113 protein-coding genes and 4 pseudogenes (1 of these 117 only partly in view) are annotated in these 114,483 nt (G+C 46.1%); 42 read left to right on the forward strand and 75 right to left on the reverse strand.

What is annotated here, in order from left to right; all coding sequences use genetic code 11:
* Positions 1-186: 186 nt before the first annotated feature.
* Together nrdR and glyA are read right to left on the reverse strand one after the other, a co-directional pair.
* Positions 187-633 carry a transcriptional regulator NrdR gene (gene nrdR, locus ICN30_RS04385; protein ID WP_216273499.1) on the reverse strand — a complete coding sequence of 149 codons (447 nt, stop codon included), beginning with the start codon at positions 631-633 and terminating at the stop codon, positions 187-189.
* An 11-nt stretch (positions 634-644) separates the two neighbouring features.
* Positions 645-1,889: a serine hydroxymethyltransferase gene (glyA, locus tag ICN30_RS04390; protein ID WP_216273500.1), complete on the reverse strand. Its 1,245-nt coding sequence runs from the start codon at positions 1,887-1,889 to the stop codon at positions 645-647.
* A 76-nt stretch (positions 1,890-1,965) separates the two neighbouring features.
* Here glyA and tolQ point away from each other — a divergent pair, with 76 nt between their 5' ends.
* The 7 genes from tolQ to queC all read left to right on the forward strand — a co-directional run bounded on the left by tolQ (position 1,966) and on the right by queC (position 7,338).
* Positions 1,966-2,622, forward strand: a complete 657-nt coding sequence (gene tolQ, locus ICN30_RS04395; RefSeq protein ID WP_216273501.1) for a protein TolQ — start codon at positions 1,966-1,968, stop codon at positions 2,620-2,622.
* A gap of 2 nt (positions 2,623-2,624) precedes the next feature.
* Positions 2,625-3,044, forward strand: coding sequence for an ExbD/TolR family protein (locus ICN30_RS04400; protein WP_015420456.1), 420 nt, complete (start codon positions 2,625-2,627; stop codon positions 3,042-3,044).
* Positions 3,045-3,063: 19 nt separating this feature from the next.
* Complete coding sequence (gene tolA / locus ICN30_RS04405; protein ID WP_216273502.1) at positions 3,064-3,882, forward strand: cell envelope integrity protein TolA; 819 nt, start codon at positions 3,064-3,066, stop codon at positions 3,880-3,882.
* 3 nt (positions 3,883-3,885) lie between these two features.
* Positions 3,886-5,208 carry a Tol-Pal system beta propeller repeat protein TolB gene (gene tolB / locus ICN30_RS04410; protein ID WP_370626594.1) on the forward strand — a complete coding sequence of 441 codons (1,323 nt, stop codon included), beginning with the start codon at positions 3,886-3,888 and terminating at the stop codon, positions 5,206-5,208.
* A gap of 126 nt (positions 5,209-5,334) precedes the next feature.
* Positions 5,335-5,835, forward strand: a complete 501-nt coding sequence (gene pal, locus ICN30_RS04415; protein ID WP_216273503.1) for a peptidoglycan-associated lipoprotein Pal — start codon at positions 5,335-5,337, stop codon at positions 5,833-5,835.
* The gene (ybgF, locus tag ICN30_RS04420; protein ID WP_216273504.1) at positions 5,835-6,566 is read left to right on the forward strand and encodes a tol-pal system protein YbgF; all 732 of its coding nucleotides are present in this window, start codon (positions 5,835-5,837) and stop codon (positions 6,564-6,566) included. Before pal ends, ybgF begins: the two co-directional genes overlap by 1 nt.
* Positions 6,567-6,597: 31 nt before the next feature.
* On the forward strand, positions 6,598-7,338 hold the full coding sequence (gene queC / locus ICN30_RS04425; protein WP_216273505.1) for a 7-cyano-7-deazaguanine synthase QueC: 741 nt from the start codon (positions 6,598-6,600) through the stop codon (positions 7,336-7,338).
* Between the two features lie 14 nt (positions 7,339-7,352).
* On the opposite strand, the gene ICN30_RS04430 is transcribed toward queC, so the two are convergent.
* The 5 genes from ICN30_RS04430 to ICN30_RS04450 all read right to left on the reverse strand — a co-directional run bounded on the left by ICN30_RS04430 (position 7,353) and on the right by ICN30_RS04450 (position 10,715).
* Positions 7,353-7,973: a riboflavin synthase gene (locus tag ICN30_RS04430; protein ID WP_216273507.1), complete on the reverse strand. Its 621-nt coding sequence runs from the start codon at positions 7,971-7,973 to the stop codon at positions 7,353-7,355.
* Between the two features lie 74 nt (positions 7,974-8,047).
* Positions 8,048-9,163 carry a bifunctional diaminohydroxyphosphoribosylaminopyrimidine deaminase/5-amino-6-(5-phosphoribosylamino)uracil reductase RibD gene (gene ribD / locus ICN30_RS04435; protein WP_216273509.1) on the reverse strand — a complete coding sequence of 372 codons (1,116 nt, stop codon included), beginning with the start codon at positions 9,161-9,163 and terminating at the stop codon, positions 8,048-8,050.
* A 47-nt stretch (positions 9,164-9,210) separates the two neighbouring features.
* Positions 9,211-9,759: a GspH/FimT family pseudopilin gene (locus tag ICN30_RS04440; protein ID WP_255533100.1), complete on the reverse strand. Its 549-nt coding sequence runs from the start codon at positions 9,757-9,759 to the stop codon at positions 9,211-9,213.
* Positions 9,752-10,081 carry a hypothetical protein gene (locus ICN30_RS04445; RefSeq protein WP_216273511.1) on the reverse strand — a complete coding sequence of 110 codons (330 nt, stop codon included), beginning with the start codon at positions 10,079-10,081 and terminating at the stop codon, positions 9,752-9,754. The genes ICN30_RS04440 and ICN30_RS04445 overlap by 8 nt, the downstream gene beginning before the upstream one ends.
* A gap of 7 nt (positions 10,082-10,088) precedes the next feature.
* Positions 10,089-10,715 (reverse strand): hypothetical protein, encoded by a 627-nt coding sequence (locus ICN30_RS04450; RefSeq protein WP_216273514.1) that lies wholly within the window; start codon positions 10,713-10,715, stop codon positions 10,089-10,091.
* Between the two features lie 411 nt (positions 10,716-11,126).
* On the opposite strand from ICN30_RS04450, the gene ribBA reads away from it, so the two are divergent.
* From ribBA to ICN30_RS04470, 4 genes are all read left to right on the forward strand, one after another.
* Positions 11,127-12,266, forward strand: coding sequence for a bifunctional 3,4-dihydroxy-2-butanone-4-phosphate synthase/GTP cyclohydrolase II (gene ribBA, locus ICN30_RS04455; protein ID WP_216273516.1), 1,140 nt, complete (start codon positions 11,127-11,129; stop codon positions 12,264-12,266).
* Positions 12,267-12,284: 18 nt separating this feature from the next.
* On the forward strand, positions 12,285-12,800 hold the full coding sequence (gene ribH, locus ICN30_RS04460; protein WP_216273518.1) for a 6,7-dimethyl-8-ribityllumazine synthase: 516 nt from the start codon (positions 12,285-12,287) through the stop codon (positions 12,798-12,800).
* An 8-nt stretch (positions 12,801-12,808) separates the two neighbouring features.
* Positions 12,809-13,309: a transcription antitermination factor NusB gene (gene nusB / locus ICN30_RS04465; RefSeq protein WP_216273520.1), complete on the forward strand. Its 501-nt coding sequence runs from the start codon at positions 12,809-12,811 to the stop codon at positions 13,307-13,309.
* Positions 13,310-13,448: 139 nt separating this feature from the next.
* Positions 13,449-14,927, forward strand: coding sequence for an NAD-dependent succinate-semialdehyde dehydrogenase (locus ICN30_RS04470; protein WP_216273522.1), 1,479 nt, complete (start codon positions 13,449-13,451; stop codon positions 14,925-14,927).
* 70 nt (positions 14,928-14,997) lie between these two features.
* On the opposite strand, the gene trmB is transcribed toward ICN30_RS04470, so the two are convergent.
* Genes trmB through ICN30_RS04485 form a run of 3 tightly spaced genes read right to left on the reverse strand, consistent with a single transcriptional unit; the run spans position 14,998 to position 17,177 of the window.
* Entirely contained in the window at positions 14,998-15,795 is a 798-nt protein-coding gene (trmB, locus tag ICN30_RS04475) for a tRNA (guanosine(46)-N7)-methyltransferase TrmB (protein ID WP_370626595.1), read from the reverse strand.
* 38 nt (positions 15,796-15,833) lie between these two features.
* Entirely contained in the window at positions 15,834-16,292 is a 459-nt protein-coding gene (locus tag ICN30_RS04480; RefSeq protein WP_216273526.1) for a DUF2721 domain-containing protein, read from the reverse strand.
* Positions 16,293-16,328: 36 nt separating this feature from the next.
* Positions 16,329-17,177 (reverse strand): undecaprenyl-diphosphate phosphatase, encoded by an 849-nt coding sequence (locus ICN30_RS04485; RefSeq protein WP_216273528.1) that lies wholly within the window; start codon positions 17,175-17,177, stop codon positions 16,329-16,331.
* Positions 17,178-17,297: 120 nt separating this feature from the next.
* Between ICN30_RS04485 and ICN30_RS04490 the strand changes: the two genes are divergently transcribed.
* Positions 17,298-18,911 (forward strand): TolC family protein, encoded by a 1,614-nt coding sequence (locus ICN30_RS04490; protein ID WP_216273531.1) that lies wholly within the window; start codon positions 17,298-17,300, stop codon positions 18,909-18,911.
* On the opposite strand, the gene waaC is transcribed toward ICN30_RS04490, so the two are convergent.
* Genes waaC through ICN30_RS04520 form a run of 6 tightly spaced genes read right to left on the reverse strand, consistent with a single transcriptional unit; the run spans position 18,908 to position 24,902 of the window.
* Entirely contained in the window at positions 18,908-19,936 is a 1,029-nt protein-coding gene (gene waaC, locus ICN30_RS04495; RefSeq protein ID WP_216273533.1) for a lipopolysaccharide heptosyltransferase I, read from the reverse strand. The genes ICN30_RS04490 and waaC overlap by 4 nt on opposite strands.
* A 41-nt stretch (positions 19,937-19,977) precedes the next feature.
* Entirely contained in the window at positions 19,978-20,544 is a 567-nt protein-coding gene (gene rfbC, locus ICN30_RS04500; protein WP_216273535.1) for a dTDP-4-dehydrorhamnose 3,5-epimerase, read from the reverse strand.
* Positions 20,541-21,470: a glucose-1-phosphate thymidylyltransferase RfbA gene (gene rfbA / locus ICN30_RS04505; protein WP_216273537.1), complete on the reverse strand. Its 930-nt coding sequence runs from the start codon at positions 21,468-21,470 to the stop codon at positions 20,541-20,543. The genes rfbC and rfbA overlap by 4 nt, the downstream gene beginning before the upstream one ends.
* Positions 21,471-21,487: 17 nt before the next feature.
* Positions 21,488-22,501 carry a dTDP-4-dehydrorhamnose reductase gene (gene rfbD / locus ICN30_RS04510; RefSeq protein ID WP_255533101.1) on the reverse strand — a complete coding sequence of 338 codons (1,014 nt, stop codon included), beginning with the start codon at positions 22,499-22,501 and terminating at the stop codon, positions 21,488-21,490.
* Complete coding sequence (gene rfbB, locus ICN30_RS04515; RefSeq protein ID WP_216273539.1) at positions 22,449-23,507, reverse strand: dTDP-glucose 4,6-dehydratase; 1,059 nt, start codon at positions 23,505-23,507, stop codon at positions 22,449-22,451. The genes rfbD and rfbB overlap by 53 nt, the downstream gene beginning before the upstream one ends.
* 18 nt (positions 23,508-23,525) lie before the next feature.
* Entirely contained in the window at positions 23,526-24,902 is a 1,377-nt protein-coding gene (locus tag ICN30_RS04520) for an O-antigen ligase family protein (RefSeq protein WP_216273540.1), read from the reverse strand.
* A gap of 835 nt (positions 24,903-25,737) precedes the next feature.
* On the opposite strand from ICN30_RS04520, the gene ICN30_RS11565 reads away from it, so the two are divergent.
* Positions 25,738-26,262 carry a glycosyltransferase family 10 domain-containing protein gene (locus tag ICN30_RS11565; RefSeq protein WP_223146607.1) on the forward strand — a complete coding sequence of 175 codons (525 nt, stop codon included), beginning with the start codon at positions 25,738-25,740 and terminating at the stop codon, positions 26,260-26,262.
* Positions 26,263-26,274: 12 nt separating this feature from the next.
* Positions 26,275-27,333 carry a hypothetical protein gene (locus ICN30_RS04530; RefSeq protein ID WP_216273544.1) on the forward strand — a complete coding sequence of 353 codons (1,059 nt, stop codon included), beginning with the start codon at positions 26,275-26,277 and terminating at the stop codon, positions 27,331-27,333.
* Between the two features lie 13 nt (positions 27,334-27,346).
* Here ICN30_RS04530 and ICN30_RS04535 read toward each other — a convergent pair whose 3' ends face one another.
* The 7 genes from ICN30_RS04535 to ICN30_RS04565 are packed head-to-tail and all read right to left on the reverse strand — an operon-like array spanning position 27,347 to position 32,761.
* Positions 27,347-28,066: a glycosyltransferase family 25 protein gene (locus tag ICN30_RS04535; RefSeq protein WP_216273546.1), complete on the reverse strand. Its 720-nt coding sequence runs from the start codon at positions 28,064-28,066 to the stop codon at positions 27,347-27,349.
* Positions 28,066-28,968: a DUF6492 family protein gene (locus ICN30_RS04540; RefSeq protein ID WP_216273549.1), complete on the reverse strand. Its 903-nt coding sequence runs from the start codon at positions 28,966-28,968 to the stop codon at positions 28,066-28,068. Before ICN30_RS04540 ends, ICN30_RS04535 begins: the two co-directional genes overlap by 1 nt.
* Entirely contained in the window at positions 28,965-30,305 is a 1,341-nt protein-coding gene (locus ICN30_RS04545; protein ID WP_216273551.1) for a hypothetical protein, read from the reverse strand. The genes ICN30_RS04540 and ICN30_RS04545 overlap by 4 nt, the downstream gene beginning before the upstream one ends.
* A 13-nt stretch (positions 30,306-30,318) precedes the next feature.
* On the reverse strand, positions 30,319-31,299 hold the full coding sequence (locus tag ICN30_RS04550) for an aspartate carbamoyltransferase catalytic subunit (protein WP_216273554.1): 981 nt from the start codon (positions 31,297-31,299) through the stop codon (positions 30,319-30,321).
* Positions 31,296-31,802: a bifunctional pyr operon transcriptional regulator/uracil phosphoribosyltransferase PyrR gene (gene pyrR / locus ICN30_RS04555; protein ID WP_216273712.1), complete on the reverse strand. Its 507-nt coding sequence runs from the start codon at positions 31,800-31,802 to the stop codon at positions 31,296-31,298. Before pyrR ends, ICN30_RS04550 begins: the two co-directional genes overlap by 4 nt.
* Position 31,803: 1 nt before the next feature.
* Positions 31,804-32,229, reverse strand: coding sequence for a Holliday junction resolvase RuvX (gene ruvX / locus ICN30_RS04560; protein WP_255533102.1), 426 nt, complete (start codon positions 32,227-32,229; stop codon positions 31,804-31,806).
* Positions 32,222-32,761, reverse strand: a complete 540-nt coding sequence (locus ICN30_RS04565) for a YqgE/AlgH family protein (protein ID WP_255533112.1) — start codon at positions 32,759-32,761, stop codon at positions 32,222-32,224. Before ICN30_RS04565 ends, ruvX begins: the two co-directional genes overlap by 8 nt.
* 197 nt (positions 32,762-32,958) lie before the next feature.
* On the opposite strand from ICN30_RS04565, the gene ICN30_RS04570 reads away from it, so the two are divergent.
* Positions 32,959-34,449, forward strand: a complete 1,491-nt coding sequence (locus ICN30_RS04570) for a deoxyribodipyrimidine photo-lyase (RefSeq protein ID WP_216273555.1) — start codon at positions 32,959-32,961, stop codon at positions 34,447-34,449.
* Positions 34,450-34,489: 40 nt separating this feature from the next.
* Positions 34,490-35,329 (forward strand): symmetrical bis(5'-nucleosyl)-tetraphosphatase, encoded by an 840-nt coding sequence (locus ICN30_RS04575; protein ID WP_216273557.1) that lies wholly within the window; start codon positions 34,490-34,492, stop codon positions 35,327-35,329.
* A 16-nt stretch (positions 35,330-35,345) separates the two neighbouring features.
* On the opposite strand, the gene hemL is transcribed toward ICN30_RS04575, so the two are convergent.
* The 10 genes from hemL to ICN30_RS04625 form a co-directional block, all read right to left on the reverse strand.
* Positions 35,346-36,638, reverse strand: a complete 1,293-nt coding sequence (gene hemL / locus ICN30_RS04580) for a glutamate-1-semialdehyde 2,1-aminomutase (protein ID WP_216273558.1) — start codon at positions 36,636-36,638, stop codon at positions 35,346-35,348.
* A 54-nt stretch (positions 36,639-36,692) separates the two neighbouring features.
* Complete coding sequence (locus tag ICN30_RS04585) at positions 36,693-36,863, reverse strand: rubredoxin (RefSeq protein ID WP_011902084.1); 171 nt, start codon at positions 36,861-36,863, stop codon at positions 36,693-36,695.
* Between the two features lie 24 nt (positions 36,864-36,887).
* Positions 36,888-38,354: a class I SAM-dependent RNA methyltransferase gene (locus ICN30_RS04590; protein WP_216273560.1), complete on the reverse strand. Its 1,467-nt coding sequence runs from the start codon at positions 38,352-38,354 to the stop codon at positions 36,888-36,890.
* A gap of 68 nt (positions 38,355-38,422) precedes the next feature.
* Positions 38,423-38,848, reverse strand: coding sequence for a CopD family protein (locus ICN30_RS04595; RefSeq protein WP_216273562.1), 426 nt, complete (start codon positions 38,846-38,848; stop codon positions 38,423-38,425).
* Positions 38,849-38,910: 62 nt separating this feature from the next.
* Positions 38,911-40,197 (reverse strand): glutamate-5-semialdehyde dehydrogenase, encoded by a 1,287-nt coding sequence (locus ICN30_RS04600; protein WP_216273564.1) that lies wholly within the window; start codon positions 40,195-40,197, stop codon positions 38,911-38,913.
* A gap of 62 nt (positions 40,198-40,259) precedes the next feature.
* Positions 40,260-41,321 carry a DNA polymerase III subunit delta gene (gene holA, locus ICN30_RS04605; protein WP_216273566.1) on the reverse strand — a complete coding sequence of 354 codons (1,062 nt, stop codon included), beginning with the start codon at positions 41,319-41,321 and terminating at the stop codon, positions 40,260-40,262.
* A gap of 19 nt (positions 41,322-41,340) precedes the next feature.
* Positions 41,341-41,868: an LPS assembly lipoprotein LptE gene (lptE, locus tag ICN30_RS04610; RefSeq protein WP_216273568.1), complete on the reverse strand. Its 528-nt coding sequence runs from the start codon at positions 41,866-41,868 to the stop codon at positions 41,341-41,343.
* Positions 41,869-41,903: 35 nt separating this feature from the next.
* A complete protein-coding gene (leuS, locus tag ICN30_RS04615) occupies positions 41,904-44,576 on the reverse strand; it encodes a leucine--tRNA ligase (RefSeq protein ID WP_216273570.1) in 2,673 nt (890 codons plus the stop codon).
* 32 nt (positions 44,577-44,608) lie between these two features.
* Positions 44,609-45,415 (reverse strand): 4-hydroxy-tetrahydrodipicolinate reductase, encoded by an 807-nt coding sequence (dapB, locus tag ICN30_RS04620; RefSeq protein WP_216273714.1) that lies wholly within the window; start codon positions 45,413-45,415, stop codon positions 44,609-44,611.
* A 67-nt stretch (positions 45,416-45,482) separates the two neighbouring features.
* A complete protein-coding gene (locus ICN30_RS04625) occupies positions 45,483-46,202 on the reverse strand; it encodes an outer membrane protein assembly factor BamE (RefSeq protein ID WP_216273572.1) in 720 nt (239 codons plus the stop codon).
* A 43-nt stretch (positions 46,203-46,245) separates the two neighbouring features.
* On the opposite strand from ICN30_RS04625, the gene fur reads away from it, so the two are divergent.
* Positions 46,246-46,704 carry a ferric iron uptake transcriptional regulator gene (fur, locus tag ICN30_RS04630; protein WP_216273716.1) on the forward strand — a complete coding sequence of 153 codons (459 nt, stop codon included), beginning with the start codon at positions 46,246-46,248 and terminating at the stop codon, positions 46,702-46,704.
* Between the two features lie 105 nt (positions 46,705-46,809).
* Here fur and gap read toward each other — a convergent pair whose 3' ends face one another.
* Together gap and tkt are read right to left on the reverse strand one after the other, a co-directional pair.
* Positions 46,810-47,838 carry a type I glyceraldehyde-3-phosphate dehydrogenase gene (gap, locus tag ICN30_RS04635; RefSeq protein ID WP_216273574.1) on the reverse strand — a complete coding sequence of 343 codons (1,029 nt, stop codon included), beginning with the start codon at positions 47,836-47,838 and terminating at the stop codon, positions 46,810-46,812.
* Positions 47,839-47,894: 56 nt separating this feature from the next.
* Positions 47,895-49,889 (reverse strand): transketolase, encoded by a 1,995-nt coding sequence (gene tkt / locus ICN30_RS04640; RefSeq protein ID WP_223146608.1) that lies wholly within the window; start codon positions 49,887-49,889, stop codon positions 47,895-47,897.
* Positions 49,890-49,932: 43 nt separating this feature from the next.
* Here tkt and ICN30_RS04645 point away from each other — a divergent pair, with 43 nt between their 5' ends.
* On the forward strand, positions 49,933-50,694 hold the full coding sequence (locus tag ICN30_RS04645) for a 16S rRNA (uracil(1498)-N(3))-methyltransferase (protein WP_216273576.1): 762 nt from the start codon (positions 49,933-49,935) through the stop codon (positions 50,692-50,694).
* A gap of 32 nt (positions 50,695-50,726) precedes the next feature.
* Here the strand turns inward: ICN30_RS04645 and ICN30_RS04650 are convergent, their stop codons facing one another.
* Together ICN30_RS04650 and ICN30_RS04655 are read right to left on the reverse strand one after the other, a co-directional pair.
* Positions 50,727-51,347: a barstar family protein gene (locus ICN30_RS04650; RefSeq protein WP_216273578.1), complete on the reverse strand. Its 621-nt coding sequence runs from the start codon at positions 51,345-51,347 to the stop codon at positions 50,727-50,729.
* A 138-nt stretch (positions 51,348-51,485) separates the two neighbouring features.
* Positions 51,486-53,825 (reverse strand): NADP-dependent malic enzyme, encoded by a 2,340-nt coding sequence (locus ICN30_RS04655; RefSeq protein ID WP_255533104.1) that lies wholly within the window; start codon positions 53,823-53,825, stop codon positions 51,486-51,488.
* Positions 53,826-53,897: 72 nt separating this feature from the next.
* Here ICN30_RS04655 and thiL point away from each other — a divergent pair, with 72 nt between their 5' ends.
* Genes thiL through ICN30_RS04670 form a run of 3 tightly spaced genes read left to right on the forward strand, consistent with a single transcriptional unit; the run spans position 53,898 to position 56,019 of the window.
* Complete coding sequence (gene thiL / locus ICN30_RS04660; RefSeq protein ID WP_216273580.1) at positions 53,898-54,920, forward strand: thiamine-phosphate kinase; 1,023 nt, start codon at positions 53,898-53,900, stop codon at positions 54,918-54,920.
* Positions 54,917-55,498, forward strand: a complete 582-nt coding sequence (locus ICN30_RS04665; protein ID WP_216273582.1) for a phosphatidylglycerophosphatase A — start codon at positions 54,917-54,919, stop codon at positions 55,496-55,498. Before thiL ends, ICN30_RS04665 begins: the two co-directional genes overlap by 4 nt.
* Positions 55,495-56,019 carry a CinA family protein gene (locus ICN30_RS04670; protein WP_216273584.1) on the forward strand — a complete coding sequence of 175 codons (525 nt, stop codon included), beginning with the start codon at positions 55,495-55,497 and terminating at the stop codon, positions 56,017-56,019. Before ICN30_RS04665 ends, ICN30_RS04670 begins: the two co-directional genes overlap by 4 nt.
* A gap of 18 nt (positions 56,020-56,037) precedes the next feature.
* Here the strand turns inward: ICN30_RS04670 and corA are convergent, their stop codons facing one another.
* Entirely contained in the window at positions 56,038-57,009 is a 972-nt protein-coding gene (corA, locus tag ICN30_RS04675) for a magnesium/cobalt transporter CorA (protein ID WP_215376764.1), read from the reverse strand.
* A 74-nt stretch (positions 57,010-57,083) separates the two neighbouring features.
* Between corA and pyrF the strand changes: the two genes are divergently transcribed.
* Entirely contained in the window at positions 57,084-57,929 is an 846-nt protein-coding gene (gene pyrF / locus ICN30_RS04680; protein WP_216273586.1) for an orotidine-5'-phosphate decarboxylase, read from the forward strand.
* A gap of 28 nt (positions 57,930-57,957) precedes the next feature.
* Here pyrF and mtgA read toward each other — a convergent pair whose 3' ends face one another.
* Genes mtgA through mpl form a run of 6 tightly spaced genes read right to left on the reverse strand, consistent with a single transcriptional unit; the run spans position 57,958 to position 64,641 of the window.
* Positions 57,958-58,698 (reverse strand): monofunctional biosynthetic peptidoglycan transglycosylase, encoded by a 741-nt coding sequence (gene mtgA, locus ICN30_RS04685; protein ID WP_216273588.1) that lies wholly within the window; start codon positions 58,696-58,698, stop codon positions 57,958-57,960.
* Between the two features lie 17 nt (positions 58,699-58,715).
* Positions 58,716-59,624, reverse strand: coding sequence for a shikimate dehydrogenase (gene aroE / locus ICN30_RS04690; RefSeq protein WP_216273589.1), 909 nt, complete (start codon positions 59,622-59,624; stop codon positions 58,716-58,718).
* A 41-nt stretch (positions 59,625-59,665) separates the two neighbouring features.
* On the reverse strand, positions 59,666-60,526 hold the full coding sequence (locus tag ICN30_RS04695) for an energy transducer TonB (RefSeq protein ID WP_216273722.1): 861 nt from the start codon (positions 60,524-60,526) through the stop codon (positions 59,666-59,668).
* On the reverse strand, positions 60,510-62,498 hold the full coding sequence (locus ICN30_RS04700) for a ribonuclease catalytic domain-containing protein (protein WP_216273592.1): 1,989 nt from the start codon (positions 62,496-62,498) through the stop codon (positions 60,510-60,512). Before ICN30_RS04700 ends, ICN30_RS04695 begins: the two co-directional genes overlap by 17 nt.
* 2 nt (positions 62,499-62,500) lie before the next feature.
* Positions 62,501-63,229, reverse strand: coding sequence for a 3-oxoacyl-ACP reductase FabG (gene fabG / locus ICN30_RS04705; protein WP_216273726.1), 729 nt, complete (start codon positions 63,227-63,229; stop codon positions 62,501-62,503).
* A gap of 5 nt (positions 63,230-63,234) precedes the next feature.
* Positions 63,235-64,641, reverse strand: a complete 1,407-nt coding sequence (gene mpl, locus ICN30_RS04710) for a UDP-N-acetylmuramate:L-alanyl-gamma-D-glutamyl-meso-diaminopimelate ligase (protein WP_216273593.1) — start codon at positions 64,639-64,641, stop codon at positions 63,235-63,237.
* Between the two features lie 26 nt (positions 64,642-64,667).
* Between mpl and ICN30_RS04715 the strand changes: the two genes are divergently transcribed.
* The 7 genes and pseudogenes from ICN30_RS04715 to ICN30_RS04740 all read left to right on the forward strand — a co-directional run bounded on the left by ICN30_RS04715 (position 64,668) and on the right by ICN30_RS04740 (position 70,411).
* Positions 64,668-65,195 carry a TlpA disulfide reductase family protein gene (locus ICN30_RS04715; protein WP_216273595.1) on the forward strand — a complete coding sequence of 176 codons (528 nt, stop codon included), beginning with the start codon at positions 64,668-64,670 and terminating at the stop codon, positions 65,193-65,195.
* A gap of 250 nt (positions 65,196-65,445) precedes the next feature.
* A complete protein-coding gene (gene aroQ, locus ICN30_RS04720; RefSeq protein ID WP_216273598.1) occupies positions 65,446-65,895 on the forward strand; it encodes a type II 3-dehydroquinate dehydratase in 450 nt (149 codons plus the stop codon).
* A 36-nt stretch (positions 65,896-65,931) separates the two neighbouring features.
* Positions 65,932-66,396: an acetyl-CoA carboxylase biotin carboxyl carrier protein gene (accB, locus tag ICN30_RS04725; RefSeq protein WP_216273599.1), complete on the forward strand. Its 465-nt coding sequence runs from the start codon at positions 65,932-65,934 to the stop codon at positions 66,394-66,396.
* 52 nt (positions 66,397-66,448) lie between these two features.
* Positions 66,449-67,819, forward strand: a complete 1,371-nt coding sequence (gene accC, locus ICN30_RS04730; RefSeq protein WP_215334274.1) for an acetyl-CoA carboxylase biotin carboxylase subunit — start codon at positions 66,449-66,451, stop codon at positions 67,817-67,819.
* Between the two features lie 27 nt (positions 67,820-67,846).
* Positions 67,847-68,767 (forward strand): annotated as a pseudogene (prmA, locus tag ICN30_RS11640) (50S ribosomal protein L11 methyltransferase); the annotation flags it as partial.
* A gap of 171 nt (positions 68,768-68,938) precedes the next feature.
* Positions 68,939-69,394, forward strand: a complete 456-nt coding sequence (locus ICN30_RS11645; RefSeq protein WP_370626597.1) for a DUF3426 domain-containing protein — start codon at positions 68,939-68,941, stop codon at positions 69,392-69,394.
* A 57-nt stretch (positions 69,395-69,451) separates the two neighbouring features.
* On the forward strand, positions 69,452-70,411 hold the full coding sequence (locus tag ICN30_RS04740) for a carbohydrate kinase family protein (protein ID WP_216273603.1): 960 nt from the start codon (positions 69,452-69,454) through the stop codon (positions 70,409-70,411).
* Between the two features lie 81 nt (positions 70,412-70,492).
* Here the strand turns inward: ICN30_RS04740 and ICN30_RS04745 are convergent.
* The 6 genes and pseudogenes from ICN30_RS04745 to ICN30_RS04770 form a co-directional block, all read right to left on the reverse strand.
* Positions 70,493-70,914, reverse strand: a pseudogene (locus ICN30_RS04745) (histone).
* A gap of 23 nt (positions 70,915-70,937) precedes the next feature.
* Complete coding sequence (locus tag ICN30_RS04750; protein WP_216273605.1) at positions 70,938-71,201, reverse strand: hypothetical protein; 264 nt, start codon at positions 71,199-71,201, stop codon at positions 70,938-70,940.
* Between the two features lie 47 nt (positions 71,202-71,248).
* Positions 71,249-72,436 carry a ribonucleotide-diphosphate reductase subunit beta gene (locus ICN30_RS04755; RefSeq protein ID WP_216273607.1) on the reverse strand — a complete coding sequence of 396 codons (1,188 nt, stop codon included), beginning with the start codon at positions 72,434-72,436 and terminating at the stop codon, positions 71,249-71,251.
* A 45-nt stretch (positions 72,437-72,481) separates the two neighbouring features.
* Complete coding sequence (locus tag ICN30_RS04760) at positions 72,482-75,448, reverse strand: ribonucleoside-diphosphate reductase subunit alpha (RefSeq protein WP_216273609.1); 2,967 nt, start codon at positions 75,446-75,448, stop codon at positions 72,482-72,484.
* A 274-nt stretch (positions 75,449-75,722) separates the two neighbouring features.
* Positions 75,723-76,589 (reverse strand): 1,6-anhydro-N-acetylmuramyl-L-alanine amidase AmpD, encoded by an 867-nt coding sequence (ampD, locus tag ICN30_RS04765; RefSeq protein WP_216273611.1) that lies wholly within the window; start codon positions 76,587-76,589, stop codon positions 75,723-75,725.
* Positions 76,543-77,391 carry an inner membrane protein YpjD gene (locus ICN30_RS04770; protein WP_216273613.1) on the reverse strand — a complete coding sequence of 283 codons (849 nt, stop codon included), beginning with the start codon at positions 77,389-77,391 and terminating at the stop codon, positions 76,543-76,545. Before ICN30_RS04770 ends, ampD begins: the two co-directional genes overlap by 47 nt.
* Before the next feature lie 20 nt (positions 77,392-77,411).
* Between ICN30_RS04770 and ffh the strand changes: the two genes are divergently transcribed.
* Positions 77,412-78,794 carry a signal recognition particle protein gene (ffh, locus tag ICN30_RS04775; protein ID WP_216273614.1) on the forward strand — a complete coding sequence of 461 codons (1,383 nt, stop codon included), beginning with the start codon at positions 77,412-77,414 and terminating at the stop codon, positions 78,792-78,794.
* A 19-nt stretch (positions 78,795-78,813) separates the two neighbouring features.
* Here ffh and ICN30_RS04780 read toward each other — a convergent pair whose 3' ends face one another.
* A complete protein-coding gene (locus tag ICN30_RS04780; RefSeq protein ID WP_216273616.1) occupies positions 78,814-80,556 on the reverse strand; it encodes a proline--tRNA ligase in 1,743 nt (580 codons plus the stop codon).
* Positions 80,557-80,606: 50 nt separating this feature from the next.
* Here ICN30_RS04780 and ICN30_RS04785 point away from each other — a divergent pair, with 50 nt between their 5' ends.
* A complete protein-coding gene (locus ICN30_RS04785; protein WP_216273618.1) occupies positions 80,607-81,206 on the forward strand; it encodes an RNA pyrophosphohydrolase in 600 nt (199 codons plus the stop codon).
* On the forward strand, positions 81,203-81,772 hold the full coding sequence (locus ICN30_RS04790; protein ID WP_255533105.1) for a CNP1-like family protein: 570 nt from the start codon (positions 81,203-81,205) through the stop codon (positions 81,770-81,772). Before ICN30_RS04785 ends, ICN30_RS04790 begins: the two co-directional genes overlap by 4 nt.
* An 11-nt stretch (positions 81,773-81,783) precedes the next feature.
* Here the strand turns inward: ICN30_RS04790 and proB are convergent.
* The 4 genes and pseudogenes from proB to rplU all read right to left on the reverse strand — a co-directional run.
* A pseudogene (proB, locus tag ICN30_RS04795) lies at positions 81,784-82,566 on the reverse strand (glutamate 5-kinase); the annotation flags it as partial.
* Between the two features lie 29 nt (positions 82,567-82,595).
* The gene (gene obgE, locus ICN30_RS04800) at positions 82,596-83,690 is read right to left on the reverse strand and encodes a GTPase ObgE (protein ID WP_216178850.1); all 1,095 of its coding nucleotides are present in this window, start codon (positions 83,688-83,690) and stop codon (positions 82,596-82,598) included.
* A gap of 87 nt (positions 83,691-83,777) precedes the next feature.
* Positions 83,778-84,038, reverse strand: coding sequence for a 50S ribosomal protein L27 (gene rpmA / locus ICN30_RS04805; RefSeq protein ID WP_015420374.1), 261 nt, complete (start codon positions 84,036-84,038; stop codon positions 83,778-83,780).
* Positions 84,039-84,071: 33 nt separating this feature from the next.
* Positions 84,072-84,383, reverse strand: coding sequence for a 50S ribosomal protein L21 (gene rplU / locus ICN30_RS04810; protein WP_041484800.1), 312 nt, complete (start codon positions 84,381-84,383; stop codon positions 84,072-84,074).
* Between the two features lie 75 nt (positions 84,384-84,458).
* Here rplU and ICN30_RS04815 point away from each other — a divergent pair, with 75 nt between their 5' ends.
* Positions 84,459-85,463: a polyprenyl synthetase family protein gene (locus tag ICN30_RS04815; protein WP_216273623.1), complete on the forward strand. Its 1,005-nt coding sequence runs from the start codon at positions 84,459-84,461 to the stop codon at positions 85,461-85,463.
* On the opposite strand, the gene ICN30_RS04820 is transcribed toward ICN30_RS04815, so the two are convergent.
* Positions 85,460-86,395, reverse strand: a complete 936-nt coding sequence (locus tag ICN30_RS04820) for a reductase (RefSeq protein WP_216273625.1) — start codon at positions 86,393-86,395, stop codon at positions 85,460-85,462. The genes ICN30_RS04815 and ICN30_RS04820 overlap by 4 nt on opposite strands.
* A 56-nt stretch (positions 86,396-86,451) precedes the next feature.
* Between ICN30_RS04820 and ICN30_RS04825 the strand changes: the two genes are divergently transcribed.
* Positions 86,452-87,219, forward strand: coding sequence for a fumarylacetoacetate hydrolase family protein (locus ICN30_RS04825; RefSeq protein WP_216273627.1), 768 nt, complete (start codon positions 86,452-86,454; stop codon positions 87,217-87,219).
* A gap of 96 nt (positions 87,220-87,315) precedes the next feature.
* Here ICN30_RS04825 and ICN30_RS04830 read toward each other — a convergent pair whose 3' ends face one another.
* The gene (locus ICN30_RS04830; RefSeq protein WP_215387118.1) at positions 87,316-88,335 is read right to left on the reverse strand and encodes a 2-dehydropantoate 2-reductase; all 1,020 of its coding nucleotides are present in this window, start codon (positions 88,333-88,335) and stop codon (positions 87,316-87,318) included.
* Between the two features lie 101 nt (positions 88,336-88,436).
* Positions 88,437-89,853: pseudogene (locus ICN30_RS04835) on the reverse strand (sodium:solute symporter family protein).
* A 108-nt stretch (positions 89,854-89,961) separates the two neighbouring features.
* On the opposite strand from ICN30_RS04835, the gene ICN30_RS04840 reads away from it, so the two are divergent.
* Positions 89,962-90,939, forward strand: a complete 978-nt coding sequence (locus ICN30_RS04840) for a squalene/phytoene synthase family protein (protein ID WP_216273628.1) — start codon at positions 89,962-89,964, stop codon at positions 90,937-90,939.
* A gap of 7 nt (positions 90,940-90,946) precedes the next feature.
* Here ICN30_RS04840 and ICN30_RS04845 read toward each other — a convergent pair whose 3' ends face one another.
* Positions 90,947-91,441, reverse strand: a complete 495-nt coding sequence (locus ICN30_RS04845; RefSeq protein WP_216273631.1) for a methylated-DNA--[protein]-cysteine S-methyltransferase — start codon at positions 91,439-91,441, stop codon at positions 90,947-90,949.
* 117 nt (positions 91,442-91,558) lie between these two features.
* Here ICN30_RS04845 and ICN30_RS04850 point away from each other — a divergent pair, with 117 nt between their 5' ends.
* Genes ICN30_RS04850 through zapD form a run of 6 tightly spaced genes read left to right on the forward strand, consistent with a single transcriptional unit; the run spans position 91,559 to position 96,884 of the window.
* Entirely contained in the window at positions 91,559-92,848 is a 1,290-nt protein-coding gene (locus ICN30_RS04850) for an HlyC/CorC family transporter (RefSeq protein ID WP_216273633.1), read from the forward strand.
* Entirely contained in the window at positions 92,845-93,915 is a 1,071-nt protein-coding gene (locus tag ICN30_RS04855; RefSeq protein ID WP_216273635.1) for a GspE/PulE family protein, read from the forward strand. The genes ICN30_RS04850 and ICN30_RS04855 overlap by 4 nt, the downstream gene beginning before the upstream one ends.
* Before the next feature lie 5 nt (positions 93,916-93,920).
* Entirely contained in the window at positions 93,921-94,979 is a 1,059-nt protein-coding gene (locus tag ICN30_RS04860; RefSeq protein ID WP_216273638.1) for a type II secretion system F family protein, read from the forward strand.
* The gene (locus ICN30_RS04865) at positions 94,979-95,479 is read left to right on the forward strand and encodes a prepilin peptidase (RefSeq protein ID WP_216273639.1); all 501 of its coding nucleotides are present in this window, start codon (positions 94,979-94,981) and stop codon (positions 95,477-95,479) included. The genes ICN30_RS04860 and ICN30_RS04865 overlap by 1 nt, the downstream gene beginning before the upstream one ends.
* A complete protein-coding gene (gene coaE, locus ICN30_RS04870; protein WP_216863393.1) occupies positions 95,434-96,096 on the forward strand; it encodes a dephospho-CoA kinase in 663 nt (220 codons plus the stop codon). The genes ICN30_RS04865 and coaE overlap by 46 nt, the downstream gene beginning before the upstream one ends.
* A 35-nt stretch (positions 96,097-96,131) precedes the next feature.
* Positions 96,132-96,884, forward strand: coding sequence for a cell division protein ZapD (zapD, locus tag ICN30_RS04875; RefSeq protein WP_216273642.1), 753 nt, complete (start codon positions 96,132-96,134; stop codon positions 96,882-96,884).
* Here the strand turns inward: zapD and ICN30_RS04880 are convergent.
* The 9 genes from ICN30_RS04880 to secA form a co-directional block, all read right to left on the reverse strand.
* A complete protein-coding gene (locus tag ICN30_RS04880) occupies positions 96,881-97,297 on the reverse strand; it encodes an NUDIX domain-containing protein (protein ID WP_216273644.1) in 417 nt (138 codons plus the stop codon). The two genes, zapD and ICN30_RS04880, sit on opposite strands and share 4 nt — an antisense overlap.
* Positions 97,298-97,310: 13 nt before the next feature.
* Positions 97,311-98,171: an ATP-binding protein gene (locus ICN30_RS04885; RefSeq protein ID WP_216273645.1), complete on the reverse strand. Its 861-nt coding sequence runs from the start codon at positions 98,169-98,171 to the stop codon at positions 97,311-97,313.
* An 11-nt stretch (positions 98,172-98,182) separates the two neighbouring features.
* Positions 98,183-99,418: a bifunctional glutamate N-acetyltransferase/amino-acid acetyltransferase ArgJ gene (gene argJ / locus ICN30_RS04890; RefSeq protein ID WP_216273649.1), complete on the reverse strand. Its 1,236-nt coding sequence runs from the start codon at positions 99,416-99,418 to the stop codon at positions 98,183-98,185.
* Positions 99,419-99,456: 38 nt separating this feature from the next.
* Positions 99,457-99,768, reverse strand: a complete 312-nt coding sequence (locus tag ICN30_RS04895) for a hypothetical protein (protein WP_216273650.1) — start codon at positions 99,766-99,768, stop codon at positions 99,457-99,459.
* Positions 99,769-99,772: 4 nt separating this feature from the next.
* Complete coding sequence (locus ICN30_RS04900; RefSeq protein ID WP_216273652.1) at positions 99,773-100,027, reverse strand: MoaD/ThiS family protein; 255 nt, start codon at positions 100,025-100,027, stop codon at positions 99,773-99,775.
* Positions 100,028-100,036: 9 nt separating this feature from the next.
* The gene (locus tag ICN30_RS04905; RefSeq protein WP_216273654.1) at positions 100,037-101,293 is read right to left on the reverse strand and encodes an NAD(P)/FAD-dependent oxidoreductase; all 1,257 of its coding nucleotides are present in this window, start codon (positions 101,291-101,293) and stop codon (positions 100,037-100,039) included.
* A 10-nt stretch (positions 101,294-101,303) separates the two neighbouring features.
* Positions 101,304-103,151, reverse strand: coding sequence for an aldehyde ferredoxin oxidoreductase family protein (locus ICN30_RS04910; RefSeq protein WP_216273656.1), 1,848 nt, complete (start codon positions 103,149-103,151; stop codon positions 101,304-101,306).
* Positions 103,152-103,169: 18 nt separating this feature from the next.
* Entirely contained in the window at positions 103,170-103,646 is a 477-nt protein-coding gene (locus ICN30_RS04915; RefSeq protein WP_216229465.1) for a 4Fe-4S dicluster domain-containing protein, read from the reverse strand.
* Positions 103,647-103,808: 162 nt separating this feature from the next.
* Positions 103,809-106,574, reverse strand: a complete 2,766-nt coding sequence (gene secA, locus ICN30_RS04920; RefSeq protein ID WP_216273659.1) for a preprotein translocase subunit SecA — start codon at positions 106,572-106,574, stop codon at positions 103,809-103,811.
* Positions 106,575-106,628: 54 nt separating this feature from the next.
* On the opposite strand from secA, the gene ICN30_RS04925 reads away from it, so the two are divergent.
* On the forward strand, positions 106,629-107,132 hold the full coding sequence (locus ICN30_RS04925; protein ID WP_216273661.1) for a hypothetical protein: 504 nt from the start codon (positions 106,629-106,631) through the stop codon (positions 107,130-107,132).
* 2 nt (positions 107,133-107,134) lie between these two features.
* Here ICN30_RS04925 and lpxC read toward each other — a convergent pair whose 3' ends face one another.
* The 7 genes from lpxC to murC all read right to left on the reverse strand — a co-directional run.
* A complete protein-coding gene (gene lpxC, locus ICN30_RS04930) occupies positions 107,135-108,049 on the reverse strand; it encodes a UDP-3-O-acyl-N-acetylglucosamine deacetylase (RefSeq protein WP_216273663.1) in 915 nt (304 codons plus the stop codon).
* Positions 108,050-108,077: 28 nt separating this feature from the next.
* On the reverse strand, positions 108,078-108,578 hold the full coding sequence (locus ICN30_RS04935) for a peroxiredoxin (RefSeq protein WP_216273666.1): 501 nt from the start codon (positions 108,576-108,578) through the stop codon (positions 108,078-108,080).
* Between the two features lie 112 nt (positions 108,579-108,690).
* Entirely contained in the window at positions 108,691-110,031 is a 1,341-nt protein-coding gene (gene ftsZ / locus ICN30_RS04940; RefSeq protein ID WP_215376654.1) for a cell division protein FtsZ, read from the reverse strand.
* 45 nt (positions 110,032-110,076) lie between these two features.
* Positions 110,077-111,306 (reverse strand): cell division protein FtsA, encoded by a 1,230-nt coding sequence (ftsA, locus tag ICN30_RS04945; RefSeq protein WP_173959480.1) that lies wholly within the window; start codon positions 111,304-111,306, stop codon positions 110,077-110,079.
* A gap of 9 nt (positions 111,307-111,315) precedes the next feature.
* Positions 111,316-112,182 carry a cell division protein FtsQ/DivIB gene (locus tag ICN30_RS04950; protein ID WP_255533106.1) on the reverse strand — a complete coding sequence of 289 codons (867 nt, stop codon included), beginning with the start codon at positions 112,180-112,182 and terminating at the stop codon, positions 111,316-111,318.
* The gene (locus tag ICN30_RS04955) at positions 112,179-113,192 is read right to left on the reverse strand and encodes a D-alanine--D-alanine ligase (protein ID WP_216229469.1); all 1,014 of its coding nucleotides are present in this window, start codon (positions 113,190-113,192) and stop codon (positions 112,179-112,181) included. The genes ICN30_RS04950 and ICN30_RS04955 overlap by 4 nt, the downstream gene beginning before the upstream one ends.
* A protein-coding gene (gene murC, locus ICN30_RS04960; protein ID WP_216273668.1) for a UDP-N-acetylmuramate--L-alanine ligase crosses the window boundary here: on the reverse strand, positions 113,185-114,483 show its 3' portion. The gene runs 138 nt beyond the window's last position; 1,299 of the gene's 1,437 nt are visible here — the last part of the coding sequence; the start codon falls outside the window, past its right edge; it ends in the stop codon at positions 113,185-113,187. The genes ICN30_RS04955 and murC overlap by 8 nt, the downstream gene beginning before the upstream one ends.

Genomic DNA, 114,483 nt, shown 5'->3' on the forward strand with positions numbered 1-114,483 from the left:
GCTTTAAAACCACCCTTACCGGAGAGGTAATGCTGAATAACTTCTAGTTTGAACTCTTTGCTGTATTTGGACATGAGACTGACCCTTTTGAGTTGGATTTGGTGTCCAACTTTTGTGGGTCAGTTCACATTGCAGTCCTTTTTTATTTCTTTGATGTATTTAATTAACTGAGTATTGAAGTTTTTCTTATTTCAATTCTTTCAGCGCACTCTCAAACGATTCAATATCCGCAAAGCTTCTGTAGACAGAGGCGAAGCGAATATAAGCAACTTTATCTAGGCGCTTGAGTTCACGCATCACCAGCTCGCCTACACGTTCGCTTGGGATTTCCTTTTCACCTAGGCTGAGTAATTTCTCTTCAATCCGAGCAATAGATTCATCAACAGAGTCAGAAGAGACTGGACGCTTACGCAATGCAAGCTTAATTGAACTAGCCAGCTTGTCATGACTGTAATCAACGCGGCTACCGTTCTTTTTGACAATGGCCGGAAGAACTAGCTCAACACGCTCATAAGTTGTGAATCGTTTATCGCATTTCGCACAACGGCGACGACGGCGAATGGTATCGCCCTCGTCCGATACCCGGGTATCCAGAACCTGGGTATCGTCGTTATGACAAAAGGGGCAGCGCAATGAGGACTTTCTTAACCGTAGACTGGGAAACGCTTCGTGAGCTCAGCAACCTGCGCACGAACCTTAGCAATATTGTCAGCATCATTTGGATTGTCTAAAACATCCGCAATGAAATTACCAACTTGACGCGCTTCCACTTCCTTAAAGCCACGAGTAGTCATCGCTGGTGAACCCAAACGAATACCACTAGTCACCATTGGTTTCTCTGGATCATTTGGAATACCGTTCTTATTGCAAGTGATGTGTGCTTCACCCAATACACGCTCAGCTTCTTTACCAGTCATTTTCTTGGCGCGTAAGTCCACCAACATCACGTGTGAATCTGTACCGCCAGATACGATACGCAGACCGCGCTCTATCAATGTTTCAGCTAAGGCTTTTGCGTTAGCAACTACCTGTTTTTGGTAATCAATAAATCCAGGCTCTTGCGCCTCTTTAAACGCTGCAGCCTTACCAGCGATCACGTGCATCAAAGGACCGCCCTGTAGGCCAGGGAATACCGCGGAGTTAATTGCTTTCTCGTGCTCTGCTTTCATCAAGATGATGCCGCCACGTGGGCCGCGCAAACTCTTGTGAGTAGTAGAAGTAACAATGTCAGCATGTGGCACTGGATTTGGATAAACACCAGCAGCTACCAAGCCTGCATAGTGAGCCATATCCACCATGAAAATCGCGCCCACTTCTTTAGCCAATTTACCGATGCGCTCAAAATCAATTTTTTTGGAATACGCAGAAGCGCCAGCAATGATCAACTTTGGTTTGTGCTCACGCGCCAAACGCTCCATTTGGTCGTAATCAATTTCTTCATTTTTATCTAAGCCATAAGCGATTGGGTTAAACCACTTGCCGCTCATGTTCAATGCCATACCGTGGGTTAAGTGACCGCCTTCAGCCAAACTCATACCCATGAATGTGTCGCCCGGCTTCAAGAAAGCCAAGAACACTGCCTGGTTAGCAGACGCTCCACAATGCGGCTGAACGTTCGCTGCTTCAGCACCAAACAAAGCCTTCACACGATCAATCGCCAATTGCTCAGCGACGTCGACGAACTCACAACCACCGTAATAACGCTTACCTGGATAGCCTTCAGCATACTTATTGGTCAACTGAGAGCCCTGTGCCTGCATCACTGCTGGTGAGGTGTAGTTCTCAGAAGCGATCAGCTCGATATGGTCTTCTTGACGCTTATTCTCATTCTGAATCGCTGCCCATAATTCTGGGTCAGTTTTGGCTAAGGTGTTTTGGCGGTCAAACATGGTCATAATCCTGATGAAGTTGTATTGCTGAGTGAATTAACTTAGTAAAATCAACCTACATCATACAAAATCCACCATGACCACCACACAAGACCTCTCATTCCTCTCCCTAGTCCTTAATGCCAGCCTATTAGTCCAGTTAGTAATGTTGTTATTACTAAGCATGTCTGTAGCCTCTTGGACCATCATTTTTAAGAAAACCGCCATTCTGCGGGGCGTAAGACAAGATACTGAGCGTTTTGAGCGGGATTTTTGGTCTGGCGGCGACCTAAACACCCTTTTAGAGGCAGCGCAGCGCAATACCCGTAGTGATGCCGTTTTAGAGCACATCTTCGAAGCTGGCATGCAGGAGTTCATGAAAGTCCGTGAAATCGACGCTGCCCGCCGAGCCATGAAAGCCACCTACCAGCGCGAAATGGACATGCTGGAAGCCAACCTACCCTTCTTGGCCTCCGTGGGCTCAGTCTCCCCTTATATCGGCCTCTTTGGCACCGTTTGGGGGATCATGCACTCCTTCCGTGGCTTAGCTAACGTCCAGAATGCGACATTGTCTGCCGTAGCCCCTGGTATTGCAGAAGCACTGATCGCAACCGCTATCGGTCTGTTTGCCGCTATCCCCGCTGTTGTTGCCTATAACCGTGCCGCTACTGATGTAGATCGCTTGGCAATTCGTTTTGAAACCTTCATTGAAGAGTTCACCAACATCTTGCAACGTCAAGCTTCAGGCAAATAAGCATGGCCGGCTCACTTAGAAAATCTTCAAAGCGTCGGGCAATGGCCGACATCAATGTAGTTCCCTACATTGATGTGATGTTGGTATTGCTTGTCATCTTCATGGTGACTGCACCGATGGTCAATCCTGGTGTTGTGAATCTGCCCACTGTCGGTGGCGCAAAAGTGCAATCTTTGCCGCCCGTCTTTTTAACGATTGATGCCAATGAAAATGTCATCGTTCGTAAAGATGGTGATCCTGTTCAAACATTAAATAAATTTGAACTCGGTGCATTTGCAAGATCACAAGCAGAAAAGTCTGCTGAGCAACCCGTAGTTCTTGCTGCCGACAAATCCATTAAATATGAAGTTGTAATGGAAGTGATGTCCAAGCTCAAAGAGAATGGCGTGAAACGTGTCGGCCTTGCCGTGAAGAGCCAATAAGCCTCTTTGTATTGCATACATGAATAGCGCGCAAACTTTTCACTCGACCTTTACTCGAGGACGCCCAACTAAAAACGAAAGCACTAAACGTGCTTTTAGTTTTTCACTGGCTGCGCACTTAGGTTTACTTGCATTCTTAGTCATCGGCATTAGCTGGAATAACTCCACGCCCTCTGGTGTTGAGGTTGAGCTCTGGGATGCTAATCAACAAGTTGAAGCGCCTGTTGAGCCTGAAGTAAAAACTGAGATGAAGGAAGAAGCGGCTGACATCGCGATCAAGAAAAAGAAGGTGGAAAAAGAGCCTCCTAAAAAAGAGGTTGTGAAAGAAACTCCAAAACCAGTGAAACCGACTCCGCCTAAGGAGAAGGAAAAAGAGAAGCCCAAAAAGACGGAGCCAGCTAAAAAAGTTGAGGCTCCTAAAGCGGCGACTCCTGCAGACACCAAAGCAAATGCTGCCGCTGAAAAAGTGCGTGCAGATCAGTTGGCGCGCTTACGTGCAGCAGCTGGCGCCGAAGGTGGTAGCGGTGGCACGAGTGGTAGCGGCGTTGGCGGTGGCGGCAATGCGCCTCCTGGCTGGACAGATAAAGTGGTGAAGAAAGTAAAACCGCTCATCGTGTTTAACCCAGAATCCATCAGCGGCAATCCAGCGGCAGTTGTTAAAGTCAATCTAGCGCCGGATGGTGCAATCTTAAGTACAGAGCTTGTCACCTCTAGTGGCAATGCCGGTTGGGATCGCGCAGTCCTACTCGCACTCACTCGCGCAGAAAGTCTGCCGAAAGACGACAATGGCAAAATTCCTCAAAGAGAAGTTAAGCTGACCTTTAAACCCAAGGACTAAAGCATGTTGCAAGTAGCTAAACGTATTGCCTATAAACAAGGTTCTTCATTGTTGGCATCAATATTCGTAGTGATGCTGTCCATGACTGGCCTGAGTTCTTCTGCGCTAGCGCAAATGAATATTCAAATCACTGGCGTAGGTCAGTCTCTCTATCCTATCGCCGTAATGCGCTTTAAGGATGAGAATAAGTTGCCGACTAGCGTGACCGACATCATTCGCCAAGACTTAGCGCGCAGCGGGTATTTTAAAAATACTGAGAACGGCAATGCTAGCGAGAGTGACGAGGGCACACCAAATTACAAATCTTGGGCAGCTCGCGGTGCAGATGCTTTAGCCGTAGGCTCTGTAGTGCAGACCGGCGCAGGCCAGTTTGAGATTCGTTACAAGCTTTTTGATATTCGCAAATCTGAAAGTCTTGGCGGCTTGAATATTAATTCCAGCGCAGACAATTTACGCGCAGCAGCCCACAAAATTGCTGATGACATCATCTTCAAACTATTAGGCGAGCGCGGCATCTTCTCAACCCGCCTCTCCTACGTTATCAAAGAAGGTAAACGTTATCGTCTCGTGATCTCTGACGCGGACGGTCAAAATATTCGCAATGCCATGAATAGCGGCGAGCCAATCATCTCTCCATCATGGTCACCTGATGGCAAGAAAGTGGCTTATGTTTCTTTCGAAGATCGCAAACCCGTCATTTACGTTCACGAACTAGCAACTGGCCGCCGCATCTCTCTGTCAAACCAGAAGGGAAACAATAGTGCGCCAGCCTGGTCACCTGATGGCAAGAAATTGGCAATCTCTCTTTCTAAGGATGGCAATACCCAGATCTATAGCATCAATGCTGATGGCACAGGTTTGCAGCGCATTACCCGCGGCTACACCATTGACACTGAGCCCCAATATTCAGCAGATGGTCGTTATATCTATTTCACGAGTGATCGCGGTGGCAATCCCCAGATTTACCGGATGAGCGCTGAAGGCGAGCAAGTCGAAGGTGCAAAGCGCATTACTTATAAGCAAGGTTTTGTGACCTCACCACGTATTTCACCGGATGGTAAGTATTTGGCCTATATCGCTAATATTGGTGGCGCATTCCGCCTCTATATCCTCAACTTGGCTACTGGCGATTCCCAAGCGCTCACCGATGGCACTACCGATGAGTCCCCGTCGTTTGCAGCAAATGGTCGTTATGTCCTATATTCCACCAAAGTGGGCGGCAAACGGGTTTTGGCTGCGGTGTCGGTAGATGGAAACTCAAAACAGGTATTGAGCATTCCGGGGTCTGATGTTCGTCAGCCGTCATGGGGTCCATTTATGGACTAAATCCCAGCTAAGTCATAGCTAGACAGCCAGACCTTTCTGGCGAAATAGCCAATATTGGGCTCTTGGGGGCATAATATTGGCTATTAGCTTATTTGGTTACTCAGTTTGTAGGAAAAAGGACAGATCATGAAGATTTCTATCGCACGCCGCACCGCAACCCTCACCCTCGTTGGTGTAACAGCCTTATTTTTAGCGGCTTGCTCCAGCGTCAAATTAGATGATGTTGACGGCGCAAATGGTGGTGGTAGTGGTAACTATGGCTCACAACCTTGGAATGATCCAAGTAGCCCACTTTTCCAACGCAGCGTGTACTTTGATTTGAATGAATACACCGTTCAAACTAAATACCAAAAACAATTGTCTGCTCATGCAAGCTTCTTAAAAGCCAATCCTCAGCAAAAGGTCATCATTCAAGGCAATACCGATGAGCGCGGTACCGCAGAGTACAACTTGGCTTTGGGTCAACGTCGTTCAGACGCAGTACGTAAGTCACTTAACTTGATGGGTGTTTCTGAAAACCAAATGGAAGCAGTGAGCTTTGGTAAAGAAAAGCCAAAAGCTGAAGGCGACAACGAAGCAGCTTGGGCAGAAAATCGCCGTTCTGACATTGTTTACATTACTAACTAATGCGCACCCTTACACATTCTTTTAAACAAACGCTCTCACGAGCGTTTTGTTTAAGTGCCGCCGCTCTTTGCTTAAGCACCTCCAGCAATGCATGGGCTCTCTTTGCTGATGATGATGCTCGCAAAGCCATCTTAGATTTACGTAAATCATTTGCGACTGCGCAAATGGATTTACAAAATCAGATTGAAAAACTCAAAGCCGATAATGCAGAGCTTCGTGGCAAGATTGAAAATCTTGAAAAGCAAGGTGACGATATCAGCACAAGTCAGAAAACCTACTACCAAGATCTGGATAACCGCTTAGGTAATTTTGAGCCCCGTACAGCTACGATTGAGGGCGTAAGCGGCACAGTCCAACCTGGCGAGAAAAAAGCTTATGACGATGCCTTAAAAGCCTTCCAAGCCGGCAATCTCAAGAAGGCAGATGAAGGCTTCTCTGCTTTTGTAAATCGCTACCCTAAGAGCCCTTACGTACCGCTAGCACTCTTTTGGAGCGGTAATAGCAAATACGCCAATAAGGATTACACGGGTGCAATTACCCAGTTACAAAGCCTGATTAAGCGCTACCCAACGCACCCACGTATTCCGTCAGCGATGCTGACACTTGGAAATGCGCAATTGGAAAGCGGCAATAAAGCGGCTGCCAAGAAAACCTTTGGCGAGATCATCAGCAAGTTCCCAGACACTGAAGCAGCAAAAGATGCGCAGCAACTCATCGCTGCAACGAAGTAATTCAATAAGCTAAGTAAAGAAACGTTTCGCCATGTCATCGCTGTCTGCTGCCTTTCAGAACATCGCTCCGCGCAAACCGAATGCGCCTGCCGTCATTTTGTTTTCAGGCGGATTAGATTCGAGCACGATTCTAGCTTTGGCAAAAGATCTTGGTTACGCACCTTATGTCTTATCAGTAGGCTATGGTCAACGTCATTCCTCTGAATTAGCGGCAGCAAAACATATTGCGAAGAAGACGGGTGTTGTGCGTCACGAGGTCGTGAATTTAGATCTCACTCGTTTCGGCGGCTCTGCTCTGACTGACTCATCCATCGACATTCCGATTACCCCGGGTAAAGATTTAGAAATCCCCGTTACTTATGTTCCTGCCCGCAATACGATTTTGTTATCTCTTGCTTTAGGGTGGGCTGAGTCATTGGGTGGATTAGATATTTTTTATGGCGCTAATGCCGTTGACTACTCAGGCTATCCTGACTGCCGCCCAGAATATGTCGCCTCATTTGAGACGATGGCGAACCTAGCCACTAAGGCTGGTGTAGAGGCACTCAATAATGAGAATCGCTTCCGGGTGCATGCACCCATCATCAGCATGAGCAAAGCAGAAATCATTCAACTGGGCACCACTTTAGGTGTCGACTACTCTCAAACCGTTTCTTGCTATCAGGCGAATGATTTAGGTGAAGCTTGTGGTGAGTGTGAATCTTGCCGTTTGAGACAGGCAGGCTTCAAGCAAGCCAACTTAGGCGATCCAACCCGCTACCAGAAGAAGTAATTCAGGTCTTTTACTTAAGTATCACTCTGGGTTTCTAGCATCCGCGCAACATAACGCGCGATTAAATCTATCTCTAGATTCACCGCATCATCCTGCTTTAGCTTGCCTAGTGTCGTGTTCTCAAGAGTATGGGGAATGATGTTGATATCTACCAAGCAAGCATCTTTACTGTCTTGCGTTTTGTTTACAGTTAATGAAACGCCATTCACCACAATTGATCCCTTGTAGGCCAAGAATGGCGCCAATGCCTTGGGGGCTTCAATTTGCAGAAGCCAAGAACCATAAGCATCGTCAGCAACAGTTGCAAAGTGCGCCACCTTGCCAACACCATCAACATGCCCACTCACCAGATGACCGCCTAAGCGATCATTTAATCGCAAGGCCTTCTCCAAGTTCACTGGACCCACTTTATCCAGGCCAACCGTCTTGTTTAAAGACTCGCGTGAGATATCCAGAGCAAAAGTGCTGCCTGTAAATTCAGTAGCCGTCATGCATGCACCCTGAATAGCAATACTGTCACCCAATGCAACATCATCGAGATATCCAGAAGGCACTTCAACTACTAAGTGCAGGCCATCACCTTTAGCTTGAGCGCTTTTAATTTGGCCAACGGCAGTAATAATTCCAGTAAACATAATGAGATCTTAAATAGGTTTTTGTAATTTTTTTGAATGGTTGTTTCTTGTTGTCTCTTATTGTTTCTTATTTGCTATTTCTTGCTCAGGCGCAAACGAAGATCTGGGCCAAATAGACTTTGATCAATGATTTGCCAATCTTGACGTTGATCCAAAACCATCAATGGGGAGATGTTAGCCATCCCGATACCGTCACCCATAAAGAAGGGTGCGTAATAGAGCAAAAGCTCATCAACACAATCCTCTCTCAGTAAAGATCCATTGAGCTTAAATCCAGCCTCGACATGGATTTCATTCATATGGCGCTCTTTTGCTAAATACGCAAAGAGTTTTGGCAAATCCACCTTACCGTTGGCGTTGGAGATCGCGATAACTTCAACACCAAGAACTTCAAATGCTTTTGCCTTAGCTCGACTCTCCTGAGAATCCAATGAAGCGCAAACCAAGATGACGCCTGATGCTTGAGGCTTACTCAACACCTTTGCGTTCAGAGGCGTCTCGAGCTTGGAGTCCACAATAATTCTCCAGGGCTGGCGCTCAGTTTTGACATCACGAACATTGAGGCTTGGGTCATCTTCTTTAACGGTGCCTACACCAGTCAATATGGCACAAGCTTGTGCACGCCAATGATGGCCATCTGCCCTGGCCAAAGGACCGGTAATCCATTGGCTTTGGCCATTAGATAAGGCCGTCTTACCGTCTAAGCTGGCAGCGATCTTCATACGAACCCAAGGCAAGCCTCGAGTCATCCTGGAAATAAATCCTCGGTTTAATGCTTGAGCTTCAGATTCCAATAACCCACACCGCACATCAATACCCGCGGCCTTTAATCGCTCAAGACCTTTGCCGCCAACTAAAGGATTGGGATCTAACATTGCCACAATCACCATGGCTGGCTTGGCTGCAATCAAGGCGTCGACACAAGGCGGCGTTCTACCGGTGTGATTACATGGTTCTAAGGTGACATAGATCGTAGATCCAGCAGGATTCAGCCCTTTTGATTTCACATCAGCTAAGGCCTGAACTTCCGCATGGGGTCCGCCTACTCTTTGGGTATGCCCGCGCCCAATCACCTCTCCATCTTTCACAATGATGCATCCCACCCGTGGGTTGGGGTTCGATAGGTAAAGAGCATGCTGAGCCTCGGCTAAGGCCTGGCTCATAAATTGATGGTCGACTGCGGTGTACATGGGTCTATTAAAACCGATTGTGGGCATAAGCAGCAAATTTACCCTCCTTACTTACAGGCTTTGGAGTCCTTGCTTGGATCGCAAATTCTCCAGCGACCCCCACTGCCTAAGATGAGATGACGCTCAAGCCCAGAATCTCGGTCGTGACCCAATATCAGGCGATTAGCTACAAACCCACCATGCGCTGTTTTTGCAGCACCAGCAGCATTAAACAAAATACCCCTCTTGGAGGTATGAGGATCAATAAACTGCTTACCTCCGCCCTTGAAATACACCTGCGCAAGATCCCCTTGGGAAATCCACTGCCGTTCTATGCACATTGATTTTGGCTGATGTTCATCACAAACATTTTTAACCGCCCAACCCTCCTCCCACAGGCCACCATTCAATGGAGTAATGCGTACAGGCGCACCCAATACAAATGCTTGAGCTCTTGCAAATTGAGCGTGCGCAATAAAACGCCTAGCAATGATGTCAATTTCTCGTGCAGCCATTTGCTCATGCAATAAAGGTAATGTCGATATTGCAATGATGGCAATAATCAACACAACAGCCATCAACTCCAGCAAGCTATATCCTTGATCTTGCTTATTCAAATTTCTGACGCCAATTTAGTCGTGTAGCGATATGGGTTTTTGCATCCAAAAATACGAGGATCTCCAAGCTCGGTTTTGATTTGCTGGATATCAACCAAAGATTTTTTCCAGCAGACTGTATATGGCAATTGGAATTTTCTAAGGTCCTGATGTTAGAAAGATGCTGTTCACACTCAAGCAAAGATTTTTCAGCGGCAATAAATTCTTTTTGGGATTGCATGTATGTATTGATGCTCATGACTTCAAGTGCAGCTAAGCGCTCCAACTGAATGACCAGCATTGAGAGTAGTGTCAGTAGCGATAGGGCCCAAGCAATAATCACAATACACTCACAACAGATTACGGGCGGTGAATGTTCGCTCAAACTTCTGGTGAATAGATGCGCCATCCGTCATCTCCAGAATTACCCTAAAAGCCTTGCCAGCACTGGTTGGAAGTACCTCAAAGGAAAGATAGTGAATACCATTCATTAAGGTCGTGTTTTGGAGTCGCCCGTGGCGATCCAGAGATCGGCAGACTAAGGAGCCTCCATTCACCCTTGCCCCTTTGGGTGCAGATGCTTGCCGGTCCACTAAAAATCCTTGCTGCGCTAAATTATTTTTAGTACGCTCTTTTGACAAAGTATTGCCAATGCAATCAAAGTCCAACCCTGAAGATATTCCATGTTTCACCATCAGCGAATCTGATCCTCGGTATCCACTATTTTTCTGAATCTGAATGTAGTTATTCGAGGAAGAATTTTTTCTTACAGATGCAATCGCTGAATTAGCATTTTGATAACCAGCCATCCGAATAGCACGCCCGATTAATTCCAGCGCACGATCTGCTTCTGCAGTCAGAGACTGTGATTTTTCATGCTGGATTTGCTTAGCGATGAACTCGCCGCTATTTTTGATGAGAGGTGCGATCAAGACTAGGGATAGGGCGAGACCGACGAGACACTCCAATAGATTCATCCGCTAACTTTCGTGAAATTTGGTTTGAGTTATTTAGTTGAGTAGCGGTCAATATCGCGAGCTCATGCCGATCCATCTCTTTTCTGAGTTCTACCCTTTTCTCCTGGAGTTGACCTAATCGCAAAATCATCCCCTGGTAGGTATTGCTCAAGCTCATCCAACTACTTGCAACTAGGCTCATTGCTAGCAAAACCTCCAATAAGATGAATCCGTTGGCTGCTGGATTTAAAACATGAGGGCTTGGGGATTTTTGAATTTGAGAGCGCACAGGGCATTTTCTCGAGACTAGAGGTCCAAAAATAGGCCTTTCATGGGTGCTCACTGTCAGAAAAACTGGATATTGCTCCAATATTGACCGCGGTATGCCAGGCTAAAGCCCGAAACCCCCTCCTCAGCTTAAAATAGAGGGCTATGCAAAATAACCTCGCCTCCACAGAAGAAATCGTTGCTGAGCTCAAAGCTGGCAAGATGGTCATTCTGGTCGATGAAGAAGATCGCGAGAATGAAGGTGATTTAGTGCTAGCTGCCGATCATGTCACTCCAGCGGCTGTGAATTTCATGGCTAAGCATGGTCGCGGCTTAATTTGCCTTACTTTGACACGTGAACGCTGCCAACAAATTAACCTACCTTTAATGGTGAGGGATAACGGCACCTCCATGGGTACCAATTTCACCGTTTCGATTGAGGCAGCCAGCGGCGTAACTACTGGTATCTCAGCAGCAGATCGTGCCCACACCATCAAGACGGCGGTTGCCGCAAATGCAAAGCCGAATGATCTAGTTCAGCCAGGCCACATCTTTCCTTTGATGGCACAACCTGGTGGTGTATTGATCCGCTCTGGTCACACTGAGGCTGGATGCGATTTGGCTGCGATGGCTGGTTGTTCACCCACTGCCGTCATTTGCGAGATCATGAAAGATGATGGCAGCATGGCGCGCTTGCCAGACTTGCTCGAGTTTGCCAAAGAACATCAATTAAAGATTGGCAGTATTGCTGATCTCATTAAATACCGTAGCCAACATGAAAGTATTGTGGTGCGTGAGGGTGAGCGTGAGTTCGATACCCCCTGGGGCAAATTTCAGGGAATCATCTACCGCGATACGCCAAGCTCATGCATGCATCTGGCATTAGTGAATGGCAAGCCATCTGAAACTGAAGAAACTCTAGTGCGTGTTCATGAGCCCGTGACAGTTTTAGATTTCTTGGACTCGAATGTCAGTACGCACTCTTGGCCTCTGGCTCAAGCTTTGCAGAAGTTGGCGACTGCACCTTCTGGCGTGGCAGTCCTATTAAATGCATCCGGGATTGCAGCTCCTAACGATGTAGATTGGTTAGCTCAATTTCATAAATTGAATGGCACTCATACTGAAGCAATTGAAAAGCCATTGGCTCGTAAAACTGATTTCCGTAGCTATGGTATCGGCGCGCAAATCCTCAAAGATATCGGCGTTGGAAAAATGCGCTTACTAGCCAACCCCAGTCCAGTGCCCAGCCTTTCCGGATATAAGCTTGAAGTAACCGGCTACACCCCATTCAAATCTAATCAGTAAGTAATCTTAGAAAATAATATGAACACAAGCAATGACGAATCTGCAGTAGGCGTTCTCGCTACCGACCTCAATGGGCAAGATCTGCGCGTGGGCATTGTGCAAGCACGCTTTAATGAAGAGCATTGTGTTGCGCTGACTACCGCTTGCATTGAAGAGCTAATCAAGCTGGGTGTCTCCCAAAGTGATATCAAACTAGTAACCGTACCAGGCGCACTTGAAATTCCCTTTGCACTTCAAAAGTTAGCTGAAACAGGTGAGTTCGATGGCTTAGTTGCACTAGGTGCAATCATCCGTGGTGAGACTTATCACTTTGAACTCGTATCGAATGAATCTGGTGCTGGCATTACCCGCGTTTGCCTTGAGTCTGGATTACCGATTGCCAACGGTGTTCTCACCTGCGAAACGGATGAACAAGCTCAGGTACGCGTTCAGATAAAAGGTGCTGATTGCGCAAGAGCAGTTGTTGAAATGGCCAATCTTGCCCTAGCACTTACTCCCGACATTGATTTTGAAATCAGCCCTTCAGAAGAGTAATTTCCAAAATGAATAAAAACGTTCCTAGCCCACAGGCAGCACCTGCTACACCAAGTGCGCCGAAGCGCTCACTCACGCCACGTCGTCGTGCCCGTGAGTATGCTTTACAAGGCGTTTATCAAAGCCTAGTCATGCGCCGCGCTGGCAGCCTTCCGAATGCTGCGGCCATTGCCAAGCAGTTAGCTGAAGATCCTGGCTTTCGCCGTTGCCAGCATGATTTGTTTCAGGGTATTTTTGCTGGCGTTCTGGAGCGTACTGACGAGTTAGAAGGTCTCATTACCCCAGCACTCGATCGCCCTATCAATGAACTATCTCCTGTAGAGCATGCTGCGCTCCTGATTGGCACATACGAACTAGCTATTGATTTAGCCGTTCCCTACAAAGTAGCTATTAATGAAGCTGTGGAATTAGCGAAAACATTTGGTGGTACGGATGGTCATAAATACGTCAATGGCGTATTGGATCTTTTAGCCCAACAACTCAGGAGCACTGAGGTGCAATCCAGCTAAGCCGAGATACGCATAAGACTCTACCCCCTGCGCTTCCTAGAGGTCCAGGGGGTTTATTTTTGTCCATAGCCTTGGCAGACAATCCAAACTACACTGAGAGATAAAATCAAAATAACTTTTTTACCAAAGAGACATCATCATGCAGAAAACGGATATTCGTAAGTTACTCAAAGATCCAAGCCTATTCAAGGAAGAGGCTTTTATTAATGGTGCATGGTTCAAAAAAAATTCAGGAAAAACGTTTGCAGTTCACAATCCTGCTACTGGTGAGCTCATTGCAGATGTCAGCAATCTTGAACCAATAGATGCTGAGCGAGCAATTGAAGCTGCAGAACAGGCCTTCTCAAGCTGGAAGAGCAAAACCGGAAAAGAGCGCGCTAATGTAATGCGCAAATGGTTTGATCTGATTATTCAGAATACCCAAGACCTAGCCACCCTCATGACTCTTGAGCAAGGCAAGCCGTTAACTGAAGCAGCTGGCGAAGTAGCCTATGGCGCCTCTTTTGTAGAGTGGTTTGCTGAAGAAGCAAAACGAGTTGCTGGCTCCATTCCAAGTACAACTTGGAGCGATAAGCGCATGATCGTTATGAAGCAGCCAATTGGGGTGTGCGTTGCCATTACGCCTTGGAATTTCCCCATTGCTATGATTACACGCAAGATTGCACCCGCAATGGCAGCAGGTTGTACTATCGTGATCAAGCCAGCTGAACTCACGCCACTCAGTGCATTAGCGCTGGCAGAGCTCGCTCAGCGCGCTGGTGTGCCAGCTGGTGTTATCAATATTCTTACTGCGGATGCCGATGAATCTATTGCGATTGGAAAAACACTCTGCGCATCGCCCACCGTCCGCCACTTGTCATTCACTGGCTCAACCGAAGTTGGAAGAATCTTAATGGCGCAATGCGCTCCTACGGTTAAGAAATTGGGTCTAGAGCTCGGTGGTCATGCTCCCTTTATTGTTTTTGAAGATGCCGACATTGATGCAGCTGTTTCAGGTGCGATGGCCTCCAAATATCGCAACTCCGGTCAAACCTGCGTTTGTGCGAACCGCTTCTACGTACATAAAAAAGTACAGGATGAGTTTGTCGAAAAGTTTGCGAAAGCCATTGAAATCATCAAAGTGGGCAACGGCATGGAACCTGGTAATACCCAAGGACCGCTGATTGAACAGGCCGCCCTAGAGAAGGTAGAGAGACATGTAGCTGATGCCATTAGCAAGGGTGCAAAGCTCGTTGCTGGTGGCAAGCCCTCTCCTTTAGGCGGCACTTTTTATGAACCCACCATTTTGTCCAATGTCACCAATGACATGCTCATCACCTATGAAGAGACATTTGGACCAGTCGCACCAATCATTCCATTTGAGAGCGATGAGGAAGCAATCAGACTGGCTAACAATAGCCAATTTGGCTTAGCGTCCTATTTTTACAGTCGCGATATTGGCCGCATCTGGAAAGCCGCTGAAGCGCTTGAGTACGGCATCGTTGGTGTCAACTCTGGAATCATCTCAAATGAGGTTGGTCCATTTGGCGGAATTAAACAGTCCGGCCTGGGCCGTGAAGGTAGCGTCTACGGCATGGATGAATACCTAGAACTCAAATATGTTTGTCTTGGTCTATAAGCTAAGATCAGCAAACCATAAAGCCGCTCATTTAACCTAAAAGAGTGGCTTTATTTTTGTCATCCCTACTTTATTTTTTCTTGTAGACCAAGTCCCAAACACCATGTCCCAACTTAATGCCGCGAGTTTCAAACTTGGTGGTTGGTCTGTAGGCAGGTCTCTCGACATATCCAAGATGCTTAGCGTTGAGTTGCTCAAGAGTCGGTTTAAATTCTTTAAAGGACTCTTTAGCAAGTTCAGTCTCACTGGCAATATCAGCAGCCGAAAAAGTTTCAATGCTCATTTGCTCAGTAGAGGTATTTATCAAATCTGATTCAGCATTTAATACTAAAAGCATTTGCTCAGCATAGTTATGCCAATCAGTAGCGAGATGTAAATAAGCTCCGAGCTTTAAGCGAGAAATCAACAGCCTTACGAACTCCACTTGAATCAAGCGACGTTTGTGGTGACGCTTCTTGTGCCATGGGTCTGCAAAGTAGATGTGAATACCATCCAAGGAATTTGGCGAAATCATTTTGTCCAGAACCTCAACAGCGTCATGGCGAATCAATCGCAAATTAGTGAGGCTATTCTCGCCAATCAGTTTCAGTAAGGCACCTACTCCCGGGGGATGCACCTCAATTGCCAAGAAATCGTCTCCAGTACGCAAGGCAGCAATTTTGGCGGTAGTCTCTCCCATACCAAAACCAATTTCTAATATCTTGGGGCTTGATGAACCATTAAATGCTTTTGGTAGATCCAAAATAGTTTCTTGAAATGGCAACAAAAATTGCGGTCCCAATTCCTCAATGGCACGCTGTTGGCCAGCAGTCGTTCTGCCCGCCCTTAAAACAAAAGAGCGGATGCGCTCAGTTCTTGAAAAATTCACGAGAGAAATACTTTCATGCTTGATAGCGTCTTTAATTTCTATTTTGGAAAAGGTGTGTTCCAACCAGCCGAGCGATAGGCATAAACCACTTCACCCAGCACGATAGAAAGTGAAGTCATAAAGGATATCAATCCCAATACAAATGTCCAGATGACATAAGTTGCCTGCAAAGAACGCACGGCTCCAGCTTGGAAGAAAAATAACTCAAGGACAGTTAAAGAGATAAAGACGCCGCTTAATACATCAAAGAAAATAGCAGCCGTACAAAGACGACCCCGGACTTTTGCCTCATTCGCCTCTTTCATCATGTGAGCGAGCATCTCTGCATCCTGAATGCCACCCTCCTGAATGCGATGCTGAATAGCACGCATACGATCCACTGAACGCGCCAAGCGAGCAGAGATGGCATTAATTAAGGTAGCTACTGCCGTCAATAAAAACACTGGAGCTAAGGCCAGTTGAATGTTATTCGTGATTGCGTCTATTGAGACATCCATGAAAATTCCAATCGATCTTTTTTTGTAAGGCTTATCTCAATGAGACCAAGCAACTAAACCACTATATGCACTTAATAGCACCAGTACACCAAAGACGATGCGATACCAGGCAAATGGGATGAAGTTATGTCCAGCAACATAATGAATTAACCAGCGCACGCAGATAAAAGCAGAAATAAAAGCGGCAATAAAGCCAATCACAATCGCCCAAACAAAATCACCCGAGAGGGAGACTGGATTCTTCCAAAGCTTAAGTAATTCATATGCGGTTGCCCCGCCGATTACCGGAATGGCTAAAAAGAAGGAGAACTCAGTAGCTACTGCTCGCGGTAAGCCAAACAACATACCTCCAATAATGGTCGCGCCTGAGCGAGAAGTTCCAGGGATTAAAGCGGCACACTGAGCCAAACCTACCTTTAAAGCATCGAAAGGGGTTAGGTCATCTACGGACTGAATATAGGATTTGCCCGAGTAAATTAATTTAGCTTGGCGACGTTCAGCCCAAAAAATAATCAAGGCGCCAACGATAAAAGCGCTAGCCACCGGAATGGGAGCAAATAACACCGCTTTAATATGCTTGCCAAAGATGAAGGCCAAGCCCATTGCCGGAATCGAGGCTATCAATAAATTGAGGATAAAGCGTCGAGAGATCGAGCTTGTCCGGGCGGTAGAAGCCACCTTCCAAAGCTTTGCTCGGAACTCCCAGCAGACAGCCAAGATTGCGCCAAACTGAATAATGACCTCGAAGGCCTTCCCGCGCTCATCATTGAAGTTAAGTAAGTCGCCAACCAAAATCAGGTGGCCGGTACTAGAGATTGGCAAAAACTCCGTTAAGCCCTCAACTACTCCCAGTAATACCGCTTTTGCTAGCAAAATTAGATCCATGGCCCTAATTTTATAGATAGATGAAGATGTACTGAAGATTTGGCAAAATAAGGCTCAAACAAGCCAATTTATGCAAATAAGCCTTAAACTGCATGGCACATTGAAAAGTATCCGAATTAGATGACCCTGACACGCTTTCACCTCTCCAAGCTCGCTACTTTTGGTCTTATCCTGAGTCAGGTGCTTGAACTCAGCGTGATGTCATCCGACAGTTTTGCACAAAGTGCCAATGGTGCCAAACCCTCGTTGCCTACAACTATTAGCGCCCAGTCGCTGGTTGGTCTGGATATGCCCCCACAAATGGTGACACCTTCGAAGCAAGCCATTTCTATAGATGGTGCCCCCTCGAATGTTGGTGGGACTGGCGTAGTCAATACTGGGCAAACTACAGATCTGATTCGCCTATATCAAGAGGCAGCCTTTAGTGACCCAGTACTAAATGCTGCCCGCTTTAACTATCAGGCAAGCAAAGAGCTATATTGGCAAGGTTTATCTTTCTTACTTCCACAAGCCACGGCTGTGCCTGGTGGAACTCGTTATTACCAACATACCGCCGGCAACCAACCAGCCAATTCCTATACAGGTTCACGGGTATACGACCAAAAAAACTATACCGTTACTCTGACCCAACCTGTTTTTAATATGGCTGCATTTGAGGCATTCAAACAGGGTGATTTAAATACCAAGATTGCAGATATGCGCTTTTACTTGGCGCAACAAGATCTCATCATTCGCGTTTCACAAGCGTACTTCGATACACTCACAAGCCAAGATAATGTTGAACTTTATCGCAATAAAAAAGGGTTGATCAAACAACAACTAGAAATTGCTCAAGCCAAGTTTGATGCTGGCCTTGCAACGATTGTGGATGTGAATACAGCACAAGCGGGTTTTGATTTAGCCAACTCCCAAGAGATTGCTGCCCAAGCAGATCTCATTGTTAAACGTGGCGTGTTGGAGCAATTGGTTGGTCGCCCTGTTGGCGCCTTAAAGCCACTCACTAAAGAAGCGAAGATTGATGGGGTTCTCAAGGACCCTCGCTCCAAATCAAAAGATGGCAATGGCATTCCGATTGCGGATAGCGTCAACCCCCAATTGCCGAAAGGTCAAACTCTAGAAGATTGGATCAATCAAGCAGAGACTGCAAACTTCAACGTGCTTGCTGGCCAGCTATCCGTCTCTCTAGCCGAGAGTACTTATAAAGCCTCTCAAGCACTGAATTACCCTTCCCTCAATTTTGTAGGTACAGCAGGCTACAACACCTCAAATGGAACGGCAAATAGCTTAACGCCCTCACAAACAAATATTTACAACAACACCATCGCCCTGCAAATGACCATTCCTTTGGTCTCTGGTGGATACAACAGCTCTTTGATTCGTCAGAATGCAGCCCTACTAGATGCGGCTAAGGCGAATTACGATAATGCAAGACGTACTGCCGCGCAAAGCACTCGCGCAGCATTTACTGGCTTCTATGGTGGACTGGCAAGCGTTAAAGCGTATGAGGCTGCAGAGCGTTCTTCCACTTCAGCGCTTGAATCTAGCAAGCTCGGATTTCAGGTGGGTACTTTAATTAATATTGATGTGCTGATAGCTCTCGATACAGTGATTACAACGCGTTCACAATTACAGCAGGCACGCTACAACACGATTCTGAATGCCATTAAATTAAAGGCTCATGTAGCATCACTAACAGATGAAGATCTGATCTCCATTAATACCCTGCTGCGCTAAGGCCGAAGCAGCCCAAGAGAAGCTTCAAGAACCTCTTGAACGCTTGGTGGATTTTGAATATCGCCCACATTGGCAATTTTCTCAGACCAGTAACCCTCAGTTTTCCAGCGAGGTGAGTCGCAATAGATTTCGACAGTAGGCCTATCGAGAACTGCCGCCAAATGCGTCAGACCTGTATCCACCCCTACCGTTAAAGCTGCCCCAGCAATTACCGAAAACGCATCCTCAATCGAAAAGGCTGGGGGTACCAGTGCATTTGGAATCTGCGCAGCGAGTAATTCGCTAAGTGCTTTTTCAGAGAGACTGCCCCAAGGGAAAACTACTTGATATCCATGAGTAGATAACTCTTTGCCTAGCGCAATCCATTTGTCATTAGACCAACGTTTAGCTTCTCGAGCCGTGGAATGAAAGCACAAGACATAAGGTGCATGAAGGCCATCAACGGAACTCTTTGAAATAGTGGAAACCCATTCTGCTGGATAAAACTGCGGCGAATTACTGCGCTCTATTAAAGGCCACTCCAATGCTGAGCACATCACCCAACGCGAACGATCGACAGCATGGCACTGCCTAGGAACTTGCACTGACTGGTTGTAAAAAGATCTAGCTAAAGGCTCATATCCAGAAAACTCTGTTGCATTGGCAAGGCCTGCAACTATGGCACTAGGACTTTTCTTGGCCAGGGAGCATACGATGGCAGATTTCAGTAGACCCTGCGTTTCGATCAATACGTCGTAAGTGCTAGCTTGAAGGGTTTTTCTAAACTCAAAAAACTCTTTCCATGTCGTCAGATTAAAAAGATTTTTCTTCCAGCGGCGTAGCCCAAAAGGAATGATGCGATCGATACCCCTAAAACCGTTTCTTGATAATAGAGGCTCCAAGAGGTGTACATACCCCTCTTCCACCACCCAATCGATTTGAGCTTCTGGTAAGCGTGCACGCAAATCCCACAAAATCGGCAAGTTATGCAACACATCCCCAAGAGAGGATAGTTTCACTAATAGGATTTTGGGGGAATTGCTCATGCGAGCATTATCTTATCTTTTGAAAATACGCCTAAATTTGATTAAAACTTAGGGGCAGCATCCCACGATAAACCAGCAGAATCTTTGGCATTCATATTGGGCATGATGCCTTTTGGCAAGGGCCATACGATACCCACGGCTGGATCATTCCAAGCCAAACAAGCTTCACTTTGCGGATGATAGTAGTCCGTTGTTTTATATAAAAACTCTGCAGTCTCGGATAGCACAAGAAAGCCATGGGCCAAACCTGCAGGTATCCAGAGTTGCTTATGATTTTGAGCGCTTAATTCGAGTCCGACCCACTTGCCATAAGTTGGCGAATCTTTTCGAATATCCACAGCAACATCAAAAACGCTGCCAGCTACAACGCGAACCAACTTACCCTGAGTTTGCTCCAATTGATAATGTAGTCCACGCAATGTCCATTGCCGAGAAAAGGAATGGTTGTCCTGAACGAACTCCACATTCAAATCCGTAGCTATACAAAAATCTTGGGCATTGAAGGATTCTGTAAACCAGCCGCGCTCATCACCAAATACTTTCGGCTCGATTACCAATACATCATGAATAGCCGTAGGCCTGACTTGCAACTTCACGGTGGTACTCATCCAATCATCTTCTTATGCGACAGGGAAACAGGCTGGGCAGAACTATTGAGCTCATTCAAAATCTTACTTAAATACTGACCGTAACTATTCTTACTTAATTGAGTAGCCACCTTTTGTACCGTCTCAGCACTAATCCATCCCTGACGATAAGCGATCTCCTCAGGGCAAGCCACCATTAGCCCTTGGCGCTTTTGTAGCGTCGCAATAAAGCCAGCAGCGTCCAATAAAGAATCATGTGTTCCGGTATCCAGCCAAGCAAAACCACGGCCCATGATTTCTACGCTAAGCTCATTTTTTTCGAGATAAACACGATTGACATCGGTAATCTCCAGTTCGCCACGTGCACTAGGTTTAATCGAGGAGGCGATATCGCAAACCTGATTGTCATAGAAATAGAGTCCTGTTACTGCATAACTACTTCGCGGCTTAAGAGGCTTCTCTTCAATAGATAATGCTTTGTAATCTTTATCAAACTCCACTACGCCATAACGCTCAGGATCCGTGACATGATAAGCAAAGACCGTCGCACCATCATTACGAGCATGAGCGCTATAGAGCTGATCGACTAATTCATGGCCATAAAAAATATTGTCGCCCAGTACTAAAGCACTTGGATTATTGCCAATAAAGTTTTTTCCCAAAGTAAATGCCTGTGCTAAACCATCGGGGGATGGCTGTACGCAATACTCAATATTTAAACCCCATTGCGAACCATCACCCAACAACTCTGCAAAGCGTGGCGTGTCATGCGGTGTAGAGATCAACAAAATATCGCGGATGCCCGCAAGCATCAGCGTAGTCAAAGGGTAATACACCATGGGCTTGTCATAGACGGGCATTAGTTGCTTAGAAACAGCCTGAGTCACTGGGTACAAACGAGTGCCAGAGCCCCCAGCCAAAATAATACCTTTGCGATTCGTTTCCATTGCGATCCTAACTTTATTTAAATCAATTTATCAGCAGCGAGCTTGGATACGTATTTGCGCACCATACTCTCCCACTCAGGAAATTGCACCATATTTGAAGCCCCATTGCTTAAGGCTATGCGAAGTTTATCAGCCGACATCCTTGAGTTCATTGGCCTTGGGGCTGGTAACGGATACTCCACAGCAAGAATAGGCTGAATTGCCATAGGACCAGCCTTGAGATTGACTCCTGCATCTAATGCAGCTTGAGCCGCCAAAGAGGCTAAGCCATGCCAGGTAGTCTCTCCAGCGGGTACAGCATGGTAGATGCCGGAGTTGAATTTTCTAATCTTTATATTTTTATCTACCGCCAAATCCAAACTTACTTTAGCCAACCACTCAGCGCTAGTTGGCACACCATACTGGTCATGAATAATCTTCAACCCTTCACGCTCTTTGGCTAAGCGCAAAATCGTGCGAATGAAATTACCCCCATCACCGTAGACCCAACTTGTTCTAAAGATCGCAAATTGTCCATTACCACCGCTAGTAGCAAATGCTTTGGCTATAGCCTCTTCACCAGCAGCCTTACTCTTGCCATAGATACCCAGAGGATTGCGCACATCCCCCTCTAAATAAAAACCATACTTTTCTCCATCAAAAACATAGTCGGTGGAGTAATGCAAAAAAGTAGCGCCACGGTCTGCAGCATAAAAAGCCATGATCTCGGGTGTCCTAGCATTAATTGCAAATGCTAACTCAGGCTCAGATTCTGCTTTATCAACAGCCGTATATGCTGAAGCATTGATAATCAAATTTGCCTTGGACTGATTGAGCACTGCAAGCAAAGCATCTGCATCAGATAAGTCGCATTCCGTACGACCGATATATTGAATATTTGGCTTATCAGCCAAATGAGGCAATTGAGAATTTAGCAAAGCCTGAAAAGCTCTACCCAATTGACCATCTTTACCAAATACAAGGATATTCATAAAGCCTTTATTTGTACTGCTTGGAAAGCCAATCGCGATATGCGCCACTGACCACTCCATCAATCCAATTTGGATTATCCAAATACCACTGAACCGTCTTCCGAATTCCAGTATCAAATGTCTCTGCAGGACGCCAGCCCAACTTTTTCTCAACCTTGCTGGCATCAATAGCGTAGCGGCGGTCATGGCCCGGGCGATCCTTAACAAAAGTAATTTGTTCTGAATAAGACTTTCCATCAGAACGCGGCTTGAGCTCATCCAAAATGCTGCAAATAGTTTTGACTACATCCATATTCGTTTTTTCATTCCACCCGCCAATATTGTAGGTCTCGCCTAGTGCCCCCTTGGCCAGTACCTCGCGAATTGCAGAGCAGTGATCACCCACGTAGAGCCAATCACGAATTTGTTGCCCGTCGCCATAGATTGGCAAAGGTTTGCGATTAATTGCATTGAGAATTACCAAAGGAATCAACTTCTCTGGGAAGTGATAAGGGCCATAATTATTGGAACAATTGGTAGTAACAACAGGGAATCCATAGGTGTGGAACCATGCACGCACTAAATGATCGGAGGCTGCTTTGGATGCCGAGTATGGGCTATTAGGTTCAAATGTACTGGTTTCGGTAAATGCAGGGTCGCCAGCAGAGAGAGATCCATAGACTTCATCAGTAGAAACATGATGAAAGCGAAATGCCCTCCTGGCAGAATCATCGAGACCACTCCAATACTCGCGTGCGGACTCCAATAAATTAAAGGTACCAACAATATTGGTAGCTATAAACTCCGCCGGCCCATGAATCGAGCGATCCACATGACTCTCGGCAGCAAAATTCACAATCGCACGCGGCTGATACTCTTTTAATAATTTAGAAACCAATTCTTTATCGCCAATATCGCCATGAACAAAGATATGACGAGGATCCCCTCTGAGAGATTCAAGTGTCTCTAAATTTCCGGCATAGGTTAATTTATCTAAATTAATAATGCCCTCATTATCTAGATCAGCAAGCCAATCCAAAACAAAATTGCCCCCAATAAAACCTGCACCACCAGTAACTAGAATCATTTATAGGCCTGATATGAGTTAGCTAAATTGCTTTTGAGGGTCCTTAAAGCGGATTGATGAAGCAGCCGCAAAAGCAATAAAGAAAAGAAGAATTTCAAAATTATGTTTGTAGTTAATTTCTGCAATAATGCCAAAAGGAATAAATCCAATAATAAGCCAAGTCCCCATCAATCCAAATTGATCGTTATTGCGCAAACCTAAATAAACTATGCAAGAAAATAAGATGAGGAAAATGCAAATTCCAGGAATCCCGAAAGCCAAACCAAAGTCAATCCAGCCGCTATGCGTTTGATTTTCTAGCTCCTGTCGAATACCAGCATGATTCAACATACCCGCAAAAGAGCGATTTATGGAACCATAACCCATTGGATATTGGCGGATTAAAATCATCCCCTGAGTAGCCCATGCAACTCGCTCATAAGTATTTCCGGCTACTGGCAGTCCACGACTGTTAGTCGGAAAACTTTCTCCATGCACCTTATTCCAGTTTGGACTATTAAATCTCCAGAAATTATGTTGATCGAGTTGAGAGGAGATTTGAATGTCCTCAATTAATGTGCCCCAACCTTGGGTGGCAAACTGGACATGCACCTTCCAACTAGCCAGCAACATTAGACAAACAATTGCTACCGGTATAAATATCCTCATTCTTGAGGCTGCCGCTTTGAAGCACGCCATATATATCAAAGTCAACCCTAATAGAACACATAAACCCAAAGCTACCGCAACTCCATTTTTGGTATTTGCAACTAGCGATGAAATAATTGCAGTTGTGATTGCCAAGAACCAAAGTGCCATATAAATAATAGATTTCTTATCTAACTTTTGGGACATAATATTCACCAAATTTGCGCAAGCAATAGAAATGGCAATAACACCAAAGAATGCTGCTTCAATTTTTTTAAAGACAAATTTCCAAACAAATTCAGAGGGTAAAATAAAGCGTCCTTCTTCATAGCTCAGATAAAAATAAGCTGCCAAGTTAATCCAAGAAACAAGAAAGAGGGAGATAAAAAACCAAGGCCTAAGGTCTTTTTGGATCCTTAAAGCAATGCTAAGCCCAATTGCAATAACCGCTCCAGCCAAAGATCTAGCCCAAATACTTTTTAATTCCTGCAACTCAAGATTGGGATTTAAGGAAAAAAATAAATAATGGACAAGGGCCCAAATAAAAACAAGAGATAGCAAAAATAGTGGCAGAATATCGCCAAAATTTCTTCTTGCAAAAAAATTGCTTTTATAAATTACGGCTAAAGAACTTATAAAGCCGATCCCCAAAAAGACATGCCTAAGGGCAATCGTGTTTGGAAGCACCCAAATGCCTAACAACCCAATAACTGAAATAAGGCATATAACTGAAAAATATTGGGTATTTTTGTATGGACTTACATTCATCACGCTATAGATTCTTTATTTTGTCCGAATGAAACTGTTCATATAAGATATTAAATATTCTTCTCAAGAACAGGTTTTACTGTTATATCAAGCGCCTCGAATAACTGCCAAGCGAGGTATTTCTACATAACTCTGAAATAAATCACGATCAAACTGTGAGGCACTAGGATTTCACATTCTTACCAGCGGTTCGAAAGTCGAAAGGATGGCTGGACATCAAAAGTGTGCCTTACACAAAGCACTTTTGTACCAGGGCTAATTGCAGTCACGATGCTCTCCAAATTTAGTTTCACCTTAACTACAGATATGAAGGGGGCTAAAAAGCCTCAAAGCGCTTATCCAAGATGATGAAGACAGCTGAATAGGGGGTCCAATCCTGAGGCATAAAATAAATTAGTATTAAGGTATGAGAAGTGTACGAATTGCCACCATTGGCAGCCCTAGCGACTACCGCCAAAGCCTGTTCCCAATTATCGCCCAAAGCTTAGGCTTCAAAATCAATTGGGTTCGCCCTCAAGATAGCAATCTAGTGATATTTGGGCCATTTGCCAACCCAGAGCCAAAACCCCTCAGATGGTGCCCCAAACCCCTGCGCCCCACTATCCAACCCCTTAAAGAGCTCCTGATTGAGGCAATAGGACCTAGAGCAACCCCTTTAACCCTCTTTCAGAGCGCTGAAAACATACGGCATGATGTCTATAAGGCCGATTATTCAATCTCCTTTGATTTGAACATCCAATCTAGCACCCACTTTAGACTGCCCTATTGGATGGAAATGATCGATTGGTCCCATGAGGGCGTTATTGGCAATCAAAACCCCCGCTATGGCCAGCTCTTGAAAATTGAGAGAATGATGCAGCCCCTTGGCAACCAGTTCCTCAAAAGAAACTGGGGAGCCGCATTTTTGAGCTCCCATATCAGGGAACCCAGAAAAACCCTTTTCGAGGCAGTTCAAAAAGTAATCCCGGTAACGGGTTTTGGGGCCCACTTCAATAAAAAAATAGAGGACCATCATCGCAGCGGGTTGTTAAAACACACATTGCTTCAGGATTTTGCATTCAACCTTTGTCCTGAGAACGGCATGTACCCAGGCTATTACACGGAAAAGATTCCCGAAGCCTTTTACGCAGAATGCCTTCCAATTACATGGACGGATGAAAATGTAAAAAACGATTTCAATCCAAATGCATTTATTAACTTGGCGCCCATGACTTGGTGTAATTTTTCTCCACTCCAAGAAATTATTGAATCCCGCGCATTACTTGAGAAATATAGCTCACAAGCATTGATATTAAATGCGCCCAGCATTCTCCCATTTAGAGATTTTGTAAAACGCATTCTTGAAGATGCGAGCTCATAAAAAGATCTGCAGATGAAAATTGGATTTCACACAAATGGCCTATCACTTAGAGGGACTGAAATTGCTCTATATGACTATGCATTTCACAATCAAGAGCTTCTCAGCAACGAATCAGTCATTTTTTATCGAAAGAGTAGTCCCATTAATGGATCTGTTTTTAATAAGTTTTCAAAACACTTTAAGCTTTTGCCATACGAAGGGCAAAGACAGCTGAATCAGCTCATCGAAAAAGAGCAAATTGATCTCACTTACTTTATTAAATCTGGTGAACGCGATGATGCAATCTGCGAAAGTTCACCCGCACTCATTCATGCCGTATTTCCGACTAAACCACAAGAGTTTCATGGAGATAAGTATGCATTTGTCTCTGAATGGCTTTCTAAAGATTGCTCTAATCGAAAAATTCCATTTGTGCCGCACATGATCACTCTTCCAGATCATGATGGCAACTTGCGCAGCGAATTCAATATTCCCAATGCCGCAACAGTATTAGCTTGCTATGGGGGGTCGGATAGCTTCAATCTGGAGTTTGCCAAAAAAGAGGTGATTTTGGCGCTAGAGAAACGCTCAGATCTTTACTTTCTTTTTATGAATATTGAGCCATTCGCAAAACATGAGCGACTGATATTCCTCCCCGGAAACTCAGACCTCATCTACAAGTCAAAATTTATCAATACCAGTGATGGCATGATTCATGCAAGAGGTATAGGGGAGAGTTTTGGCCTCGCTTGTGGGGAGTTTTCCATTAAAGGCAAGCCAGTGATTACTTACTCCATGTCACCCCAACGAAGTCATATTGAGATTCTTGGCGATAAAGCCCTGCTATATAAAGGGAAAAAAGAGTTAAGCGATATTTTTATGAATTTTGATCGGCAGATTCAAAATCGGAAGGACTGGGACGCATACTCGGAAAAATTTTCTCCAAAAAATATCATGCATCAATTTAATGATGTTTTCATTCGAGGTAAGAACCTTTCAGAAATATCAATTTCCAATTTAGATAAGGCGGTGATACAGGCGCATCGCTTTGAGCGAAAGCTGCGCAATCTAGAAAAAAAGCTTTACCTCTAATTCTGTTCTTTGGCTATTTAGGAAACCAGGGGTTTTTTGAAAACCAACGGTCAAGCGCACGCAAAATAGATCTCCGATTCTTGGCAAAGCCTTTGATTGGCCGCCTGCCAGGGCGATCAGCAATAGTAGTTTCCACTCCAGTAATATCGACTGGATAGGGGTTAATCGCCAAGAACGTCAATTGATGCTTTTGATAATGCTCTAGAAAATGATCTAACGGCTCGTAGATATCGCCTGAGGATTCAATCAATTGTCTCGCAACATGAGGCTTAATAATGTAAGCAGTGGCGCCTACCGCATCCCCTAGATTTCTGACGAGACTAAATTCTCCAGCATCTCGAATTAATTCTTGCGGAACATTGCTCAGACCCTGCAACCTCACAGCATCCCAAATTTTTAAATTACTGGATAAAAAGTGCACTACTTTTTCAAAGTGCGGTAGTAGATAGAAATCATCCTCAAAGATGATGGTAATCACATTCTTATCAACGCATGCTTGCCATGCTTTTTTATGCGATAAGAAACAACCCAATTCGTTTGGGGTTAACTCAAACCCCAGTAAGCTCTTTACTTTGTCTGCCTTGTACTCGACAGGAGGTCTTTCTAATGCAGACCCTCTAACAGCATCCAAAAAATGCCAAGTGAATTTAGTTTTATCAAGCTCAGATCTAACCTTTTTTTGGCGCTGATCTGAGCCTGCCAATGAAATAACCAATAGCTGAATATCTGACATTAGATATAACTCTGCAAATAACGGAAGAAACGCTTCAAGGCCTTGAGAGTCCTAGATGCCCAAGACTTAGTCCCCTCCCCAAAATGAAGATGAGGCTCCCAATTAGATTGATAGAGGACGCCCAGGTAATTGTTGGCAAGCTTTTCCTCTGTCTCTCCAAGACGCTTCATTAAGAAGTACTGCCAATCATAGTGATACACCCTAAACAAGGGTTCAATTGCAATTATCGGAATAGCTCGGTACTTTAAGAGAGCCTCTCCATAAATCAAAGTTTCAGGATATTCGGGACTAACCAAATCCCAAAGCGTCATGCCGCGAGGCTGAAGATACTCTTTATCAAGCGACTCCCAGACTTTTGCCGACCAAATAAATGGGGCTGGGGCACAATAAAATTCAGGTCCATCGCGCCTAAATAAGGTCTGCACCCTATGCGCTTCTGCACGTAAATTTTGAGCAACCTTCGCTTCACCGCGATTCATGGCCAATTGAAAGTATTCCTTGTTCTGATGAAGAACCGTATAAGGAATCGACTCAGAAGATAAGAAATCTGTTTTACTAAAAGGGCGAATAAATACGCAATCGGAGTCCAAGCATAAGTAACTCTCGGAGATTCCAAGTCGCCAAAATTCAGATTTCACAATCGCCTGAGAAAGGCCGCCAGGCGTAGATTGATACTTCTCGGCACTGGCACGAGGATTTGCTGCAACAATATCCTCATCCGCAACCCATATATATCCAACTTCCCCACCTAAAGTGCTGACAAGACTTGCTCGATCGGCCACAGGAGTGGAAATATAAAAAGGGATGTGCTCTAAGTTATATTGATTAACTGAAGAGAGCAGTCTCTTAAGCCTCAGAAAGTCATTACGATAAGACTTGCAATAAAGAACAAAGTCTTTCAATGGACCCCCTCAAACTTGCTAGTAATGACTGCCAAAATCTGATGAACAGCTTGATCTACTCCAATAGGATCACCCCTAGGCTCAGTAAGTTTTTTGCCTTGCCAATCCAGCCAAATTCGCTCGAGCGCCATAGAAATTCCTTCCTCATCCCCTTCATTACTAAGGTAAGCTCCACGCTCAAGTAGCATTGCATCCAACTGAGGGTTGCGATGAGTAATACCCCAAATTGGACGACCGGTCCAAAGATATTCATAGAACTTGGAGGGGATATATTCAGCGCACCACTCATCATTGCCATGCAAGAGAATCAGAACATCTGCTGATTGCATCTTTTCTACAACCCGCTCCCTTCCGGATTTTCCAGTTTGAGGGTCTTTCTCTAGGCGCCCATGCGCCAATAAAATATCTTCAAAACCCCACTTTTGAATCGCTGCAACACTCAAAGAATCGAGGGGCGCACCGTAGGCATGAACCCGTATGCAATCTCTAGCTTCGGGATATTTACTCAATAAAGGCAATAAAGCCTTTAAAATGATTGATAGAGAGCGATCGCTTGCCAAAGAACCAAAATGGCAAAAATTTAACTTATCCTTATATTGATGAGACTGGGTTGTAGTTAAACCTCCAGGCGGCTCTGCACCTGGAAGGACTACAAAACCCTGGGCATTCCCACTGGTATTGAGATTGGGGTTGCGCACCTTGGCAAAATGCAAAGCCCCATCCGTAAACCACCAAACTAAATCAGCATATTTACAGATTTTCTTTTCAAGATAGTGACGGAATTGAGCATCGCGGTTTTTGGGCTTATCAAATCCCGGATCATTTGGATTTCTTCGAATCACCAAAGGATCATGAATCTCCGCAATCCAAGGCAAGCCTGTTTTTTTCTTTAACCATAAACCAGCTAAATGAGCAGACCAAGCGCCACCAGTGGAATAAATAAAATTAATTTTTCCACTCTCAATTAACTTTAATCCGTGAACATATGCCGGCATCGCCCAAGACCATTGACTTGAATAACCCAGAAAAAATTTCTCTAATGCAATAAAGGGGGCTAGCAGCAAAGAAACTAAACCCGTGGAAATCTTATAAAAGATTCCTCGGCCATACTGATTAGCGACCCAGTGTCGAAAATCAAATCGGAAAGCGGCTGGACCCCAAGCCAAAAATTGCTGATGAGAAAATCGAGCATCCTTGATTCCAGTGATGGCACTAAATACGTGAGGCTCAATACCAGCGTCTAGCAAGTAGGGAATCTTATCGGTAATGGTTTGGCTGGCAGCACGGCCATCCATATTGAAACCATGCGACAGAATTAACCAGTTCTTTTTTTGCATTAGGAAATAACGACTAATTACCAGCAACTATTGACATCACAGCCATGCGAACGGCGATTCCAAATGTGACCTGGTTGAGAATGACAGATTGGGGGCCATCCGCAACTATAGAATCGATTTCTACACCACGGTTCATGGGGCCTGGATGCATCACGATGGCATCGTTCTTAGCCAAGGCCAAGCGAGCGGGCGTTAAGCCATACTGCTTGAAGAAAGCATCACCCTCAGGTACCTGACCAGCCTCCATGCGCTCTTTCTGAATTCGCAAGGTCATCACAACATCAACCCCTTTAAGCCCCTCCCCCATGCTGTGGAATACCTTCACACCCAGCATATCTAAATCTCCAGGCAAGAGACTCTCAGGGCCAATCGCACGAATATCCGTACAGCCCAAAGTTCTCAAGGCGCAAATATTCGATTTAGCAACTCGACTATGCACAATGTCACCTACAATTGCCACCTTCAGACCACTGAAATCTTTCTTAAAGTGGCGCATCGTATACATATCCAGCAAGCCTTGAGTCGGATGCTGGTGACTACCATCACCAGCATTCACTACGTGGACGTGTGCAGGAATATGTTGAGCGATCTCAATGGGTGCTCTAGAAACGCTATGACGCACTACAAAAATATCTGCCTGCATCGCCACTAAGTTATCAATGGTATCCAAAAGACTTTCGCCTTTTGCAGTTGAAGATGTAGAGATGTCTAAATTAATCACATCAGCCGATAAACGCTTAGCAGCAATCTCGAAAGTAGTGCGAGTGCGCGTAGAGTTTTCGAAGAACAGATTGAATACACTCTTGCCGCGCAATAGAGGTACTTTTTTCACTTCTCGAGCAGGATCCGTCACACTGACAAATTGTTGCGCAGTATCCAAAATATGCAAAATCTGTTCTTTTGGCAAACCTTCCAAAGTCAACAGATGGGTTAACTCACCAGCGGCATTAAATTGATTGACTGGAGCAATGATTGAATTATGAGTGCCGCTCATTCTGCACGCCCCTCTAATTGAAAGCTGAACTTGCCAGCGCCATCCTTTTCTAAAACTAAAATTTGATTCTCTGGAACACTCACTTGCGCTCCCACAAAATCTGCTGAGATCGGCAACTCACGATTCTCACGATCCGCTAAAACCATCAGCTCTACCTGAGCAGGCCTACCAAAATCAAATAACTCATTTAGTGCTGCACGAACCGTGCGGCCAGTCAGCAAAACATCATCAATCAAAATCACATTAGCGCCATTGACCTCAAAAGGAAGATGGGTTGACATCGTGCTGGCAGTACGAAGTGCTGTCATACCTTTCTCCGCATAGTCATCTCGATGAAATGCCACATTAATTACGCCAAAGTGGGAAAAATTTAAATCTGCAGCTAAACGCTCTGCAATCCAAGCCCCGCCCATTGCAAGACCGGCCAACTCAAATGAATCGCCCGCCTTTTTACGCTGACTCAAAGTCTCTAGTAATTTCAAATAGGACTGCTCTGCATTCATCTCAACTAATCCAATTCTTCTCAAGAAAATACTGCTCCAAAATCAAGACCGCAGACTCGGCATCCAAATTGTCTCGCATATCTGGATCACCCTCTAAAACAGCCGAGGTATAGCGCTCATCCACCCACTCTACGGGTAAATGAAAGCGCCCGTGCAACTGATTACCAAAGCGACGAGCCTTTGCACTCATCTCATGCTCAGTACCATCAGGATGACACGGCAGCCCCACCACTAACTGATTTGGTTGCCACTCTTTGATGAGGGTTTGAATAACCTTAAATCGCACATCCTCAGATGGCTCCTCAATAATCCTCAAAGGCTGACCAGCTTTGGTCAGAGTATTGCCAACAGCGACTCCAATACGCCGCGTTCCGAAGTCAAAAGCCATGACCGTCAACTCCGCACTCATCCCGATGCCGTCAGGCATGCCCCGCCTCGCCAAAAAGATGGGATGGATCAAAACCTAAAAGACTCATGGTCCTCTCATAGCGCTGGCTAGAGGGGGTATCAAAAATAATCTCAATCATTTGCTGCTGGGATAGGGGGACATTGATCCAGTCATTGAGGGTAATCTCCTCTTCAAGCTGGCCGGCACTCCAACCCGCATAACCCAAGGTCATTAAGAATTTACTAGGTCCAGCACCTGTCGCCACAGCCTCAAGCACATCCTTAGATGTTGTCATGGTCAACCCTCCTGGAATGGCCAAGGAAGAGCTGTAAGTCACCCCAGTTGTGGGCTCGTGCAAGACAAAACCACGCTCAATTTGCACTGGGCCACCAAAATAGACCAGTTGCTCAGATACTGGCTCAGCCTCCAGCTTGACCTCAATTTTTTCAAATAAGGCACCCATATCAAGCTCGGTCGGCCGATTAATCACCAAGCCCATTGCACCACGCTCGGTATGCTCAAAAAGGTAGATAACTGAACCTGCAAAGTTGGGATCAACCATCCCGGGCATGGCAATGAGGAATTGATTTGCTAAATGATCAGCAAAATAAGCAATTGATGGCCCAGTAGCAGAAGCTTGGGAAGTTTGGGTAGATGCTGCAGCTTGACCCGTAGGGGCTTTTTTAGCCATGTTCATATAAGGTTTTATTTTACAGAAATTCCTACATATTCAAGCACTTTTAGACAATAAGCCATAAGATGTTGCCTATGCAAAAAGCTCTCGTTTGGCTCCGTCGCGACCTGCGTCTCTATGACAACGTCGCCCTTCATTACGCCTTGAAAAATAATAGCCAAGTTTGGCTAGTATTTATCTTCGATACCGACATCCTGGATCCACTGAAGTCTGAAGATCTAGATGCAAGCGGTCTGAAGCATGATCGGCGCGTAGACTTTATTTGGCAAGGTCTTGAGCAGATCGACGAGCAATTACGCAAACAAGGTGGCGGACTGGTTATTCAGTACGGCAAGCCCACCACGTGTATTCCGAAGATAGCCGAGACTTTGGGTGTTAATACCGTTTATACCAATCATGACTATGAGCCCTCGGCCATAACCCGCGATGCGTCAGTGGCAAGCTCACTAGAGAAACTTGGTATTAGTTTTGAGACTTTTAAAGATCAAGTGATTTTTGAGAAAAAAGAAATTCTCACTAACTCCAATACCGTATTCTCCATCTTTACGCCTTATAAAAATAATTGGCTCAAGACGCTACAAGAAAAAGATATTACAGCCTATGACTGCGATCCTAAAAAGGGTCAGTTAGGTACCATCCCCAAATCACTGCTGACACCCTTCCCCTCTCTAGAATCCATGGGCTTTCGCCCAACCGGGATTGAAGCCTACCTTCCACCAGGATCAGAGGGTGGCCAAAGTTTCTTAGAAGACTTCCTACACCGCATCGATCAATACCAAATCGGTCGAGACTTCCCTGCCATCAAAGGTGTGAGCTATTTGTCCACACACTTGCGCTTTGGCATGCTATCGATACGAGGTTTGGTACGCGAAGCACATCGCCGTATGCTTGCTGGCAGTATGGGTGCAACAATCTGGTTAAGTGAGCTGATCTGGCGTGATTTTTATTTCATGATTCTTGCTAATCATCCACGCCTCGCTGAGGGCGCAGCCTTCAAACCAGACTACGACAATATCGAGTGGGAAACCGGCGCCGCGGCTAAGAAATTATTTAAAGCTTGGTGTGATGGCAAAACGGGTTACCCATTAGTAGATGCTGCCATGTGCCAACTCAACCAAAGTGGTTATATGCATAACCGCTTACGCATGGTGGTTGCCAGCTTTCTTACTAAAGACTTAGGAATTGATTGGCGCTGGGGTGAAATGTATTTCGCAAAACACCTCAATGACTTTGAGCTATCTTCCAACAATGGTGGATGGCAATGGGCCTCCTCTTCAGGATGCGATGCGCAACCCTACTTCCGCATCTTCAACCCAATCACCCAATCCCAAAAGTTTGATCCCGAAGGAAAATTTATCCGTCGCTACTTACCCCAACTAGATAAGCTTTCCAAGAAATCCATTCATGCACCCTGGGAAGCCGGTCACATTGAACTAGAGGCTGCCGGTATTCTTTTAGGACGCGACTATCCCCTGCCAGTTGTTAATCATGATGAGGCACGCAAAAAGACCTTAGTGCGATATAGCGTAGTTAAAAAAGTCAGTCCAGAATCTGCATCCGAATAACTTATTGAAGACTCTGGCACTTTCCGATTTAAGATAGGGCATGAGCAAGATCTACGCCGTCGGTGATATTCAAGGGTGCGCACCATCCTTAAAGGCGCTCGTCAAAAAACTCCCAACTCAATCTAAGATGATTTTTTTGGGTGATCTTGTGAATCGAGGTCCTGATTCATTAGGCACCCTACGCTATTTAAAGCAATTGCAAGAAGAAAAGCGTATTGAATGCATTCTCGGAAATCATGACCTACATTTGCTCGCAGTAGATGCGGGCATTCGTAAAACCAAGGGGCTTGATACTGCTCAACCCATCCTAGATGCACCTGATAGGGCTGAATTAATCCATTGGTTACGCCATCGACCGATGGCATTAAGTAATGGCAAGGTATTGACTGTCCATGCAGGCGTCGTACCTCAATGGGATTTGCAACAAACGATTGAGTGCGCACAAGAAGTAGAGAAAGTACTTCGCAAAAAATCCTATAAAGATTTTTTAGCGAATATGTATGGCAACACTCCAAATAAGTGGAGTAATTCCCTAAAAGGGTATGCGCGTTTACGCGTCATTACCAATGCACTAACCCGTATTCGTTTTTGTACTCCCACCGGCATCATGGAGTTTGAGAGCAAGGAAGGTTTTGAGGATGGGCCCAAGGGCTACATCCCCTGGTTCAAAACTCCCAAGAGAAAAACAAAAGACTCTCTGATTTACTTTGGGCATTGGTCAACCTTGGGACTCCTCCAGCAAGGAAATGTCATTGGGCTTGATACAGGCTGCGTCTGGGGCGGCAAACTCACCGCTATGGAAATTCCCGAATCCGGCAAACCCAGTAAGGGCCTGGAAATCATTCAAGTGGACGGTTATGACCACCCACTCAGAATGTAATTCGGACTATCGCCTTTTATAACTTTTTAAATGCAGTTTTTGCTGCGGCGATGATTTCATCAAGCACGGAATTATCATGAGCAATAGAGGTAAATCCAGCCTCATATGCTGATGGTGCTAAGTACACTCCTTGATCGAGCATCAAATGGAAGAATTTCTTGAACGCTTCGATATCGGTTTTAGTCACCGCTTCAAAAGAAGTTGGGACTTCATTCGCAAAATAGAAGCCGAACATACCGCCAACGCTATCCACAGCGAACGGCACACCCGCTTCATCGGCAGCGAGCTTTAAACCTGCCATCAGTTTTTCAGTTTGGCCAGTCAGACACTCATAGAAACCTTCTCTAGAAATAATCTCTAATGTCTTTAAGCCTGCAGCTACAGCCACTGGGTTACCAGACAAAGTGCCAGCTTGATAAACATTGCCCAGGGGTGCAAGCTTGGACATAATTTCTTTTTTACCGCCAAAGGCAGCCATCGGCATGCCGCCGCCCATGACCTTGCCAAGACAGGTAAGGTCAGGAGTAATACCTTGTAGAGATTGAGCTCCACCTAAAGCAACCCTAAAGCCAGTCATCACTTCGTCGTAAATTAATACGCTGCCATGCTGGCTAGTCAATTGACGTAGTGTTGTTAAAAATTCTTTTGAGGGTTTAATCAGATTCATATTGCCGGCAATCGGCTCAATAATGAGTGCCGCAACCTGATCTCCCTGCTTAGCAAATACTTCCTTCAGTGCTGCCACATCGTTGTATGGCAATACCAAAGTATGTTTCACGAGATCGTGTGGCACACCACCAGAAGATGGTGCATTTTGAGTAGAGTCCGCAAAGGTCAGGAGGCCAGAGCCTGCTTTCACCAACAAACTATCTGCATGCCCGTGATAACAGCCTTCGAACTTGATGATGAGGTCACGGCCAGTATAGCCACGTGCAAGACGCAGAGCGCTCATAGTGGCTTCGGTTCCACTCGATACCATACGCACTTGCTCAATACTAGGAACAAGCTGGCAAATACGTTCTGCTAACTCAATTTCACCCTCGGTAGGGGCGCCGTAGCTAAAGCTAGTTTCTGCGGCATGCTTTACTGCCTCAACTACTTCTGGATTCGCATGGCCCGCAATCATGGGGCCCCAAGACATAATCAAATCAATATAACGGGTGCCTTCAGCATCCCAGAAATAAGGGCCTTTAGCCTTGGCAACAAAGCGTGGTGTACCACCCACTTGACGAAAAGCGCGCACTGGAGAGTTAACTCCACCAGGAATCGTTTGTTGCGCACGTTCAAATAAGATGTCGTTCTGTCCCAAGATGCTGCCCTGCTTTCGCTAAAGTATTTTTAGTAATTAATTGATTTAGAACGATTAGATCGCCATCATTTCAAAGTCTTCTTTGCGTGCACCGCACTCAGGACAAGTCCAGTTCATAGGCACATCTTTCCAAAGCGTGCCCGGCGCAATACCTTCCTCTGGTAGACCAGCAGCTTCGTCATAAACCCAGCCGCAAATTAAACACATGTATGTTTTGAATTCCATAGCCGTCTTCCTTGTCAATATTTTTTATTTTAAATCTGCTGCTGCATCGCGCTTTTGATGCATCTCAAACTTAAATAATCTACATTCCAGCGGACCATTAAATAAAGGGGTGCGCTTGGACTCCTTAATGCGCAATTGACCTGGCAATGCCATGTCTGCCGTGAGTACAAAGACATTCCAACCACCAAAAGCATCCTTGAGGTGCTGACCAAATTGCCTTAAGAACTCGACAAATTTTGGATCTTGCTCTTCTTGAGCTTGTAACTTTTTAAGAGACTCGCGGCTAGAGCGTTTGGCACTCTGACGGCCAGTTTCTAAATTAAATGCATAGCGGTCTTCTGGCTCTTCGGCTTGCTCATAGGAGTCGCGCTCCATATCACCGCCCGTAGTGCGATCCTGACCTCTTCCACCCTTGATTACTAAGCGCTCACCATATGGAGGATTCAAGAGCATGACACCTTCATTAGCATTTGCTGGTGGCTTACTGGCCAAAGCGTCAATCTGACGAGTTACTGGCAAGCCAGGCAATTGAGCACGCTGCCAATTACCTTTAAACATCGCCACTAGGCGCTCATTAATATCGCCACCGCTAATGCCTAAAGATTCTGAATCTGGGAACTGTTTGCGCTTTTCCATCATTTCGGCGTGTGCAGCATCCTTCAGGGAGCCCCAGCGCTTTTGTTCCGCAGCTTCGTTAAAGGGTTTCAGTCTTTGAAACCCAAAGCCATGAGCAGAGGTTACCAATGGACGATAAGCCAAGCGGCTTGGCTTAGCATCATCGCCATACATCCCAGCTCGAATCGCTCCTGGAGGAATAGCCAAAGCCATCTGCGCAGCTTCAATTAAAAAGGTTCCACTACCGCACATCGGATCAAATAGAGTTTGAGCTGGTTTCCAGCCGGTAATCGACAAAATTCCAGCTGCGAGATTTTCTTTTAAAGGTGCATCACCTTTTTCATCGCGCCAACCACGTTTAAATAAAGCTTCGCCAGAAGTATCCAAATAGATAGTGGCATGCGTTGCAGTTAGATGGGCTTGCACTCGCACATCCGGGAACGCAGTGTCAATACTTGGGCGATCGCCAGTCACATCGCGCAGACGATCCACAATCGCATCCTTGATCTTCAGAGTTGCGAAATTCAAACTCTTAAGCGGGGAGCGATGCGCTGTGACATCAACGCGCAGAGTTTGTTTAGAAGAAAACCACTCCTCCCAAGCCAAGCCGCTAGCAAGCTTATATAAGTCCTCTTCCTGGCGATATGGCGATTCCGCCATTTGCAATAAGACTCGGCTTGCAATACGTGAATGCAGGTTCAAGGCCATTGCAGCGGAAATAGGTGCTGCTAAGCCAACCCCACCAGTTGGACTGGTAGGCGTAGGATCAATCACCCAAGCGCCCAAAGCCTTACAGTCAGGGCGTTGTGCAATGCTTGCTAGCTCTTGTGCAAGAGGCACTTCCAGTCCACCAGGACAAACAACAAAAAATCTCATGAGGCTAGCAATCTAAAAAGGGTGAAGTAAAAAATAAGAATAAACAAATAGTTGGTTGGGGGTCAGCGTTACGGCTTAATCACTACCAAGGCCGTCACTACTAACAGGAGAATGACAGGCACTTCGTTAAACCAACGGAACCAAACTCCCGAACGGGTATTAACACCATTACGAAACTTCTTCAGCAAACTCCAGCATGCATGGTGATAACCAATGACTAGGATGACAAAGAACATCTTGGCATGCATCCAAACCTCACCGGCGCCAATCTTGAAATGCAACCAAAGGGTTAAACCCAATAAGACGGCCGGTACTGCCAAAATTGTCATGAAACGAAAGAGGCGATCAGCCATCCCAAGAAGACGTGCATACACTTCAGGATTTTTTTCATCGGCTAGATTTACAAAGATGCGTGGGAGGTAAAACAAGCCTGCGAACCAAGAGGCAATCAAGACAATGTGAAAAGTCTTAGTCCATAAATATGCGTTGCCCATAATGAATAGTTTCCGTTCTGTATTTTTTATCGTTCTTTAATCAGGATTGATTAAGTACGCATTTAAATGCGAATTTCGCCATGACCCATGACGATGTATTTGAGAGAAGTAAGGCCATCTAAGCCCACAGGGCCACGGGCATGTAATTTGTCATTGGAAATGCCAATCTCAGCACCAAGTCCATATTCAAAGCCATCTGCAAAACGGGTGCTGGCATTGACCATCACGCTAGCACTATCGACTTCTCGTAAAAAGCGATTTGCTTGTGCTTGATTATTCGTAATGATGGCATCGGTATGTTTGCTGCCGTATTGCTCGATATGGCCCATTGCCTCATCCATATCGGCAACAGTCTTAATCGACAAAATTGGTGCCAAATATTCTGTTTGCCAATCTTCTTCAACTGCATTAACTAGATTTTTGAATCCCACAGCCTCAAGCGTGTTTCGGGTTTCCTCATCAACGCGCAACTCAACACCCTTATCTTGGTAAATCTTACAAAGAGCTGGCAACACTTGCGGCGCAATAGTTTTGTTGACCAGGAGCGTTTCCATCGCATTGCAAGGTGCATAACGTTGGGTCTTGGCGTTATCGCAAACCTTAATCGCCATCGCGATATCTGCATCAGCATCAATATAGGTATGGCAGATGCCATCCAAATGCTTAATCATCGGTACGCGTGCCTCCGCCATCAAGCGGGCAATTAAACTCTTGCCACCGCGTGGCACGATCACATCAATATATTCAGTCATGGTGATCATTTCACCAACAGCAGCGCGATCTGTAGTTGTCACAACCTGCACTGCATCCATCGGTAAATTAGCAGCATCCAAACCTTCTTGAATCAATTGCGCCAATAAAGCATTTGAGTCAATCGCTTCTGAGCCACCGCGCAAAATGACGGCATTACCAGATTTAAGACATAGCGCTGCCGCATCAATCGTGACGTTAGGGCGTGACTCATAAATAATGCCAATCACACCTAATGGCACTCGCATTTGACCAAGCTCGATACCGGAAGCCTGTTTTTGCAATGGCGTTATTTTGCCAATCGGATCTTCGAGAGAAACAATTTGTTCCAAACCCAAGGCCATGGACTCAATTGTTTTCGGAGTCATAGTGAGTCGGTCAATAAATGCAGCATCTTGGCCATTGGTTTTTGCTCGAGCAACATCGAGCGCATTCACTCGAAAAATTTCTTCAGAACGTTCACGAACCAACTTTGCAATATGCAATAAGGCCTTATTTTTCTGTTCGCTAGATGCCCGCGCCATTGCGCGTGAGGCCTGACGAGCACGTCGGCCAATATCTTGCATCATTTGCCCAATAGTATTTTTTGAATTGCTCATATCTTTGCTATGTCTAAATTAATATTGTTTTATCTCAACTTCAATCTTCGCCCTAGATCTATCTAGCGCAATAAGTTACCCACCAAACGCAAGCCATCCCAAGGATCTGCTGGCAATTCCGCCGCATGCAATCCTTTGGCCTGACGATCTAAGTCTGCAGCCACCTGCATCGCTCTGCGCAATTTCAAAGGCTGCACCCGTTTTAGAGCCATAGGATATAAACGCTCTTTATTGCCCCAGATGCGATTGGCACGCATTAAATTCTGAACCGACTCTCCTGCATCACTCGCCGCCTTCAGTTTCGATAGTATCCGAAGCTCTTCGGTTACGCTCCACAGAATCAAGACCAACGGCTCACCCTCACCTTTGAGGCCATCTAACATGCGATTAAGACGTGGCAGATCGCCAGCCAACATCGCTTCAGTTAATTCAAAGACGTTATAGCGAGCCACCTTCAAAATGGCTGACCGAATTTGCTCTTCCGTCAGTACGCCAGTAGGATGCAACAAACCTAACTTCTGAATCTCTTGATGAGCAGCAATAAGGTTGCCCTCTACCTGCTCAGCAATGAAAGCTAAGGCGCGCTGCCCATCTGGACCTGACTGCACTTCTTGCCCTTGCTTCTTGAGTCGTCCTGCAATCCATTGTGGCAATTGGCTTCTGTCGAGGGAATCCAATTGAATAGCCATGCCCACTTCATCTAAAGCGCTAAACCAGGCAGAGGTCTTGGTCTTGCCATCTAATTTGGGCAAGATGATGCAAAAAATAGTGTCTGGTCCTTCGGGTCCTAGTGGCTGAGACTCGATTTGAGCGGAGAACTGCTTGAGTGCGTCCGCACCATCACGGCCAGGCTTACCTGTTGGTATACGTAACTCTACCCAGCGCTTGTCTCCAAACAAAGACATGGTTTGGCCGGCACTTAGTAAAGCGCTCCAATCAAACCCACGCTCTTGCAATAAGACTTCACGATCGGTGTAACCCATTTTTTTCGCAGTAGCGCGCAGCTGATCCATCGCCTCCATCATGAGGAGGGGCTCATCACCACTAAATATGTAGAGCGGCTTTAAAGAAGCCGCTGAATTAAGTGACTTCAAATGAACCTGCAAGGCATCGCTCTTAACCATGCGATTTGCTCGTCATTCTTTAAAAGCTTTTAGCCTGTGGCGCTCTACCAGATGCAGAAACACGACGCAGAATCTGTATCGCAAGATCTTTACGCATCTGAGTCAAAAACTGCTGCATTTGGACATCAGTCGCCAAAACAGTGGATACCGAGAAGTCCATATCTCGAGTCATGTAGATTTCAGCTTCAGGCACGACATCAGCCCCAGCATTGTCATAAGCTCTAAATCCAACGCGAATGTTTAAGCGATAGGCAGAAACTTGGCCATTTGAGTTATAGGCCAAGATCTCACGACCATTCACATCGTTAGTGATTTCCAAGATGAGATCTGCATCTTTAGGATTAATTGCGACCTTTGCATCGGTGCCGGTCAAGATAGCTGTTTGCAAATCAGCTCGTAATGGTGGCGATGGGTTGCCGGTAATTGCGATAACCTTAAATGGCAAATCAACCATGCCACGCACGCGATAGCCGCAGGCGATCAAACCACTGACAGGAGCCAAGGCCAGAAACCCAAGCATGGTACGTCGAAGGTGATTTACGCGCATGTGTTTAGTTTCTATTCAAAGTAATTTGCAACGATCTAAGCAACAATATTAATTAAGCGACCCGGCACCACAATCACCTTTTTAGGGGCTCCGCCATTTAATGCTTTCACGGCAGGCTCGCTTTGTAATGCCAAAGCCTCAATTTGCTCTTTGGTGGCATCCGCAGGCACACGGATATCACCACGCAACTTGCCATTGATTTGCAACATGATGGTCAATTCAGTTTGAATCAGCGCAGCTTCATCTACTACAGGCCATGGCGCATCCAATAGAGTGCCAAAAGATTGATCGCAACCAATCTCATTCCAGAGGGCATGCGTCAAGTGAGGCACAACTGGGTAAAGCACCCGAATCAAAATACTTAAACACTCACGCAATACTGCAGGTCGTACTGCAGTCTTATCACCTAATTTCACGGGTTCTAAGACGTTCAACATCTTCATTGCCGCAGAAACTACGGTGTTGTACTGGCGACGCTGATAATCAAAATTCGCCTGCTTCAGAATAGTATGTACTTCACGACGCAATTCTTTTTCTGCATCATTCAAATCGCTTGGCAACGCTTCACTGGCAACACGGATTGCATCAGCCTGACTGCTGGAATACATCCATACGCGGCGCAAGAAACGTGAGGCACCTTCTACGCCGGCACTAGACCACTCGAGCTGCTGCTCAGGAGGAGCAGCAAACATCACAAATAAACGCGCAGTATCCGCACCATATTGATCAATCAATGCCTGGGGATCAACGCCATTGTTTTTACTCTTAGACATCTTCTCAACGCCACCAATAATGACTGGTGTGCCAGAAGTATCGCCTTTTAGCTTGGCGCTTTGAGGACGGCCCTTTTCATCTAGCTCGAGCTCTACATCTAAAGGATTTAACCAAGTCTTTTTGCCTGATGCTTCTTCAGAGTAATAAGTCTCATTGAGCACCATGCCTTGCGTCAGCAAGTTTTGGAATGGCTCATCAAAAGTAATAAGGTTCAGATCGCGCATGACCTTAGTCCAGAAGCGCGCATAGAGCAGATGCAAAATCGCATGCTCAATACCGCCAATGTACTGATCCATTGGCATCCAGTATTCGTTACGCGCATCGACCATGGTCTTCGCATCTGAACCGGTATAACGCATGAAGTACCAAGAAGAATCCACGAAGGTATCCATGGTGTCAGTCTCGCGACGAGCGGCCTTGCCACATTTTGGACACTTCACATTCAGGAAGTCTGCACGCTTATTGAGCGGATTGCCGCTGCCATCTGGAACGCAATCTTCAGGTAACACTACTGGTAAATCTGCTTCAGGAACTGGCACAGCGCCACAACCTGGGTTCTGCTCATCGCCACAGTGAATAATCGGAATTGGTGTTCCCCAATAACGCTGACGAGAGATACCCCAATCGCGCAAACGGTAAGTGGTTTTGATTTCACCAATACCCATCTTTGCCAAATCTTGAGCTACCGCATCAACCGCCTCTTCATGCGATAAGCCATCGTATTTGCCGCTGTTTAAGCAAACAACATCATCTTTTTGAGCATACCAATCTTGCCAATGGCTAGTGTTGAACATGTCTGATGGAGTGCGCAAAGCAATCACCTGCTTAATCGGCAAGTCATATTTAAGTGCAAACGCAAAGTCACGCTCATCATGCGCAGGTACACCCATGACAGCGCCATCACCATACGACATCAGTACATAGTTACCAACCCAAACTGGCACAGGTTCATTAGTCAGCGGATGTGTCACATACAAACCAGTGAACATACCCTCTTTTTCTTGGGTAGCTAGGTCAGCTTCAATCACGCTACCCGTTTTGCATTTCTCAATAAATACAGATAGCTCAGGATTATTGGTGGCCGCCAATATTGCTAATGGATGCTCTGCAGCGACTGCACAGAAAGTAACTCCCATGATGGTGTCGGCACGCGTTGTAAATACATACAACTGACCATCTTGAACAAAATTGCCATGTGCGTCTTGGATCTCATGCTTGAACGCAAAACGTACACCACGACTTTTACCAATCCAGTTTTGCTGCATAGTCTTCACACGCTCAGGCCAACCTAAACCATCTAAACCTGAAAGCAATTGCTCAGCATAGGCAGTGATATTGAAGTAATAACCTGGAATCTCACGTTTTTCTACCAAAGCGCCGGAGCGCCATCCGCGCCCATCAATCACCTGCTCATTTGCCAATACGGTTTGATCGATTGGATCCCAATTCACGACTTGAGTCTTGCGATAAGCAATACCCTTTTCAAGCATCTTCAAAAAGAGCCATTGGTTCCAGCGATAGTAATCAGGGCTACAAGTAGCAACTTCGCGCGACCAATCAATTGCGAGACCCATCGCTGCCATTTGCTTTTTCATATAAGCAATGTTGTCGTAGGTCCATTTAGCCGGTGGCACTTTATTCTGAATCGCTGCATTTTCAGCAGGCATACCAAAAGCGTCCCAACCCATTGGCATCAAGACGTTATAGCCCTGCATGCGCAGCTGTCGTGCCATCACATCATTGATGGTGTAGTTACGGACATGGCCCATATGCAACTTACCTGATGGGTAAGGCAACATGGAGCAAGCATAGTATTTTGGTCTTGGCTTACCGGAAGCATCAACCGCGTTCTCGGCTACCTTGTAAGCTTGCGCACTTTCCCAATCAGCACGTGCTGCAGCTTCAATACTGCGGTGATCGTAATCCTTGCTCATTCAATACAACTCTTTTCTTCTACTCTGTTTTACTAAACTGATTTACGCAGGCCAAGAACATCTTGCATGTCATACAAGCCGGAATTCTGAGTCTGCAAGAAACGTGCAGCGCGCAATGAACCTTGCGCATAAGACTGGCGGCTCGAAGACTTGTGGCTAATCTCAATGCGCTCACCCTCACCTGCAAATAAGACGGTGTGATCGCCCACAATATCTCCACCACGAATAGTGGCAAAACCTATCGAACCGGCTTTACGCTCGCCGGTATGACCTTCGCGGGCATACACAGCAACATCGTCTAATTTTTCACCAAGCGCATCCGCAATCACTTCACCCATTCGCAGTGCGGTGCCTGATGGAGCATCGACCTTATGGCGATGGTGGGCTTCAATGATTTCAATGTCGTAACCTTCGTTCAACATCTTGGCAGCAATTTCTAATAATTTGAATGTGGCATTCACGCCCACACTCATGTTTGGAGCAAACACGATGGCTAAATTTGCGGATGCTTTCTTCAGGCTATCGATTTGTTCTGGACTCAGACCAGTGGTTCCGATAATCATTTTGCTGCCGGTCTTTTGCGCTACAGCTAAATGGGCCATCGTGCCTTCTGGTCGAGTGAAGTCAATTAAGAATTCAGCGCCACTCAAGGCCTTAGCAATATCCGATGTAATGGATACGCCAGTTTTTTTACCCAAGAACGCACCAGCATCTTCACCTAATAGCGGGCAAGACTCATGCTCTAAGGCACCAACCAACTCAGCATCCGAGAAATTGAGTACGGCCTCGATCAACATTTTTCCCATGCGGCCGGTTGCACCAGCAATTGCGATTTTCATCATTTGTATCTTCGTTTCTTATTCAAGGTTGTCGAAAAAGCCGCTCGACATCAACACAACTTTATCTTTACTTTGCTTCACTAGCCTGCGGAACATTGAGAGCGCCAGGACCCAAGGGTTGAGGATCAGGCTGGGCATCTGGTGATTCTTTTGAAAAACTAAAAAAGTCCCAAAAGGAACTACTAGCGGGAGCCGCAGGCACAGGCGCCCCAGCGGGCAAATTATTGGTTGGGCTAGGCACCAGCAACTCTGGCTGCTGCAAAGGCGCAGTTACTGGAGGCTTGTTCGAGCCCGTCATGACATCCCAGAATGAACGCTTAGTTTTTGCATAGCCATCAATCTCGGCAACCAACTCCACTTCAGTTGGCAAGGCATCGCCTTGGAACTTAACTAATTTATCGCCTTCAAAAAACACGGTGACGCGACGCTCTTTACCCATCACCTGACCAGAACGCTTGAATTCAAAAACATAGTCCCAACGATTGGCGTGGAAATAACTAGCCAGTAAAGGTGTTCCCAAAATTTGACGAACTTGTTCGCGACTCTGACCTACTTGCAGCTTGGCGTATTGCTCACTAGAAATAAAGTTTCCCTGCACCACATCAGGGACGTAAGGTCTAAAGACTTTATTCATCCAGGCGCGCTGGGTTTCATCTACGGCGCTAGTACAGCCGGTAACGATCATCACCGAACTAACAGCGGCAATAACTAACCCAGACCGAGCGAGGCCAAAAACCCCAAAAATGGAGTTCAATAGACGAGTAAAAAGTTGAGGGCAATTTTGCATGGCAGGCCGTATCATTAAGACATTGATTTTAGCTCCCAAACCCATGAATATGAACCAAAACCCGACTCCAGCAGATTTACGCGACATTGGCCTCAAGGCGACCGGTCCACGCATGAAAATCCTGGACTTTTTTCATCAAAATGGTGGCACGCACTTTAGCGCCGAAGACGTCTTTATGGCCTTGGCCAAGGATGACAAAGAAATTGGCTTGGCCACGGTATACCGGGTACTCACCCAGTTTGAACAAGCAGGGCTCTTGCTCCGCAGTCATTTTGAGTCTAGTAAAGGCGACAGCAGGGCTATTTATGAGCTCAATGAAGGACAGCACCACGACCACTTGGTTTGCCTGGATTGCGGCCACGTGGAGGAGTTTGTCGATGAGGCAATTGAGAAAAGGCAACGCGATATTGCCAAAAACCTCGGTTTTAAGCTCCAAGAGCACTCTTTAGCGATGTATGGCCACTGTCAAAAGAAGAATTGTCTGAATAAGCCAAAGTCCTAATCTAGGAAGATAAGCACAAATAATGACAAAAGACCTCAATTGAGGTCTTTTTTACATATAAAACAAGATGTTAAGCGCTTTTAACCTTAAAACCTCATCAATTTCTTACTTTACAGCCATCAATGCTTCAGCAGCATTGAGCATTTGGACTGAATAGCCCCACTCGTTGTCGTACCAAGCCAAGACTTTGACCAACTTGCCATCTGCTGATACGCGAGTCTGGGAAGCATCGTAAATACTTGGGCGTGGATCGTGATTGAAGTCGATGGAAACCAAAGGCAAGGTATTGAAACCCAAAATACCCTTCAATTCACCTTCACTCGCTGTTTTGAGGATAGAGTTCACTTCGTCCACGCTGGTAGCGCGGCTGGCAGCAAAGGTTAAGTCCACAACAGAAACGTTAATGACAGGCACGCGCATTGCAAAACCGTCAAAGCGTCCTGCTAAAGCTGGCAATACTAAGCCAACCGCTTTTGCAGCGCCAGTCTTGGTTGGGATCATGCTGGTCACAGCAGAACGCGCACGGCGCATATCCTTGTGATACACGTCAGTCAGAACCTGATCATTTGTAAACGCATGAATCGTGGTCATCAAACCAGACTCGATACCAATCTTTTCTAGTAATGGCTTAACCAAAGGTGCTAGACAGTTAGTTGTACAACTTGCGTTAGAAACCACGACATCGCTTGGTTTGAGAACTTGCTGATTCACACCGTAAACGATTGTGGCATCCACATCCTTTTCACCCGGAGCGGAAATCAGCACTTTCTTCGCGCCCTGAGCAATATGCACCATGGCTTTTTCTTTTGAAGTGAATTTGCCTGAGCACTCGAGCACCAAGTCCACACCCAATTCACCCCAAGGGGTTTCTAAAGGATTGCGGGTAGAGAACATCTTGATGCGATCGCCGTTCACCACCATGCAATCGCCATCCACTTTTACTTCAGCAGGAAAACGGCCGTGCGCAGAATCATATTGCGTCAGATGTGCATTGATATCGATATCACCCATCGCGTTAATTGCGACGATTTTGATATCACGTCTTGGCTTGCCATTGACTTGATCTTCATACAAAGCACGTAAGACCATGCGACCAATACGACCATAACCGTTAATTGCGACACGAATTGTCATTCCATTCCCCTTACTAATTTTGAATTCCTAAATAAATACCTTGCTTCTTGTCTGTTCTATTTCTTTGCGATGCATTGCTTCACAGTTTTAGCAATCTGATCGACTGTTAAACCAAAATATTCATAGAGCACAGGTGCTGGAGCTGATTCACCAAAAGTATCAACACCGTGTACTGCTGCACAACCATACTTCCACCAGAAATCAGTCACACCTGCTTCAACAGCAATGCGCGGAATGTCGGCCGGCAAGACTTTTGCTTTGTAAGTAGCATCTTGTTGATCGAACACGGTAGTTGATGGAATTGACACCACACGAATTCCAAAACCTTCACCTTCTAAACGCTCTGCAGTTTGTAAGGCCAAAGCAATCTCAGATCCTGTAGCAATAATCACTGCATCGATTTTGGATTTCTTAGGGTCACGCAAAATATATCCACCGCGTGCAATATCTTTTACTTGCTGGCTATTGCGCGACACAAATGGGCAGTTTTGACGACTGAAGATCAAGGCGCTTGGGCCATGCTTACGTTCAATCGCAGCGCCCCATGCAACCGCACTCTCAGTGGTGTCACATGGACGCCAAACCATCAAATTCGGAATGAGGCGCAAGCTTGCTACGTGCTCAACAGATTGGTGAGTTGGGCCATCTTCACCCAAGCCAATAGAGTCATGCGTAAAGACAAAGATGCTGCGCAACTTCATTAATGCAGCCATGCGCAATGCGTTGCGGCTGTAATCAGAGAAAGTTAGGAATGTTCCACCAAATGGAATATAGCCGCCATGCAAAGCGATGCCATTCATGATGGCGCTCATACCAAATTCGCGCACACCGTAATTAATGTGGTTACCCCATTGGTCACCACGTACAGCTTTACATGAAGACCAGTTGGTTAAATTAGAGCCCGTTAAGTCGGCAGAGCCGCCCATGAATTCTGGTAATGCAGGAGCTAATGCCTCGATGGCATTTTGACTTGCCTTGCGAGTAGCAATGGTTTCCGCTTTGGTTTCGCAAGTTTTTAAATAAGCATCTAAAGTTTTAGAGAAATCTTTAGATAAGTCGCCCTGCATACGGCGCTGTAATTCAGAGGCCAACTCTGGATATTTATTTTTGTAGGCCTGGAATTCTTTATTCCACTCATGCTCAGCAGCTTGACCACGTTTCTTGAAATCCCAAGCATCGTAAATATCTTTCGGAATTTCAAACGGGGCATACGGCCAGTTCAAGGCAACACGAGTTGCTGCAATTTCTGCTGCGCCCAATGGGGAACCATGCACCTTATCGCTGCCAGCCATATTCGGCGAACCTTGACCAATCGCTGTCTTGCAACAGATCAAGGTAGGCTTGTCGCTCTTTTTGGCTTTAGCAATTGCACTAGATATAGCCTCTGCATCATGACCATCCACATCGCGCAGAACATTCCAGCCATAAGCCTCAAAACGCTTAGGCGTATCTTCGTTAAACCAAGACACCACTTTGCCATCAATGGAGATACCGTTGTCATCCCATAGTGCAATCAATTTATTGAGTTTGAGTGTGCCAGCCAATGAACACACTTCATGACTAATACCCTCCATCAAACAACCATCACCCAAAAATACATAGGTGTAGTGATCAACAATATCGTGACCTGGGCGATTAAATTCTTGCGCTAATAATTTTTCAGCAAGCGCCATACCCACTGCGTTTGAAATCCCCTGGCCCAAAGGACCAGTAGTTGTTTCTACTCCAGGAGTAATTCCATATTCAGGATGCCCAGGAGTTTTGCTATGCAACTGACGGAAATTTTTCAGCTCGCCAATTGGTAAGTCGTAACCCGTGAGATGCAGTAAGGAATACAACAACATCGAGCCGTGACCGTTTGATAAAACAAAGCGATCGCGATTCATCCAATGCGGATCAGTTGGGTTATGTTGCAAATGCTCGTTCCAAAGACCAACTGCAATATCGGCCATACCCATTGGCATTCCAGGGTGACCAGAATTGGCTTGTTGAACTGCATCCATGGATAAAGCACGAATGGCGTTTGCCATACGAATTTGAAGGTTTGACATCGTAAATTGGGTCTCTAGGAAATTAATTAGCTATATTTCAGTAATGCCTCAATTTTATCTTCCCGGCCCATGGGAAATCCAAAAGCCAAATACCCTCACCCCTGAGCTCGCACATCACTTGCGCGTCCGCCGTATCCAGGTTGGTGAATTCTTCCCCATCTTTGATGGAAAAGGCCAGGTTGCCAAGGCTAAGCTTCTTTCCATTAGCAATAAATCCGGCGAGGCTGAGCTGAGCGACATTCACCTAGACACCCATCGTGAGAGCCCATATGCGATCACCTTGGCACAAGGCCTGGCTGGTGGCGACAAGATGGATTGGGTCGTCGAGAAGGCCATAGAGACCGGCGCTCAAGTCATTGCGCCACTGCAGTGTGAGCGCTCAGTCATTAAATTAACTCGCTCTAGTGATGCGGAGAGGGCGCAAAAGCGCCTCCTCCACTGGGAGGGCATTGTTCAGGCGGCCTGTGAGCAATGTGATCGCACAGTTTTAGCTTCTGTAGAACCCGTTCAAAGTTTTGAAAGTTATCTACAAAAGCCACAAAAAGCCACACTTAAGCTACTTTTAAGCCCAGATACTGACAAAAGCCTGTATTCAGTATTAATTGAAAGTCCACCGCAGGATGTTATTTTGATGATTGGGCCCGAAGGTGGTCATTCTCCAGAAGAAGAGGCTCAAGCTCAGGCTGCTGGATATCAGATTGTTTCTTTAGGTGATCGAGTATTGCGAACTGAGACCGCTGGAATTGTGGCGATCACTGCCGTTCACAGTATTTGGGACCCAGAAATGCAAAATCGCCTCAAATAGAGGCGATTTATGCTGATTTACTGCTGAGTCAATTAGGCGAATGAATAGAACACACGATAAGGTGTGCGACGCTCTGACCAGAAATCAACCGCATCACGGAACACATCCAATAATGTTTCGCGAGCTTCTTTGTCAAACTTCTGTGTACAAGGCAGACCTTCAAGCACCACTACGAAACCAGGCTGTGGACCAGACTTATCAACAGTAGTCGTCAAAGCATCTAGCAAAGGATCGAAATTCTTCGCTTGTTGCTTGGTAAATGTGTAGGCAATCGCAATCGCCTCCAACACTTCACCTTTAGTCATCGCATTTGCACAATTAGCATAAATGAAATGTTGGCCAAGCTCAGTAGCAGCCTCCTGAAGGTCAGGAGTGCGGAAAGCACGAATAGATTGCACGATATTAGGGCGCACACTGCGCAACATTGCCGGCGGTCCGGCATCGCGAACGGCCAAAGCGGCACGCCAAGAAGCTGTCACTTTTTTCCCCGAAACTTGATTTGCTGCATAGGTTTGTAAACGAGATAAACCGCCCTCAGCATAGATGTTGGCAGCGGATGACTCTACTTCAAGTCGATCGTTGCTATCCCAGCTTTCAGCTCGACTGTGTTCGTCGAAGCCTACTGTAGTGCCGTTTTCAGAGCGATTATTCATGATGGGTGCTAGGTTACCCTTAACACGCCATCAAATCAAGCCCAATTACAGTGCATTTTATATAAACTGTTGATTTATATAATAATTATTTATGTTAGTTATTGCTAACTAACATAAATAAAAGCTTACATTTACAGCTTAAGCTACGCCTCTAGCATTACTTGCTGCCTCAACTACCGCCAAAGTGGTGACATTGACGATACGACGCACAGTGGCTGATGGCGTCAGAATATGAATCGGCTTAGCAGCACCTAAGAGCAATGGGCCGATTGCAATACCGTTACCAGCAGCAGTCTTTAGCAAGTTGTAGGAAATGTTGGCAGCATCAATATTTGGCAACACTAACAAGTTGGCATCGCCTTTTAAAGTAGATGAAGTCACCGCGCTGGCACGAATGGTTTCGTCCAAAGCGCTATCGCCATGCATTTCACCATCCACCTCGAGAGTTGGGTCTGCTTTTTGAATCAAAGCCAACACTTCACGCATTTTGACTGCGGAAGGAGCGCTGCTTGAACCAAAGTTGGAATGGGACAAGAGTGCAACCTTCGGTGCTAAACCTAATTTACGCATTTCACTTGCAGCCATCAAAGTCAATTCAGCCAATTGCTCGGCAGTCGGATCAATATTGACATGGGTGTCTAGCAAAAACACTTGGCGTCCCGGCAAAATCAATCCAGACATTGCGCCATAAACATTGGCACCAGGCTCGCGACCCACTACTTCGTCGACATACTTTAAATGCGTAGCTGAATTACCAACCGTTCCGCAAATCATGCCGTCAGCCATGCCTTTACTAATCATGATTGAGCCAATCAAGCTATTGCGACGACGCATCTCTAACTTGGCAAAAGATTCGGTAACACCCTTACGTTCAGTCAAGGCTAAATAGGTTTGCCAGAAATCACGATAGCGCGGATCATTCTCGGGATTCACAACCTCAAAGTCTTCACCTGATTTAATACGTAAACCAAACTTCTCAATGCGATGCTCGATCACTGCTGGACGACCAATCAAAATCGGGGTAGCTAAATGCTCATCAATAATGATTTGTACTGCACGCAATACGCGCTCATCTTCACCTTCGGCAAACACGATGCGTTTTTGTGCAGCAGGCACACGTTTAGCAATGCTAAATAGTGGCTTCATCAAAGTACCTGAGTGGTACACAAATTGTTGCAACTGATTACGGTAAGCATCAAAGTCTTTAATCGGACGTTGAGCAACACCATCATCCATCGCCGCCTTAGCAACTGCAGGTGCGATGACAGTAATAAGGCGCGGGTCAAATGGTTTCGGAATTAAATATTCTGGGCCAAAAGATAAGTTCTCAATACCGTACACAGAGGTCACCACTTCGCTCTGTTCAGCTTGCGCCAACTCCGCCACAGCCTTGACTGCAGCGACTTCCATGCCACGCGTAATGGTGGTTGCACCAACGTCTAATGCACCACGGAAGATGAATGGAAAGCACAACACGTTATTCACTTGATTTGGATAATCAGTACGGCCAGTTGCCATCACGGCATCAGGGCGAACTTCTTTTACCTCTTCAGGAAGAATCTCTGGGGTTGGATTTGCCAAGGCGTAGACCAATGGCTTAGGCGCCATCTTTTTAACCATATCTTGTTTCAGTACGCCACCAGCAGAAAGACCTAAGAAAATATCTGCGCCTTCAATTGCTTGATCTAGAGTACGTAGTTCTGTCTCTTGGCAGAACGGCTCCTTCTCAGGATCCATCAACTCTTTACGGCCCTTGTACGCAACCCCAGCTAAGTCAGTAACCCAAATATTTTTACGTGGAATACCAAGATCAACTAATAAATCCAAACAAGCTAATGCGGCAGCACCAGCACCCGAAGTAACTAACTTCACATTACCGACATCTTTACCAACAACTTTCAAGCCATTCAGAATTGCGGCAGCAACCACGATCGCAGTTCCATGTTGATCATCATGGAAGACTGGGATCTTCATGCGAGCCTGTAACTTGCGCTCGACCACAAAACAATCTGGTGCCTTGATATCTTCTAAATTGATACCGCCAAAAGTCGGCTCAAGCGCAGCAATAATTTCAACTAATTTATCTGGATCGTTTTCATTCACTTCGATATCGAAAACATCAATGCCAGCAAATTTCTTAAAGAGAACTGCTTTACCTTCCATTACCGGCTTACTTGCCAATGGTCCAATATTCCCTAAACCCAAGACCGCAGTTCCGTTAGTAATCACGCCAACTAAATTGCCACGCGCTGTATAACGGAATGCATTGGCAGGATCTTTAGCAATCTCTTCGCAAGCTGCAGCAACACCAGGCGTGTAAGCCAATGCGAGGTCTCGCTGATTGGTTAACTGCTTTGTTGGGGCAATTTCAATTTTTCCTGGAACAGGAAACTCGTGATAGTGGAGAGCGGCGGCTCTTAAATCCGCTATTTGTTGTTCTTTACTGCTATTGCTTGGTTTACTCATCAGTTCACTCATCAATCAGACGTATTCAAGCTTCTAATTCTATTCCTCTCAGATGAAAGAGTCCCAAGAGCCATAAAATGGGGCATGCAATCTCAAACATCCCCACTCGGCGAATTTGACCTGATTCAGCGTTTCTTCAAAACGCAGTCGGAACTCATGCTCACCAAGAATCCCGGTTCAGTAAAGCTGGGGATTGGTGATGACTGCGCTTTACTTAAAATCGACCCCACTGAAGAAATTGCGATCACCAGCGACATGCTGATCTCTGGACGACACTTTTTTGCAGATGCCAACCCAGAGTGGCTAGGCTGGAAAGCCCTAGCAGTCAACCTCTCAGACCTAGCAGCCATGGGCGCTAAGCCTTTGGGCTTTACCTTGGCACTGGCATTGCCAGACCCCAATCCAAGCTGGCTGGAGGCTTTTAGTAGAGGTTTATTTGCCATTGCAAATGAATATGACTGCCCACTGATTGGTGGCGACACCACTGCTGGCCCACTGAATATTTGCATCACGGCCTTTGGCGGCACTCCGAAAGACAAGGCCATTCGAAGATCGGGGGCCTTGGAAGGTGATGATATTTGGGTTTCGGGAACCGTTGGCGACGCCAGAATTGCGCTTGCTGCACTGCGTCATGAAATTGAATTATCAAAAGATGATTTAGCACTTGTTGAGGTACGCATGCATCAACCAACCCCAAGAGTGAATTTGGGTCTTGCCTTGAGAGGTCTTGCTAATTCCGCTTTAGATATTTCCGATGGCCTCTTGGGTGATTTGAAACACATCCTCAAACAGTCAAGCAAAGATGCAGAAATATTTTTAGACAAGATTCCAAAATCTAGCACGCTACTCAAGCAATCACAAATCATCCATCATCAATACGCTGCGAGCGGTGGGGATGATTACGAGCTGTGTTTTACCGCTCCAAAATGCAAACGGGATGTCATCGCCAAAATCAGTGCAGATCTAAATCTTCCGCTGACTCAAATTGGTAGCATCAAATCCATGCAACACTCAGCACCTGAGATACACATCATCGATAACAATGGGAAAGAATTAAATTCTCAGCAAGCAACCTTCCTGCTGAAATCTTTTGATCACTTCGCATGAACACCCAAACTAATACGCCAAGCTCCTCCACCCTCACTCCCAGCTTCAAGTGGGTGTTTAGCAAACCTAGTCGCGCCCTTGCATTCGGCATGGGCAGTGGTTTGGCGCCATTCGCCCCTGGCACCGCGGGAACCCTGTGGGCTTGGGCTGCATTCTTAGTAGGCGAGTATTTTCTATCTACCGAAGCATGGTTGTGGATCATCGGAATGGGAATACTGCTGGGTTGCTGGATCTGCGGACAAGTCAGCGAAGAGTTGGGTAAAAAAGATTTTGGCGGAATTGTGTGGGATGAAGTTGTCGCCTTCTGGCTTGTGTTGATCTTCATCATGCCAGCAAGCCTATGGGTACAAATTTTGGCTTTTGCACTCTTCCGATTTTTTGATGCCGTGAAGCCAGGTCCGATTGGAATGATTGATCGACACTTTAAACATTTAGAAGGTGGCGATAATTCCACTCCATCCAATTTTGGTTTAATACTTTGGCGCGGTTTCGGAATCATTGCCGATGATTTGGCTGCAGCATTTTTCACTCTACTCACCATTACGCTTTTACACATTGGATTGAGCTATATCTCATGAAAAATAATAACGACCCCCAACATGAACTAGCGAGAGCAGTTGCGCTAACTTTAATCAGCCGAGATTGGAAAATTGCCCTAGCTGAATCCTGTACCGGCGGCCTTGTCTGCGCAACCCTGACGGATTTAGCGGGCTCAAGCGATTGGCTTGAGCGAGGCTACATCACCTATAGCAATGCCGCAAAATCTGAATGCTTAAATGTGCCAGTGGAAACGATTGAATCTTTTGGCGCAGTCAGCGAGCAAGTAGCTAAAGCGATGGCTGAAGGGGCACTTCGCAATGCGAATGTCAACGCCGCCATCTCTATTACTGGCATCGCTGGCCCAACAGGAGGTTCACCTGAAAAACCAGTTGGCACTGTTTGCTTTGGCTGGGCGATCAAAGAGAGTGTTGGAAATGATGTGATCAATACCGTCACACTGACCAAGCATTTCAACGGTGATCGTCAAATCGTACGAGAGCAAGCGCGCGATTTTGCGCTCTCTCAATTTCTGGAAATGCTTAAACCTAAAAACGCCTAATAAGGCAGCAATACAGAATTAGCGTGAGCTTAGCCAGCCCTTGTGGCGGAAGTAGCCTAATGGAATCATCGCTGAAATCACCATAGAGATAATGGCGACTGGATAACCCCAAGTCTCTTCTAACTCAGGCATGTAGCGGAAATTCATACCCCACACACTAGCCAATAAAGTAGGCGGCATTAAGGCAACCGATACCACCGAGAAGATCTTGATGATCTTACTTTGGTTCAAATTAATAAAACCGACTGTCGCATCCATCAAGAAGTTGATCTTATCGAACAAGAACGCGGTATGGTTTTCTAGCGAATCAATATCTCGCAAAATCTGACGCGCTTCTTCTTGCTGCTCATCAGACAATAATTTGCTGCGCATTAAGAAAGACAATGCACGGCGGGTATCCATCACATTGCGACGGATACGTCCGTTGGTATCCTCTTCCTTGGCAATTGTTTCAAGCACCTCTTCTGCATCGTTATCAGTAATGTCATCTTGCAGAACGCGCTTACCTGCTTGCTCGAGGTTTTCATAAACCTCTTCCAAAGCATCAGCGGAATACTCCGCATCAGTGGAATACAGGTCGAGTAAAACGTCTTTTGCATTACTTACTGACCCTGGGCGCAAACGGGCACGCAAGCGAACCAAACGGAACACCGGTAAATCTTCATCATGAATAGAGAACAAAACTTGCTTGGTCATTACGAAAGCGACTCGCACGTTACGAGAAGTTTCTTCTTCATCCAATAGGAAATCAGTACGAATATGGAGGTGGCCGTCATCTGCCTCGAAATAACGCGCAGACGCTTCTAAGTCACCCAAATCATCTAATTCAGGCAAAAGAACGCCAAAAGCCTCTTTAATCCATAGGAGCTCTTCCTCTTCAGGGTCTACAACGTCGATCCAGATAGGGTTGGAGTATTGCAACAATTCATTGCGATCTTCCACTTGCTCTTGAGAGAGGCGGCCATTTTGCAGGACGAACAAGTTGATCATGGTGAACTCCTAAGGAATGGTCGCTAGTTTATCCTATAGCTCATGACAGTTTCACTAAAATAAGCTTATTCCCAATGAACTCCAGCCCAAACACCTTTACCCAACAACTCCAGTCCGCATGGGCTTCCCAAGGCAGTATGTTGTGTGTGGGCTTTGATCCAGATCCTCAGCGCTTGCCCGCCGTATTCCAGAGTAAGCCTGAGGGGATTTTTGAGTTCTGCCGCGAGATCGCTGATGCCACTGTGGATACCGCCTGTTCCTTTAAACCCCAGTTCGCCTACTTCGCCTCCCAAAGAGCTGAAGCCCAACTAGAAAAACTGACTAGATACCTTAAAGATAAATACCCCCATATCCCAGTCATCTTGGACTCTAAACGCGGCGATATCGGCAGCACTGCTGACCACTATGCCTTAGAGGCTTTTGAACGCTATGGTGCGGATGCGGTGACCGTGAATCCTTACATGGGCTTTGACACGATCGAGCCTTATCTAAAGCACGCTGGTAAGGGTGTGATTGTTTTATGCCGCACCTCAAATCCAGGAGGCTCTGACCTTCAGTTCTTGAATGTGGCCCCCAATGGCGAACCGCTTTACCTGCATGTTGCCAAGCTGGCTGCGCAGAAATGGAATACCTCTGGTCAAATCAGCCTCGTTGTTGGCGCAACCTTCCCCGAAGAAATTGCTAAGGTAAGAGCGATTGTGGGCGAGATGCCTTTGCTCATCCCAGGTATTGGCGCTCAAGGCGGCGATATCGATGCCACTGTGAAGGCTGGCGGCATCCCGAATAAACCAGGCACTGGCATGATGATTAACTCTTCTAGAGCAATCTTGTACGCGAGCTCAGGAAATGATTTTGCTGAGGCAGCCAGAAAAGTAGCTATCACTACGAGAGATGCATTAAGGGCTGTAGCTGGAAAATAAAAAGGAGTTGGGTCTAGTTTCAGTAAACCTATCGCGCCTTTGGTTTTGGAGTGGGCGTTAGAGCCACTCTATCCATGTTTTCTAAAATAAAGTCTTGTCTTGTAGGGAAATGAATATTGGCTTTGCGGCAGTACTGCGCTTTGTCGAAACACTTTGGAGCTGGCAATGCTGAGGCTAAAGCTGCCGCCTGTTCGCGATCAAGTGATGCCGGCTTTACTCCATAGTAATGTTGAGAAGCGGCACCAATTCCAAAAATACCTTCGCCCCACTCTACTGAATTCAGATAAATCTCGAACAGCCTCTGCTTAGATAGCATGACCTCAAGTAGGCCCGTAATAATCAGCTCCTGCGCTTTGCGAAAATAATTCTGCTCAGAAGAGAGAAAAAGATTCTTTGCTAGTTGCTGCGTAATTGTGGAGCCACCACGTAAAGCAGTTTTAGCTTTACCGCCCTGTTGATTGAGCTGTGAATTTTTAGCCCATGCCTTTTGCATATCCTCCACTCGTACACCCATATGCTGAAAGAAGATGTCATCTTCGCTCACCAAGACCGCACGCTTGAGATTGGCAGAGATTTTTTCGTAGGGAACCCAAGATGACTGCACCGGGCAAGACCAAGACAGACCACAAAGCCGCCAGCGTTCCGCCCTCTGAAATGCAGTGCTACTTGGATCCAGCGCCGCCCATAAGCCAATCTGCATTACAAAGTACATTTGCATGGCAACAAAACCACAAAGTAAACATTTCAGAAGGTGAGAAAGCCAGCGCATCGAAGCTCAGCTAGAAACTAGTAAGTGCGAAGTTCTGCCAATACGGCGCGAGAATCAATCGCATCAGCAAGCGAAGCGCCACGCCAAATTAAGAAGGCGTCTGCAGCCTGCTCTACTAGCATGCCCAAGCCATCACTTACCCGTGCGCCGCGATGTAATGCTTGCTGCATAAAGGCGGTGACTTTGCCGTAAACCATGTCGTAGGCGAAAGATTTTGGAATAAAAATATTACTTGCTGCTGCATCACTAATCGGCGATGTATCGGATAGTCCGGCAGCAGTGGCATTAATAATGAGATCAAAAGGAGACGTAGTCTTACTAGCATCTTCAAGATCGCTTAAAGAAACTGCCTGGAATACAACATCCAGTGAGCCAGCCAAATCACCAAACAAGCGAACCAATTCTTCAGCCTTGGCATTAGATCGATTGGCAATCATTAATTCTTTTGGCGACTGCTCTAGCAATGGGCCCAGCACTCCGCGCGATGCACCGCCCGCTCCCAATAATAGAATTCGGGAGCCTTGAATCTGGATACCCTGCGCTAATAGGTCTCTAACTAAACCAGCGCCATCGGTGTTATCGCCAAAGATTTTTCCATCCTTAATACGCAAAGTATTTACAGCGCCAGCGAGCTGCGCACGCGGTGTTAATACATCTGCAAGTGCCTGAGCATCCAACTTAAATGGAACAGTGACATTCATGCCTTTGCCGCCAGCAGCAAAGAAAGCTTGCGCAGCAGTTTTGAATTGATCAAGTGCAGGCTGCAAACGACCGTAGTGCATTTTTTGATTTGACTGCTCAGCAAACCGTTGATGAATCACGGGCGATTTACTGTGTGAGATCGGATTACCGGCGACCGCATAAATATCCACACCAGGAAATTGGGTGGGATCGGTATGCAATTCAACGGAAGTGGCTTGGCTCATAGTGACTACAGGATAAGCGAAATTGAGTGATGTCTACAGAATTAGGGACGTAGATCTAAACGATCAGATCCATCTCTCGTGAAATCAAAAGTCGAAACCCAATCCAAGATATCAATCTGATTACGCATTTCCACAGGGAAAACTCCAAAGGGGGCAGAAGCACGAACAATCGCTAAGGCCTGGCGATCTAACTCAGGATTGCCAGAGCTGCGCCCAATACTCAAGCCATCTTTACCTTGGGCATTGTTAGCAATCCGCCCCTGAGCATCGACACTAACCACAATCACCAAGCTACCATATAAAGGTCGGCCATTAGCACGTGGGAAAAATGCACTTCCATAAGCCTCAATCTTTTGACGCATAGCATCGTAATACTGCGCAAATACAACTGCCTTCGTACTAGCTCCGGTCAAGACCTTACGACGAGGCTCGCGTCCATTGACCTGCAAACGCTTCGCTAACTCAGCTTCTAAAGAGTTTAGCTGCGATGTGGCTTTTTTCTCATTACCACTTTTACGGCCACCTGCTAGCGCGCGATCTGCTTCAAGCTTGGCCAGCATTTGTTTTTGTTGTTTCTCCAGGACCTCAAGGCGGGCATCTGCACCAAGCCTTGCACGGTGCAATGCGCTTGCATCTTGATTGGAAGTGTTGCCACCCCCATGTAAATCTGCCTGGGCTAATTTATTGGCCTGCTTGGGCGCCACTTGATTGCTAGCATTCACCAAAACAACGCTCAGAGGCGTGTTTAAACGGCGATTTTCTATTTCACCAATACCCCAACGAAACGACAAGAAGATGAGATGAGCCAAAATCGAGAGGCCCAGCGCATAGCCAAATGGGTAGCGGCGCCAACTACCATCCAAACGAGCAACTAACTGCTGCAGCTTAGGTGGGACTTGCATCACTCTCAGGCATTTCTGGTGTTTCAATATGAAGCACTCGTACCCCCGCAGTGAGCTGCAGAAGATCTACATCAGCAATACTCACTTCAGCCCGAGTCATACGTGGGTGACTAGCTAACTCTGGAATAGGCAAATGCAAAGGAACCGGCTCAACGCGCGACATACCTTCTTTGAGATGTCTCACAAAAACTTGCTTAGGAACTTCATCTTGAGCAACCCAGCGTAGGCACCAATATTTTTCAAGGCGGTCCTGGTATTCACCATAGGCTGAATAACAAGCTTCAAAGTCTGCAGCAATACCCATCAGGGCAGCATCTCGCGGCGGGAATGGTGCCACCATCTTGGCAGTGATGCCATGCTTGGCTATGGCGATCAACTGCCACTGATTCACCAAATCTGAATAGCGGCGCAATGGCGATGTACACCAAGCGTAATACTCCAAACCCAATCCCTCATGAGGGCCAGGTGTCGTCTGCATACGTGTCCGCAATGGGCCCCAACCCTTTTGAGTTCGGAACAAACCAGGAATCCCATGATCTGCCAGTAAACGCCCTGAAGCACTGTTGCAATAAATCATCCACTCAGCAACGATGGTATCCAGGATTGAACCGCGCTGGCGCGGAGTAATGTCTACCCGCTGTACTCCACCCACTTCTTTGATTTGAAAATGGAAGTCTCTCGCTAAGGCATTGGGATCCAAGACCCCCAATTGCTCAGCACGTAATCCATTGACTACTCGTTGCTCCTGACGTCCTGCATGCAATAACTTTGCTGCAGTCCACAACACACTGAGCTCTTGACGATACGGATAGTTAGACGATTCATCGACCAAACTTTCTTCCGTTACTAGATGCTCCAAATTCTCGAGACGAAGGTTGGATCCCATGGGAACCATCTCAGCACGCAACTGCAGCGTCTCTTTATCTACGACTCCAGCCGCATCGATGTCCACATAAATCGATAAAGCTGGGCGAGCGGCACCCTCATCCAATGAGAACTGCGAAATCACTGTGTCGGGCAACATCGTGATCTTATCGCCAGGGAAATACACCGTAGACATGCGGGTACGTGCAACCTTATCTAAAGCGTCATCCTTAGCGATCACCAAACCAGGCGCCGCAATATGAATGCCAATACGATGTCCGCCACCCTCAAGCGCAGTAACCGATAAAGCATCATCAATCTCAGTAGTGCCTGAATCATCAATCGAGAAGGCGGTCACTTCGGCTAAAGGTAACTCTGAAATAGCGGCATCTAATGCAGCTTGCTCAACCACCAAACTTTGGTCGTGTTCAGCACCCCGAGGGAAATGGGCTTTTAAAAACATGCCTTGGTGATATTGCAAAGGTGAATCAATGGCGCCGCAGCGGATCATCAACTGGGCAGGCGATTCTCCTGATTCAGTGCAAGCAGCAATCAAAGCTTTATAGGCAGAGGTATTTTTATCTGGAGAAAATAGGAGTTGATTTGCTTGAGACTGGAGAGTTTCTGGAAATACGCCAGATACCAACTCCTTTTGCCACGCAGCCTGCTGCTCTAATTCTTTTTGCTTGCGCTCGAGTGCAGCTAGACCAGCCTGCAACTGTTCTAGCGGCGCTCTTTGAAAACGTCCGCGCCCTTTACGACGGAAAAATACTGGCGCACCTTGTAAGGCAATCGCTAATGCCGTCTGTTGCGGGATGCTGGCTTGTGCGCCAAAATATTCTTGAGCAACATCTACCAGGCCAAATTCTTCATCAGGCGCACAGTCCCATAAGAACTGCAGATCAATCTCTTTAGATAAAGCATTTGCCTCATCCATTAATGCCTGAGGCTCTGGCTTTTCAAAACGTAGCCAAACTTCTTTGGCCTTTAGTTTGATCTTTTTCCCGGACAGGCTCGTCGCCTGCCAAGATTCAGCATCTCCAGCGCCCGAGGCAGACTGGACTGTGGCGACCTTGATGTCACCACCCTCTTCATATAAAAGATGCATGCTTAAAGAGAGATCCCGCCGCTGGCCTCAAGTGCTACGCCATTGACATAACTAGCTTCATCGCTCGCTAAGAATAAATACACGTTCGCCATTTCTTCTGGAGTACCTAGGCGACCAAGCCAGCTGCGTCTTTCAATATCTTTCAGAATGTTTTCTGGCATGGCCTTGACCATCTCAGTTGCAATAAAGCCTGGGCACACTGCATTTACCCGAATCCCTTTTGCACCCAATTCACGCGCCCAAGTTTTAGTAAAGCCAATGACACCAAATTTCGTGGCGGAATAATTTGTCTGACCAAAGTTTCCATAGATGCCAACAACGCTTGAAGCATTCACAACGGCACCTTTGCCCGCCTCCAACATGTGCGGCACTACCAACTGCGTGCAATTGAATACACCCTTTAAATTGACATCAATCACCGTATCAAATTGCGCTTCCGTCATTTTGACCAAGCGTGCATCTTGTGTGATGCCAGCATTATTAATCAAGATATCAATGCGCCCGTGACGCTGCATGATTTGATCAACAGCCGCTTCAATACTCGCGCGATCGGTCACATTCATGACATAGGCTTCTGAGCCTGGAATGAGATCAACCGCGGCTTTTACCGCCTCAGGATTCACATCCGCAATCATGACTTTCGCACCCTCTTGCGCAAAGCGCTTTGCCGTTGCGAAGCCAATACCTTTTGCTGCCCCAGTAATGATGGCTACTTTATCTCTTAGTCTCATATTCATTACTTTGCTTTCTCTTGTATTGCGGTCAATATTTTTTGATGCACGCCACCAAAGCCACCATTACTCATCACCAAAATGTGATCGCCAGGCTTTGCTTGATTTGCAACAGCCTTGACCAAAGCGGATAGATCATCAAAGGCTGCAGCACGATTGTCACTCTTTGTATTTAATGGGGCCAAGACCTCGTTTAAATCCCAACCTAAAGAATCTTTACCGGCGCTAGCGCCATAAGCAAAAATCTTATCGGCTGCCTCTAGACTATTCGGTAGCTGTGCCTTCATCACTCCGAGTTTCATCGTATTAGAGCGTGGCTCCAATACTGCCAAAATACGAGACTGTCCTACGCGGCGACGTAAGCCATCTACCGTAGTAATAATTGCTGTAGGGTGGTGCGCAAAATCATCGTAGACCGTTACTTCATTTGCTACGCCAATTATTTCTAAACGACGTTTCACATTCTTAAACTCAGCAAGTGCACGCGCTGCATCCGTCGGTGAAATGCCAATGTGATTAGCTGAGGCAATCGCCGCCAATGCATTGAGTTGATTATGTCGACCCATGACGCCAGAGTCCCGAGCCCACGCAACCGTTGCAACTTCTTTACCATCTTGCAAAACAATAAAGCCATCTGCCGCTTGAGAAATTAAAGACCAGGCATTCTTTTTATCTTGGCCAAACTTTTCAACAGGCGCCCAAGCACCTCGTGCGATGACTCTCTCTAGAGCAGGCTCTTCACCATTCACCACCACGAGACCGTTGCCCGGCACTGTGCGAACCAAATGATGAAACTGTGTTTCGATTGCAGCAAGATCAGCAAAGATATCGGCGTGATCAAACTCGAGATTATTTAACAAAGCAGTGCGTGGGCGATAGTGAACAAACTTACTGCGTTTATCAAAAAACGCCGTGTCATATTCATCAGCTTCGATCACAAAGTATTTACTCTCGCCTAAGCGAGCCGATACCGTGAAATTCAATGGCACTCCACCAATTAAGTAACCCGGCTTGTAATCATTGAATTCCAAAATCCAAGCCAGCATTGCAGAGGTGGTTGTTTTGCCATGCGTTCCTGCCACAGCCAAGACATGTCGACCAAACAGAACTTGTTCGCCCAGCCACTGGGGTCCAGAGGTGTAAGGAAGTCCTTGGCTAAGAATGGCCTCCATTAGCGGATTGCCACGAGAAACGACATTGCCGATTACAAATAAATCCGGCATCGTCTCAAACTGTAATAATTGGTCGGGCGAGAATCCCTCGATGAGCTCAATGCCCTGCGCTTCAAGCTGAGTACTCATTGGTGGATACACGTTGGCATCACAGCCAGTTACGCGATGTCCGGCCTGCCGAGCGATTGCGGCAATGCCGCCCATGAAAGTACCGCAAATGCCCAAGATATGAATATGCATTGGGGAATTTTAGCTAAGGAGTAGCAATGAACCGAAGACAGTGGATTAGCATCATCGCGATTAGTCTCGCAGCGCTCCTTGCTGGGGTCCTGACTTCGCAATGGATTTACAAAACAGGTCTTGCAAGTGATCCGGCTATCAAAGCCTTTTTTGCCAACCCGTGGCAAACGCCCGATGGAAAACCAGTCGATACCGAGCAATGGCGCGGAAAAGTCCTAGTAGTGAACTTTTGGGCCTCTTGGTGCCCCCCTTGCGTCGAAGAAATGCCGACTTTGGACAAATTACAAGCTGAATTTAAGACTCAAAATGTCTTATTTGTCGGCATCGGTATCGATTCACCCTCTAATATTCGCGAATTCCTTGAAAAAACCCCAGTTTCTTACCCCATCGTGATTGGCGGACTAGAAGGCAGTAATTTATCCAAGCAAATGGGGAATAGCCAAGGCGCTCTTCCGTACACCATCATCATTAATGCTCAAGGCAAAGCAACTAGCAGCAAATTAGGGAAGATAAGCGAAGAAGAGCTCAGAAAAGCCATTAAATCAGCTTTATAAGGATTTTTAAAAACTATTCGCTAGCGATCATTTAGGCAGGAATGTGGCATTTCTCACCTGAATTTTGCAATATCTGCTCTTAAAATCATAAAAATTAGCGAATTTATCCCCTATTTTTTAGACTTGCCATCAGAGTCTGGGGGTATACTTTCCTTGTACTTGGTGAAGAGGATTCTTCATGAAGTAAGCAGTTTTAGAGAAATGCTTTATTAACGTAATTAAACTTAACTGCCTCTAAAAATATCGATTTATGTCGAAAAATACTTCAATTCTCGTTATCCAAGGCCCCAATCTCAATCTGTTGGGCACCCGTGAGCCAGAGGTTTATGGCAAAACTACCCTAGAAGATATTCATACAAAGCTTGGCGCAATCGCCAAGACTCACTCAGTCGATCTATCTACCTTCCAAAGCAATCATGAAGGCGAGCTGATTGACCGAGTTCAAAAGGCTAAACAAGATGGTGTGGATTTCATCATCATCAATCCAGGCGCCTTTACCCATACCAGCGTTGCCTTGCGTGATGCCTTGGCTGGGGTTGCGATCCCATTCACGGAAGTGCACCTATCCAATATTCATCAGCGCGAAGAATTCCGCAAACATTCCTATCTGTCAGATATCGCCACTGGCGTGATCTGTGGACTAGGGGCAATTGGATATGAATTGGCCTTGCAAGCAGCAATCGCACGTTTACAAAAATAAAGATTAATTAAGAATTACAAGAGAGGAAGCCTTTCCATGGACTTGAGAAAACTAAAAACCCTAATCGACCTCGTTTCTGAATCAGGAATTTCTGAATTAGAAGTGAATGAAGGTGAAGATCGTGTTCGCATTGTGAATGCCGGATCTCCAGCTCCTGCCGGTCAAGTGGTTTACGCCAATCCAGCACCGGTTCAGGCATTGCAAGCTGCTCCCGCAGCTGCGCCAACTGTTTCCGCACCAGCTGCTGAAGAAGCGCCTGCTGAAACTGGTTTTGTAGCTCGCTCACCAATGGTGGGAACTTTCTATCGCGCACCCAATCCTGAGTCTCCAGACTTTGTGAAAGTTGGCGACACAGTGAAAGTTGGTCAAACGCTGTGCATTATTGAAGCGATGAAGCTGCTTAATGAGATTGAATCAGAGCAAGCTGGTGTCATTAAGCAAATTCTGTGTGAAAACGGCCAAGGTGTTGAATTTGACCAGCCGCTATTCATCATCGCTTAATAGATCTCTCTTAGATCTATTCCAATCCACCGTTACTTAACTCAGAGCCGACATGTTCGATAAGATTCTGATTGCCAATCGCGGAGAAATTGCTCTCCGTATCCAACGCGCATGTCGCGAGTTGGGAATTAAAACTGTAGTGGTCTATTCGACTGCAGACAAAGAAGCTAAATACGTGAAGCTTGCAGATGAAGCTGTTTGTATTGGACCTGCTCCGTCACCACTCAGCTATCTCAATATGCCAGCCATTATTTCGGCGGCAGAAGTGACTGATGCTGAGGCGATCCATCCAGGCTATGGCTTTCTCTCTGAGAATGCTGACTTTGCTGAACGTGTTGAGAAATCAGGCTTTGCATTCATTGGCCCAACTGCCGCTTCAATTCGCCTGATGGGCGATAAGGTTTCGGCCAAGCGCGCCATGATTAAAGCGGGTGTTCCTTGCGTTCCTGGATCTGAAGGCGCATTGCCTGACAATCCAAAAGAAATTATTACTACAGCAAAGCGTGTTGGCTATCCAGTCATCATTAAAGCTGCTGGTGGCGGTGGTGGTCGCGGTATGCGCGTAGTGCATACCGAAGCCGCTCTTCTAAATGCAGTCAATATGACCAAAGAAGAGGCTGGCCGCGCTTTTGGTAACCCAGAAGTCTATATGGAGAAGTTTTTAGAGAAACCTCGCCACGTAGAGATTCAAATTTTGGCCGATACCCATGGCAATGCTATTTGGTTGGGCGAGCGTGATTGCTCAATGCAACGTCGCCACCAAAAAGTGATCGAAGAAGCTCCAGCACCAGGCATCGATCGTCGCTTGATTGCAAAGATTGGTGAGCGCTGTGCAGAAGCCTGTAGAAAAATTGGGTACCGTGGTGCTGGTACTTTCGAATTCTTGTACGAAGACGGGGAATTCTTCTTTATTGAAATGAATACCCGCGTTCAAGTAGAGCACCCAGTCACTGAAATGATTACTGGCGTTGATATCGTTCAGGAACAAATTCGTATTGCTGCAGGCTTAAAACTCAGTTATCGCCAGAAAGACATTGTTTTCCGTGGTCACGCCATTGAATGCCGTCTGAATGCGGAAGATCCCTTTAAGTTCACACCAAGCCCAGGCAAAATTGGTTCATTCCACATGCCAGGCGGTCCTGGCATTCGTGTTGACTCACATGCCTACAGTGGCTACGTTGTGCCATCCAATTACGATTCGATGATCGGCAAGCTGATTTCTTACGGCAATACTCGCGAACAAGCGATTCGTCGCATGCAAATTGCGCTTTCTGAAATGGTGATTGACGGCATTACAACGAACGTACCTCTGCATCGTGAACTCATGCTCGACCCGAACTTCATGGAAGGCGGAACCAGTATTCACTATCTAGAGCATCGCCTCGAAGAGCAAGCCGCTAGTCGCGGCAACCCGAAGTCCTAGGTCAATTGATGTCCGTTTGGAGTCAACATGTCCTATCGTGAACTCATTTTCACGGTACCAGCAGAAATTGCAGAGCCTTTGGGTGATGCATTGCTGGAAGTGGGCGCACTCTCCGTCACCGTTGAAGATGATGCTGCAGGTGGTTACGATGAAAATCCACTTTATGGCGAGCCAGGGCTTTCACCTGAAGTTCAAGCCTGGGATCGCTCTTCAGTAACTGCACTCTTTAATCCAGAGATTGATGACTCGGACGCAGTGAACTTTATCCCCGAGCTCCTCGCATCTCTTAAGGAAGCAGGCTTCAATCTTCCAGCTCCGCAAGAAAAGATTGTTGAGGAACAAGACTGGGTTCGCTTAACGCAAAGTCAATTTGCCCCAATTCAAATTGGTGAACGTATTTGGGTAGTGCCTTCCTGGCATGAAGCACCTGCTGACCCGAACGCAATTTGCCTGGCGGTAGATCCAGGTCTCGCATTTGGTACCGGCAGCCACCCTACCACCCATCTTTGCTTGCTTTGGCTTGAACAAAATACGCAACTTTCGAATCAAAGTTTGCTCGATTACGGTTGTGGATCTGGAATTCTGGCTATTGCCGCCGCAAAACTGGGATGCATACCAGTTGTGGGGACTGATATTGATCCTCAAGCGATGGTTGCAGCTCGCAGCAATGCAGAAATCAACAATACGACTATTCGCTTTGTTCTGCCCAATGAAAATGCGCCAGAACTCGCTGCAGAAACCAAATACGACATCGTGATGGCGAATATTTTGGCCAATCCACTGCAAGTTTTAGCGCCTGCCTTAGTAAACAAGATGCGTCCAGGGGGAAAAATTGTTCTCTCAGGTGTTCTTGCTCGCCAAGCAGAGGAAGTCATTGCAACTTATAGCCAGTGGTTAACTCTTTCCGTTTGGAAAGAAAGTGAAGGCTGGGTCTGTTTACATGGAACGCTACCTCCGCAAGGTGATAAAGCGAGCGTGAACGTCAAAAACACAAACACTTCGGTGCCGGCTCAAAAAAAAAGTCCTAAATTAATTCTTCTTAGTCTTTTTTTCCTCCTGCTTATTATTTTTGGCGAGCATCTTTCTAGAAATTCCTTACTGCCAACACTAGCAACGCGCGTGGATGGCAGCTCTTCCGCGATTGCAACAAGTAGTTTTTCTCTTTTACAGAAGTTGGATGAGCAATTGTGTCGTGCACTAGGATGCGTAAATCGCTCTGTAAGCAATTTTGCGGCTTGGAAAATAACTTCGGTCACCCTTTCACCTGAAAACGCGCGAGAGGGCCTTAAAAACGTTTTAAATCAATCTGTACTGCAAGTTGAAATACAAAATCGTCTTGCAATACCCGTTTTATTCCCAAATTTAGAAATTTCTCTCACCGATGCAGAGGAATCGGAGATTAAAACGATTCAGTTTTCTCCACAAGAATGGTTGCCAACTGCTTGGCAAGAGTCGCATCCGGATTTTTTGCGTCATGGCGCTCCTTCCGGTGAAATCTTTGCGTCCGCGTTACCGATTTCCCTCCCGCAAAATGCTGCTGGCTATCGCGTCAGAATTTTTTATCCTGAAAAATAGACTGCAAACTCTAATTCACACTTATTCCAATTGATTTTTATTAGAAAGTAATTATTTATGGCCAGCTTGATCTGCGGTTCTATCGCTTACGACACCATCATGAACTTTGAAGGCAAATTTGCCGATCAAATCCTGCCAGAGCAGATTCACATTCTCAATGTCGCCTTCCTCGTACCTACAATGCGTCGCGAATTCGGTGGCTGTGCAGGCAATATTGCTTACAACCTAAGCCTACTTGGTGGAGACCCTATCATCATGGCAACGGTAGGTGGTGATGCAGCCCCATATCTTGATCGCCTCAAACAACTCAAGATTGATGCAACGCACATCCGTCAAATTGAACAAGCATTCACTGCGCAGGCAATGATCACTACCGATCAAGCCAATAATCAAATTACCGCTTTTCATCCTGGCGCAATGGGTGAATCTCACCTAAACCAAGTTTCTACTGTGGTTGCAGAACGTAGCAAGAATGGCAAAGGTGCAGCAAAATTCGGCATCGTTGCCCCAGATGGTCGCCAAGGAATGTGGGAGCACTGTCATCAACTGGCTGAAGCAGGCATTTCATTTGTATTTGATCCAGGCCAGGGCCTGCCCATGTTCAATGGTCCAGAACTGCTAGAGCTCGTAGATATTGCAAGCTACCTAGCCGTAAATGACTATGAAGGCGAAATGCTTTCCCAAAGAACAGGTCTGAGCTTGGCAAAAGTAGCTGAAAGAGTGAAAGCGTTGATTGTTACCAAGGGTGCTGAAGGTGCAGATATCTACTTTGAAGGTAAATGCATCGCAATTCCACCGGTGCCAGCGGCTAAAGTAGTTGATCCTACTGGTTGCGGCGATGCATTCCGGGGTGGATTACTCTTTGGACTGGAAAATGGCATGGACTGGGAAACTACTGGCCGATTAGCCAGCTTAATGGGTTCAATCAAAATTACCCACCAGGGACCACAAAATCACCAAATGAGCAAAGATGAAATCGCCGCTCAATTCAAATCCGCGTTTGGATTCGCCCTCTAAGTCCAATAATTCCTGGAAGTGGCAATAAAAAAGGGATCTCGTGAGAGATCCCTTTGAACTTCACACGTCTACAAGCAGAGCTTATGGGCGTGTGCCAGTTGGGAAGGGCCAAGCAGCAGCAGGATTCAACGTTGTTGAAGCAGCAGCTTTTTTAGCCACGGGCTTTTTTACAGCCTTGCCCGCTTTCTTCGCAGCAGGCTTACTTACTTTTTTTTTGCTACTTTACGAGCTACTTTTTTAGCAGCAGGCTTCTTAGCAGCAGCTTTTTTAGCTACTTTCTTAGCAGCAGGCTTCTTAGCAGCAGCTTTTTTAGCTACTTTCTTAGCAGCAGGCTTCTTAGCAGCAGCTTTTTTAGCTACTTTCTTAGCAGCAGGCTTCTTAGCAGCTACTTTTTTAGCAGCAGGCTTCTTCTTAGCTACTTTTTTAGCAGCAGGCTTCTTAGCAGCTACTTTTTTCTTAGCAGCTGGTTTCTTTGCAGCAACTTTTTTCTTGGCGATTGCCATAGTAATGCTCCTTCACGTGAGGATTAATACAAACTACCGATTAAGAAGACCCGACCATTCATTTCCGCCTGGTTTTGCAACCGCTTGGAGCCGACGAGCGAGCCATTCATCGGCGCGCGGCTTGATACTAAGTGCTGCACGCTAATGAATCCTGGAAAAAAAGCCGTGGCCCCAAAGGACAACGGCTTCTTAAATTTGCTGGAAAAAATAGAGAGAATAGCCCAGACACCCTTGGACAAGGGTTTTCGGATTTGAGTCTGGTTTTGCTGACTTTTAAAACTATCCAACCGTCTAATCTCCTATTTAGCCGGCCATGCGCTTTTTAATTAACTTCTTATTCCCAACTTAGCGCACCGCCAGTTTGATACTCAATAACGCGTGTCTCAAAAAAGTTTCTCTCTTTTTTCAGATCAATCATTTCTGACATCCATGGGAATGGATTCTCTTCATTTGGGAACATCGCGTCAAGTCCTATTTGCAAACATCTGCGATTACAGATGTATCTTAGGTATCCTTTGAACATCGGCGCGTTCAATCCGAGTACTCCGCGAGGCATCGTATCCTCTGCATAGCGGTACTCTAATTCAACTGCTTTTTCGAAGATGGATTTGATCTCGTCTTTGAACGCAGAAGTCCATAACTGCGGGTTCTCCAGCTTGATTTGATTAATTAAATCAATACCAAAATTGCAGTGCATAGACTCATCGCGAAGGATGTATTGATACTGTTCAGCAGCACCCGTCATTTTGTTTTGACGACCCATTGCAAGTATTTGCGTAAAACCAACATAAAAGAACAAACCTTCCATCACACAAGCAAAAACAATCAGTGATCGCAGCAATGTTTGGTCAGCTTCCAATGTCCCAGTTTTGAAATTTGGGTTAGTCAACACATCAATATAAGGAATTAAGAACTCATCTTTAGCGCGAATTGACTCGATTTCGTTGTACGCATTAAAGATTTCGCTCTGGTCTAATCCCAAAGATTCCACAATATATTGGTATGCGTGAGTGTGAATTGCCTCTTCAAATGCCTGGCGCAATAGATATTGACGGCATTCTGGGGCGGTAATGTGACGATAAGTACCCAAAACAATATTATTTGCCGCTAAAGAATCTGCTGTAGTGAAGAAACCAAGATTGCGCTTAATGATGCGGCGCTCATCTTCAGTTAAGCCATTAGGATCTTTCCAAAGCGCGATATCGCGATTCATATTGATCTCTTGTGGCATCCAATGGTTTGCACAACCAGCCAGATATTTCTCCCAAGCCCACTTATATTTAAATGGGACTAACTGATTTACGTCAGTCTTGGCATTAATCACGCGCTTATCGGCAGCGTTCACACGCAATGCTGCGCCACCAGCCAATGAAGCAGCTTGCACAGGTGCAGGCGCAACATTTTGAGGTGCTGCAATTGCAACTTGATCTGGCTGCGGACGCTGTGGCTCAGCTACTACCGGTTGCGGTGCCAGACCAGCTTTTGCTAGCGCAGGAGCAACTTCTTCTTCCCAATTCAACATAACTCTCTCCTAATTCTTATTTTTCTAAATCAGTTAGCAAATAGCTTACTGACATGCTTCACATTCTTCAAAGCCAGCATCGCCTGGGCGCATTGTGCAAACTGGACCATCAGCTTCTTGTGCAGCTGCAGCATCAGTACCATTCACACCACCACCACTGGATACAGCGTTTAACTGACCGCTTGTAACGGTTGACTTCTCAACGTGGGTTGCAGCCATTGTGCGGAGGTAGTACGTAGTTTTTAGACCGCGCAACCAAGCCAACTTGTATGTGTCATCCAATTTCTTACCAGATGCGCCACCCATGTAAATGTTGAGTGACTGCGCTTGGTCAATCCACTTTTGACGACGTGAAGCAGCTTCAACCAACCAGCTTGGCTCCACTTCAAATGCAGTGGCGTACAAATCACGCAAATCTTGTGGAACACGATCAATCTTGGACAAAGTACCGTCAAAGTACTTCAAGTCAGCAATCATGACCTCATCCCAAAGGCCGCGATCTTTCAAATCACGCACCAAATACTCATTTACTACGGTGAACTCACCTGAGAGGTTAGATTTCACGAATAAGTTCTGGAATGTAGGCTCGATACAAGCTGAAACACCAATGATGTTAGAAATCGTTGCAGTCGGTGCAATCGCCACACAGTTTGAGTTACGCATACCGAACTGCTTGATGCGGGCACGTAAACCATCCCAATTCATTGTGGAAGAGCTATCTACTTCAAGGTAACCACCGCGCTCGGCCGCCAACAAGGCTACTGAATCTTGCGGAAGAATGCCGCGATCCCACAATGAGCCCTTGTATGTGCTGTAAACGCCACGCTCTTCAGCTAATTCATTGGATGCTTGGTAAGCGTAGTAGCAGACTGCTTCCATAGATGAATCCGCAAACTTCACTGCCTCATCGCTAGCGTAAGGAATACGTTGCATATGCAAGCAATCCTGGAAGCCCATGATGCCCATGCCGACTGGACGATGCTTCAAGTTTGAGTTACGCGCTTTAGCAACAGCGTAGTAGTTGATATCAATCACGTTGTCCAACATGCGCATTGCAGTGCGAATTGTTTTCTGAAGCTTCTCGTGATCCAAAATCATCTTGCCAGACGCATCTGTAGTCATGTGCGCTGTCAAGTTCACAGAACCTAAGTTACATACCGCTATTTCGCTCTCGTTTGTGTTCAGAGTAATTTCAGTACACAAGTTAGAAGAGTGAACTACGCCGATGTGTTGTTGTGGGCTACGAATGTTGCAAGGATCTTTAAATGTGATCCATGGGTGGCCAGTTTCGAACAACATACCCAACATCTTGCGCCACAATTGCTGCGCAGGAATACGACGGAATGGTTTCAATTCACCAGCATCCGCTTTTTTCTCATAGGCAACATACGCCTCTTCAAAAGCCTTACCGAATTTGTCATGCAAGTCAGGAGTATTTGAAGGAGAGAACAATGTCCACTCTCCACCTTCCATTACGCGCTTCATAAACAAGTCTGGAATCCAGTTGGATGTATTCATGTCGTGCGTACGGCGACGATCATCACCCGTGTTTTTGCGCAACTCGAGGAACTCTTCAATATCCAAGTGCCATGTTTCTAAATATGCACAAACTGCACCTTTACGTTTACCACCTTGATTCACGGCAACCGCTGTATCGTTCACCACTTTTAAGAAAGGCACAACACCTTGTGACTTGCCGTTAGTGCCTTTGATATGACTTCCCAAGGCGCGAACGTTAGTCCAGTCATTACCCAAACCACCGGCAAACTTAGACAAGAGTGCATTCTCTTTTAACGCTTCGTAGATACCGTCAAGATCATCATCTACTGTTGTTAGGTAGCAGCTTGATAACTGTGGACGTGTCGTCGCTGAGTTAAACAAGGTTGGCGTGCTGGACATGAAATCAAATGTAGACAGGATTTCATAGAACTCGATGGCACGACGCTCACGGTCAAGCTCATTCAAAGACAAGCCCATTGCAACACGCATAAAGAAAGCTTGTGGCATTTCAATACGGCGATCTTCAATGTGCAAGAAATAACGGTCATACAAAGTTTGCAAACCGAGATAGTTGAACTGCAAGTCACGGCTGGCATTCAAAGCGGCAGCTAAGCGCGGGAGATCAAACTCACGCATACGTGGATCTAACAACTCAGCAGAAATACCTTCGTTGATGTACTTGGCGAAATAAGTGCCGTACTCAGCTTGCATATCACCTTGCAATACTTCGCGACCTAGAATTTCTTTACGAATCACGTGCATCAAGATGCGTGCAGTTACCTGGCTGTAGGCAGGATCTTTTTCAATCAAAGTACGTGAGGCCAAAATTGCAGAGTCGTACACCTGAGCCATTGGAACGCCATCGTATAAATTCTTGATGGTTTCAGTGATGATTGGACTTGCATCGATGTTGTTGCCGAGACCTTCACATGCCGCCTCAATAATGGTGCGCAAGGCAGCCATGTCCAACCACTTCTCTACACCGTTGTCAGTTACCTTGATGCCAGACTCACCAGCTTGAGTTGCGGTTTGAGTCTCCTGAGCAATGCCTTGTTGTGCTGCACGTTCTTGATTACGTTTCTCACGATAAAGAACATAGGCACGAGCAACGTTGTGCTCACCACTTCGCATCAACGCCAACTCAACCTGATCTTGAATATCTTCAATATGGAAAGTGCCGCCATTTGGGCGACTACGCAACAAGGCGCGCACTACTGAGTGAGTTAATTGCTCTACTTGTTCGCGAACGCGTGCGGAAGCTGCACCCTGACCACCGTTAACCGCTAAAAACGCTTTTGTAACTGCAATAGCGATTTTGGATGGCTCAAATGCCACCACTGAACCATTGCGGCGAATAATTTTGTAGTCAGATAACTGGGTGGCTTGGCCGCCACCTACTCCACCAGCTACAAAGCCAGCAGATGGGGCCTGGTTCATAGCTTCCGAAGGATTCATTCCTGGGTTGTTTGTGCCGGCAGTCTGTCCTGCTGTCTGGGGGTTGGCATATGTCATATTTCTCCTGCTTATATATAGTTATTTGGGCAAAAAATCGTTAAAAAACAATAGGGTATTGCTGTATTCAAACACTACATCTAGTGTTTCGAAGCGCATTTGCTACTAAGTATAGGGAAATATTCTGAATTTAGTAAGACATTTCTGACGAATATTTATAAGTATTTTTCCTAAGTTTTACAGTAATTTAGGGGCTATTTTGGTGCGAAATTTACAGCCCTTTTTAGGCAAAGGGCAAGAAAGTGAGCGTGTGCTCACATACTACTTTAGAGACCTATCTTGGGTCTAAACCAAAGGGTAGTTTTTTGGCCGAAATGCCAGTTTTTGCCTGGAACTTTTGCCAACTAAATTGAATGCCGGGATCTATTTTTCTACCAGGAGCAATATCACTATGCCCAGCAAATTGAAGATTGGGGTAAACAGCGCTTAATTGAGAGCTTAATTTAGCAAGAGCCGAATACTGAATATCCTCAAAAGGATGGTCACTATCACCTTCTAGCTCAATGCCGATAGAGAAATCATTACACTTTTCACGACCTAAGAAGGATGAAACGCCAGCATGCCAGGCTTTGTTTTGGGTAGAAACAAACTGAAAAACCTCACCACTGCGTGAAATCAAGAAATGACTAGATACCTTTTGATCGGCAATCTCTTCAAAATAAGGGTGCAGCGATGAATCCAGTTTGTTTTGAAAAAAATCCACAATAAATTGGGTGGAACGGCGATCCACAAAAACGCTAGGTGGCAAGCTGATGTGATGAATCACGACCAAATCCGGCGCAATGCCTTCTGGTCGAATATCTTGATTGGGTGAGCTTCGCCAAGCGGAAGAGCCCAACCAACCCTGAGCATCCAAACAATCAAGATGATCACTCGAGCAATAGAAGCGATCCTCTTGTTTTATTGCCTCAGACTTTGGAAGATGTACTGAACAATGCTGGCACTGGACAATCACCTCTGGCTCGGCAACCTTGCTGTGTTCAGCCTTGATCTTGGCAGCCTCATCCGTGTTGAGCTTTGCCTGCTTTTTCCCTTTTATCCAAAGGTACAAAACACCTGCGCCAGCAAATAGTAGAAGCCACTTAATCAAAAGGTCATGCTCTCTGAAGAATGACTTCCAAAACAAATCTACTGCCGACATAGGCCAGGAGCAAGGCGGTATAAGCGCTCAAGACCCAACGAACGGCTACGCGCCCACGCAAGCCAACCCGCCAACGCGCTATTAGAAGACCGGAAAATAAGAACCAGGAAATCAATGCGAAAATGGTTTTGTGATCAAAAACAAGCGGCTTACCAAATAATGTTTGCGAAAAGAGCAGCCCAGAAAATACGGTCAAGGTGAGAAGTGCAACACCCACGTAAAGCAAATTAAACAGTAAGCTTTCCATTGTCATTAAGGGCGGCAAATCCTCTAGCCAATGTGCAATCCGGCTATTTGGGATGATGGCCAACTGACGATGCAACGCTCGATCCTGAATACTCATCAACATGGCATGCATCGCAGCCAAGCTCAACAGCCCCACCGAAATAGTGGCAACAATAAAGTGCCCCTTAAACCAAGGGTCAGAGACAGCCTTTGGAGAAATCAGGGTGCCAGAGAAAATGGCGGGTAAAGCGGAACAAATCAGCGCAAAACACAAAACCAGCCAGCGCAAACTGGAGATGGGTAAAAACCAAGACTGAAACCAATAAAAAGCGAGGCCAACCCAAGCAATTAGCGACAGGTCCTGAGCAAAACCAAAAACAAACCCCTCGGGCGTAAAGACCGAGTCGTGCAACTGAATTCCATGTACCAGCAAAATCAATAGGATGAATGCCTGAACCAAGCCTGTAAAAGCTGGGGATTCAATTTTTCCCTTTGGCCGCGAACCTAAAAAGACCAAAAGAATTAAATAAAGTGCAGATGGGAGCCATCCCGAGCCTGAGTAACCTAAAATATCCATCTGGAAAGTCTAATCGATAAATGCTAGAGAATCTCACCGACCGCCTATCTCGTGTTGTTAAAACAATGCGGGGGCAAGCTCGCCTCACCGAAGCAAACACCACTGAAATGCTGCGGGAGATACGTCTGGCCTTATTGGAGGCTGACGTTGCGCTTCCAGTAGTTAAATCTTTACTAGAACAAATTAAATTTAAAGCCCTTGGCGAAGAAGTGGTTGGCAGCCTCAGTCCAGGCCAAGCGCTAGTCGGTGTTGTCCAGCGTGAACTTGCTCAAGTCATGCGTGGCGACACCTCCCAAAGCGGCGAACTGAATCTAGCCACCCAACCCCCAGCGGTAATCCTCATGGCGGGTCTACAGGGTGCAGGTAAAACTACCTCTGTCGGTAAGTTGGCTAAGTTTTTGCAAGAGAAGAAGAAAAAGAAAGTCCTCACTGTTTCTTGTGACGTCTACCGTCCAGCCGCTATCGAGCAGCTAGAAACCGTCAGCAAACAAGTGGGCGCTGAATTCTTCCCAAGCAATATCAATCAAAAACCAAGTGAGATTGCAGCTGCGGCTTTAGATTGGGCGCGTCGTCATTATTTTGATGTGCTCTTAGTGGATACAGCAGGCCGTCTCGGTATTGATGAAGCGCTCATGCAAGAAATCAAAACCTTGCATGCTAATCTCAATCCGATTGAAACCTTGTTTGTGGTTGATGCCATGCTAGGTCAAGATGCCGTCAATACAGCCAAAGCTTTCCATGAAGCACTACCTCTTACTGGTGTAATCCTTACCAAACTTGATGGTGATTCACGCGGTGGTGCTGCACTCTCCGTGCGTCAAGTTACGGGTGTGCCACTCAAATTCATTGGTGTTGCCGAAAAGATGGATGGCCTCGAAGCATTCGATGCCGAGAGAATGGCAAGCCGCATTTTGGGTATGGGCGATATTCTTGCCTTAGTTGAACAAGCCCAACAAAACGTCGACGTTGCTAAGGCAGAAAAACTAGCGAGCAAGATTTCTAAAGGCGGATTTGATCTAGGTGATTTCCGAGATCAGTTGGCACAGATGCAACAAATGGGTGGTATGGCTAGCTTGATGGATAAGTTGCCAAGTCAGATGGCACAAGCCGCATCAAAAACCAATTTAAGCGCTGCCGACAAACAAACAAAACGCATGCGCGGGATCATCGATAGCATGACCCCAAAAGAGCGTGCGAAGCCGGAGTTACTAAAAGCCACTCGCAAACGTCGCATTGCTGCTGGTGCTGGGGTCGAAGTTCAAGAGGTCAATCGCCTATTGGCGCAGTTTGAACAGATGCAAACCATGATGAAACAGTTCAAAGGCGGCAAGATGGCGCGCACCATGGCATCCATGGCAGCTAAAGGAGCCGCCAAAGGTATTGGCGGACTCTTTAAAAAATAATAGTTAAAAGATTTTTAACTTAAGAAACCAGTTTCTTAGCAGCATCAACCGCGGCAATCACTTTTGCCTTGATTTCTGCCAACGGAATATTTTCTGATTCAGCATCAGTACGACCTTTAAATTCCACTTGAGCATCTGCAAGACCGCGATCACCGATCACAACGCGGAATGGAACGCCAATCAATTCCCAGTCAGCAAACATCGCGCCAGGTCTTTCTCCACGATCATCAAGTACTACATCTACTCCAGTAGCTAGCAATTCATCATGTAATTGATCGGCGGCAGCTTTGACAGCTTCGGATTTGTCGTAACCCATTGGGCAGATTACCACTTCAAATGGCGCCATAGAAATCGGCCAAATAATTCCACGCTCGTCATTGCCTTGCTCAATTGCAGCGCCTAACAAACGAGTGACGCCAATGCCATAACAACCCATTACCATCGGCTGTGCTTTGCCTTGTTGATCTAAGTATGTACAGTCCATTGCCTCGGAGTAACGCGTACCCAATTGGAATACATGACCCACCTCAATACCACGGCAGATATCGACAACACCCTTACCATCAGGAGAAGGATCGCCGATTACAGCATTACGCAAATCCATCACTAAAGGCTCTGGCAAGTCACGGCCCCAGTTCACGCCAGTTAAGTGATGACCAGCATCATTGGCACCGCATACAAAGTCAGCCATATTGGCAACAGTACGATCTGCAACTATGGTTACATCAGCAGCAATTCCGACAGGGCCCAAGTAGCCTGCCGGTGCATTACAGGCTTGTTTAATCTCAGACTCACTTGCGAAGCGAGATTCAGCCATACCTGGAATCTTGCTTGCTTTAATTTCATTGAGCTCATGGTCACCACGAACCAGCACCATAAATAATTTAGCTGGGCCATTCTCTTGATCAGCAGCAAATAGTAATGACTTCACAGTTTGCTCTAGTGGTAATTTTAAAAACTTTGCCACATCAGCACAGTTTGTTTGATCTGGTGTTGTGACCTTTGCCATTGCTTGAGTTGCGGCGCCGCGTGCTGCAATCAATGAGATTGATTCAGCAGCCTCTAGATTGGCCGCGTAATCCGAGCTCGGGCAATACACAATCGCGTCTTCGCCAGTATCAGCAATCACATGAAACTCTTGGCTACCCGATCCACCAATGGCGCCGTTATCTGCTGTCACTGCACGGAACTTCAAACCCATACGCTTGAAGATACGAGTGTAAGCATCAAACATAATTTGGTAAGACTTCTTTAATCCTTCGGTATCGCGATCGAATGAATAAGCATCTTTCATACTAAACTCGCGCCCACGCATAATTCCAAACCGTGGACGACGTTCATCTCGGAACTTCGTCTGAATTTGATAGAAATTAACCGGCAACTGTTTGTAACTCTTGATTTCATTACGCGCTAAATCAGTCACCACTTCCTCAGAAGTAGGTTGAATTAAAAAGTCACGGTCATGGCGATCTTTAATGCGGAGTAACTCTGGTCCCATCTTTTCCCAGCGACCTGTTTCTTGCCATAATTCTGCAGGCTGAATCATTGGCATGAGCAACTCAATGGCGCCAGCGCGATTCATTTCCTCGCGGATGATGTTTTCCACCTTACGAATGGACTTCAAACCCAAAGGCAAATAGTTGTAGATGCCAGCACTGAGCTTGCGAATTAAACCGGCACGCACCATAAGTTTGTGCGAAACCACCTCAGCGTCGGAGGGGGCTTCTTTTAGCGTGGCGAGAAATGACTGTGAAGCTTTCATGTATGGATATAATCAAATCATTGATTTTAAAGGATTTGAGGCACGATCTCATGCTTGACCGTGAAGGGTATCGACCCAATGTCGGCATAGTCCTCCTCAACAGCCATAACGAGGTTTTCTGGGGAAAACGCGTTGGGCAGCATTCGTGGCAGTTCCCGCAGGGCGGGATTCAGCATGGTGAGAGCCCAGAGCAGGCCATGTACCGCGAATTGCATGAGGAAGTTGGCTTGCTACCGGAACATGTCCAAATTATTGGACGAACCAGGGACTGGCTTCGTTACGACGTCCCTGAGGAGTTCTTGCGTCGGCAACATACCTCCAAAAACCATCGCGCAAGTTATCGCGGCCAAAAGCAAATCTGGTTTTTACTGCGTTTGGTGGGCCTAGATAGCGATATTCAGTTACGCGCTACTGAACATCCAGAATTTGACGCCTGGCGCTGGGTTCCTTTTTGGATTCAACTGGACTCCGTTATTGATTTCAAGCGCGAAGTCTACCAATTAGCCCTTTCCGAACTTGCGCGTTACCTGTCTCGCGGCATGCGAATGCAGCAACTTGCCTGGGGATCTCCACTCGATCTATTTCAATCCCTGTATGGTGGGGGCGAGGAAGACGAATCCAAAGAAACAAAACCTACTGGTAAGCCATGATGAAACTCTCTATTTGCAGCTCTCGACTTTCCATCCTCGCTCTGGCCTTGAGTTTAGGGTTAGCAGGGTGTGCTGGTGACCCCTTAGAAAGTGGAGTCGATCCTTTTGCGCCAATGATTTTCAAAGAGGGTGCAACGGCAATGCCACTGAACCCTCCTAATCAGGCAACTATTCAACCTTTTTATGTCTCTCAACAAACTATTTTTAAGTTTGCAGTAGATACAGACTCGATTTTGATTGGAAACGATGGTATTACTCGGTACATAGTAATAATCACGAGCCCAAACGGCAATAACCAAACCCAATACGAAGGCATTCGTTGCGACTCTTTCCAGTGGCGCCTCTACGGGACCTTTGAAAATGAAGCCTGGAAAGAAAACCCCTTGTCTAGCTGGAATCCCATCAAAGATCACGCCCCAAATCGCTATCAAGCCGCTTTAGCCCAAGGCGCATTCTGCAGCTTCAACACCCAAGAGAAGAACATCAAAAATATTATTCAGTCACTAAATCCAAATGGATTTACTGGCGGCACAAAGCCTACCAATTCTTTTGGTCAAATGCTCTAACAACTTTAATAAGTTCTTGGGGTTAAACGCGTTCCGATAGCCTCACCAGCCAAAAGACGAGGTAGAACTTGAGGCTCTCGCCCGGAAGCAATAACGGTTGTAGCATCAGTTTGAGCTGCAACTTTCGCAGCCAGCACTTTGGTCAGCATGCCACCCTTACTGAGTTCACTAGCAGCGCCACCAGCCATTTTTTCCAAAGCAGGATCGCCAGCAATGGCATCACTCAAAAGAGTGGCAGATGCATCTTGACGCGGATCAGCAGTAAACAATCCACCTTGATCAGTCAGAATTACCAATAAATCTGCATGAATTAAGTTGGTAACCAAAGCAGCCAAGCTGTCGTTATCTCCGAATTTAATTTCATCTGTAACAACGGTATCGTTTTCATTAATGATTGGAACTACACCGAGCTTTAACAAGGTATCTAAAGTCGCCTTAGCGTTAGCATTGCGCTCAGCATGCGCTAAGTCTGCATTAGTCAAGAGCACTTGGGCGCTACGTAAATTAAAGCGCGCAAAACAACTTTCATAAACCTGCACTAAGCCCATTTGGCCAACTGCAGCCGCAGCTTGCAGTTGATGAATTTCCGTTGGGCGTTTGCTCCAGCCGAGACGTTGCATACCCTCAGCAATCGCACCGGAACTGACCATCAATACCTCATGGCCAGCAGCTAACAAGGCAGCCATTTGCTCTGCCCACATACCGATTGCAGCACGATCCAGGCCTTCACCATTATTAGTGACCAGACTTGAACCTACCTTCACTACGATTCGTTTAGCTTTCTGAGTATTCATATCAAACACGGATCCCAAATGACTATTGCTTAATCTGGAGTTTTATCTTCTGGCTGAGCTTGCTCTTGATAACGTGGATCAGCAGCACGCTCATCCTCATCATCCCTATCCTTGCGAATAGAGTCTAAGTAATCCTGCAATGAGTAGCACAACTTATCGCAACCTAAACCTGTTAAAGCGGAGATCTCAAAAACAGGTCCCTTCCACTTAAACCGTTTAATAAAGTCCGCAACTACTTGCTTGCGATCTTCCTCAGGAATCATGTCGACTTTATTCAGCACCAACCAACGTGGCTTTTCAACCAGAGCTTCATCGTACTTACGTAATTCATTCACGATAGCAACAGCATCTGCCACCGGATCAATATTCTCATCGAATGGAGCAATATCGACTAAATGCAAAAGTACGCCAGTGCGCTGCAAGTGTCTTAAGAAGCGATGACCCAAGCCCGCACCTTCTGCAGCACCCTCAATCAAGCCTGGAATATCGGCAATCACAAAGCTACGCTCAGCACCTACACGCACCACACCCAAATTTGGATGCAAGGTTGTAAACGGATAGTCTGCAATCTTTGGACGCGCATTAGACACAGCGGTAATCAAAGTCGATTTACCCGCATTAGGCATGCCTAACAAACCAACGTCAGCCAATACTTTTAATTCGAGCTTGAGCTTACGACGCTCGCCCTCTTTACCATTCGTCTTCTGGCGAGGAGCGCGGTTCGTACTGCTTTTGAAATGAATATTTCCCCAACCACCAACACCGCCCTGCGCTAAACAAAGACGTTCACCGTGGGTAGTTAAGTCAGCAATTGGTTCACCAGTTTCGTAATCAGAAATGATGGTGCCAACTGGCATACGCAATTCAATATCGTCGCCTGCGCGACCATAGCAATCAGCGCCACGACCAGGCTCACCATTTTTTGCAGTGTGCGTTTTAGCGTAGCGATAGTCAATCAATGTGTTGATGTTGCGATCAGCAGTAGCCCAAACGCTTCCGCCTTTACCGCCGTCACCACCATCGGGGCCACCGAATTCGATAAACTTTTCGCGGCGCATGGAGGCACTCCCGGCGCCACCTTGGCCAGCTATGACTTCAATACGAGCTTCGTCTATAAATTTCATGAATAAAAAAGGCCTCGCTTAGCGAGGCCTGTTCCTAAGAGTTAAATTCGGAATAAATCTGAATCAAACGTGTCTCAGTCAGGCGTCTTATGAACGCGGGAGAACTGAAACCTGGGCCTTCTTCAAAGCACCCTTAACGCCAAATTCCACTTGTCCGTCAACTAAGGCAAACAAAGTGTGATCTTTACCAATACCAACGTTCATACCCGGATGTACTCGTGTACCACGTTGACGAATGATGATGCTACCAGCGTTGATTTGCTCGCCGCCAAAAACTTTAACGCCTAAGCGTTTCGATTCTGAGTCGCGGCCATTTCGTGTCGAGCCGCCGCCTTTTTTCTGTGCCATATCTTTCTCCTGCTATTTAGCCGTTAGCCTAAATTAGGCTTTAATCGTGTTAATCAGAATTTCTGTGTAATTCTGACGATGGCCTTGGTGCTTTTGATAATGCTTGCGACGGCGCATCTTAAAGATTGTCACTTTATCGTGACGTCCCTGGGAGACGACAGTGGCCATCACAGCTGCACCATTAACCAATGGATCACCCAATTTGAGTGAAGCGCCTTCGCCTACGGCTAAGACTTGGTCAAGAGTGATTTCGCTGCCGATTTCCGCTGGTATCTGTTCTATTTTCAATTTTTCGCCTGCAGCAACTTTATACTGTTTGCCACCGGTTTTTATGACCGCGTACATGGTTTGAAACCTCAATTAATATCTACATTTAAGCTAATCCACCCTGGATGAGCTAAGCGGATTATTATATCTTGCATGACGAGCACTGTCAAAACCAATGAATTAAGCCAAATTTTGGCCCCAATAGCCTTAGATTTCAAGGCCTTAGATGAGGTTATTCGCCTACGATTAGCCTCAAAAGTGGCTTTAATTGACCAAATCTCCACTTACATCATCCAGGCGGGCGGAAAACGGGTTCGGCCAGCCCTTTTGCTCCTAGTAAGCAAAGCCTTAGCCAACGGTAAAGAAACCCCCCATGCCCTAGAACTGGCGGCCGTAGTGGAATTTATCCATACAGCCACCCTCCTGCATGATGACGTTGTAGACGAATCGACCCTGAGAAGGGGTCGTGAGACTGCTAACGCTGCTTTTGGTAATGCAGCAAGCGTATTGGTGGGCGATTTTCTGTATTCCAGAGCCTTTCAGATGATGGTTGGGCCCAACGACCTGCGGGTAATGGAAATCCTGTCTGATGCAACCAATACGATTGCCGAGGGAGAGGTTTTACAGCTCCTCAATATGAACGACCCCGAAGTAGACGAAGAAAGCTATTTGCGGGTGATTCGCTATAAAACTGCTAAGTTATTTGAAGCATCTACAGAACTTGGGGCAATTTTGGCTGGGACTGATGTCAAGCAGAGAGAGCAGTCCGCAGCATTTGGGCGCCATATTGGCACCGCCTTCCAATTAATGGATGACCTTCTGGACTACACCGCCGACGCATCCCAAATGGGGAAAAATGCTGGCGACGATTTAAGGGAAGGCAAACCTACCCTTCCATTGATTTACCTTCTTGAAAATGGCAGTATTGAAGAACGCTTACTGGTTCGCGCCGCAATCGAACAAAATCAAGATTTACCAGATGATGTGTTCCAGCAGATTCTGAGCGCAGTTCAAAATTCCGGGGCTTTGGATTACACCCAAGCTGCTGCGAAACAAGAAGTTGACTTGGCGCTCGAATGTCTCAAAGACTTCCCTACAAATGAGGCCACTTCAGCGTTACACGCCTTGTGTAAGTACTCTTTATCTAGACAGGCCTAAGCGCCAACACTCTTTAGCCTGATATCGCGCGCAGTGATGCGCGCTTTTTCTGCCTCATCACGCAGGCGCACAATTTCCTCAGCGGTAAGTCGTTCAAGATTGGAATAATCTAGTTTCCATGCAGGATCAGAATCCCAAACCAAAGGGGACTGCACTGTTGTTCTTGGTCCTGGCGCGCCCGCAAGTAAACGCAGAGCCAATTCAAAATTGGAGTCTTGCGATTCAATGTTATTGGGTAGTGCTGCGGCATTACCAAGCGGGAAGTCGCTAAAGAGCAAGCGTGGCACACCGCAATACTCCACAATATCTTTCGCTGCGCCCATGACGACTGTTGGAATACCGGCAGCCTCCAAATAACGCGCCAATAAACTTTGGCTCTGGTGACAGATAGGGCAATTCGGAATCAATACAGCAACATCAACCTGATCTGTGCGCATCTTGCCGAGGATCAACGGCGCATCAATCTCGAGGGTATGGCGTTGACTGCGATTGGTTGGTAGCCCGTAAAAATGTTTCGATAGAGATTGAATACGGCCCTTTGCAACAGCGCGTTTCGCTGCATCCAATGGAAACCAACAATTGCTGTCCTGCATGTCAGCATTACGCCTATCAATACCAACATGCGCAATACGTAAGTCTGCATCCTCATCTATAGAGCGAGCATAGGGGTCGTAAAACTTGGCAGCAGCGTTGTACGCTGCGCCAGGCCCCTGGGGTCCTTTGTTTGCGTCATAGGGCACTGCGGTAGTGATCAAACCTAGGATCGATTGATTGAGGGGCTTTTGCAGCGCGGCAAAAGGCACATCAATGTAATGCGCCCAAACATACGGCGTCTCATACCCCAATCCAAGATAGTAATTACGAGTGCGGTCAATATAGCGAACTGGCTGGTCCAATTCAGGCGCAAATAGCAATTCAGAATTCTTGGTCATCAATCTGTCCCTGTAAGATATTGCTTATCAAATATTAACTATCAGGAGAATTCATTATGGCTCAATGGCTCAGGTTTCAACATCAAGGCAAATCCGGTTTAGGTCAAGTACAGGGTGATCAGATTGCCGTCTACACCGGCGATCTATTTAATGATCCAAAAGCCACTGGCGAGACATTAAAACTATCCAATGTCACCATCGATATCCCATGCACCCCATCCAAAATGGTTGCCATGGTGGATAACTTTCATGCACTTGTCACCAAGCTTGAGCATGCAGTACCAGCTGAGCCTTTGTATTTTCTAAAAGGTAACAACTCTTTCTTGGCAGCCAATCAAGTGATTCGGACGCCAAAGTCCTACTCTGGAAAAGTCGTTTATGAAGGCGAACTCGGAATTGTTATCGGCAAAGCATGTCATGAAGTAGATGAATCACAAGCAGCCGCTGCAATTTTTGGTTACACCTGCATTAACGATGTCACTGCAATTGAGATTTTGAATCGCGACCCTGGATATGCGCAGTGGACACGCTCTAAGAGCTTTAATACCTTTGGTGTCTTTGGTCCCTACATCACTACCGACGTAGATCCAAGCAAACTAACAATTAAAACCATTTTGAATGATCAAGAGCGCCAAAACTATCCCATTGCTGACATGATTTTCCCGCCAGCGAAATTGGTCAGCTTAATTTCTCAGGATGTACCTCTACAAGCTGGCGACATCATCGCTTGCGGAACTTCTGTTGGTGTTGGCTCAATGAAACCTGGCAGCAATGTCAGCATCATCATTGATGGCGTTGGACGTTTAGATAATCTTTTTGAATAAGCTATCTAATTCGTAACTCTAAAACTAGACCCTTAAAACAAAAACCCTCACCATAATTAGTGGTGAGGGTTTTTTAATACTCAAAACTGCAGATACTTAGTAACCAGAAACGGATGGCAAAGCCAAGCTACCTTTAGAAGCCTGGACATTTTCATCAAGATACTTCGTCAACGCAAAGACTGTATTGAGGCAAGGTGTTGGAGTTTCTGTAATCTTGCCAAGCTCAATCACGGAACCCAATAAGGCATCAATCTCTAAGCTACGGCCCGCTTCCAAGTCTTGCAACATCGATGTTTTGTGTTTGCCAACTTTTTCAGCACCTGCAATACGACGCTCAATATCCACACGGAAAGTCACACCCAATTTCTCGGCAATCGTTTGAGCCTCAGCCATCATGTTGCGAGCTAACTCTTTAGTAAGTGGATATTGGCAAATGCCTTCTAATGTTCCATGAGTCAAAGAGCTGATTGGATTGAAGGTCATATTGCCCCACAATTTCAACCAAATTTCAGAACGAATATCTTCCAAGATTGGTGACTTAAATCCGGCAGCCGACATCATCTCAGACATCTTCTGAATGCGCTCGGTCTGCTTGCCATCCAACTCACCCAATGGGAAACGATTGCCTTCAACGTGACGAATCACGCCAGGCGCTTGGGTGAAGGTAGCTGGATACACTACGCAACCAATAATGTTGTTTGGATTAATTGCATTCTTCGCAACACCACCAGCATCAACTGTTTCAACCGAGTGATCTTGATAGTCGCCACCCAACTTCTGGAAGTACCACCAAGGAATTCCGTTTTGCATCGGAATCAAAATAGTTTCTGGTCCCATGATTGCAGCGAGATCTTCAATGATCGGCTCAACCTGATGCGCCTTCACAGCCAAGATCACAACATCAGGAGTTTCCGCATCCCGAATTTTTTCAACTGCTTTTACCTGCGCCACTAAAGGCTCAGGTTGGTCATCCATAATTAATGCGAGGCCACGCTCTTTAATCGCAGCTAATGTAGCACCACGCGCTACAACCGTGACGTCATTGCCAGCTCGCGCCAACATGACAGCAAGGTAACCGCCAATTGCGCCCCCTCCACCGATCACACAGATTTTCATAAGAACTCCATAAAGATAAGAAATTTTGAATTAGTGTCATTTTAGAGGTGAATATTTTGCGGTGCAACAAGATATTATGCTTAATATTTAAGCAATTTAAATTAACTCGCAATCAATCTGGCGCGTGGCACCAATCCACCCAAAAGCATGCCAATAATGCTCGCTATAAGGCCTGCCAATTGAGGGGGGAGAATAGCCTGAGGGGCAAGAACCTCACAGCTAATCCAAACAGTCAGGCCACCAACTACAGCCAATAGACCACCCAAAGAATTGGCTTTTGACCAATACACCCCGAAAGCCAGTGGTACAAAAGCAGCAACCAAAGTTACTTTATAGGCATTCTCGACCATCTTAAAAATAGACAAATGGGAGTTAATCGCAAAGAAAGTAACCACTACCGCAAAACAAAGCACAGTGATTCTCATCACTTTTAACAAGTCCTTATCGGACAAGTGCTTAAAGAAACCTCTGACAATATTTTCAGCAAAGGTGACGGACGGGGCAAGCAAGGTTGCACTAGCGCAACTCTTAATAGCCGAAAGTAAGGCTCCGAAAAACATTACCTGCGCAATCAGCGGAGCGTGGTTCAGTATCAGCTTAGGCAAAATCATTTGCGGGTCTGTATCAAGATATTGCTTCACTAAATCCGGACTGATGATGGTTGCTGAATAGGCTAGATACAAGGGAACAAATGCAAATATGAAATACAGCACACCACCCAATAAGGCTGCCTGCACCGCAATATTGACATTTTTAGAGGAGGTAATCCGTTGAAATACATCTTGCTGCGGGATAGAGCCCAGCATCATGGTGCATAAGGCAGCCACAAATCCCAAGATGGAAGCAAGATTCATATCCGGCCAGAAATTGGAGAACTGTCCAGCAGCAGCGGCATGCTCCAAGACAACGCCAACACCGCCAGTTTGGACGGTCATCTCACCACCAATGTAGAGCATGCCCACAACAATGATGATCATCTGAATGAAGTCGGTAATAGCTACAGACCACATGCCGCCAAATAGCGTATAGATCAGCACACTGCCAGCACCAATTAACATGCCGCCTGTTTGAGAAATGCTGCCTTCAGATACGACATTAAAGACAAGTCCCAAAGCTTTAATCTGCGCTGCCACCCAACCCAAATAGGAAACCACAATGCAAAGGGTTACTAAAACCTCAACAGTACGGCCATACTTTTCTCTAAAGAAATCACCAATCGTGAGCATGCGGCGGTTGTAGAGATGCCGGGCAAAAAAGAGTCCCACCAAAATCAGGCACATGGAAGATCCAAAAGGATCGGATACTATTCCACCGATCCCCCTCTTTCAAGAAAGTGGCTGGGATACCTAAAACCGTTTCAGATCCAAACCAGGTGGCAAATACCGTAGCAGTAACAATAGGCAAAGGGAGGCTATGACCAGCCGCAGCAAAGTCAGCGGTATTTTTGACCCGTAGCGCAGCCCAAAGACCAATACCTACAGATACCACCCAATAGATGATGACAAACCAAATCAACATCGCCCAATTTCTCCTTCAGGAATTTGGTCAAATTATATGGCCTTGTTACTTATGGCATTTAATCAATAAGAACCAAATTTGGGCGGTCTGGTCTGACATAATTCATGGGTGAATTCCAGCGCACACCTTAATCAGAACTCCAACAGCGATCTAGCCTATCAAAAGGCGATTTTGAGTTCTGTATCGCGTACTTTTGCACTCACCATCCCCCTCCTACCCCCAGCAATTGAGGTAGTAGTTGGCAACACCTATTTACTGTGTCGAATTGTCGACACTATCGAAGATGCGGCCGAACTCAGTCCAACAGACAAGCAAGGCTTATCTAAACTATTTTTAGAGGCAGTTCTAGGCGCAATTCCGGTGGAAGATTTTGTAAGTCCCTGCCTAGTTGCGCTGAAGGGCTACTCCAATGTCGATGAGCTCGATTTAATTGCGCATACCCCTACCGTTCTTCGCATTCTGCATACCTTCCCTGATAAAGATCAGGCGGCTATTAGTCGTTGCGTTTCAATTATGTCCGATGGCATGTCTTATTTCCATGGCAAACAAACTCAGGAGGGGCTAAAAGACCTCGCAGAATTTGAGAAGTACTGCTATGTGGTTGCTGGCGTAGTTGGAGAACTGCTCACCAGCATCTTTAGTAATTACTCCGCTGGGTTTGCCAAGCAGATTCAAGGGCATGAGCAGCTGGCCATCGCCTTTGGTCAGGCCTTACAAATGACCAATATTCTGAAAGACTCGCCAGAAGATCGTGCACGCGGGGTCTCCTGGAAACCTGCATCAATGAGTCAAGGCGAGCTACTCAAGATTGCCTACGAAAAACTACAAGACTCTATGAGCTACATTCTTCTGATCCCAGCAAATGAAGTGGGTATGAGACGCTTCTGCTTTCTTGCTTTTGGCCTTGCGGTCATGACGCTTGAAAAAATTGCTACTAGAAAAGAATTTAGCAATAAATCTGAAGTGAAGCTCTCTAGAAATACCGTTTGGGTGTTCTATGCCTTTACGAAGATTGCGGCAAGTAATCCATTTCTGATGAAAGCGTTCTTTTACTTAACATCTAAGCAACTCAGAAAACTTACATAAAGCATCTTTAAAGCGCGCCCTCGTGCTTCAAGAGCCAAATCTTGATCTGGCGATAAAAACCAGGGGCATCTTCCTTCATAAAACCCCCAAGACCTTGCGCTGAAATAATCCGATGGCATGGTGTAACCAAGGGATATGGGTTTGCACCGCAAGCGGTCCCAACTGCACGCGGGCCACTCTTAATCATTTTTGCGATCTCACCATAGGTACTTGTCTCACCCACTCCAATACCTTGAGTGGCATTCCATACCTTTTGCTGGTGAACTGTTCCTGCAGGCTTTAGTGGGACATCAAAAATTGATGAAGCGTCTTTGAAGTACTGCTCGCACTGTTTTGAGAATGCTTTAGCCAAAGCATTTCTTGGGGAAATTAAAGCGGTATCCGGAGGCAAGTAATCAATTTTCGAGATCATCAAACTACCGTCGACTAACTCCGTTTGCACGCCTAGGCACCCAAAAGGGGCTGATATCACGCAATACTCAGTGGATGTAGGGGTGGGCATGAAGAAGATTCTGACACAGATTGAAGGATAAATTCAGGCAGGATTCTGAACTGGCTATAGCTAGTGAAATGGCACTTTGCTATATTGGTTGTTCCTTATTCTTTGCAGGCATAACTGATGGACACCTTTTTTGATGATTGGCCCTTTATTAGCCAAGTCGCATTAGTCCTATTTTTACTCGCACTATCCGGCTTCTTTTCAATGGCCGAAACCAGCATGCTGTCCTCCAATCGCCATCGCCTGCGTGCAATGGCTAATAGCGGGAACGCTGGAGCCGCCCTTGCTGAAAGACTGTTGAAGCGCATTGATTCACTGCTTTCAGCGCTACTGATCTCTAACAACCTCATCAATACGATCTTGCCGATCTTGGTTACCGGCATCGCCTTACATATTTTTGGTGATAGCGGGCTGGTGCTATCGATTGCCACTTTGGTCGTGGCGCTACTCATCATTATTTTTAGTGAGATCACACCGAAAGTGATCGGCGCAGCCTTTCCTGAAAAAATTGCCAGCAATGTTGGCTGGTTCATTCTTCCTCTTACCTTCATTCTTAAGCCGCTACTTTGGTTCATTAATAGTTTTGTATCGGGCCTAATGAAAGTCTCTGGACTACAAGCCTCAACTGACAACCGGGTAATGAGCAAAGAAGAATTGCGTAGCTTAGTTCTGGAATCCAACCGATTTGTTTCCGCCCATCATCGCAATATCTTGCTCAATCTTTTCAATCTCGAAAATATCTTGGTTGACGATGTGATGACGCCTCGCTCCAAGATTGAAGTATTAGACCTCTCAAGACCTATTGATGAGGTAGTTGAACAATTAGAAACCTGCTATCACAATAAATTGCCGGTATGCGATGGCGACTCTGAGCGCATTGTTGGCATTTTGTCTGTTAAAAAAGCACTCTCTTTACTTGGCAATGCAGAGCTTCATCACGAAGACTTCAGATCATTGTTAAATGAGCCCTATTTCATTCCGAGTGGAACGCCTGTTCTACAGCAGATGCAATTTTTCCAAGACAATCAACAGCGCTTAAGTCTGGTTGTGAATGAGTATGGTGAAGTACTCGGTCTAGTCACCTTTGAAGACATTGTTGAGGAGCTGATTGGTGAGTTCACCACCTCATTCTCCAATCTTTCCAATGAGCCTCATTGGCTTGCTGATGGCACTTACCTTGCAAGCGGTACCGCATCATTGCGGGATTTAAATCGATTACTGAAGCTAGATCTTCCACTCGATGGACCGCGGACCCTGAATGGCCTCATTTTAGAGAAACTTGAGGCAATTCCTGATTACGATGTCAGCATTCGGATTGCTGGTGTGGTGATGGAAATTGTTCAGTTTGATGAGCATGGCGTAAAAACAGTGAAGTTATACCGCCCCCTCACTCAAGAAAATCAAGATTGAGTGAACTGCTGCATGACTCTCACATTATTCGAACCTGGCATGAAATTGCTGTTAATGCATTAAATACACGGTCTACGGATATTCATATTGAGGCAAGACCTCAAGAGACCGTAGTGCGTACCAGAATAGATGGTCGCCTCACATTACAAAACCAATACCCCATTGATCTGCATGAGCGATTAATTACGCGCATCAAAATATTGGCACGTCTTGATATTGCAGAAAAACGCGTACCTCAAGATGGGCGACTTGCTATTGGCCATGACTTTAGTCATCCCAATATTGATTGTCGAGTATCGATTCTTCCTACTTTGTATGGTGAAAAAGCAGTTATCCGTATTTTGCCAAGCCGCCTCGAAGAGTTGGCTTTAGACCAGCTTGGCCTGTTACCAGATCAACTAGAAATACTTAAAGAAGCCATTAGCCAAACCAATGGCTTGATTCTAGTAACGGGACCGACTGGCAGTGGTAAGACACGAACCTTATATAGCTGCTTGAGCGCACTAAACCAAGTGCAACGCAATATTTGCTCAGTTGAAGATCCTATTGAGATCCGACTTCCTGGAGTCAATCAAGTGGCTTATCACCCAAAGGCGGGATTGGACTTTCCTACAATCATTCGCGCCCTTCTGCGCCAAGATCCAGATGTCATCATGATTGGTGAAATTCGTGATTCTGCTAGCGCACTACTTGCCATACAGGCCGCACAAACCGGGCACTTAGTGCTAAGCACCCTTCATACCCGCAATGCCATTGGTGCCTTATGTCGGCTTAAAAGTCTCGGCATCGATCAAGAGTCCATTGAATCCTGTCTTCGTTGCGTCAGCTCTCAAAGATTAGTTCGAAAACTCTGCAAAGAGTGCTATCGAATTCCAGCCAAAAAATCTTGCGAACTTTGCAAGGGGGCTGGATATTTTGGTCGCATCGGTGTCCATGAAGTTTTGGGAAGCGAGCACTTGTTTAATTCAACTCAAGCATTAGATATCTACTCAGCAGGAATGCAATTACTGAATACCGGCCTAATAGATCAGATATCACTAGATTCTGAGCTTGGCACTTGGCATTAGCCCAAATGCTCATAAACAGAAAACTCAGTAAATCTGAGCAATTGCATTTTGCACAACAAATGCTCGCCCTCCTTCAGGCTGGACTTCCCTTGCTCAACGCTATTCAGCTATTAATCCAGTCCGCGCCAATATCCTGGAAAATTTGGCTGGAAGATATTCGCAAGCAGCTTCAAAAAGGTAATAGCTTTTCTTTTTGCCTCAGCGCACAAGACGGAAAATTTTCCCCAGAGTTTTCCAACCTCATCAGGGTGAGCGAGAGAACGGGCGACCTCAGCTTAGCACTTCGCACAATCTCACAGCAGCTGGAAGCTCAGATTGAGCTTCGAAGAAAAGTGCAGCAGTCACTAACCTACCCTGCAATCACTTTAGCCACTTCTTTTCTACTCGTCTTGGTAATGATGATTTGGGTTGTGCCTGTATTCAAAGAGGTCTTTGGGCACTTTAACGCGGAACTTCCAGCGCCAACTAGAATGCTCATCTCCATTTCCACAGGTGTCCAAAACTACTGTCTAGAGATAGCACTAGGCATGCTTGTGATTGCCGCAAGCTTTATATACACCTGGTTCAAATCCACCGCACTCCAAAAATACTGTGATGTATTCCTGTTACGCATTCCGTTTTTTGGCAATCTATTTAGACTGGCAACACTCAGTCATTGGTGTCGAACTTTAGGACATCTTCTAGAGACAGGTTTACCACTTCCAGATGCACTAAGAGTGACCGCGCAATCATCCAATCACTGGGTGAGTCACGACTTTAGTGCTGAAATATTTAAACACCTCACTCGGGGCTGGCCTTTAGGTGAATCACTTAAGCGAGCAGACCCTAAATCAAGAATTCTTGATGTGGAGACTCTATTACTGCTGCACATTGGTGCTGAAAGTGGCACATTGGCTGAGATGTTAAATAAGCGCTCTACTACCCTAGGCTCACAGTTAAGCAGTCAACTCAATGCACTGAGCCAAAATTTGGAGCCTGTACTGATTCTTCTTGTTGGCGCCATTATTGGTAGCTTAGTCATAATCCTATATCTACCCATCTTTAATTTAGGACAAATCGTTTAGTGGATCCCAAAATAAGTATCTGGATCATTAAATCCCTACTGATTCTGGCTTTGATTTACTTAGCCTATATTGATTGGCGCACTCTCCGCCTTCCGAACGCCATTACATTCCCCTTGATTGTTTTTGGTATTACTTTTAATTGGGTCTCAGACTTGCGCTTGACTGCTCTAAGCTCGGCACTCCTTGGGGCTCTCCTAGGATATGTATCACTGTGGGCATTGAATGCAGGCTATCGTCTTCTACAAAACCGAAATGGCATTGGCATGGGTGATGCCAAGCTCTTGGCAGCGCTGGGCGCCTGGTTAGGGTGGAGCTCTTTACCCAGTATTCTCTTAATAGCCTCGGTTACAGGAATTGCGGGTGGCATTATCTGGCTCAAATGGCGGGGTCATCAACTGCAACAGGCTTTTCCTTTTGGCCCCTTTTTAGTGATTGCTGGCATTATTGAATTGTTATGGCCTCAACTCATTCCAACCTTGATTCTGTCCAAGCTGGTTTAAAAGCCTTAAAGGGGGCGATTCCCTTAATTGGCTTAACTGGCGGGATTGGCTCTGGCAAAACTGCAGTCAGCGATATGCTGGGCGAGCTTGGAGCTGGGATTATTGATACAGACCTGATTTCCCATCAAATCACCGCCCCCGGTGGAAAAGCCATTCCATTGATTGCAAAAGCATTCGGGGCCGACTTTATTGATGCCCAGGGCGCCCTTATTCGCCCCAAAATGCGGACCGTAGTCTTCGAAAATCCCGGTGCTCGCAAGGTTCTAGAGCAAATCACCCACCCCTTAATTCAAGAAGAAACTAGCAAGCAAGCTATCGAGCTGGCTAAATCCGGAGCGCCCTATCTTGTTTTTGTGGTCCCCCTGCTCATTGAATCTGGCTCTTGGGCAAAGCTAATAGACTATCTTGTAGTAGTTGATTGCCCAGAGGAAACCCAAATCCAAAGAGTGATGCAGCGCAACAATATGACCCGCTCAGACGTGGAAAATGTTCTGAAAGCACAAACCAGCCGCAATGCCCGTCTAGCAGCAGCTAACGCTGTTATTGAAAATCAGGGTGGCCTAGATGAACTTAAATCAGAAGTTCTAAAGCTGCACCAACAATTGCTCAAAATTTAGGGTGAACCCCTGAGTTCGTCATAGAATATAGGCTTGTGATTGTCTACGAATACCCCTTCAATGAACTAGTTCGAAGCATGCTTCGACTGGAGTACTTGTTCGCCCGCTTTAATCACTTCATTCGATCCGATGATCCTGAGCTACACCATAATGCAATTGCGATGTTGTTTGATTTAGGGGATATTGGTTCTCGGGGTGATATCAAATCTCTATTACTCAAAGAATTTGAGCGTCAGAAATATGCCCTGAACGGTTTAAAGTCTTCCCAGAAAGTAGACCAAGAAGCGCTGACACAAACACTGTCTGAAATTGATAAGGCTGCACTAAATATTAATCAGTCGATGGGCAAGCCAAATTCAGTAATTACTGAGAGTGAATGGCTCAATGCTATTCGCACACGATTGAGTATTCCTGGTGGAACTAGTCCAATTGATTTGCCAAGCTACCATGCCTGGAAAAACACTCCCTCATCTCAACGTAGAGAGTTGCTAGAAAAATATGTTGCACCACTTTTGCCATGGCATGAAGCTTGCCAAATTTTCTTGAGATTGTTGCGACAGTCTGGTGAAGCAAAAGATGTTGTTGCGCATCAAGGCTCTTATCAACAAGCGCCGTCTGGCAAGGTTTATCAATTGATGCGCATTACTGTAGAAGATGATTCTCTCTTCTCAGAAATCAGTGCTAATAAATATTTATTGTCGATTCGTTTTTTAAAGGCGGATGGAGATAAAAAGCCTCAGCTCATTAATGAGGATGTGCCCTTTAGACTCAACCTCTGCCAGCTCTAAAGCCTTACTAGCTTAAGTTTTTCCAGCATGGGCCATGCGGCTGGCAACAAAGGCTCTACCGTTGGAAGTGCGTCACTGAGCTGTTGCCAAGACAATGCCTGACCCTCACACCCCTTAGGTATTCCAGTCCATTTGCGAATAATGCTCACATGCAAGCGGACGTAAGCATGTGGATAGTCATGTTCTAAAACAACTAACTCTTCGCTAGACTCAATATCAATTCCAAGCTCTTCTTGTAATTCGCGTTTCAGTGCTGCGAAAACCGATTCACCAGCTTCTATCTTTCCGCCCGGAACTTCCCAGTAACCTGCATAAGGCTTTCCTTCTGGTCGCTGCCCCAGAAGATAGCGTCCTTCTGAATCCAATAAGATTCCAGCCGCAACTTCTGTAACAGGGCGATTTGAGTCACTCATGAGTCGTCAATGATTAAGCGGTATGTGAGCCTGCCCAGTGCTTAGCAAACTGCCAAGCTACACGACCAGAGCGTGAGCCGCGCTCTAAGGCCCAAACTAATGCTTCAGCTCTAGCTCCATCAATCTGTGCGTCACTTAAACCAAAATGACGCAGCCAATGAGCAACAATTTCTAGATACTCATCTTGCTTTGGCGGGTAGAAAGAAAGCCATAAACCAAAACGCTCTGAGAGAGAAATTTTTTCCTCAACCACCTCTCCTGGATGAATTTCTCCATCATCACCATGAACATAGCCCTCGTTGTCCTTCATATATTCAGGTAAGAGATGGCGTCGATTGGAGGTAGCGTAAATCAAGATATTGTCGACCTGAGCCGATACAGAGCCGTCTAGTGCAGACTTCATCGCTTTATAACCAGACTCACCATCTTCAAATGAGAGATCATCACAAAAAACAATAAAGCGCTCAGGCCGGTCAGCCAATAAATCCGTAATGTCAGCCAAGTCAGCCAAATGCTCTTTTTCAACTTCAACTAAGCGCAAGCCCTGGCTAGCAAACTCATGCAAACTCGCTTTAATGAGTGATGACTTTCCTGTGCCGCGTGCGCCCGTTAGCAAAATATTATTAGCAGGCTTTTTTTGGATGAAATTTTTTGTATTGTCGCGAATCGCATCACGTTGACGATCGATATTCTTGAGATCCTCAAAAGAAATATCGGCAACATGTTTAACTGGCTGTAAAAAACCAATGCTTCCAAAAATACTATCGCGACGACGCCATCTAAAAGCGGTCGAGGATTTCCACTGCTCTTCAGTTAGCTGCTTCGGCAAAAAAGTTTCAAGATGATTTAAGAGCTGCTCTAATTTTTCGTTCATGTAACGCGTTCCTATGAGCGGTAATCAGCATTAATGGAAACGTAGTCATGCGATAAGTCGCAAGTCCACATCGTCTGCTGCGCTGATCCACGACCCAAATCAATCTTGATGGTAATTTCTGGAGCCTGCATAACCCTTTGTCCGTCAGCCTCTTGGTAATCAGGGTTACGACCACCATTCTTAGCAACCCACACGTCTCCAAGCCACATTTGTACTTTATTAACATCAAGGTCGGCAATGCCGGCATAGCCAATCGCGGCCAAGATGCGGCCTAGGTTAGGGTCGCTAGCAAAAAAAGCCGTTTTTACTAAAGGTGAGTGGGCAATCGCCTCTGCAACTAGACGGCACTCTTGTTCAGTCTTGCCGCCTTGCACATCAATCGTAATAAATTTTGTTGCTCCCTCGCCGTCTCTCACAATCATTTGCGCAAGCTTGCGCGAGAGATCTATTAGTGCGGACCGAACTAAACCATAACTAGCGTCACTAGTTGATTTAATCTGTACCGCTGACTGGCCAGTCGCCATGATGATGAATGAATCATTCGTCGAGGTATCACCATCAATCGTAATAGCGTTAAATGACTGATCAGCAATTTCTTGAGTTAATGTAGAGAGCAAACCAGGTGCAAAACCAGCATCCGTTGCAATGAATCCCAACATGGTCGCCATATTCGGATGAATCATTCCGGCACCCTTGCAAATACCAGTGATCGTCACAAGCCCAGCAGGAGTCTCTACCGTCATGGATGTAGCTTTAGGCTGCGTATCCGTAGTCATGATGGCTTCTGCAGCATCCAACCAATGGTCCTCGCCTAGATTGGCTACTGCTTTCGGTAAAGCAGAAATTAATTTATCAATTGGAAGTGGCTCTAGAATCACGCCAGTGGAAAACGGCAAAATTTGTTCTGGATTGAGCTTGAGCTCTTTTGCTAACTCAGCGCATGTTGCTAAGGCATCCTGCATGCCTCGCTCACCAGTCCCTGCATTAGCATTACCAGTATTGACCACCAAAGCGCGAATCTCACCCTTGGAGCCATCTAGAACTAAATGCTCACGGCAAACCTGAACCGGTGCAGCGCAGAAACGATTTAAAGTAAAAACACCGGCAACTTGTGAGCCAGGGGCCAAAGTCATCACCAATAAATCTTTGCGATTGGCTTTTTTAATTCCAGCTTCGGCGATACCCATCTGAAAACCTTTAACAGGCTTTAGCTGATCTTTTTGGGGGAGTGGCAAATTAACGGTCATATAAGCATTTAAATCAAAAGGTATTAATAGGAAAGGCGTTATCCGCCACCTCTCCGAGTATAAAGATCAAAGCGAGTTAGGATTGACTGAATGTGTTCGGCCGAAAATGATGCATCAAATATGATTTCAAGCTCAAGCACCGGAATCAGTAAAAGGGCAATTTTGCGACTTCTTAAGGCGGCTCCGTGCATCAGAATCCTAGCAGGCTCCCCAGCAAGAAGCTTCTGATCATCAACTATAAGCGAAGTTTGTGGGTATAAATCCCCTAAAGCTTTGGGCAGCCAGCGCAGCAAATCTTCTGGAGTGCACCCCATTTCCCGCCTGACCGCGAAAATTTCACTACCAGCCAAGGGATTAGCCGCCTGCTACTGGCGGGCAAATAGCTAGAGCATCATTTTCCTTGAGAACATATGAAAAACGCTGATCTGGATTTATATAAACCCCATTGACCATAACCAAATGAGCTGATTTGCTGGGGATTTTGTAAAGCTCAATCATGTCCCCAATAGTACTTCCCTGAGGAACAACAATATCAGCTTCAATCCCATTCTTTTTAGAGGGCGGTAGATAACTTGCCAAACTGGCAAACAACTTCAAGGTAATTTGCATGCGTAAAGCTTAATTCATCCAAGCCGATTGTGCTTGCCCTTTTGCTAAGTAAGCTTCCATTACTTGTGTGGGGTCACGTAATAAATGTGACTTCCATTCGCCTAGTCGAGTCTTTGATTGAATGAGTCCGCGCAACACGCCAATGTGATCAGTATTCCCAACGCAAGTAGCTCCAACCAATACATCTCCCAAAAACTCCAATCGGAGATATTTGAAGTGCTCACGATCTACGATTTCTACATGCTCGCCATCTTTTGCGCCAGCCCACAATCCAAAAGAAGAGGAAATGAGTCCCAGCGTATCCAGTACGTTAATTTGGAGCGCCCCTAGGCTTTCAGCATCTCCGCCAGTCATCGCAATACCAGCGATTCGAGCTTGATCTGCTGCATTAGGCTGAATAGCATTAACAATTCGCTGTCCTGTTGAAAAATCGATACTCTCAGCAACATCTCCTGCAGCATATACATCTGGATGGGATGTTTGCATGCGCTCATTTACTAAAACGCCAGTCAATAAATCAAGGCCTGAATTTTGAAGACATCCAATATTTGGCTTGACTCCCGTTGCAGAAATCACGAGGTCTACCTCTAGGACTTTGTCATTAGATAGCTTGACACTGAGAGCCGAGCCAGAGGAAGAGATCTCCTCAACTCGAGTGCCAGTAAAAACATCAACACCCTTGGACTGAACCCATTCTTTGATCATTCCACCCGCCAGCCCAGTCATCATTCTGGGCACCATGCGATCACCCATTTCCACTACAGTAAGTCTCACATCACGGCTAGCTAGAGCTTCCAAAATAATGCAGCCAATAAAACCAGCTCCCATCTGAAGCACCCGAGTACCTGGCTTAGCAAGGGACGCAATAGCCCTAGCATCGCTCATAGTCCAGCAAGAATGTACTCCCGGCAATTGAATGCCTGGAATTGGCGGCTGCACGGGGACGGAGCCAGTTGCAATCAACAGCTTATCGAAAGAAACTCGAGCACCGCCTTGAAGGAGCAACTCTTTAGCCTTGCAATCAACAGAATCTACGTGGCCGTGTACCTGCTCAATCTTTAATTTATCAAAATGCTGAGGGTCTTTGCGTAAATAGGTTCCTGATTCTTGGATATTCCCCATTAACAAATAAGGAATTGCCATCCTTGAATAGGGAGGCACGTCCTCCGAACCAATCATGATAATTTGATCGGAAGGAGAACGTTTGCGAATAGTCTCCGCAGCAATCACTCCTGCAGGTCCGTTACCTAAGATGACGTGCTTCATCTAAAGAATCTTAAAGGCCAAGACGTTTAAGTGTTTCTGCACTCGGACGACCCTCAGGATCCCAGCCTCGAATCTTGTAATATTCGGGCAACATTTTGTCCAGACCACTCACAGCGCCTTTACCAGGGCCAGTTTTTGCCGCTTCTGTCATGAGGCGCTTCGGTAATTTATCGTCCTTGTTCGTGAAGCCCGCACGGTTATTAAAGTCGCGCTCCATATTCCAAATACGCTCGCCAATCGTAGTCAAGTTCTCCACAGTAAACTCGTCTCCACATGCGGCTTGTAGCTGCGGCGCCACATCAGCAAGTGTCCAAGCAAAGCTCGTAAAAATACAAATCCCTGCCGAGTCAAATGCAGCAGTTGCATCTTGGAATGCTTTCACTAACTCTGGCTTGCCTTGTGTGTCAGCTGGTTCAGTCTTCACTGGAATGCCCAATACTTCAGACGCAATGGTATATCCACGTAAGTGACATGCCCCCCGGTTTGAGGTTGCATATGCCAAGCCAATACCTTGAATCACTCGACCGTCATAGGCTGGAAATTCTTGACCCTTAACACTCATGGAGAGATCAGGCTGACCATATTTTTTGGTCAAGCGAGCAGAACCAAGTCCGAGCTCTTTTCCAAAGCCAACACCATTTGCAGTAATTTCTGCGAAGTAGCAAAGTGCTTTAGCGGAGCCAAATGGAGCCTCAATACCTAACTGCTCTTTAGTTAGGACGCCCATCTCATACATCTCCATGACGGCACCTACGGTTGCGCCAAAAGAAATAGGGTCAAAGCCGTCTTCATTGCACAACATGTTGGCAAACTGCAAAGCCTCCAAGTCATTCACACCATTTGCCGCACCTAAAGCCCAAGCAGCCTCATACTCCAGGCCACCCGAGGCATTCATATACTGCGGTTTATTTTCAATTGAGAAATGTGTGTCATCAATCTTTGAGATTCGACCGCATGCAATGGTGCATGCAAAACACGCCTGATTCGTTACTAGCTGAGCCTTGCCATCAGATGCACGCGGCGTCGCCATTGCTTCAGCAGAAATATCCTTGGCCCCATCAAACTGAACATCCTGGTGATTACGAGTGGGTAATGCACCAACCTCATTAATCACATTCATCAATACTTGAGTGCCGTACGTTGGTAAACCCTCTCCAGTCACACCATTGCCAGCCAACACTGCCTTACCCGCGCGGGTTGCCTCCATAAAGGCTTTAGGATTCTTAATATTGCCGACACCTTTTGTGCCTCGAACTGCAACTGCTTTTAAGTTTTTACTGCCCATCACTGCGCCTACGCCTGAGCGTCCAGCCGCACGATGCAAGTCATTCACGATTGCAGCGTAAAGCACTTCATTTTCACCGGCGCGTCCAATACAGGACACCCTAATTTGCGGGTCTTGATGTTTAGTTTTAATTGCAGGTTCTGTTTCCCAAACAGTTTTTCCCCATAGCTCAGAAGCATCTATAAGCTCGGCATTGTCATTCTCAATAAATAAATAAACTGGCTTAGGTGATTTGCCTTCGACAATCACCATATCCCAACCAGCCATCTTCAGCTCTGCGCCCCAATATCCACCGGAGTTAGAGCAGGCAATGGCTCCAGTCAGTGGACCCTTGGTCACCACCGTATAACGGCCACCAGTTGATGCCATCGTGCCAGTCAGAGGGCCGGTCGCCCAAATCATTTTATTTTCAGCAGAAAGTGGATCTACCTTGGGATCCAATTCTTCAACTAAATACTTTGATGCCAAGCCTCGTGAGCCCAAATATTCTTTAGCCCACTTCATATTGATTGGCTCTGAGACACAAGTGCCCGCAGTTAAATTAACGCGTAGTAATTTTCCAGCCCATGACATGATTTTTTCCTATGCTATTTAATTGGAGCTATTTTGATTGCCGAGCTTGTCTGCCCATTCACGCATTTTGTCTAAACCTGTCCAATCGGCATCTACATAGGTAATAGCCTGGGTTGGACAAGCAGTTGCACAGGCTGGATCACCACCACATAAGTCACACTTCTGAACCTTGCCAGTGTCTTGAACATAATTAATTGTTCCAAAAGGGCAAGAGATCGTGCAAACCTTGCAACCCACACAAGTGTCATCAGAAACGACTTTAGCTCCAGTAAGGATGTCTAAACTAATCGCATCTACTGGACAAGCTTGAAGGCACCAAGCCTCAGAGCACTGTGTGCAGGTATAGGGAACTTTTTTACCCGTATCATGAAATTCAAATACCTTGATTCGGGACTTAGAGGTATTGAATACTCCATAGTGCTCATAACTGCAAGCCATCTCACACTGAAGACAGCCTGTGCATTTATCTGCATTGATGTGCAGGGACTTTTGCATACCGGTTCCTTTTACCTATAACTGCAATTTCTTGCATATAAGAAAACATCATCAGCGATCTTAGAGCATCTAGATAGCTAGGGAAAGCCCTAGATGGTGAACCGAATAAAAATGGAGGCCTAAGCCCCCATTCAATTTGAATGCTGCAGGATTACAAGCTACTTAAGCCAAAGCCCCGCAGCAGTTCTTGTATTTCTTACCGCTACCGCAGGTGCAGGGATCATTGCGACCGACTTTAGGACCAGCGCGCATCGGGGCAGGAGCAATTTCAATCGCTGCACCGCGGTCCCCAGTTGAACCAGCGACCTCAAGGTCTGCATCAGCATGCTGATACTGCACATCTGAGAGCTTAGCCAAATCTTCATTCATCGACTCAGAAGCTTCGTCCAACTCACTTGCACTACGAATCTGTACAGTCATGATGCTTTTCACAACATCATTCTTGATGACACTAAGCAATTCACCATAGAGCTCGAATGCTTCGCGGCGATATTCTTGTTTTGGATCCTTTTGAGCATAGCCACGTAAATGGATGCCTTGACGCAAATGATCCAAAGCAGCTAAATGTTCACGCCAATGCGTATCTAAGCTGTAGAGTAAAACTGAGCGCTCAAATCCTGCAAATGATGCACGTCCAGAAAGCTCTACTTTTGCATCGTAAGTTTCTTTTGCAGCCTCTAATACACGATCAACAATCTGCTCATCGTCCATGGATGCAGCATTTTCAACCCAATTTTTCAGGTCAACTGTTAAGCCCCAGTCGCTGGCCAATACATTCTCCAAGCCAACTAGGTCCCACTGCTCTTCCATCGATTCCAGGGGAACGTATAAACCACAAATGCCACGCAAAACATCTTCACGCAAATTGGCAATCAACTCACCAACATCGGCACTTTCAAGAACTTGATTTCTTAAGCGATAAGTCTCTTTGCGCTGATCGTTGGCGACATCGTCATATTCCAACAATTGCTTACGAATATCAAAGTTACGACCCTCAACCTTACGCTGAGCAGACTCAATTGAGCGAGTCACCATACCAGCTTCAATTGGTTCGCCATCCGGCATCTTGAGACGATCCATGACTGCACGCAAACGATCCCCAGCAAAAATACGCAAGAGAGAGTCATCTAAAGAAAGATAAAAACGGGAGGAGCCTGAATCACCTTGACGGCCAGCACGACCGCGAAGCTGATTATCAATACGACGGCTCTCGTGACGCTCTGTACCAATAATGTGTAAACCACCCGCAGCTAATACTTGATCATGCAAGCTTTGCCACTCATCCTGCAAGGTCTTAATCTTGGCTGCTTTCTCTACATCAGATAAAGCGGCATCCGCTTCTATTAAAGAAGATTGTTTGCCAACGTTTCCGCCCAAAACAATATCTGTTCCACGACCAGCCATATTGGTGGCAATGGTGATCATCTTTGGTCTACCAGCTTGAGCAATGATCTCTGCTTCGCGAGCATGCTGTTTCGCATTCAATACTTGATGCGGCAATTGACGCTTATCTAGTAAACCAGCAATTAATTCTGAATTCTCAATCGAGGTTGTACCAACCAAGACAGGTTGACCGCGTTTGTAGCAATCCTCAATATCTTTAATTACCGCATCGTAGCGCTCACGCGATGTCTTATAGATCTGATCTTGACGATCTTTTCTTTGGCTGATGCGATTAGGGGGGATAACTACAGTCTCAAGGTTGTAAATCTCCTTGAACTCATACGCTTCGGTATCCGCAGTACCAGTCATACCGGCCAACTTACCGTACATACGGAAGTAGTTCTGGAAAGTAATTGTGGCTAGTGTCTGATTCTCATTCTGAATCTGCACACCCTCTTTAGCCTCAACAGCTTGATGCAAACCATCAGACCAACGACGACCCTGCATTAGACGCCCTGTGAACTCATCAACAATAATGACTTCACCATTCTGAACAACATATTGTTGATCACGGTTGTACAGAGTATGCGCACGTAATGCGGCATACACGTGATGCATCAGAGTAATATTTTGCGGGGCATACAAAGAGTCACCATCATTCAAAGCGCCAAGCTCAACTAAAACTGTTTCAGCTTTGTCATGACCACGCTCTGTTAAATAAACCTGCTGGGACTTTTCATCAACCCAATAATCACCTGGCTTTTCAACACCAGTGCCGTCTGCTTTTTCTTCACCAATTTGACGTTCTAAGTAAGCAGGCAATGCATTGATCTTGATATACAAATCGGTGTGGTCTTCAGCCTGACCAGAAATAATCAATGGGGTGCGAGCCTCATCAATCAGAATGGAATCAACCTCATCAACAATCGCATAAGCTAGGCCACGCTGAACACGTTGACCCAAGTCTTGCACCATGTTGTCGCGAAGGTAATCAAAACCAAACTCATTATTAGTACCGTAGGTGATATCAGCTGCATAAGCTTCTTGCTTAGTGGTGTGATCCATCTGAGATAGATTGACACCAACCTTCATACCTAAGAAGTTATAGAGTGTTGACATCCACTCAGCATCACGCTGAGCCAAGTAGTCATTTACCGTAATAACGTGAACACCTTTACCTGTTAAGGCATTCAAATACACAGGAAGCGTAGCGGTTAAGGTTTTACCTTCGCCCGTTCCCATTTCAGCAATCTTGCCTTGATGTAATGCAAGGCCACCCATCATCTGCGCATCAAAGTGGCGCATCTTCATCACTCGTGAACTTGCCTCACGAACTACCGCAAAAGCCTCAGGAGCAATATCATCTAATGACTCACCCGCAGCCAAACGCGACTTGAACTCAGCAGTTTTTGCTTGCAGTGCGGCATCATCCAAAGCTTGCAGGCTAGGCTCGAAAGCGCTAACTTTGGCAACTACTTTGCGATACTGTTTTAAGAGGCGGTCATTACGACTGCCGACCAGGGTTTTAAGAAGACCGATTACCATGGGATATTGAAGTAAATTAAGACCTTGAGTTTATCACCCGCACCCTCTTTTTATATGAACTTCGCCCCGAAACCCGTCCGCACGAAAGCCGCCCATGAGTGGCTAGAGTATTTGCGTGACTCTGAGGGCTTGGGCGGAATTTTGGCAAAGACAGAAGATCTGGCCAAACTCAAAATTGCCTTGAAAGCGGCCCTATTCGAGCTGGATTTAGATAACTTAGCGCCCAAAATTGAGGCTGGCTGGCGTTCCGGCGGTCAGAATGAATTGTTTTTACTGGTGAATGGGGCAAGTATCGCCACCCGTCTTCAACAGGTTTTACCTAGTCTAATCAATGAGTTAGCTAAAAAAGGGGTCATTTGTGCCAGTATTAAGGTACGCCTAAAACCAGCGCCACCCACCTGGGAAATTAAACCCCGTGAAGGTCAGCAGGTCAGCCAGAAGCCAAAAGGCTTTAATGCCGTAGCGAGGGCTTCTTGGGAATCCTTATTGGAGAAATTGGCGCCAGACTCTGATCTGCGTAAGGCGGTTGAACGCCTACTTCAAAGCAAGCCCAAATAAACCTAGAAAAAGAGGGGTTGACTCTCTTTGGAATAGGCAGCGGGAGCCTTATTTTCTGGAAAACTACTGATTTCGTAAGAGCTAGGGTCTTCCAAAAGCTTACGCAAAAGCGCGTTATTCAGAGCATGTCCTGATTTTTCAGCGACATAAGAACCCACAATCGGATGGCCAACTAAATACAGATCGCCGATAGCGTCCAAAATTTTGTGGCGAACAAACTCATCTTCATAACGTAACTCTTCGTTATTCAGAATGCGATGCTCATCAAGCACGATCGCATTATCTAAACTTCCGCCACGAGCTAATCCCATTTCTCGCAAAGCTTCAACTTCATGTGCAAAGCCAAAAGTGCGCGCACGGCCAATCTCGCTTCGATATGCATGTTCTGCAAAATCCACTACAAAGCGCTGACCAGTTTTATCTACTGCCGGATGCTTAAAGTCGATTGTGAAATCTAACTTATAGCCAAAGAAAGGTTCTAGACGCGCGAGCTTGTCACCCTCTCTCACCTCTATAGGCTTCTTAATAACTACAAACTGTCTTGGCGCATCTTGCTCAGCAATACCAGCTGATTCCATCAGAAATAAGAATGAGGCTGCGCTGCCATCCATGATGGGAACTTCTTCCCCATCAAGCTCAATCAATAAGTTATCAAGCCCTAGGCCTGCACAAGCTGAAAGTAAATGCTCCACGGTGGAAACACGTACTCCATCTTTTTGAATCACTGAGGCGAGGCGAGTATCACAAACCGCCAGAGCAGTAGCTGGAACAACCGATTGCTCTGGGGTGTCTACACGTACAAATAAGATTCCTGAATTTATCGGAGCAGGCTTAATAGATAAGGTCACCTTGCGCCCAGAGTGCAAGCCAATCCCCACGGTTTTAATCGGGGTGGCGATTGTGCGTTGCTTCATCATGGTTTTATCTAAATTCAGGAATGATTTCTTACAGCTTTTTCAAAATTGAAGCAGCGTCGCTCACTTCAAACTTACCAGGTGCTTCACGATCTAAAGTTGTCACTACACCGTCTTCAACAATCATGGCATAACGATCTGAACGAACACCCAAACCTCGCGAAGTCAAATCTAATTCGAGGCCAAGTTTCTTAGTAAATTCAGCACTACCATCGCCCAACATGCGGATCTTTTTTCCAACTTTTTGATCACGTCCCCAAGCACCCATTACAAATGGATCATTAACTGAAATACACCAGATCTCATCAACACCTTTTGCTTTGATTGCATCAAAGTGCTCAACGTAGCTAGGAACGTGCTTTGCTGAACAAGTCGGAGTAAATGCACCAGGCAAAGCAAAGATCACAATCTTCTTGCCGGCAGTGAGTTTTTCAACTTCGAATGCGTTTGGGCCAATAGCGCAACCTTCGCTAGCTTCATCTAAAAACTCATAAAGAGTAGCGTTTGGTAATTTTTGTCCGACTGCGATCATAAGATCTCCAATGAAATAGTTGTCATGAGTATGCCAACGCTAGCGCGGGATTCGTCGTCCGGAGGGGCGCCGCGCTGGCATTCTGCAACTACATATTGTATTGAGCAGTGGTTTAGTCTGCTTGCTTACGTAAAAAGGCTGGGATTTCGTAGTAATCAGCCCCTTTATCCAACATGGTTTTTGCCTGTGGTGAGCTATCAGCACCTAATGTAGGAGCTGGTGTAGCTTCACGTGAACTACGGAATACCCGTGGCAAATCATATTGGCTGTAATCGACTCCGCTAGTTGCTGGTTGAGCAGCCATCGAAGGCGCACTACCCGCACCTGTCATCGCCAAACCAGCGCTAGTGCTTAAAGCTGAATCAAGACTTACCTTGCTCATTGCTGCTGAAGCACTTGCTGGAGCAAAGCTATTCAAGTCAGCCATTGTTGGCATCGCATCATGCGTACCAGTAGCTTGTCTCCAAACTACTTCTGGTTGATGATGTTGACGTGCTTGTGGATTATTCAAGCCAGTAGCCACTACAGTAACGCGCAAGGCATCACCTAGGCTCTCGTCATATACAGTACCAAAGATCACAGTAGCATCATCTGCAGCATAGCCACGGATCGCTGCCATCACTTCACGAGTCTCAGACAACTTCAATGAACGGCTAGCAGTGATATTTACCAATACGCCACGCGCACCAGACAAATCAACACCTTCGAGTAATGGTGATGCAACCGCAGCTTCAGCGGCCAAGCGTGCACGATCCATGCCAGAAACTGTTGCAGTTCCCATCATCGCCTTACCTTGCTCGCCCATTACTGTTTTCACGTCCTCAAAGTCGACGTTGATCAAACCTTGTACGTTAATGATTTCTGCAATACCTGAAACAGCGTTATGCAATACATCATCTGCGCATGCGAATGCCTTATCAAACTCAGCATCCTCACCCATCACTTCGAATAGTTTCTCATTGAGAACTACGATCAATGAATCTACATATGACTCAAGCTCAGCTGCACCATTTTCTGCAACCTTCAAACGCTTCACGCCTTCAAAGTCAAATGGTTTGCTAATAACGCCCACAGTCAAAATACCCATCTCTTTAGCAACTTGAGCAACGATTGGCGCTGCACCAGTACCTGTGCCACCACCCATACCAGCAGTGATAAACACCATATGTGCACCTTGCAATGTATCTGCAATACGAGCACGCGCCTCTTCAGCAGAAGCTGCACCGATTTCAGGCTTTGCGCCAGCACCGAGTCCGCTAGAGCCTAGTTGCAAATTCACAGATGCCTCAGAACGCTGTAAAGCGCCAGCATCGGTGTTCATGCAAATAAACTCTACGCCATTAACACCGCGACGAATCATGTGCTGAACTGCATTACCACCTGCACCACCAACTCCAACCACTTTAATAATGGTTTTGCCGGCTGTTTCTTGATCTAACATTTCAAATTCCATATACCCTCCTAGGTAATAAGTACTACGTTGACGACGACGAAAAACTTAAAAATTTCCTGCGAACCATTCCTTCATGCGCGAAATCACACTTTGCAACGCGCCTGACTGAGATACTCGACGGCCACGCAACAACTGCGCCTGACCTTCCATTAATAAACCGATGCTGGTAGCAAAACGTGGGCTACGCAAAACTTCATGCAGATGGCCCCGGTACTCAGGGGTGCCGATACGTGCTGGACGTAAAAACACTTGCTCAGCAAGCTCAACCATGCCTGGCATTAAAGAAGTTCCACCAGTCAGCACGATCCCTGAAGACACCATATCTTCGTAACCTGAATCTCGAACTACACCACGCACCAAGGTAAATAACTCTTCTACACGCGGCTCAATAACGGCTGCTAAAGCCTGCTTAGACATTGGACGTGGCTCGCGATCTCCAACTCCGGGCACATCAATCATGGTGGTTGGATCTGCCATATCTTGACGAGCAATGCCATATTGAATCTTGAGATCTTCCGCATCAATCGTCGGCGTACGCAATGCCATCGCAATGTCATTAGTAATTTGATCGCCTGCAATCGGAATCACAGCAGTATGTCGAATAGAGCCCTGGCAATAGATAGCGATATCAGTTGTGCCGCCACCAATATCAACTAAGACAACGCCCAACTCTTTTTCATCTTCTGTTAGCACAGCCAAGCTCGATGCTAGCGGCTGCAAAATAAGATCATTCACTTCCAAGCCACAGCGACGCACACACTTCACAATATTTTGCGCAGCACTAACAGCGCCAGTGACAATGTGCACTTTCACTTCTAGGCGCAAACCACTCATACCGATTGGCTCACGCACATCTTCTTGCCCATCAATAATGAATTCTTGAACAAGGATGTGAAGGATTTGCTGATCTGTAGGGATGTTGATTGCTTTGGCAGTTTCCAGGACGCGCTCAACATCTCCAGCGCTAACCTCTTTATCGCGAATGGCCACCATACCGCTAGAGTTAAAACTCACAATGTGATTTCCAGCGATACCAGTAAAGACTTGAACGATCTGGCGATCTGCCATGACCTCAGCTTCTTCTAGCGCCTTTTGAATGGATTGGACAGTAGCTTCAATATTGACAACTACGCCTTTCTTCAGGCCTTTAGATGCAGTTTGGCCAACGCCAACGACATTAAATTGGCCATCCGGCGCCAATTCAGCAACCAAAGCAACCACCTTGGAGGTCCCAATATCTAATCCGACCAATAAATCGCGGTTGTCTTTACTCATTCTCATTCCTCATTGCTTCTGCTCACTTTTCTTGCCATCTGCTTCATTCTTTTTCAAACTTGCCGAAGCAAGATGCACTGCAAAACCATTTGCATAGCGCAAATCAATTGCGTCTACGCGATTAGCCCATTTCTCTTGAACTTGCGGCCAGTATTTAAAGAGTCGCGCTACACGATCCTCGGTTAATGTTTTGTCGGAGTTCTCTTCATCCCTACCGAACTCCACCTTCATACCGTTGGATAACCTCACATGCCAGGCATAGCGCTCAGAGAGGGTTAAGCTTTTTACTTCTGCACTCCAAGGCTTAAACCAAGCGTTCGCTTTTTCATACAAGCGCATCACTTCTTTGCTTGCATCTTCTGGTCCAGAGAAATCAATCAACTGAATTCCGTCTCCCACATCAGAAACACGACCAGCAAATAGCTCACCATGGGTATTCATTAAGGTATGGCTATCGACTCCACCCCAAGTACCAAATGGCTTTTGCTCTTCAATGCTCACAATTAATCCGTTGGGCCAGACTCTACGAACATTGGCATGACGCACCCATGGCATAGACTCGAAACCACGCTTCACATCTTCCAATCTCACGCTAAAGAAGTTTCCCTGGACCGTCTCTAAGACTTGTTGCTTCACTACAGGCTTATTAATATGCTTCAGCGTTTGTCCAGCTACCGGCTCAATCACTATTTGGCGCAATGCAAAGACGGGTCGTTGACTCAACCACACTAAAATTCCAACGCAAACCATGACCGCGAAACAGCGCATCAAGAAACGGCTCAGCTTTTGCATCCGCTCGGGATGATTCCAAAGCGGAGACGCCAGTGAAGCAAATACTTCACCGAAGCCATTTAAGAAGGCGCTCATCCGACTCATGCTTGCGCAGCCCCCTTGGTATTTAAGGTTTGGCTAATGACCCAGAGAACTAATTCAGCATATTCAACACCGGCTGCTTTGGCGGCCATTGGAACTAAAGAATGCGAAGTCATACCTGGAGATGTATTCATCTCCAAGAGATAGGGTTTGCCGGTTTTTTGATCCAACATCACATCAGCACGCCCCCAGGTTTTACAGCCAAGGGTGCGATAAGCAGCTAAAGCTAAATCTTGAACCGCTTTATTTACTTCTGGCGCTAAGCCAGTTGGGCACAAGTATTTAGTCTCATCAGAGAAATACTTATTATGGAAATCGTAATTGGCTTCTGGTGGAATGATTTTGATTACAGGCAATGCCTCGGCATTTTCTCCAAATCCAACCAATGGGCAAGTTAACTCATCACCAACAATACAAGTTTCAGCAATCACCTTTTTATCCATCCCTGCAGCTAACTTATAGGCCGCAGGCAACTCTTCGACAGATTTCACTTTAGTAAGACCAAGTGAAGAGCCTTCATGCGCTGGCTTGACAATCAATGGCAAACCTAAGTGCTTCACCACTGCATTCCAATCACTATCAGCTTTTAGCTCCTGAAACTCTGGAGTTGAAAGACCGCTACTGAGCCAGACAAGCTTAGTAGCAATTTTGTCGATCGCTAGTGCAGATGCCAGTACACCGCTACCGGTATAAGGCAAACCTAAAAGCTCAAGCAATCCTTGGATCGTGCCATCTTCACCGTAGCGTCCATGTAAGGAAATAAAGATACGGTCAAATTTTTCATTTGCTAATTCAGTTGGGCAACGTAATCCTGGATCAAATGGATGCGCATCCACCCCTTTAGAGAGTAGCGCTTCTAATACGCCATTACCCGACATCAAGGAAATCTCACGCTCGCCAGAACGACCGCCAAGCAATACACCGACCCGACCAAGCGATTTGACATCTAGATTTGCGAGCTCTTGCTTCACTCGCTCACCCCAAGAAAGCAATTGTTGATTTTGCTTAGACATGTTTTGCCTCCGCCAATACATGAGGCAAGCCAGAGATAGAGCCTGCACCCATCGTGATTAAGACATCACCATCACGCAATAAGCTGCTGAGCTTTTCTGGCATCTCAGTAACGCTCGGGGCAAAGGCCACAGCCGCACCATCCAAAGAGCCCTTCAAATTTTGATCAGTCGTAAGCGCCGCCTTCATGAGGCTTTGACCATCAGCGCCTGGAATCTTAGCTTCGCCAGCTGGGTAAACCTCGGTTAACACGAGAGCATCAAAGTTTTTGAGTACTTGCACAAACTCACCAAAACAATCACGCGTTCTTGTAAAGCGATGGGGTTGGAATGCCAATACCAAGCGTCGATCAGGATAAGCCCCACGTGCTGCAGATAAAGTGGCCGCCATTTCAACAGGATGATGTCCGTAGTCATCTATCAATGTGAAACTTCCACCCGATGCCAAAGGAATTTCTCCGTATCTTTGAAAGCGTCGACCAACACCACTAAATTCAGATAAAGCCTTCACAATAGCTTCATTACCCACTCCAAGCTCTGTCGCAATACCAATCGCCGCCAAGGCATTACGTACATTATGTAAGCCCGGTAAATTTAATTGCACTTCAAGTCGACCTGGCTTATTGCCATGACGGCGTACAGTTTTACGATCAACCGTAAAGTGCATGCGAGTACCTTCAGCGCGCACATTACTTGCACGAATATCTGCATCTTCAGATAAGCCGTAGCGCAATACCGGTTGAGATACAAACGGAATAATGTCGCGAACATTCGCATCATCAATACAAAGCACTGCAACGCCATAAAAAGGCATGCGCTGAATAAATTGGACAAATGCTTGCTTCAACCTTGCCATGTCATGCTGATAGGTATCCATGTGATCAGCATCAATATTGGTGACCACTTCCATCGCTGGAAATAATTGGAGGAAAGAGGCGTCAGACTCATCCGCTTCAACCACAATAAAGTCACCCTGACCTAAGCGCGCATTAGCACCTGCGGAATTTAACTTGCCACCAATCACAAAGGTTGGATCTAAACCACCTTCGGCCAAGACTGAGGCAACCAAACTAGTTGTTGTTGTTTTGCCATGAGTGCCAGCAATCGCAATGCCCTGCTTTAGGCGCATGAGCTCGCCGAGCATGACAGCACGTTGAATCACAGGCACCTTAGCTGCGCGAGCAGCCAGTACCTCAGGATTGTTTCCTGCAACTGCAGTAGAAATCACTACCGCTTCTGCGGTGCCAATATTTTTAGGGTCATGCCCAATGTGAATGACCGCACCCAAATCCTT

Source organism: Polynucleobacter sp. 31A-FELB, from assembly GCF_018882405.1.
Lineage (GTDB): Bacteria > Pseudomonadota > Gammaproteobacteria > Burkholderiales > Burkholderiaceae > Polynucleobacter.

What these genes read in the sequence shown, in the direction of transcription:
- ICN30_RS04905 (WP_216273654.1), bottom strand. Translation starts at nt 101,293, where the DNA reads ATGAAGCACGTCATCTTAGGTAACGGACCTGCAGGAGTGATTGCTGCG.
- ICN30_RS04955 (WP_216229469.1), bottom strand. Translation starts at nt 113,192, where the DNA reads ATGTCTAAGCAAAATCAACAATTGCTTTCTTGGGGTGAGCGAGTGAAG.
- accC (WP_215334274.1), top strand. Translation starts at nt 66,449, where the DNA reads ATGTTCGATAAGATTCTGATTGCCAATCGCGGAGAAATTGCTCTCCGT.
- ftsA (WP_173959480.1), bottom strand. Translation starts at nt 111,306, where the DNA reads ATGAGTAAAGACAACCGCGATTTATTGGTCGGATTAGATATTGGGACC.
- pal (WP_216273503.1), top strand. Translation starts at nt 5,335, where the DNA reads ATGAAGATTTCTATCGCACGCCGCACCGCAACCCTCACCCTCGTTGGT.
- tolB (WP_370626594.1), top strand. Translation starts at nt 3,886, where the DNA reads ATGTTGCAAGTAGCTAAACGTATTGCCTATAAACAAGGTTCTTCATTG.
- coaE (WP_216863393.1), top strand. Translation starts at nt 95,434, where the DNA reads ATGGCCTCAACTCATTCCAACCTTGATTCTGTCCAAGCTGGTTTAAAA.
- corA (WP_215376764.1), bottom strand. Translation starts at nt 57,009, where the DNA reads ATGATCAACTTGTTCGTCCTGCAAAATGGCCGCCTCTCTCAAGAGCAA.
- tolQ (WP_216273501.1), top strand. Translation starts at nt 1,966, where the DNA reads ATGACCACCACACAAGACCTCTCATTCCTCTCCCTAGTCCTTAATGCC.
- ICN30_RS04780 (WP_216273616.1), bottom strand. Translation starts at nt 80,556, where the DNA reads ATGAAAGCTTCACAGTCATTTCTCGCCACGCTAAAAGAAGCCCCCTCC.
- ribD (WP_216273509.1), bottom strand. Translation starts at nt 9,163, where the DNA reads ATGTACACCGCAGTCGACCATCAATTTATGAGCCAGGCCTTAGCCGAG.
- ICN30_RS04790 (WP_255533105.1), top strand. Translation starts at nt 81,203, where the DNA reads ATGATGAAACTCTCTATTTGCAGCTCTCGACTTTCCATCCTCGCTCTG.
- rfbB (WP_216273539.1), bottom strand. Translation starts at nt 23,507, where the DNA reads ATGATTCTAGTTACTGGTGGTGCAGGTTTTATTGGGGGCAATTTTGTT.
- ribBA (WP_216273516.1), top strand. Translation starts at nt 11,127, where the DNA reads ATGCAAAATAACCTCGCCTCCACAGAAGAAATCGTTGCTGAGCTCAAA.
- ICN30_RS04740 (WP_216273603.1), top strand. Translation starts at nt 69,452, where the DNA reads ATGGCCAGCTTGATCTGCGGTTCTATCGCTTACGACACCATCATGAAC.
- ICN30_RS04820 (WP_216273625.1), bottom strand. Translation starts at nt 86,395, where the DNA reads ATGACCAAGAATTCTGAATTGCTATTTGCGCCTGAATTGGACCAGCCA.
- gap (WP_216273574.1), bottom strand. Translation starts at nt 47,838, where the DNA reads ATGACAATTCGTGTCGCAATTAACGGTTATGGTCGTATTGGTCGCATG.
- waaC (WP_216273533.1), bottom strand. Translation starts at nt 19,936, where the DNA reads ATGAGCAATTCCCCCAAAATCCTATTAGTGAAACTATCCTCTCTTGGG.
- ICN30_RS04575 (WP_216273557.1), top strand. Translation starts at nt 34,490, where the DNA reads ATGAGCAAGATCTACGCCGTCGGTGATATTCAAGGGTGCGCACCATCC.
- aroE (WP_216273589.1), bottom strand. Translation starts at nt 59,624, where the DNA reads ATGAGCCAAGCCACTTCCGTTGAATTGCATACCGATCCCACCCAATTT.
- ICN30_RS04925 (WP_216273661.1), top strand. Translation starts at nt 106,629, where the DNA reads ATGAACTTCGCCCCGAAACCCGTCCGCACGAAAGCCGCCCATGAGTGG.
- ICN30_RS04430 (WP_216273507.1), bottom strand. Translation starts at nt 7,973, where the DNA reads ATGTTTACTGGAATTATTACTGCCGTTGGCCAAATTAAAAGCGCTCAA.
- ICN30_RS04670 (WP_216273584.1), top strand. Translation starts at nt 55,495, where the DNA reads ATGAAAAATAATAACGACCCCCAACATGAACTAGCGAGAGCAGTTGCG.
- ICN30_RS04470 (WP_216273522.1), top strand. Translation starts at nt 13,449, where the DNA reads ATGCAGAAAACGGATATTCGTAAGTTACTCAAAGATCCAAGCCTATTC.
- ICN30_RS04665 (WP_216273582.1), top strand. Translation starts at nt 54,917, where the DNA reads ATGAACACCCAAACTAATACGCCAAGCTCCTCCACCCTCACTCCCAGC.
- ICN30_RS04770 (WP_216273613.1), bottom strand. Translation starts at nt 77,391, where the DNA reads ATGGATATTTTAGGTTACTCAGGCTCGGGATGGCTCCCATCTGCACTT.
- ampD (WP_216273611.1), bottom strand. Translation starts at nt 76,589, where the DNA reads ATGTCGGCAGTAGATTTGTTTTGGAAGTCATTCTTCAGAGAGCATGAC.
- ftsZ (WP_215376654.1), bottom strand. Translation starts at nt 110,031, where the DNA reads ATGGAATTTGAAATGTTAGATCAAGAAACAGCCGGCAAAACCATTATT.
- rplU (WP_041484800.1), bottom strand. Translation starts at nt 84,383, where the DNA reads ATGTACGCGGTCATAAAAACCGGTGGCAAACAGTATAAAGTTGCTGCA.
- ICN30_RS04910 (WP_216273656.1), bottom strand. Translation starts at nt 103,151, where the DNA reads ATGTCATGGGCTGGAAAATTACTACGCGTTAATTTAACTGCGGGCACT.
- ICN30_RS04595 (WP_216273562.1), bottom strand. Translation starts at nt 38,848, where the DNA reads ATGGGCAACGCATATTTATGGACTAAGACTTTTCACATTGTCTTGATT.
- ICN30_RS04485 (WP_216273528.1), bottom strand. Translation starts at nt 17,177, where the DNA reads ATGGATCTAATTTTGCTAGCAAAAGCGGTATTACTGGGAGTAGTTGAG.
- mpl (WP_216273593.1), bottom strand. Translation starts at nt 64,641, where the DNA reads ATGCATATTCATATCTTGGGCATTTGCGGTACTTTCATGGGCGGCATT.
- ICN30_RS04715 (WP_216273595.1), top strand. Translation starts at nt 64,668, where the DNA reads ATGAACCGAAGACAGTGGATTAGCATCATCGCGATTAGTCTCGCAGCG.
- ICN30_RS04585 (WP_011902084.1), bottom strand. Translation starts at nt 36,863, where the DNA reads ATGGAATTCAAAACATACATGTGTTTAATTTGCGGCTGGGTTTATGAC.
- ICN30_RS04645 (WP_216273576.1), top strand. Translation starts at nt 49,933, where the DNA reads ATGCCTCAATTTTATCTTCCCGGCCCATGGGAAATCCAAAAGCCAAAT.
- ICN30_RS04625 (WP_216273572.1), bottom strand. Translation starts at nt 46,202, where the DNA reads ATGCAAAATTGCCCTCAACTTTTTACTCGTCTATTGAACTCCATTTTT.
- ICN30_RS04530 (WP_216273544.1), top strand. Translation starts at nt 26,275, where the DNA reads ATGAAAATTGGATTTCACACAAATGGCCTATCACTTAGAGGGACTGAA.
- ribH (WP_216273518.1), top strand. Translation starts at nt 12,285, where the DNA reads ATGAACACAAGCAATGACGAATCTGCAGTAGGCGTTCTCGCTACCGAC.
- ICN30_RS04850 (WP_216273633.1), top strand. Translation starts at nt 91,559, where the DNA reads ATGGACACCTTTTTTGATGATTGGCCCTTTATTAGCCAAGTCGCATTA.
- ICN30_RS04900 (WP_216273652.1), bottom strand. Translation starts at nt 100,027, where the DNA reads ATGCAAATTACCTTGAAGTTGTTTGCCAGTTTGGCAAGTTATCTACCG.
- rfbA (WP_216273537.1), bottom strand. Translation starts at nt 21,470, where the DNA reads ATGGAAACGAATCGCAAAGGTATTATTTTGGCTGGGGGCTCTGGCACT.
- ICN30_RS04520 (WP_216273540.1), bottom strand. Translation starts at nt 24,902, where the DNA reads ATGAATGTAAGTCCATACAAAAATACCCAATATTTTTCAGTTATATGC.
- ICN30_RS04450 (WP_216273514.1), bottom strand. Translation starts at nt 10,715, where the DNA reads ATGAATCTATTGGAGTGTCTCGTCGGTCTCGCCCTATCCCTAGTCTTG.
- ICN30_RS04545 (WP_216273551.1), bottom strand. Translation starts at nt 30,305, where the DNA reads ATGCAAAAAAAGAACTGGTTAATTCTGTCGCATGGTTTCAATATGGAT.
- lptE (WP_216273568.1), bottom strand. Translation starts at nt 41,868, where the DNA reads ATGCGCGTAAATCACCTTCGACGTACCATGCTTGGGTTTCTGGCCTTG.
- ICN30_RS04880 (WP_216273644.1), bottom strand. Translation starts at nt 97,297, where the DNA reads ATGAGTGACTCAAATCGCCCTGTTACAGAAGTTGCGGCTGGAATCTTA.
- rfbC (WP_216273535.1), bottom strand. Translation starts at nt 20,544, where the DNA reads ATGAGTACCACCGTGAAGTTGCAAGTCAGGCCTACGGCTATTCATGAT.
- tkt (WP_223146608.1), bottom strand. Translation starts at nt 49,889, where the DNA reads ATGTCAAACCTTCAAATTCGTATGGCAAACGCCATTCGTGCTTTATCC.
- ICN30_RS04565 (WP_255533112.1), bottom strand. Translation starts at nt 32,761, where the DNA reads ATGCCCGGGATGGTTGATCCCAACTTTGCAGGTTCAGTTATCTACCTT.
- ICN30_RS04885 (WP_216273645.1), bottom strand. Translation starts at nt 98,171, where the DNA reads ATGAACGAAAAATTAGAGCAGCTCTTAAATCATCTTGAAACTTTTTTG.
- dapB (WP_216273714.1), bottom strand. Translation starts at nt 45,415, where the DNA reads ATGAAAATCGCAATTGCTGGTGCAACCGGCCGCATGGGAAAAATGTTG.
- ICN30_RS04480 (WP_216273526.1), bottom strand. Translation starts at nt 16,292, where the DNA reads ATGGATGTCTCAATAGACGCAATCACGAATAACATTCAACTGGCCTTA.
- tolA (WP_216273502.1), top strand. Translation starts at nt 3,064, where the DNA reads ATGAATAGCGCGCAAACTTTTCACTCGACCTTTACTCGAGGACGCCCA.
- accB (WP_216273599.1), top strand. Translation starts at nt 65,932, where the DNA reads ATGGACTTGAGAAAACTAAAAACCCTAATCGACCTCGTTTCTGAATCA.
- ICN30_RS04825 (WP_216273627.1), top strand. Translation starts at nt 86,452, where the DNA reads ATGGCTCAATGGCTCAGGTTTCAACATCAAGGCAAATCCGGTTTAGGT.
- ICN30_RS04550 (WP_216273554.1), bottom strand. Translation starts at nt 31,299, where the DNA reads ATGAGCGGCACTCATAATTCAATCATTGCTCCAGTCAATCAATTTAAT.
- ICN30_RS04655 (WP_255533104.1), bottom strand. Translation starts at nt 53,825, where the DNA reads ATGAGTGAACTGATGAGTAAACCAAGCAATAGCAGTAAAGAACAACAA.
- ICN30_RS04785 (WP_216273618.1), top strand. Translation starts at nt 80,607, where the DNA reads ATGCTTGACCGTGAAGGGTATCGACCCAATGTCGGCATAGTCCTCCTC.
- ICN30_RS04860 (WP_216273638.1), top strand. Translation starts at nt 93,921, where the DNA reads ATGCTCATAAACAGAAAACTCAGTAAATCTGAGCAATTGCATTTTGCA.
- ICN30_RS04935 (WP_216273666.1), bottom strand. Translation starts at nt 108,578, where the DNA reads ATGATCGCAGTCGGACAAAAATTACCAAACGCTACTCTTTATGAGTTT.
- ICN30_RS04695 (WP_216273722.1), bottom strand. Translation starts at nt 60,526, where the DNA reads ATGCAAGTCCCACCTAAGCTGCAGCAGTTAGTTGCTCGTTTGGATGGT.
- obgE (WP_216178850.1), bottom strand. Translation starts at nt 83,690, where the DNA reads ATGAAATTTATAGACGAAGCTCGTATTGAAGTCATAGCTGGCCAAGGT.
- glyA (WP_216273500.1), bottom strand. Translation starts at nt 1,889, where the DNA reads ATGTTTGACCGCCAAAACACCTTAGCCAAAACTGACCCAGAATTATGG.
- ICN30_RS04830 (WP_215387118.1), bottom strand. Translation starts at nt 88,335, where the DNA reads ATGAAAATCTGTGTGATCGGTGGAGGGGGCGCAATTGGCGGTTACCTT.
- ICN30_RS04845 (WP_216273631.1), bottom strand. Translation starts at nt 91,441, where the DNA reads ATGCCCACCCCTACATCCACTGAGTATTGCGTGATATCAGCCCCTTTT.
- holA (WP_216273566.1), bottom strand. Translation starts at nt 41,321, where the DNA reads ATGGTTAAGAGCGATGCCTTGCAGGTTCATTTGAAGTCACTTAATTCA.
- thiL (WP_216273580.1), top strand. Translation starts at nt 53,898, where the DNA reads ATGCAATCTCAAACATCCCCACTCGGCGAATTTGACCTGATTCAGCGT.
- ffh (WP_216273614.1), top strand. Translation starts at nt 77,412, where the DNA reads ATGCTAGAGAATCTCACCGACCGCCTATCTCGTGTTGTTAAAACAATG.
- ICN30_RS04490 (WP_216273531.1), top strand. Translation starts at nt 17,298, where the DNA reads ATGACCCTGACACGCTTTCACCTCTCCAAGCTCGCTACTTTTGGTCTT.
- nusB (WP_216273520.1), top strand. Translation starts at nt 12,809, where the DNA reads ATGAATAAAAACGTTCCTAGCCCACAGGCAGCACCTGCTACACCAAGT.
- fabG (WP_216273726.1), bottom strand. Translation starts at nt 63,229, where the DNA reads ATGAGACTAAGAGATAAAGTAGCCATCATTACTGGGGCAGCAAAAGGT.
- leuS (WP_216273570.1), bottom strand. Translation starts at nt 44,576, where the DNA reads ATGAGCAAGGATTACGATCACCGCAGTATTGAAGCTGCAGCACGTGCT.
- ICN30_RS04950 (WP_255533106.1), bottom strand. Translation starts at nt 112,182, where the DNA reads ATGAGTCGGATGAGCGCCTTCTTAAATGGCTTCGGTGAAGTATTTGCT.
- ICN30_RS04755 (WP_216273607.1), bottom strand. Translation starts at nt 72,436, where the DNA reads ATGTTGAATTGGGAAGAAGAAGTTGCTCCTGCGCTAGCAAAAGCTGGT.
- fur (WP_216273716.1), top strand. Translation starts at nt 46,246, where the DNA reads ATGAATATGAACCAAAACCCGACTCCAGCAGATTTACGCGACATTGGC.
- aroQ (WP_216273598.1), top strand. Translation starts at nt 65,446, where the DNA reads ATGTCGAAAAATACTTCAATTCTCGTTATCCAAGGCCCCAATCTCAAT.
- ICN30_RS04600 (WP_216273564.1), bottom strand. Translation starts at nt 40,197, where the DNA reads ATGAGCAATTCAAAAAATACTATTGGGCAAATGATGCAAGATATTGGC.
- ICN30_RS04815 (WP_216273623.1), top strand. Translation starts at nt 84,459, where the DNA reads ATGACGAGCACTGTCAAAACCAATGAATTAAGCCAAATTTTGGCCCCA.
- lpxC (WP_216273663.1), bottom strand. Translation starts at nt 108,049, where the DNA reads ATGATGAAGCAACGCACAATCGCCACCCCGATTAAAACCGTGGGGATT.
- ICN30_RS04650 (WP_216273578.1), bottom strand. Translation starts at nt 51,347, where the DNA reads ATGAATAATCGCTCTGAAAACGGCACTACAGTAGGCTTCGACGAACAC.
- mtgA (WP_216273588.1), bottom strand. Translation starts at nt 58,698, where the DNA reads ATGCGCTGGCTTTCTCACCTTCTGAAATGTTTACTTTGTGGTTTTGTT.
- ICN30_RS04590 (WP_216273560.1), bottom strand. Translation starts at nt 38,354, where the DNA reads ATGAGATTTTTTGTTGTTTGTCCTGGTGGACTGGAAGTGCCTCTTGCA.
- ICN30_RS04915 (WP_216229465.1), bottom strand. Translation starts at nt 103,646, where the DNA reads ATGCAAAAGTCCCTGCACATCAATGCAGATAAATGCACAGGCTGTCTT.
- secA (WP_216273659.1), bottom strand. Translation starts at nt 106,574, where the DNA reads ATGGTAATCGGTCTTCTTAAAACCCTGGTCGGCAGTCGTAATGACCGC.
- queC (WP_216273505.1), top strand. Translation starts at nt 6,598, where the DNA reads ATGTCATCGCTGTCTGCTGCCTTTCAGAACATCGCTCCGCGCAAACCG.
- ruvX (WP_255533102.1), bottom strand. Translation starts at nt 32,229, where the DNA reads ATGCCTGACGGCATCGGGATGAGTGCGGAGTTGACGGTCATGGCTTTT.
- ICN30_RS04400 (WP_015420456.1), top strand. Translation starts at nt 2,625, where the DNA reads ATGGCCGGCTCACTTAGAAAATCTTCAAAGCGTCGGGCAATGGCCGAC.
- argJ (WP_216273649.1), bottom strand. Translation starts at nt 99,418, where the DNA reads ATGACCGTTAATTTGCCACTCCCCCAAAAAGATCAGCTAAAGCCTGTT.
- rpmA (WP_015420374.1), bottom strand. Translation starts at nt 84,038, where the DNA reads ATGGCACAGAAAAAAGGCGGCGGCTCGACACGAAATGGCCGCGACTCA.
- ICN30_RS04700 (WP_216273592.1), bottom strand. Translation starts at nt 62,498, where the DNA reads ATGCATCTTTTATATGAAGAGGGTGGTGACATCAAGGTCGCCACAGTC.
- ICN30_RS04760 (WP_216273609.1), bottom strand. Translation starts at nt 75,448, where the DNA reads ATGACATATGCCAACCCCCAGACAGCAGGACAGACTGCCGGCACAAAC.
- ybgF (WP_216273504.1), top strand. Translation starts at nt 5,835, where the DNA reads ATGCGCACCCTTACACATTCTTTTAAACAAACGCTCTCACGAGCGTTT.
- ICN30_RS04535 (WP_216273546.1), bottom strand. Translation starts at nt 28,066, where the DNA reads ATGTCAGATATTCAGCTATTGGTTATTTCATTGGCAGGCTCAGATCAG.
- rfbD (WP_255533101.1), bottom strand. Translation starts at nt 22,501, where the DNA reads ATGGAGTGGTCAGTGGCGCATATCGCGATTGGCTTTCCAAGCAGTACA.
- pyrF (WP_216273586.1), top strand. Translation starts at nt 57,084, where the DNA reads ATGAACTCCAGCCCAAACACCTTTACCCAACAACTCCAGTCCGCATGG.
- ICN30_RS04570 (WP_216273555.1), top strand. Translation starts at nt 32,959, where the DNA reads ATGCAAAAAGCTCTCGTTTGGCTCCGTCGCGACCTGCGTCTCTATGAC.
- pyrR (WP_216273712.1), bottom strand. Translation starts at nt 31,802, where the DNA reads ATGAATGCAGAGCAGTCCTATTTGAAATTACTAGAGACTTTGAGTCAG.